General features: G+C 63.3%; 98 protein-coding genes, 2 tRNA genes and 1 pseudogene (2 of these 101 running past the window's edge). 70 read left to right on the top strand and 31 right to left on the bottom strand.

From position 1 onward, the window contains the following. From HKW67_RS06855 to HKW67_RS06795, 13 genes are all read left to right on the top strand, one after another. Positions 1 to 380, top strand: the 3' end of a protein-coding gene (locus HKW67_RS06855) for an ABC transporter substrate-binding protein (RefSeq protein ID WP_171224670.1). The gene continues 499 nt to the left of window position 1, outside the view; only the last 380 of its 879 coding nucleotides appear in the window; the start codon falls outside the window, past its left edge; it ends in the stop codon at positions 378 to 380. 29 nt (positions 381 to 409) lie between these two features. Continuing rightward, positions 410 to 1396 (top strand): FecCD family ABC transporter permease, encoded by a 987-nt coding sequence (locus HKW67_RS06850; RefSeq protein ID WP_171224669.1) that lies wholly within the window; start codon positions 410 to 412, stop codon positions 1394 to 1396. After that, positions 1393 to 2235: an ABC transporter ATP-binding protein gene (locus HKW67_RS06845; protein WP_171224668.1), complete on the top strand. Its 843-nt coding sequence runs from the start codon at positions 1393 to 1395 to the stop codon at positions 2233 to 2235. The genes HKW67_RS06850 and HKW67_RS06845 overlap by 4 nt, the downstream gene beginning before the upstream one ends. Beyond that, a complete protein-coding gene (locus tag HKW67_RS06840) occupies positions 2232 to 4364 on the top strand; it encodes a TonB-dependent receptor plug domain-containing protein (protein ID WP_171224667.1) in 2133 nt (710 codons plus the stop codon). Before HKW67_RS06845 ends, HKW67_RS06840 begins: the two co-directional genes overlap by 4 nt. Beyond that, positions 4361 to 5521, top strand: coding sequence for a hypothetical protein (locus HKW67_RS06835; protein WP_171224666.1), 1161 nt, complete (start codon positions 4361 to 4363; stop codon positions 5519 to 5521). Before HKW67_RS06840 ends, HKW67_RS06835 begins: the two co-directional genes overlap by 4 nt. A 60-nt stretch (positions 5522 to 5581) precedes the next feature. Then, a complete protein-coding gene (gene recO, locus HKW67_RS06830; protein ID WP_171224665.1) occupies positions 5582 to 6331 on the top strand; it encodes a DNA repair protein RecO in 750 nt (249 codons plus the stop codon). Positions 6332 to 6473: 142 nt separating this feature from the next. Next, complete coding sequence (locus tag HKW67_RS06825) at positions 6474 to 6920, top strand: hypothetical protein (RefSeq protein ID WP_171224664.1); 447 nt, start codon at positions 6474 to 6476, stop codon at positions 6918 to 6920. 196 nt (positions 6921 to 7116) lie between these two features. Beyond that, on the top strand, positions 7117 to 9780 hold the full coding sequence (gene clpB, locus HKW67_RS06820) for an ATP-dependent chaperone ClpB (RefSeq protein ID WP_230981145.1): 2664 nt from the start codon (positions 7117 to 7119) through the stop codon (positions 9778 to 9780). Positions 9781 to 9836: 56 nt separating this feature from the next. Next, a complete protein-coding gene (locus tag HKW67_RS06815; protein WP_171227580.1) occupies positions 9837 to 10268 on the top strand; it encodes a nucleoside deaminase in 432 nt (143 codons plus the stop codon). Between the two features lie 373 nt (positions 10269 to 10641). After that, a complete protein-coding gene (locus tag HKW67_RS06810) occupies positions 10642 to 11898 on the top strand; it encodes a hypothetical protein (protein ID WP_171224663.1) in 1257 nt (418 codons plus the stop codon). Positions 11899 to 12471: 573 nt separating this feature from the next. Further along, a complete protein-coding gene (locus HKW67_RS06805) occupies positions 12472 to 13842 on the top strand; it encodes a hypothetical protein (protein WP_171224662.1) in 1371 nt (456 codons plus the stop codon). A gap of 128 nt (positions 13843 to 13970) precedes the next feature. Further along, complete coding sequence (locus HKW67_RS22755; protein WP_425486235.1) at positions 13971 to 14282, top strand: helix-turn-helix domain-containing protein; 312 nt, start codon at positions 13971 to 13973, stop codon at positions 14280 to 14282. A 154-nt stretch (positions 14283 to 14436) separates the two neighbouring features. After that, positions 14437 to 14721 carry a hypothetical protein gene (locus HKW67_RS06795; RefSeq protein ID WP_171224660.1) on the top strand — a complete coding sequence of 95 codons (285 nt, stop codon included), beginning with the start codon at positions 14437 to 14439 and terminating at the stop codon, positions 14719 to 14721. A gap of 149 nt (positions 14722 to 14870) precedes the next feature. On the opposite strand, the gene HKW67_RS06790 is transcribed toward HKW67_RS06795, so the two are convergent. Beyond that, entirely contained in the window at positions 14871 to 15143 is a 273-nt protein-coding gene (locus HKW67_RS06790; RefSeq protein ID WP_171224659.1) for a hypothetical protein, read from the bottom strand. A 255-nt stretch (positions 15144 to 15398) separates the two neighbouring features. Between HKW67_RS06790 and istA the strand changes: the two genes are divergently transcribed. The 4 genes from istA to HKW67_RS06770 all read left to right on the top strand — a co-directional run bounded on the left by istA (position 15399) and on the right by HKW67_RS06770 (position 18427). Further along, the gene (istA, locus tag HKW67_RS06785) at positions 15399 to 16430 is read left to right on the top strand and encodes an IS21 family transposase (RefSeq protein ID WP_171224658.1); all 1032 of its coding nucleotides are present in this window, start codon (positions 15399 to 15401) and stop codon (positions 16428 to 16430) included. Further along, positions 16427 to 17257, top strand: a complete 831-nt coding sequence (istB, locus tag HKW67_RS06780; protein WP_206044630.1) for an IS21-like element helper ATPase IstB — start codon at positions 16427 to 16429, stop codon at positions 17255 to 17257. Before istA ends, istB begins: the two co-directional genes overlap by 4 nt. A gap of 550 nt (positions 17258 to 17807) precedes the next feature. After that, positions 17808 to 17993: a hypothetical protein gene (locus tag HKW67_RS06775; protein ID WP_171224657.1), complete on the top strand. Its 186-nt coding sequence runs from the start codon at positions 17808 to 17810 to the stop codon at positions 17991 to 17993. Between the two features lie 95 nt (positions 17994 to 18088). Beyond that, on the top strand, positions 18089 to 18427 hold the full coding sequence (locus HKW67_RS06770) for a hypothetical protein (RefSeq protein ID WP_171224656.1): 339 nt from the start codon (positions 18089 to 18091) through the stop codon (positions 18425 to 18427). A 338-nt stretch (positions 18428 to 18765) separates the two neighbouring features. Here HKW67_RS06770 and HKW67_RS06765 read toward each other — a convergent pair whose 3' ends face one another. The 3 genes from HKW67_RS06765 to HKW67_RS06755 form a co-directional block, all read right to left on the bottom strand. Continuing rightward, the gene (locus HKW67_RS06765) at positions 18766 to 19812 is read right to left on the bottom strand and encodes an SIR2 family protein (protein WP_171224655.1); all 1047 of its coding nucleotides are present in this window, start codon (positions 19810 to 19812) and stop codon (positions 18766 to 18768) included. Between the two features lie 92 nt (positions 19813 to 19904). Next, on the bottom strand, positions 19905 to 20255 hold the full coding sequence (locus HKW67_RS06760; protein WP_171224654.1) for a hypothetical protein: 351 nt from the start codon (positions 20253 to 20255) through the stop codon (positions 19905 to 19907). Then, a complete protein-coding gene (locus tag HKW67_RS06755) occupies positions 20248 to 21285 on the bottom strand; it encodes a hypothetical protein (RefSeq protein WP_171224653.1) in 1038 nt (345 codons plus the stop codon). The genes HKW67_RS06760 and HKW67_RS06755 overlap by 8 nt, the downstream gene beginning before the upstream one ends. 149 nt (positions 21286 to 21434) lie before the next feature. Here HKW67_RS06755 and HKW67_RS06750 point away from each other — a divergent pair, with 149 nt between their 5' ends. Further along, complete coding sequence (locus tag HKW67_RS06750; RefSeq protein WP_171224652.1) at positions 21435 to 22505, top strand: hypothetical protein; 1071 nt, start codon at positions 21435 to 21437, stop codon at positions 22503 to 22505. A gap of 153 nt (positions 22506 to 22658) precedes the next feature. Here the strand turns inward: HKW67_RS06750 and HKW67_RS06745 are convergent, their stop codons facing one another. Then, positions 22659 to 23351, bottom strand: coding sequence for a recombinase family protein (locus tag HKW67_RS06745; RefSeq protein ID WP_171224651.1), 693 nt, complete (start codon positions 23349 to 23351; stop codon positions 22659 to 22661). A gap of 507 nt (positions 23352 to 23858) precedes the next feature. On the opposite strand from HKW67_RS06745, the gene HKW67_RS06740 reads away from it, so the two are divergent. Then, positions 23859 to 25724, top strand: a complete 1866-nt coding sequence (locus HKW67_RS06740; RefSeq protein ID WP_171224650.1) for an ATP-binding protein — start codon at positions 23859 to 23861, stop codon at positions 25722 to 25724. A 603-nt stretch (positions 25725 to 26327) separates the two neighbouring features. Here the strand turns inward: HKW67_RS06740 and HKW67_RS22890 are convergent. From HKW67_RS22890 to HKW67_RS06710, 6 genes are all read right to left on the bottom strand, one after another. After that, a complete protein-coding gene (locus tag HKW67_RS22890; RefSeq protein WP_484494492.1) occupies positions 26328 to 27167 on the bottom strand; it encodes an HNH endonuclease in 840 nt (279 codons plus the stop codon). An 88-nt stretch (positions 27168 to 27255) separates the two neighbouring features. Beyond that, the gene (locus HKW67_RS06730) at positions 27256 to 29130 is read right to left on the bottom strand and encodes a DUF2075 domain-containing protein (RefSeq protein ID WP_171224648.1); all 1875 of its coding nucleotides are present in this window, start codon (positions 29128 to 29130) and stop codon (positions 27256 to 27258) included. Next, the gene (locus HKW67_RS06725) at positions 29127 to 30125 is read right to left on the bottom strand and encodes an HNH endonuclease (RefSeq protein ID WP_171224647.1); all 999 of its coding nucleotides are present in this window, start codon (positions 30123 to 30125) and stop codon (positions 29127 to 29129) included. The genes HKW67_RS06730 and HKW67_RS06725 overlap by 4 nt, the downstream gene beginning before the upstream one ends. Positions 30126 to 30130: 5 nt before the next feature. Continuing rightward, positions 30131 to 30481 carry a nucleotide pyrophosphohydrolase gene (locus HKW67_RS06720; protein ID WP_171224646.1) on the bottom strand — a complete coding sequence of 117 codons (351 nt, stop codon included), beginning with the start codon at positions 30479 to 30481 and terminating at the stop codon, positions 30131 to 30133. 36 nt (positions 30482 to 30517) lie between these two features. Then, a complete protein-coding gene (locus HKW67_RS06715; protein ID WP_171224645.1) occupies positions 30518 to 32152 on the bottom strand; it encodes a tetratricopeptide repeat protein in 1635 nt (544 codons plus the stop codon). Positions 32153 to 32867: 715 nt separating this feature from the next. Continuing rightward, positions 32868 to 33569: a hypothetical protein gene (locus HKW67_RS06710; RefSeq protein WP_171224644.1), complete on the bottom strand. Its 702-nt coding sequence runs from the start codon at positions 33567 to 33569 to the stop codon at positions 32868 to 32870. A 276-nt stretch (positions 33570 to 33845) separates the two neighbouring features. Between HKW67_RS06710 and HKW67_RS06705 the strand changes: the two genes are divergently transcribed. From HKW67_RS06705 to HKW67_RS06675, 7 genes are all read left to right on the top strand, one after another. Continuing rightward, the gene (locus HKW67_RS06705; protein WP_171224643.1) at positions 33846 to 34532 is read left to right on the top strand and encodes a DcrB/PsbP domain-containing protein; all 687 of its coding nucleotides are present in this window, start codon (positions 33846 to 33848) and stop codon (positions 34530 to 34532) included. Between the two features lie 267 nt (positions 34533 to 34799). Continuing rightward, the gene (locus tag HKW67_RS06700) at positions 34800 to 36308 is read left to right on the top strand and encodes a DUF3427 domain-containing protein (protein ID WP_171224642.1); all 1509 of its coding nucleotides are present in this window, start codon (positions 34800 to 34802) and stop codon (positions 36306 to 36308) included. Positions 36309 to 36397: 89 nt separating this feature from the next. Further along, positions 36398 to 36811 (top strand): hypothetical protein, encoded by a 414-nt coding sequence (locus HKW67_RS06695; protein WP_171224641.1) that lies wholly within the window; start codon positions 36398 to 36400, stop codon positions 36809 to 36811. A gap of 543 nt (positions 36812 to 37354) precedes the next feature. After that, positions 37355 to 37441, top strand: a tRNA-Ser gene (locus HKW67_RS06690). 131 nt (positions 37442 to 37572) lie between these two features. Further along, a tRNA-Ser gene (locus tag HKW67_RS06685) sits at positions 37573 to 37659 on the top strand. Positions 37660 to 38073: 414 nt separating this feature from the next. Beyond that, positions 38074 to 39954: an erythromycin esterase family protein gene (locus HKW67_RS06680; protein WP_171224640.1), complete on the top strand. Its 1881-nt coding sequence runs from the start codon at positions 38074 to 38076 to the stop codon at positions 39952 to 39954. 101 nt (positions 39955 to 40055) lie between these two features. Continuing rightward, on the top strand, positions 40056 to 42200 hold the full coding sequence (locus HKW67_RS06675; protein ID WP_425486250.1) for a prolyl oligopeptidase family serine peptidase: 2145 nt from the start codon (positions 40056 to 40058) through the stop codon (positions 42198 to 42200). A 15-nt stretch (positions 42201 to 42215) separates the two neighbouring features. Here the strand turns inward: HKW67_RS06675 and HKW67_RS06670 are convergent, their stop codons facing one another. Next, positions 42216 to 43064 (bottom strand): HTD2 family dehydratase, encoded by an 849-nt coding sequence (locus tag HKW67_RS06670; RefSeq protein WP_171224639.1) that lies wholly within the window; start codon positions 43062 to 43064, stop codon positions 42216 to 42218. A gap of 32 nt (positions 43065 to 43096) precedes the next feature. Here HKW67_RS06670 and HKW67_RS06665 point away from each other — a divergent pair, with 32 nt between their 5' ends. Genes HKW67_RS06665 through HKW67_RS06645 form a run of 5 tightly spaced genes read left to right on the top strand, consistent with a single transcriptional unit; the run spans position 43097 to position 48939 of the window. Beyond that, positions 43097 to 44332 (top strand): CaiB/BaiF CoA transferase family protein, encoded by a 1236-nt coding sequence (locus HKW67_RS06665; RefSeq protein ID WP_171224638.1) that lies wholly within the window; start codon positions 43097 to 43099, stop codon positions 44330 to 44332. Positions 44333 to 44343: 11 nt separating this feature from the next. Further along, the gene (locus HKW67_RS06660) at positions 44344 to 45573 is read left to right on the top strand and encodes a CaiB/BaiF CoA transferase family protein (protein ID WP_171224637.1); all 1230 of its coding nucleotides are present in this window, start codon (positions 44344 to 44346) and stop codon (positions 45571 to 45573) included. 8 nt (positions 45574 to 45581) lie between these two features. Further along, on the top strand, positions 45582 to 46814 hold the full coding sequence (locus HKW67_RS06655; RefSeq protein ID WP_171224636.1) for a CoA transferase: 1233 nt from the start codon (positions 45582 to 45584) through the stop codon (positions 46812 to 46814). Between the two features lie 44 nt (positions 46815 to 46858). Further along, positions 46859 to 47902, top strand: coding sequence for an HpcH/HpaI aldolase/citrate lyase family protein (locus tag HKW67_RS06650; RefSeq protein ID WP_171224635.1), 1044 nt, complete (start codon positions 46859 to 46861; stop codon positions 47900 to 47902). Beyond that, positions 47899 to 48939, top strand: coding sequence for a MaoC family dehydratase (locus HKW67_RS06645; protein ID WP_171224634.1), 1041 nt, complete (start codon positions 47899 to 47901; stop codon positions 48937 to 48939). Before HKW67_RS06650 ends, HKW67_RS06645 begins: the two co-directional genes overlap by 4 nt. 47 nt (positions 48940 to 48986) lie before the next feature. Here HKW67_RS06645 and HKW67_RS06640 read toward each other — a convergent pair whose 3' ends face one another. Further along, complete coding sequence (locus HKW67_RS06640) at positions 48987 to 49988, bottom strand: NAD(P)H-quinone oxidoreductase (RefSeq protein WP_206044628.1); 1002 nt, start codon at positions 49986 to 49988, stop codon at positions 48987 to 48989. A gap of 167 nt (positions 49989 to 50155) precedes the next feature. Here HKW67_RS06640 and HKW67_RS06635 point away from each other — a divergent pair, with 167 nt between their 5' ends. Continuing rightward, a complete protein-coding gene (locus HKW67_RS06635; RefSeq protein WP_171224633.1) occupies positions 50156 to 51736 on the top strand; it encodes an FAD-dependent oxidoreductase in 1581 nt (526 codons plus the stop codon). A 45-nt stretch (positions 51737 to 51781) separates the two neighbouring features. Here the strand turns inward: HKW67_RS06635 and HKW67_RS06630 are convergent, their stop codons facing one another. After that, positions 51782 to 53179 carry an NAD-dependent succinate-semialdehyde dehydrogenase gene (locus tag HKW67_RS06630; protein WP_171224632.1) on the bottom strand — a complete coding sequence of 466 codons (1398 nt, stop codon included), beginning with the start codon at positions 53177 to 53179 and terminating at the stop codon, positions 51782 to 51784. A gap of 220 nt (positions 53180 to 53399) precedes the next feature. Here HKW67_RS06630 and HKW67_RS06625 point away from each other — a divergent pair, with 220 nt between their 5' ends. Both HKW67_RS06625 and HKW67_RS06620 read left to right on the top strand, forming a co-directional pair. After that, positions 53400 to 54536, top strand: coding sequence for a serine hydrolase domain-containing protein (locus tag HKW67_RS06625; RefSeq protein ID WP_171224631.1), 1137 nt, complete (start codon positions 53400 to 53402; stop codon positions 54534 to 54536). A gap of 42 nt (positions 54537 to 54578) precedes the next feature. Further along, positions 54579 to 55124, top strand: coding sequence for a DUF427 domain-containing protein (locus HKW67_RS06620; protein WP_171224630.1), 546 nt, complete (start codon positions 54579 to 54581; stop codon positions 55122 to 55124). An 81-nt stretch (positions 55125 to 55205) separates the two neighbouring features. Here the strand turns inward: HKW67_RS06620 and HKW67_RS06615 are convergent, their stop codons facing one another. The 6 genes from HKW67_RS06615 to egtB are packed head-to-tail and all read right to left on the bottom strand — an operon-like array spanning position 55206 to position 61564. Then, a complete protein-coding gene (locus tag HKW67_RS06615) occupies positions 55206 to 56843 on the bottom strand; it encodes a glycine betaine ABC transporter substrate-binding protein (RefSeq protein ID WP_171224629.1) in 1638 nt (545 codons plus the stop codon). Further along, on the bottom strand, positions 56843 to 57595 hold the full coding sequence (locus HKW67_RS06610) for an ATP-binding cassette domain-containing protein (RefSeq protein WP_171224628.1): 753 nt from the start codon (positions 57593 to 57595) through the stop codon (positions 56843 to 56845). Before HKW67_RS06610 ends, HKW67_RS06615 begins: the two co-directional genes overlap by 1 nt. A 39-nt stretch (positions 57596 to 57634) precedes the next feature. After that, positions 57635 to 59047, bottom strand: a complete 1413-nt coding sequence (locus tag HKW67_RS06605; RefSeq protein ID WP_206044627.1) for a mercuric reductase — start codon at positions 59045 to 59047, stop codon at positions 57635 to 57637. Next, a complete protein-coding gene (locus HKW67_RS06600) occupies positions 59044 to 59325 on the bottom strand; it encodes a DUF427 domain-containing protein (RefSeq protein WP_171224626.1) in 282 nt (93 codons plus the stop codon). The genes HKW67_RS06605 and HKW67_RS06600 overlap by 4 nt, the downstream gene beginning before the upstream one ends. Positions 59326 to 59327: 2 nt before the next feature. Further along, on the bottom strand, positions 59328 to 60308 hold the full coding sequence (gene egtD / locus HKW67_RS06595; RefSeq protein WP_171224625.1) for an L-histidine N(alpha)-methyltransferase: 981 nt from the start codon (positions 60306 to 60308) through the stop codon (positions 59328 to 59330). Beyond that, a complete protein-coding gene (gene egtB, locus HKW67_RS06590) occupies positions 60305 to 61564 on the bottom strand; it encodes an ergothioneine biosynthesis protein EgtB (RefSeq protein WP_171224624.1) in 1260 nt (419 codons plus the stop codon). Before egtB ends, egtD begins: the two co-directional genes overlap by 4 nt. 420 nt (positions 61565 to 61984) lie before the next feature. On the opposite strand from egtB, the gene HKW67_RS06585 reads away from it, so the two are divergent. Beyond that, positions 61985 to 63400, top strand: a complete 1416-nt coding sequence (locus HKW67_RS06585) for a phospholipase D-like domain-containing protein (protein ID WP_171224623.1) — start codon at positions 61985 to 61987, stop codon at positions 63398 to 63400. A gap of 29 nt (positions 63401 to 63429) precedes the next feature. On the opposite strand, the gene HKW67_RS06580 is transcribed toward HKW67_RS06585, so the two are convergent. From HKW67_RS06580 to HKW67_RS06570, 3 genes are read right to left on the bottom strand one after another with little or no spacing between them, the layout of a single operon-like run. Continuing rightward, positions 63430 to 64719 (bottom strand): hypothetical protein, encoded by a 1290-nt coding sequence (locus HKW67_RS06580; protein ID WP_171224622.1) that lies wholly within the window; start codon positions 64717 to 64719, stop codon positions 63430 to 63432. Positions 64720 to 64726: 7 nt separating this feature from the next. Then, complete coding sequence (locus HKW67_RS06575; RefSeq protein ID WP_171224621.1) at positions 64727 to 65674, bottom strand: ATP-binding cassette domain-containing protein; 948 nt, start codon at positions 65672 to 65674, stop codon at positions 64727 to 64729. Beyond that, positions 65671 to 66069 (bottom strand): GntR family transcriptional regulator, encoded by a 399-nt coding sequence (locus tag HKW67_RS06570; protein WP_171224620.1) that lies wholly within the window; start codon positions 66067 to 66069, stop codon positions 65671 to 65673. Before HKW67_RS06570 ends, HKW67_RS06575 begins: the two co-directional genes overlap by 4 nt. Positions 66070 to 66603: 534 nt before the next feature. Between HKW67_RS06570 and HKW67_RS22745 the strand changes: the two are divergent. Continuing rightward, positions 66604 to 67389: pseudogene (locus HKW67_RS22745) on the top strand (Ig-like domain-containing protein); the annotation flags it as partial. 90 nt (positions 67390 to 67479) lie between these two features. Beyond that, positions 67480 to 69378, top strand: coding sequence for a hypothetical protein (locus HKW67_RS06565; protein WP_230981141.1), 1899 nt, complete (start codon positions 67480 to 67482; stop codon positions 69376 to 69378). 222 nt (positions 69379 to 69600) lie between these two features. On the opposite strand, the gene HKW67_RS06560 is transcribed toward HKW67_RS06565, so the two are convergent. Further along, the gene (locus HKW67_RS06560; RefSeq protein ID WP_171224618.1) at positions 69601 to 70965 is read right to left on the bottom strand and encodes a RagB/SusD family nutrient uptake outer membrane protein; all 1365 of its coding nucleotides are present in this window, start codon (positions 70963 to 70965) and stop codon (positions 69601 to 69603) included. 14 nt (positions 70966 to 70979) lie between these two features. Further along, complete coding sequence (locus HKW67_RS06555; RefSeq protein ID WP_171224617.1) at positions 70980 to 74078, bottom strand: SusC/RagA family TonB-linked outer membrane protein; 3099 nt, start codon at positions 74076 to 74078, stop codon at positions 70980 to 70982. Between the two features lie 178 nt (positions 74079 to 74256). Here HKW67_RS06555 and HKW67_RS06550 point away from each other — a divergent pair, with 178 nt between their 5' ends. From HKW67_RS06550 to HKW67_RS06500, 11 genes are all read left to right on the top strand, one after another. Beyond that, positions 74257 to 76434 carry a penicillin acylase family protein gene (locus HKW67_RS06550; protein WP_171224616.1) on the top strand — a complete coding sequence of 726 codons (2178 nt, stop codon included), beginning with the start codon at positions 74257 to 74259 and terminating at the stop codon, positions 76432 to 76434. Continuing rightward, positions 76434 to 77990 carry a M28 family metallopeptidase gene (locus HKW67_RS06545; RefSeq protein ID WP_171224615.1) on the top strand — a complete coding sequence of 519 codons (1557 nt, stop codon included), beginning with the start codon at positions 76434 to 76436 and terminating at the stop codon, positions 77988 to 77990. Before HKW67_RS06550 ends, HKW67_RS06545 begins: the two co-directional genes overlap by 1 nt. 155 nt (positions 77991 to 78145) lie before the next feature. Then, complete coding sequence (locus HKW67_RS06540) at positions 78146 to 78553, top strand: hypothetical protein (RefSeq protein ID WP_171224614.1); 408 nt, start codon at positions 78146 to 78148, stop codon at positions 78551 to 78553. Between the two features lie 106 nt (positions 78554 to 78659). Further along, positions 78660 to 79877, top strand: a complete 1218-nt coding sequence (locus HKW67_RS06535; protein WP_171224613.1) for an ATP-grasp domain-containing protein — start codon at positions 78660 to 78662, stop codon at positions 79875 to 79877. Positions 79878 to 79905: 28 nt separating this feature from the next. Then, positions 79906 to 81132: an ATP-grasp domain-containing protein gene (locus tag HKW67_RS06530; protein WP_171224612.1), complete on the top strand. Its 1227-nt coding sequence runs from the start codon at positions 79906 to 79908 to the stop codon at positions 81130 to 81132. Positions 81133 to 81354: 222 nt separating this feature from the next. Beyond that, positions 81355 to 81834, top strand: a complete 480-nt coding sequence (locus tag HKW67_RS06525; RefSeq protein WP_171224611.1) for a hypothetical protein — start codon at positions 81355 to 81357, stop codon at positions 81832 to 81834. 46 nt (positions 81835 to 81880) lie between these two features. Beyond that, complete coding sequence (gene pyrR, locus HKW67_RS06520; RefSeq protein ID WP_171224610.1) at positions 81881 to 82432, top strand: bifunctional pyr operon transcriptional regulator/uracil phosphoribosyltransferase PyrR; 552 nt, start codon at positions 81881 to 81883, stop codon at positions 82430 to 82432. A 4-nt stretch (positions 82433 to 82436) separates the two neighbouring features. After that, the gene (locus HKW67_RS06515; protein WP_171224609.1) at positions 82437 to 83396 is read left to right on the top strand and encodes an aspartate carbamoyltransferase catalytic subunit; all 960 of its coding nucleotides are present in this window, start codon (positions 82437 to 82439) and stop codon (positions 83394 to 83396) included. Further along, on the top strand, positions 83393 to 84679 hold the full coding sequence (locus tag HKW67_RS06510; RefSeq protein ID WP_171224608.1) for a dihydroorotase: 1287 nt from the start codon (positions 83393 to 83395) through the stop codon (positions 84677 to 84679). Before HKW67_RS06515 ends, HKW67_RS06510 begins: the two co-directional genes overlap by 4 nt. 7 nt (positions 84680 to 84686) lie before the next feature. Continuing rightward, a complete protein-coding gene (locus HKW67_RS06505) occupies positions 84687 to 85394 on the top strand; it encodes a class II aldolase/adducin family protein (RefSeq protein ID WP_171224607.1) in 708 nt (235 codons plus the stop codon). A gap of 101 nt (positions 85395 to 85495) precedes the next feature. Beyond that, entirely contained in the window at positions 85496 to 86623 is a 1128-nt protein-coding gene (locus HKW67_RS06500) for a hypothetical protein (RefSeq protein WP_171224606.1), read from the top strand. 79 nt (positions 86624 to 86702) lie between these two features. Here HKW67_RS06500 and rpsT read toward each other — a convergent pair whose 3' ends face one another. Next, a complete protein-coding gene (gene rpsT / locus HKW67_RS06495; protein WP_171224605.1) occupies positions 86703 to 86951 on the bottom strand; it encodes a 30S ribosomal protein S20 in 249 nt (82 codons plus the stop codon). Positions 86952 to 87223: 272 nt separating this feature from the next. Between rpsT and HKW67_RS06490 the strand changes: the two genes are divergently transcribed. From HKW67_RS06490 to groL, 18 genes are all read left to right on the top strand, one after another. Next, positions 87224 to 87904 carry a site-2 protease family protein gene (locus tag HKW67_RS06490; protein ID WP_171224604.1) on the top strand — a complete coding sequence of 227 codons (681 nt, stop codon included), beginning with the start codon at positions 87224 to 87226 and terminating at the stop codon, positions 87902 to 87904. A gap of 7 nt (positions 87905 to 87911) precedes the next feature. Continuing rightward, on the top strand, positions 87912 to 88661 hold the full coding sequence (locus HKW67_RS06485) for a segregation and condensation protein A (protein ID WP_171224603.1): 750 nt from the start codon (positions 87912 to 87914) through the stop codon (positions 88659 to 88661). Beyond that, a complete protein-coding gene (gene scpB, locus HKW67_RS06480) occupies positions 88636 to 89190 on the top strand; it encodes an SMC-Scp complex subunit ScpB (RefSeq protein ID WP_171224602.1) in 555 nt (184 codons plus the stop codon). Before HKW67_RS06485 ends, scpB begins: the two co-directional genes overlap by 26 nt. Next, positions 89187 to 90248, top strand: a complete 1062-nt coding sequence (locus HKW67_RS06475) for a pseudouridine synthase (RefSeq protein WP_171224601.1) — start codon at positions 89187 to 89189, stop codon at positions 90246 to 90248. The genes scpB and HKW67_RS06475 overlap by 4 nt, the downstream gene beginning before the upstream one ends. A 111-nt stretch (positions 90249 to 90359) precedes the next feature. Next, positions 90360 to 91334, top strand: a complete 975-nt coding sequence (locus tag HKW67_RS06470; RefSeq protein WP_206044626.1) for an AAA family ATPase — start codon at positions 90360 to 90362, stop codon at positions 91332 to 91334. A 5-nt stretch (positions 91335 to 91339) separates the two neighbouring features. Continuing rightward, on the top strand, positions 91340 to 92386 hold the full coding sequence (locus tag HKW67_RS06465; RefSeq protein ID WP_230981140.1) for a DUF58 domain-containing protein: 1047 nt from the start codon (positions 91340 to 91342) through the stop codon (positions 92384 to 92386). Then, entirely contained in the window at positions 92386 to 93516 is a 1131-nt protein-coding gene (locus HKW67_RS06460; protein WP_171224600.1) for a hypothetical protein, read from the top strand. The genes HKW67_RS06465 and HKW67_RS06460 overlap by 1 nt, the downstream gene beginning before the upstream one ends. After that, positions 93513 to 94574: a VWA domain-containing protein gene (locus HKW67_RS06455; protein ID WP_171224599.1), complete on the top strand. Its 1062-nt coding sequence runs from the start codon at positions 93513 to 93515 to the stop codon at positions 94572 to 94574. The genes HKW67_RS06460 and HKW67_RS06455 overlap by 4 nt, the downstream gene beginning before the upstream one ends. After that, on the top strand, positions 94571 to 96127 hold the full coding sequence (locus HKW67_RS06450; protein WP_171224598.1) for a vWA domain-containing protein: 1557 nt from the start codon (positions 94571 to 94573) through the stop codon (positions 96125 to 96127). Before HKW67_RS06455 ends, HKW67_RS06450 begins: the two co-directional genes overlap by 4 nt. A 174-nt stretch (positions 96128 to 96301) precedes the next feature. Continuing rightward, complete coding sequence (locus HKW67_RS06445) at positions 96302 to 98590, top strand: SH3 domain-containing protein (RefSeq protein ID WP_206044625.1); 2289 nt, start codon at positions 96302 to 96304, stop codon at positions 98588 to 98590. A gap of 8 nt (positions 98591 to 98598) precedes the next feature. After that, positions 98599 to 100383, top strand: a complete 1785-nt coding sequence (gene mutL / locus HKW67_RS06440; RefSeq protein ID WP_171224596.1) for a DNA mismatch repair endonuclease MutL — start codon at positions 98599 to 98601, stop codon at positions 100381 to 100383. Further along, positions 100347 to 101402 carry a tRNA (adenosine(37)-N6)-dimethylallyltransferase MiaA gene (miaA, locus tag HKW67_RS06435; RefSeq protein ID WP_171224595.1) on the top strand — a complete coding sequence of 352 codons (1056 nt, stop codon included), beginning with the start codon at positions 100347 to 100349 and terminating at the stop codon, positions 101400 to 101402. Before mutL ends, miaA begins: the two co-directional genes overlap by 37 nt. Continuing rightward, a complete protein-coding gene (bshA, locus tag HKW67_RS06430; protein WP_171224594.1) occupies positions 101399 to 102544 on the top strand; it encodes an N-acetyl-alpha-D-glucosaminyl L-malate synthase BshA in 1146 nt (381 codons plus the stop codon). Before miaA ends, bshA begins: the two co-directional genes overlap by 4 nt. After that, on the top strand, positions 102507 to 103379 hold the full coding sequence (gene uppP / locus HKW67_RS06425) for an undecaprenyl-diphosphatase UppP (RefSeq protein WP_206044624.1): 873 nt from the start codon (positions 102507 to 102509) through the stop codon (positions 103377 to 103379). Before bshA ends, uppP begins: the two co-directional genes overlap by 38 nt. Continuing rightward, positions 103379 to 104113 (top strand): biotin--[acetyl-CoA-carboxylase] ligase, encoded by a 735-nt coding sequence (locus tag HKW67_RS06420; RefSeq protein WP_171224593.1) that lies wholly within the window; start codon positions 103379 to 103381, stop codon positions 104111 to 104113. Before uppP ends, HKW67_RS06420 begins: the two co-directional genes overlap by 1 nt. A gap of 22 nt (positions 104114 to 104135) precedes the next feature. Next, the gene (locus HKW67_RS06415; protein ID WP_171224592.1) at positions 104136 to 104912 is read left to right on the top strand and encodes a type III pantothenate kinase; all 777 of its coding nucleotides are present in this window, start codon (positions 104136 to 104138) and stop codon (positions 104910 to 104912) included. A 274-nt stretch (positions 104913 to 105186) separates the two neighbouring features. Further along, positions 105187 to 105489 carry a co-chaperone GroES gene (locus HKW67_RS06410; protein ID WP_171224591.1) on the top strand — a complete coding sequence of 101 codons (303 nt, stop codon included), beginning with the start codon at positions 105187 to 105189 and terminating at the stop codon, positions 105487 to 105489. 34 nt (positions 105490 to 105523) lie between these two features. After that, positions 105524 to 107167, top strand: coding sequence for a chaperonin GroEL (gene groL / locus HKW67_RS06405; protein ID WP_171224590.1), 1644 nt, complete (start codon positions 105524 to 105526; stop codon positions 107165 to 107167). Positions 107168 to 107246: 79 nt separating this feature from the next. On the opposite strand, the gene HKW67_RS06400 is transcribed toward groL, so the two are convergent. From HKW67_RS06400 to HKW67_RS06380, 5 genes are read right to left on the bottom strand one after another with little or no spacing between them, the layout of a single operon-like run. Next, positions 107247 to 108089 carry an MBL fold metallo-hydrolase gene (locus tag HKW67_RS06400; protein ID WP_171224589.1) on the bottom strand — a complete coding sequence of 281 codons (843 nt, stop codon included), beginning with the start codon at positions 108087 to 108089 and terminating at the stop codon, positions 107247 to 107249. A gap of 43 nt (positions 108090 to 108132) precedes the next feature. Then, positions 108133 to 109401 (bottom strand): putative sugar nucleotidyl transferase, encoded by a 1269-nt coding sequence (locus tag HKW67_RS06395; RefSeq protein WP_171224588.1) that lies wholly within the window; start codon positions 109399 to 109401, stop codon positions 108133 to 108135. Continuing rightward, positions 109398 to 110429: a mannose-1-phosphate guanylyltransferase gene (locus HKW67_RS06390; RefSeq protein WP_171224587.1), complete on the bottom strand. Its 1032-nt coding sequence runs from the start codon at positions 110427 to 110429 to the stop codon at positions 109398 to 109400. The genes HKW67_RS06395 and HKW67_RS06390 overlap by 4 nt, the downstream gene beginning before the upstream one ends. Next, positions 110426 to 110866: a response regulator gene (locus tag HKW67_RS06385; protein WP_171224586.1), complete on the bottom strand. Its 441-nt coding sequence runs from the start codon at positions 110864 to 110866 to the stop codon at positions 110426 to 110428. Before HKW67_RS06385 ends, HKW67_RS06390 begins: the two co-directional genes overlap by 4 nt. Positions 110867 to 110886: 20 nt before the next feature. Next, positions 110887 to 111240, bottom strand: coding sequence for a roadblock/LC7 domain-containing protein (locus HKW67_RS06380; protein WP_171224585.1), 354 nt, complete (start codon positions 111238 to 111240; stop codon positions 110887 to 110889). A 195-nt stretch (positions 111241 to 111435) separates the two neighbouring features. On the opposite strand from HKW67_RS06380, the gene HKW67_RS06375 reads away from it, so the two are divergent. The 4 genes in view from HKW67_RS06375 to HKW67_RS06360 are tightly spaced (at most 35 nt apart) and all read left to right on the top strand, a layout consistent with a single transcriptional unit that may run on beyond the window. After that, positions 111436 to 112005: a hypothetical protein gene (locus HKW67_RS06375; protein ID WP_171224584.1), complete on the top strand. Its 570-nt coding sequence runs from the start codon at positions 111436 to 111438 to the stop codon at positions 112003 to 112005. A 7-nt stretch (positions 112006 to 112012) separates the two neighbouring features. After that, positions 112013 to 113290, top strand: coding sequence for a serine--tRNA ligase (serS, locus tag HKW67_RS06370; protein WP_171224583.1), 1278 nt, complete (start codon positions 112013 to 112015; stop codon positions 113288 to 113290). A gap of 12 nt (positions 113291 to 113302) precedes the next feature. Further along, positions 113303 to 114454, top strand: a complete 1152-nt coding sequence (locus tag HKW67_RS06365; RefSeq protein WP_171224582.1) for a sensor histidine kinase — start codon at positions 113303 to 113305, stop codon at positions 114452 to 114454. 35 nt (positions 114455 to 114489) lie between these two features. Next, a protein-coding gene (locus HKW67_RS06360; protein WP_171224581.1) for an ATP-dependent helicase crosses the window boundary here: on the top strand, positions 114490 to 115343 show its 5' portion. Its footprint extends 1534 nt past the window's final position; only the first 854 of its 2388 coding nucleotides appear in the window; it begins with the start codon at positions 114490 to 114492; its stop codon lies beyond the right edge, outside the window.

The following is a 115343-nucleotide window of genomic DNA, read 5'->3' as shown; positions in this document are numbered from 1 at the left end:
TGACGGCGTCACGACCGCGACAACGCGTCGTCTGGCCCGCGTGGGAATCGCCGCTGCTCGTGATCGGCGGCGGCAGTTACATCGATGAGCTGTTGGTCATTGCTGGCGCCGAGAACGTGTTCCATGACATGGACGCACCGTCGCCGCCGGTGTCGATCGAGGAGATCGCGAAGCGCGATCCTGATGTCATCATCACCGGCGTCGCGCGAGGAGGAAAGCTCGCCGCCAATCCCTCGTGGCAAGCGATCCGTGCGGTGCGCGAGCGGCGCTTCATGGTGCAGGATCCGTCGGTCACTGGTCGGCCTTCCGTAGTGCTGGGCATGGCCGCCGTGCAACTCGCCCGGGCGCTCCATCCAGCGCTGCGCGACTCGCTCCGGTGAACGACATCTTCCGCCGTCAGGCAGCACATGTGCCGACTTCCCCGTGGCTAGCTTGGGGCATCGGTGCGCTCCTGCTGATCCTCGTGCTCGTGCTCGGGCTCTCCATCGGTGCCGTGCCGATCGCGACGCGCGACGTCGTCGATGCACTCCGCGGGATTGGTGACCCGTCCACGATCGCCATCGTGCGCGATCTGCGCGCGCCGCGCGTGTTGCTCGCGGCGCTGGTTGGCGCCGGTCTCGCCACTAGTGGGGGCGCGCTGCAGGGCACGCTGCGCAATCCGCTGGCGGAACCGTATCTGCTCGGCGTGTCCGGCGGTGCGGCCGTCGGTGCGGTCACCGCGATGGCGTTCGGTGTCGTGCAACCCGTACTCGTGACCGCGTGTGCGTTCGCCGGCGCCGCGATCGCCACGGTCGTCGTTACCGCCATCGCGCGCGTCGTCGGCGGAAGCGCCGATACGAAGCTGCTGCTGATGGCCGGTGTCGTGGTCGGCGCTTTTGCCAACGCGGCGATTCTCGTGGCGCTGGCTGATGCACCGCCGGAGCGATTGCGCGGTGCGCTCTTCTGGATGATGGGGTCGGCGGCCGATGCCACGTGGCCCGCCGTTGCTCGCTGCGCGGGCGCGCTCCTGCTGCTGGGGGGCGTACTCGTGTGGCGTGCGCGCGATCTCGATGTGTTGTCGTTGGGTGACGAACCCGCCGCCGCGCTCGGCGTCGACGTCGATCGCGTGTCGCGACAGCTGTTTCTCGTGGCCTCATGGCTCGCCGCCGCCACCGTCGCGGCGGCCGGATTGATCGGCTTCGTGGGGTTGGTCGTGCCGAATCTCGCACGCGCGTTGGGCGCGCGTCATCATCGATCGATGCTGCTCATGTCCGCGCTGTATGGTGCCGTGCTGTTGGTCGCTGCCGATCTGTTGGCGCGCACGCTTCGTGCTCCTGCCGACCTGCCGCTCGGCGCGGTCACGGCGCTGATCGGCGTCCCGTTCTTCTTGCTCCGCTTACGTCGGATGGCGGCATGAACGGCGCGATCGGCGGCAGCGAGCAGGGGGCGCCCCTCATGTTTGACCACGTCAGCGTTCGCTACGCCGGTCGCACGCAACGCGCCCTCGATGACGTCTCGGTGACGGCCGAGCCGGGAAAGATGACGGCCGTCGTCGGTCCGAATGGCAGCGGAAAGAGCACGCTCGTGCGCACGCTCCTGCGGCGCGTTCCCATGGACTCCGGCCGTGTAACGGTGGGCGGCGTCGATGTGGCGTCACTCGATGCCCGAGACATTGCACGCCGCGTAGCCATCGTGCCGCAACGCGAGGAACCGGTGCTGCCCCTGCGCGTCGAGGAGTTCGTCGCGCTCGGTCGCCACGCGCGCCGCAGCGCGTTCGGCGGCATGAGTGCCGACGATCACGCCGCGGTCGAGAGTGCTGTGACGCGTGCCGGTATCCGTGACGCCATCGGGCGTCGCACCGACACGCTCTCCGGCGGCGAGTGGCAACGCGTGCGCATCGCCCGCGCGCTGGCGCAGGCGGCGCCGGTACTTGTGCTCGACGAACCCACCACGTTCCTCGACATCGCGCACGAGATGGCGGTGTTCGAACTGCTCGACGAGCTGGCTCAGCTCGGGCAGACTGTCTTACTCGTGAGTCATCAGCTCAATCTCGTGGCACGGTTTGCGTCGCACATCGTGCTGCTGCATCGCGGCACCGTGGCGGCGGCGGGCGACGCGGCCACGGTCATGCGCGGTGAGATTCTCGAGCGCGTGTACGAGTGGCCGCTGGTCGTCACGCGCGATCCCGCCGTCGGCGCACCGGCGCTGCTCCCGTTGCGCGGCAGCGGTCGTCACCGTGAGCGTCCGTCGTCATGAATATCGTGGTGCTCCTGCTGGTGAGTGCAATCGCGCAGCCGAGTCCAGCCTCTCGTGACTCCGTCACCATCTGCGTGGACGATGCGCGCACACGCGTGCCGCTGGTGGGTGCCGAGATCACGTCGCTGAAAGCGGGGAGTCCATCGCGTCGACTATCCGACGCCTGCGCGCGGCTTTCCGTGACGCGCGCGGGGACGACTGCCGACAGCATGCTTGTGGTACGCTCCGGATATCTGCCGCACCGCGTGGCGGTGCCATTCGCGACGCGGCCCGCCGGCGACACTCTCCGGGTATCGCTGCTCGCGGTCGATGCCACGCGTGCGGAGCGTCTGGCCGCCGTCCAAGTCACCGCGACTCGCACCGCCGCAAGCACGCGCGATATAAGCACGGCGGGACGCACCACGGTCACCTTGCAGACCACCGACGCCCGCACCGCCGGCGCGTCCACGGTCAACGCCGTGCTCTCGCTCATGCCGTTCACCAACGTGCGGTCGGCGCGTGGCGAAACCGGCCTCTCGCTGCGAGGCGCGCGTCGAGAGCAGGTGGCAATCACGCTCGACGGAATGCCGCTCAACGATCCCGCGACCGGTATCGCCGATGTGTCCGATATTCCGCTGGCCGGCCTGCAGTCGGCGACGGTCGCCCTTGGTGCCGATCCGGTCGGCACCGGCGCCGGTGCTACCGGTGGCGTGTTGGCGCTCACGTCGTCGGCGCAGCGCGTGGCGTCGTTGCGCGTGGGCGCCTTCGGGCAGCAGACGGTTGAAGGCGCGTGGCACGCGTCGTCCGCTGGCGCACTCTGGCATGCCAGCGCCGCGTGGCGCACAGCGACCAACGATTTTGGATTTATCAATGACGCCGGCGTGCTGCCGCAGCGTGAGGCGCGCGTCAACAACGATGAACAACGCGCGACCCTGTCGCTTGGGGTGATTGGCAGCCGCGCGCAATTCTCTTTGCTCGGTTCCACCAGCGAGCGCGGCATGGTGGGTCCCGCCAACGTGCGCGCCTACGATGCCGACCGCTCACATACCGATCGGCTGCTGGCGCGTGCCCAAACCACTGCGCGCAGCACCACGCTGTCGTCTGGTATCCGCCGTATGCAGCTGCGCTACGTCGATCCCACTCGTCCTGCACTCAATTCACGCGCGGTGGCCTGGGCTGCCGATGCCGAGTGGCGCGGAGCGATACGCGACATCACGTGGCGCATGGGAGGCGGCGCTGATCGCCTCACGGCGACCGGTGGTATCACGCAACGACGCAGTCGAGGCTTCGGCAGCGTGCAGCGCGCATGGAGCGCGCTCGGCGACGCAGGATGGAGCGTGGATGTCGGGGCGCGTGCGGATCTCATCGAGGGCAATGGATTGTTGCCCACCGCCTCGATCGGCGCGGAACGCCGCATCGTGCGCATTGGCGAGCGGGCGCGGCTGATCGCGTTCGGACGCGCCGCCCAAGCTGTTCGTGTGCCAACGCTGTACGACCTCTACTTCTCGTCGCCGCAGCGTCTCTTCGTGCGGGCACTCTCGCCCGAGCGCGTCGATCTCGACGTCAGCAGCGGCTTGCGCGTGATCGCCGGTGGAGCGCGTCGCCACGCGAGCATCGAAGGCACACTCGTCGCGCGCAACACACGCGACGCCATCGTGTGGTTTCCCGGCAACTTCGGCTGGAGTCCCGCCAACGTCGGCGTGGAACGGCTCCGCGGCGTGGAGTCACGCGCGGAAGTGGCATCGGGTATCGCCTCGCTCTCGACGTGGGTCACTGCATACGATGCGATGCTCAGCACCAACGGTTTGCATATCCCCACCCCGTATGTCCCCCGTCTCGCCGGCGGGGCACAGCTGCAGCTTAATACCGCGGCGCAGCACGCCACGATCGTGTGGCGCGGCATGGGTGCCCGGCCATATACCGCCGGCCCACGCAACCCCGATTTCGAATTGGCAGCCGTGTCGCTCGTCGACATCACCGTCGCGCAGCAGCTGCGCGCGCTGCCCCACTGGCCGTGGCCCCGCTTCGACGCCTTGGTCGCGTTCTCGCTCGAGAACGCCGCCGATGCCTCGTGGCAGTCGGTCCGCGGTTTTCCGTCGCCCGGGCGCTCCTGGGCGATTTCGTTCACTCTGCAACACTCCCCACGATGATCCCGCAGGTCCGTTCTCGCTCGTCTATTCGCAGCCGCGCGTTCGCCGTCACCACGGCAGCACTGCTCTCGACCATCGCCGCCTGCGGCGATGATGGTATCAACAACAGCACGCCGCAGCCGCCGCGCGGTATCATCGTGCTCGACGGTTTCATTCAGCCCGGTCTCACGTTCCTCGGTGACACCGGCAGCGCCAGTACGAAGCTGACGCTCGCCCCGACCACCGAGTTCGATGCCGGTGGCTTCACGCTGCTGCGCGACACCGTACTCGCCGTGTCCAGTCGTGGCGCGGGTGACTTGTTGTACGTCACGGACGTGCGCACATCCACCACGCGTCGCATTCAGCTTCCCACGCGCAGCAACCCCTCGCGTGCGCGCCTGCTCAGCGGAACCGGCGGACAGACGCTCATCGGAGCGGCCCTGCGCGATTCCTCTAGCGTGGCGCTGCTCTCGTTCGCTGGCGCCGGCACGGTCACCAGCACGCGCATCAGCAATGTCGGCACGTGCCCGACCGATCTGTTTCAATTCGACAACGCCACCTGGATCGTCGACGCCAACGCCAACTGCAAAGTGAACTACGCGGTGCAGGGTGACGTTCGACTCATTCGCGTGCCAAACACCGGGACCACGCGTGACACGATCCTGTTGCCCGGTCTGCGCGGATCCGGTGCGTCGGCACTCGTCGACGGCGACGTGGCCTACATCAGCGCCGGTGGTGATGCCAGCTTCGCGTCCTTCCCCTACACGCTCATCTCCACCGGTGGCATCACCAAGGTTGATCTGCGCGGCAAGCGCGTGCTCACCGCCAAGAGGATGCCGGCCAACACGTACGGTGCCGGCGTCAAGCTCGGCCTCGACGGCTTCCTGTACGTCACGCTGTACCAGGATCTCGCCTCGTTCACCAACCGTATCATCAAGGTGCGCCCGGCCGATCTGAGCTTCGTCACCTCGGCGTCGGCCGACTGGTTGGTACTCACCGGAGCCACCGGAACCGCGGTCACCTGCGGCAGTGGACAGGCCGATGCCCTCGGCCGGCTGCACTGCATCCAGAACGGCACGGGATCCGTGACGTCGCTGCTCGTGTTCAGCCCGACCGGTACCGAGGTCCGTCGCGTGCCGGCGAATCAGGGCGGCGTGGACATGGCCATCCGTCCGTAGTTGCCGTCGGCGCCGTCTGCAGAGTAGGCGGGTCGTCTGCGGAGTCGCTAAGCTCCACACATGTCCCTGATCACCACCGACGCGATCGTGCTGCACGCCGTGCCGTACCTCGAGTCGTCGCGCATCCTGCGTCTGGCGACTCGTGAGGCTGGCGTGCTGTCGGTGGTCGCGCGCGGGGCCCGCTCATCGAAGAAACGGTTCGGCAGTGGCGTCGATCTCTTCGCGGAAGGGCAGGCGCAGATCCAGGTCAAACCAGGCCGCGACCTGCACGCCCTCAACGCCTTCGACGTCACCCGTTCGCGGGCCGGTCTGGCCACCGACCTCGGCCGGTTCACCGCCGCCAGCGCCCTCGTGGAGTGCGTCCTGCGGGTGGTGCACGACGAGGCGGCGCCTCGGGTCTATCAGGGGGTCGCGGCGGGGCTGGACGCTATCGCCGAGGCCTCAGAGGCCGATACCGTGGCCCTGACCCTCGGCATCTTTTGGCGGCTGGTGAGCGAGGTCGGCTTTATGCCGAGCATCGATCGGTGCGCCGAATGCCACGCCGAGATCCCCCCGGAGGCGGACGCCCGCTTCAGTCACGCCGCCGGCGGGGTTCTCTGCCCCTTGTGTGCCAAAATGGCGCCATCCGGTCGTCGGCTGCCCGCCTCCGCTCGCGAGGTCATTTCCGCCTGGATTCGGGGAGAGCAGCCCGCGGTCGAGCCTGCCGACTGTCGGGCGCATCAGCGGCTTCTGAGGGAGTTCGTCACTCAGCACCTCCCCGACAGCCGCGAGTTGCGCGCGTTCGGGGTATGGGAGCAGGGGCGCTGGTAACCCGTCCGACTGCCGGGGAATGTTGCTTGACGGCCCCGTGTACGCGTCCTAGCTTCAGGAAGACCTGATACTCAGGTCCGACTTCCACCTTTCACTTGGAGACTTCGACTCACAACCCTGATTCGTCAGTCGGAGAAGCAACATGAAACGTGTGTGGGGAGCACTGGGTCTGGTGCTCGCTCTCAGCGTGATCATGCCACGAGTCGCGGCCGCGCAGGATAGCAAGCAACGCCGCAATGGAGCGACGCTCGGACAGAACTATCCGAATCCGTTCAATCCTGAAACTCGCATCCCGTTCAGTGTGGGTGATTCACCCAACTGTACCGAGCCTGGCCGGCAGTACCGCGTCAGTTTGAAGGTCTACAACATGATCATGCAGGTTGTAGCGACGCCGGTGTTGCAGGGCGGAACCGGAGGGGTGGCCGGAGGTCAACCGCTGGAAAAAGTGTCTGTCCAATGCGGCGACTATGTCGCGTATTGGGATGGCAAGGTCCAAGCAACCGGGCGGGAGGCCGCTTCGGGCGTGTACCTGTATCGCCTAGAAGTGGATGGCGTGCCGCTGGTGAAAAAGATGATCGTGGTGAAGTAAGCTGGGAGTAAACGAGCACCACGAGACCCAAACGAAAACTCACGATGGCGCGCCGGGTGGACGGACCTGGCGCGCCGTCTTGTATTCATGATCCTCGATTCTCGCCAATGTAGGGGCTTCCCTCTCGAAACTCGCGGTAGTGGTCTGCAGTATTGGCAGCAGAAGCGCGGCACTGTGATTGCCTCTACAGAACCCCATGATCAATCCTGACCGTCTGACCGTGAAGAGCGCTGAGGCGCTCAACGAAGCCGTCGCGCTCGCGCGCAAGGCCGGCAATCCGCTCGTCTACGATCTGCACCTCCTGCTGGCGTTGCTGGCCCAGGACGAGGGCATCGTGGTCCCGGTGCTGCAGCGCGTCGGAGCCAACGTCGCCAGCGTGCGCGCTGCCGCTGAACAGGAAGCCGCGCGGTACGCCAAGCAGAGCGACGCGCAGCCGACCTTCAGTCGCGAACTCACGCAGGTCGTCGACGCCGCCGAGAAAGAAGCCAAAGCACTCGGCGACGAATACGTCTCCACCGAACACCTGCTGCTGGCGCTTTCTGACGCCAAGGGCACCGACAGCACGCGCGTGCTCACCACCGTCGGCGCGCATCGCAAAGCGCTGCTCGACGCGCTCAAGCTGGTGCGCGGGTCGCACAAGGTCACCGACCAATCCCCCGAGGGGCAGTACCAGGCGATCGAGAAGTTCACGCGTGATCTCACCGAAGCCGCGCGCAAGGGCAAGCTCGATCCTGTCATTGGGCGCGACGAAGAAATTCGTCGCGTCATTCAGGTGCTGTCGCGCCGCACGAAGAACAATCCCGTGCTCATAGGCGAGCCGGGCGTGGGCAAGACGGCCATCGCCGAAGGTCTCGCTCAGCGCATCATCAGCGGCGACGTACCCGAGGGGCTCCGCAACAAGAAGCTCGTGTCGCTCGACCTGGGTGCACTCATCGCCGGTGCCAAGTTCCGCGGCGAATTCGAGGAGCGTCTCAAGGCCGTGATGAAGGAGATCACGGCCGCCGAAGGGTTGTACGTGGTGTTCATCGACGAGCTGCACACGCTCGTTGGTGCCGGCAAGGCGGAAGGCAGCATGGACGCGGGCAACATGCTCAAGCCCATGCTCGCGCGCGGTGAGCTGCGCGTGGTCGGTGCCACCACGCTCGACGAGTATCGCTTACACGTCGAGAAGGACGCCGCGCTCGAACGTCGCTTCCAGCCGGTGTTTGTTGGTGAGCCCAGCGTGGAAAGCACGATCGCCATTCTGCGCGGACTCAAAGAGCGCTACGAAGCGCACCACGGTGTGCGCATTACCGACGGCGCGGTTGTGGCGGCGGCGACACTCTCCAATCGCTACATCGGCGATCGGTTCCTGCCGGACAAGGCGATCGACCTGATCGACGAGGCGTCGTCGCGGCTGCGCATCGAAATCGACTCGGTACCGCAGGAGATCGACGAAGTCGATCGGCGCATCGTGCAGCTGGAGATCGAGCGCCAGGCCCTGCGCAAGGAAACTGACGCGGCATCGGTCGAGCGTCGCGGCAGCCTTGAAGGCGAACTCGCCGATCTCAAAGAAAAAACCACCGGCATGCGCGCCCAGTGGCAGCAGGAGAAGGAAACCCTCGGCGCCGTCGGTCGCATCAAGCAGGAAATCGAGACGGCGAAGTTCGAAGCGGAGCAGGCCACGCGCGTCGGTGACCTCAACAAGGCCGCCGAGATCACGTACGGCAAAATTCCGCAGCTCGAGCGTGACATGAAGGTAGCCGAAGGAAAACTCGGCAGCCACAACGGACGCCCGCAGTTCCTCAAGGAAGAAGTCGGTGCCGATGACGTGGCCGACGTCGTGGCGCGGTGGACTGGCATCCCGGTCACGCGCATGCTCGAGAGCGAGCGCGAGCGGCTCACGAAACTCGAAGACGTGCTCGCCACGCGCGTGGTCGGACAGCGCGAAGCGGTGAAGGCCGTGTCGAACGCCGTGCGCCGTTCTCGCGCCGGCCTGCAGGATCCCAACCGGCCCATCGGCTCGTTCATCTTCCTCGGGCCCACTGGTGTGGGTAAAACGGAAACGGCGAAGGCACTCGCCGAATTCCTGTTTGACGACGAACACGCTATGGTGCGCATCGACATGTCCGAGTACATGGAGAAGCACGCTGTGGCGCGGCTCATCGGTGCGCCGCCGGGTTATGTGGGCTACGAAGAGGGCGGCCAGCTCACGGAAGCAGTGCGTCGCCGCCCGTACTCGGTGATTTTGTTCGACGAAATCGAGAAGGCGCATCCGGATGTGTTCAACATCCTGCTGCAGCTGCTCGACGACGGACGCCTCACCGATTCGCAGGGACGCACCGTCGACTTCCGCAACGCCGTCATCATCATGACGTCGAATGTCGGCAGTCAGATGATTCTCGAGCGCGGGCAAGCGGGCGATACAGCGTGGGCCACGGTGGAGCAGGATGTGCTCATGGCGTTGCGCGGTGTGTTCAAGCCCGAGTTCCTGAATCGCATCGACGACATTGTCGTCTTTCACCCGCTGGGTCGCGGCGAGATCGATCACATCGTCGACTTGCAGCTGGCGCATCTGCGCAAGCTGCTGGCCGATCGCAAACTCACCATCCGTCTCACCGACGCGGCGCGCACGTTGCTCGCCGACGAGGGATACGACCCGGTGTTCGGCGCGCGACCGCTCAAGCGTGCCGTTCAGCGCATGCTGCAGAATCCACTGGCGCTCGCCGTACTCGAGGGCACCTTCAAGGAGGGCGATGTGATCGTGGCCGATGTGCAAGCGGGCACCGACGCGTTGTCTTTCACGCACGGTGACGCCACCGATGCCGCAGCGCAGGCCGCGTTCTCGGCGCCGACGCCGCTCGCGGAGATGCTGGGTTGAGTCACGACGTCGGTGCCACCTCCGGGCCGCCATTGGCGCCCGAGGTGGATGCCGCGATGACACTCGCGCTGCACGAAGCGCGAGAGGCCGCGCTGGTCGGGGAAGTCCCGGTCGGCGCGGTCGTGCTGTGCGGTGTCGACGTCGTCGCGCTCGCGCAGAACCGCATGATGCGCGACGGTGATGCCACGTCGCATGCGGAGCTGCTGGCGTTGCGTGAGGCCGCCCGCACGCTCGGCGCCGCGCGACTCACCGAATGCACCCTGGTGGTCACGCTCGAGCCCTGCGCGATGTGCGCCGGGGCCATCGTATTGGCTCGTGTGGGGTCGCTGGTGTTCGGTGCCTGGGACGAGAAAGCCGGCATGTGCGGCTCGGTGGGGGATGTCGTGCGGCATCCCAAGCTCAACCATCGTCCGCAGGTCCGAGGTGGCGTGCAGGAGGCGGAATCGGGCGCGATATTGAAAGCATTCTTCGCCGCCCGACGCGGGTAGTCGCCGCGCTCCTTTTGCTCCGAGCCGCTGGCATCCGCGGCGCCCGTCGGCACCGTGGCGGCCGAAGCGGAGCTGGCGCGTCTGGTCGAGAACCCTTGAATCGGGTCGCCTCGCCGATTACTTATCCAGACTCTGCGGGATCCGGTTGGCGCTGGTATGGCGAGCCGGGATGAAGGGCACAGAACTGGCAGCAGATTTGTGAGATTCTTCCCGTTGGACAGGTGGCTGAGTGGTTGAAGGCACCGGTCTCGAAAACCGTTTCGTCCGTCGAGCAGATTCGCGCTAAGTGCTTATGTTTAAGCACTTAGCGTTTTTTGTTTTTCGTTAGTTCGCTCATTTGTCCCCATGTTGTCCCCATTGTGCGAGATTTTCGATGATCGATGATCGCATTCGTATTCGTGTTGGAATCGTTCGGGGAATCGATTTCGGGCGCATCGATGTACGTACCGGTGTCACAGATAGGGACGTTCTCGACCAGATCTATACGTTCGTATCGGAGCGCATAAAAGCTGAAGACGACGTGACGCTGAGGCAGATTCGTGACCATGGCAAGCAGGGTCTCGTTCGGGCCTTTAATGAGGCGATTACGGGGACAAAAAACTCACGTCCCCTCGGTAGTTCTGAGCCACTAGCAGACGCCCTCAAGCGTTGGATAGAGTCTCATCCAGTAGACCGCAACAGAAAGCCCCTAGCAGCAACCACGGTCGAGTCGTACAGGCAGGCCGTGGTCGCGCTCCTGAAACTGGCGGATAGTGGGGCCACCGTCTACGCGCTCCCCGACGTGCTAAATCGATATTTGATCGAATGCGAAAAGCGACAAATGAATCTGGTATTTCGTCGGGCTAGGACGATGTGTCGAAGCTTCGCCAGAAGCGCGGGCGATGAATGGCTCCTCAGCAAGCTACAGGCAGCACCGAATATGGATGCTGAGCGCAAGCGAGAGCGGCGGACACTCGACCCGAAAGAAGTGCAGGCGATCATGGCCAAAATGCGAGAGCAGGGTAACGGCCATTTTTCTCAACACGTGTGGAACTTGGCGTGCACTGCAATGCGACCGAAGGAATACGCCCAACTCGATATGCATACGCCCGTTGTTTACGAATGGCACGACGATGCAATCCGAGTCCTAAAAGGCAAGAACCCTCGCGCAAAACGGTTTATTCCACGTTTGGACGGCGTCGGGCCAGCTCCGAATGTCCTCTGTAAGCGTACCGCCAAAATGGGCCGAGTGACACCAGAAAAGGCAGGAACCCAGAAGTATTACTCCCTAAGCACAATTGCGAAGGCGTTCAAACTGGCGTGCGGTGAAGAGGACTACGAGATATACGACCTACGAGCATCGACTCAAAAGTGGTGGGAGTGGGCTGGCATATCCTCACGCGCAAGCATCCTATTCGCCGGTCACACACGGTCCACGTCAGTGAATTACAAGACGAACGGGCCGCATAAGCGAGACTGGCAACGGGACTTGGATGACGCGAACGAGAAGATGCGGGCTTGGTTCATCACCGAGGGAATCAATATTACCGATTGGGATGGTGAAGTAGCCCGACTGGAAGAGTCTATAGCAGCACTCACGAAGGACCTACAGCACGCCCGCAAAATGCTTTTACAGTCGGCAGCGCTTTGAAATCACGGAGGGTATAAACGCAGTCGTTCTGCGTTTGATTGCCCGTTCGTAGAGTTCACCGCCTATGTAGATCGACGATTGTACCCTGCTGTTTTCTCCAAACAGATCGGCACTGTTTAATCAGGCCGACTATGCGACATAGCTCGTCCGTTTAAACACACGCTTGTGGATATGCATAAGCGGGATATGCATAAGCGGGATACGCATAAGCGGGATATGCATAAGCGGGATACGCATAAGCGGGATATGCATAAGGCCGATATGCAGAACCGAATATTTAGCGCGAGCATCTGAGACTACAGCGCCGTCATTATGGTGTGCGCTGGGCTGGTCGGCAGTTGACAGGACCGTACAAAATCGCCGATACTGCAATGAAGAGATCTCACCAGTCGATCCCGCAACGTGTGATCGTTTGGCGATGGTGCGTGATATATATGAGATGTCGGGTCGTCACTTACTGGAGTGATCCGATAATGTGATTACCCGACAATTGAAACCGCGTCTTTGAGATTTTCACTGCCAGTACAGGGAGAATCGAGGGGGCGCGGTTTCGTTCTATTGCTCAGTGAGATTATGAAAAAAGGATATGCAATTCCAAAGGGATGGAAGCAGCAGGTCAACGCTGATTTGACACTGCGCCCCGATCAACGCCACAAGATTCTTGCGACTGCCGCACTCATCATCCGGTGTGGAGTGGCTACGGGCAATATCTACAGTAATGACGATGTAGCTCCGGATAACGCACCGTGTGACTCGCGAATGCTCCGAGCTATAGACGATTCAGGCGTCGCTGTTGAATACCTCAACGAACACTTCCGGCTCGTTCGGACTCGGCACTATCAACACGTCAACGGCAACTATACGCAGTCCTACGCTTATCGATATTCATTCATAAACTGCCCCGAGATATGCTTCCGGAGTTGCTACAAGTTTAACAACGTCTGGCGGCTCTTGGAGAAAGCAGAGAATACGCGTGAGCAGATCGATAAACGTGCTAGGGGAGTTGAAGCCCTTGGGGAAACCACGAATGCGCTCACTTGGGAACATGAATGTGCCAAGCATCTGCATATTCAGATTGATCCCAGATGGTCGAAGTATGAGAAACTGCGGGCGCTCGACTTCAATATGCGTGATTACCGTGTGAGTGATCTTCGGGCACAGAACGGGCGCGTCTATACATCTATCACGCAGCTACCCAAAACAGTACGCAATAATCTCAGGTTCGGCTCTCGTCAGTTAGCGACCATTGATATCAGTTCGGCGTTTCTGACGTTCGCAGCCATACTGACAAGCAAATTGGGTGCCCTCGATGATCTACTGCATCTTAAACATGCCATTAGGTCATTTTTTGAACGACATGATATGGCCTACACGGAGCAAGATCTAAAGGAGTTCCGCCAGCGAATGGTGATGGATTCGCTACAAGGGATCAAAGCGAAGTTTTACAAGTTCCTAAGTAAAATGGGTCTAGGCAAGCTGGTTGACATGCTCGAAGAGTTTCACAATCGGTGTCGAATTCGGGCGAAAGCGTTGAAGACGAAGAATGCGTGCGTAATTGAGAAAACCCTTGGCAAGATTGAAGCGCAATATTTCGACGCTCTCATGAAATGGGCCGAAGAATACGGGATAGTGATGTTTCGTATTCACGATTGCGTCATGGTGCTTCGCGATGATCTCAATATGGTGCATGGGCATATGATGGGATTGGGTCAGGCGCTTTGGGGGATCGATATCGGACTAGAATCAGCTCAGCATGTGAAGTCGTATCCCACTATTTCTGTCTCCATGCATCATAAGAAGGAGTTTATGAAGAATTATATCTCCTTCTCTATCTCTCACTATGTGGGGGAGTGGTGGATGTATGCTTCATTGCAGCAGCTAGATCGCAACCGACGCAGGCATGAAATAATCGCTAGCCGACGACGATCATGTGCGTTTGCCTGAACTCTGCCAACAGCTGGTGCTAATCGCTGCCCAAGAAAACGAGCAGCATGGAGGCGCATATCCGATAGTGTCGCTTGCTGAGGTCATAGCAGAGCGAACTGTTAACTGGCGCACCCGCATCACGATCAATGAGAAGGCGAGCAGGCGGGATCGGCAATTTCCGTTCGTCATATGATATGTATGGGAGACCCGTACCAGAGACTTATATGACATATGATTCAATGCCGCCCGATAAGGGCATCCAAGCACCTGACGAGTTTGCGCTTCGTTTCCCGCGGCTTTTGCGACGAGCCGAAGTTGCGTCCATGCTCCGCGTATCAGATCGGACCCTTCGAAAACTACTGAAGCACAAAATGCTCACGGGCGTCAGGATCGGAGGCTCCTTCCGATATCACGCTGACGATGTCCGCAAGCTTTTGCAGGATGGATGGCAAGCGTAGCCTCTGGCCACAATATTTAGGCGATGGAGATAAAGCACCGCACCGTTCGATAAGCCGCTCTCCTTCAGTACGCCGCATCGGTATTTTGGCTTAAAAAAGGTGGAAAAACGCGGCAATCTGATACGTATAGGCATCACCCATTTCGGAGATGCAAATGACTGACAATGACAACCATACCCATTACTGGTGGAAGATTATGAGCGTACGAAATCCCCAAACCAAAGAGCAATTCGACGCACTTCAAGAGCTAGCTAGGCGTTGGCTCGACTTCGTTGATGATTCGCTCGTCGCCATTCTGGACTTCGAGATGACGTGTGCGCTCAACGGTCAGGATGTTTTGGCAGCCCGCCGAGCAAGAAAGAGCTTGCGTGACGCGACGATCCTGATCGCAGAGTGGCTTCCCATTCCGCAGCCCATTCTTGACTCAAAATTCAGGTAATGAAAACGCCGAGGGAGAATTCGATCTTCTCCCTCGGCCCTTTCACTTATGCTGAATGGTGTCTCTCGAAGCCCCTTCAAGGGTGAACGAAAGTCTGACCGCGAAGCGAACTCTTTGGCTTAGCGCGAAGTCGCGTGGCCTCTAATGCTTCAACGGCGCTTCTCTCTCGCTTGCTGTTCCCACTTCGAGCGCTCCGCAGCAGCAGCGGCATCGCGCCAGAATTTGTCGTCCTTTGCCTTCTGCTCACGCTCCCAAGCATCTTTGCGCTGGGCCTCTTCGTTCGCCCTTTCGGCAAGTCTCTCGTCAACTGCCTCCGCTTCGGCCTTCGCCAGTTCTTCCGGCGTCTTAGGTGTGCTGGGGCAACCAAGCAACGTCATCGAGAAGAGTACAGCTGCTACTCTGACCAACGGTGTAAATCGCATTACGTGTTCGGTGGTGAAGGACAAGCTGCTCACGGCGTGCCACAAATTCGAGCGCCTCGCCTGCGCAATGTATCTACTACGCAAACATCATCAGCAGGACGTTTTAGAAGTGGCAGATCGAAAACGTTGTCATCACCAGTATGAAATTGCGCAGAGTCACCAAGATGAATTGCGCACTTGGGAGCTTTCCTGCGAGGCCCTCCGCCGGCCTCGTGTCGACGCGACCTTGGTCTCTTCCCTTGGGGGAGGAGACTGGTGTACAGCAGGGATACCCTCGTGTTGCTACAGCACTTGTTGGATCAGGGGCTCGGGAAGCGGGCCATTGCCACGCAGTTAGGCGTGAGCTCGCGGACGGTCCATCACTGGATCGCGACTGGGCAGCTGACGCGGGTGGTCGAGTCGCCGGTGATCCGGACGACCGCGCCGCGTCCGCAGCGACTGGATCCGTTTAAGCCGCTCATTCACGAGCGATTGGGGTCGTATCCGGCCCTGTCCGCACAGCGACTGTTCGCCGAGTGTCGGGCCGCCGGGTATGTCGGTGGCGTGACACGCCTCCGCGATTATGTGGCCCGCGTCCGGCCGCGTCAGGAGCCGGAGCCGCTCATCCGCTTTGAGACGGCGCCCGGATGTCAGGGGCAGTTCGATTTCGCCGAAGTGAAGTTGCCGTGGGGCAAGCGCTACGCGGTGCTCGTCGTGCTCGGATACTCGCGCAAGTTGTATGTGGAGTTCGTGCCGCGGCAGACGGCGCTGACGGTGATGCAGAGTTTGGAGCGCGCATTCGCGGACTTCGGTGGCGTGCCGTCGGAGATGCTGTTCGATCAGCTCAAGGCCGTCATCGTCGAGGATCAGCGTCCGGGTGGCGGGAAGCTGCTCGAAAATGCGGAGTTCGGGCGCTTCGCCGCGCACTGGGGCTTTCGCATTCGCGCGTGCCGTCCGTATCGCGCGCAGACCAAAGGGAAAGTCGAGCGACCGGTCGGCTACCTCCGTACCAGCTTTCTCTACGGCCGGGAGTTTCTCGGCGATGCGGACTTGGCCGATCAGTGCACGCGCTGGCTCGCGGAGGTCGCCAATGTGCGGATCCACGGGACGACCGGTGAGTCGCCGGCCGCCCGCTTTCTTCGCGACGAGCAGGCCACCCTCCAGCCGCTCGCCGCGCGACCGTATCGGTCGATGGTCTTGGTCGCCCCGCAGGTCGAGCCCGCGCCGACACGTCGGGTCCCGCACATCGCCGTCGAGCGACGGGCCCTCGCTCACTATGGCGCGTTGCTCGCCGAGGAGGCCTCATGAGCGGCGGCACGCTGCGCGACCGACTCCGCACCCAGCTGGCCGACTGCAAGATGCCTGGCGCGTTGGAAGCGGTGGATGACATTCTGCGCCGCATCGATGCCGGCGAGTTGAGCGCCGGTCCCGCGATGGAAGCGCTGCTCGGCAGTCACATCGCGCTCCGCAATCAGCGCCGCCTCCAAACGGCGATGCGCTGTGCGCGATTGCCGACGGTGAAGACGCTCGACGATTTCGACTTCACCTTTCAGCCGTCGGTGAAACGCGATCAGCTCGAGAGTCTGCACACGCTACAGTTCCTCGAGCGCAAAGAAAATGTCGTGTTTCTCGGGCCGCCCGGTGTCGGGAAGACGCACCTCGCGATCAGCCTGGCGGTGATCGCGGCCGAGCGCGGACGACGCGTCTACTATGCGACGCTGGCGGACTTAATCACGTGGCTCGAAGACGCGCAGCAGGCCGGCCATCTCACGCGACGGCTGCGCACCCTCGTGTCGCCGAGCCTCATGGTCGTCGACGAAATCGGCTATCTGCCGATCTCGCGCACCGGCGCGCAGCTGTTCTTCCAGTTGATGAGTCGACGCTACGAACACGCGTCGACGGTGCTCACCAGCAACAAGTCCTTCGAGGAGTGGGGCGAGGTCTTTGGGGACGAGGTCATGGCCGCCGCGCTCATTGATCGCTTGGTCCACCACTGCCACATCGTCAACATCCGCGGCAACAGCTACCGCATGCGCGAACATCGCGCGCTCGCCTCACGCTTAGCCCCGCCACCCGCGCCGGACTCCTCCAGCGCCCCCGTACGTGGCCGCTCCCCCCGACGCCAGGAGGGCTGACCCTACCGGGCTCATCCCCCGCCCAAAGTGCGCAATTCTTGTTGGTGAAAGTGCGCAATTCTCGTTGGTGTTGACAAACGTCCAGCTAGAAATTGGAGAGACCCCCGAACCGATCTACTGGCTAGGGGGTCTCGTGTTTATCGGCGGGCTTGTCTTCCAACTTCGCAGTCAGCTCCGCGGTCCGCCCCGATTAACCGTGATAACAGTGATAACCGAATAACCGTGATAACCGTGATAACCGTGAGATCCGAATAACCGTGATATCTGAATAGCCGTTATAGCCGAATGATCGCGATACCCGAATAGCAGTGATGTCCGATGAACGGTTGGTGGGCAGCCTCGACCCGCGTGCAGAGGTCATGAAATCCCCGTGGCCATGCGCGACTCTAACGCTCATCGTATAAACGGACGTAAACCGTTGTCCCACAAGGAGTTAGGGGTTGACAAGTGCGCCGCGAATCGATACACTTGATTCACGGTCGATGTCTCAATGACCGATCAATACGCCAGCTGATGAGCGGTCTGGCGATTACATCCCCAAGGAGGTTTCATGAAGTCGAAGAACCACGCCTATCCACGGACACTCGAAGAATTCGAACGTGTGGAGATCCGGAAGCTGGGCGACGTTCCGGCTTGGTCGCCAAAGGTCAAGGACGCTGAATTGCGGGCTGCGATGCTTTTCGAGGCTCGGCAGGACGAGTTGCAAGACGAGTTGGAGGATCGAAAAAAATGGTGACTCCTACAGATGGGACACCATTCGTCCTCCCGTCCACACAGGGAGGTTGGCGCAAGGGCGGCTCGCCATACCCTTGGCTCGTCGTCCTGAACCCAATGGGAGGCTTCCTCTTCCAAGGGCGGACGGAGGAAGTCCTTTCCCAGTGTGCCACCCATCAAACGCTCAAGGTCGAACGGTTCATCTACGACGAGGGCGGCATGCGAGATCTCCACAAACGGCACGGAGCCGTCTTTCCCCGCATGGGCTACTTGTTTATCGGTTTTGCGAGCCGTGAAAAGCTGTTGAACGGAGAACGGGAACTTCAGGGCTGGCTGACAATGCTCCGTTCGTTCATCGCGAATCCGTCGATGTTAGCTGCGGTACATCCGGATTCCGATCATCGTGCTGTCATCGCGAAGTGGGACGACACTGAGGACGAGCCGTTGGGTGGTTGACCTGCCCGTCTGCTGTGAACTCACGTTCCTATTGGTTTAGTAACGCCTATGGTCGGTACGTGCGAGATCGCGATACACCATTTTACCGACGCTTCGCAGTATAAATCCACATTCCAGCAGTCATCGTTTTGACCAATTCATCTGTGATTCCAAACTTCAAGTACCATGATACGAACACAGCACCTACTACTTCTTGATATGAATGCTCAATCGTCGGTCGCAGCGGCATCATCGAAGAGGGGGATCGCGGCAAACTGTACCACGCTTTGCACGCCTTTGTCAGAGAGGCATTTTGATTGGACATCTACCTAAGGTGCATTACCTCATTGGTTCGCCAATCAACGATGCCACTCGAGATTCGAAAGTCTCTCGACACCGTGATTACGCACGAAATCCGAAAAGCCCCTCCCGTCAAATGACCTAAACTCACTTCGGGGCATGGTCCGCATCATCTGCTTAGTGACTGGATCAGCATCGTGCCCATTAGCGCCAACACAGATGCCAACAATCGGCTTCGTAGCAAGTCTGCGAAGTTCGACCAAAAAATGATCTTCCTGTGCGCGCCACCCAATTGTCAGGATACAGCGAACCTCAGGTAGAATCTTCCGTAGCTCCTCCACATGCGATTCCGGGCATTCAAAAGACTTGCCCTTCGTCGGAATCGCAATCGCTGGCAAGTGGATTCCTTCCTCAGAAGTTGTGGAGCTAATGCTTCGTATGATTTTGATTTCGCCAACCTGCTCTGGGACGATTTCGTGAAACTCCTCGCCCATTCGCTCGGCTACCTCATTTCGCGAATTATCCCTTGGCGGTCGCTTCAAACCCGTTACCGGTCGAACCCAGTCAACGGAACCGTGGAGCTTCAATAAAGCAGGACGATTCGCTGCCGTATAGTCAGATATGTTATTGAACGTATGTCCACGATTGCTGAGCGCGTTCTCAATAATGCGGTCATAGTTGAAGGTGATGAAGCATGGGTGTGCGCCGCCGCCGTGCTTGAGCCTAGCGTTTTCAATTTGGTCAAGTAGCGCTATCATGTTGGTGGGCAGGGAGTGCCCTCGGTACCATCGCTGCTCACAGGTATCAATGAGTTCTTGGAGGTAGTATCTCACCGCGACCAACTGCCGGTGGCGGGCCGGATTGTGTTTCGCCTCTTCCTGCATTTCGGCGAGTACATCCTCAACGGTTTTGCCATTCGAGCGGAAGTGCAGTCGCGTCGATATCTGCTTTAGAGCTGGATACTTGGTCTGAATATCTAAAAAGGCTTGACTGACCCCGAAGAGCTGATCGGCGAGGGGTAGCTGATATCCCGCAGACTCGGTGTGAGGAGGCGTGAATGGCACGGAGTCAAGCGAGGCACCCGCGCCAGCAATGATCAATAGCATGTGGGAATTCGTTTCGGTGGTAACGTGTATTCGAAGGCTCAGGGTGCCGTTACGCGCCCCCAAACCTTCAGACCAATTTGGTAGCCGTACGACTAATCCTTGATTCGGATGAACTCCAACACTCGGCCCGAAGAATCAGCATAACGGTAGGAGTCCCCGTTGCGAATATAGGCTGTCGCCTGAGTCACGCTTGATAGGTACAGGGTGTCGCCGCTCAAATAATACGACGAAACGTTCGAAGGGTTTTCGATAGCCCAGAATCGGTTCGCCGTGTCGAACTCAAAGACCGCCGTCATCCCGTCTGAGGATTTTGCTGCGTATCGACCAGCAAATCTTCTTTCGCTTTTGCAGCCGATGATCGTAGCAGCCATCAAGCTTACAATCATCAGGTGACGTTTCGAGTCGCGCCAGAGCGTGATGATGGAGTCAAGAGAATCAGACAAGGATAGTTGCCCTAGAGCTGAGGTTCGCCCACCAGTTGAGTCTGAGTCGCCGAATAACTTCAGATACCGCGTCCCCGAGATAGCTATCGTCATCTTTAGAGACGGAAAGTCCAAGCTCCGACGCTAGAATCCTATTAAAGTATGCCGCGATGCCGAATATCGGATTGACGTTATGGCTGACTGCTGTGTCGTAGCCGATGAGAAAGTGCTTAGCATCATGCTCAAATGCCTCGCCAAACTCAGTGCTTGCTTGCCGGATGCTCGCAAGTGTGAGTGGTTCAATCAGTCGAAAGGTTTGAGGCGGAAGACAACGTTTCGCCTCTCGCATCTCATGGGCAATCATGGCAAAGGCGAGGAGCCTTATTGCATGGTCGGTCTGCAAGGCAAAAACCTTTGGCTGTCCAGTTGACATCTGTTCGCTTACGACGGCTTCAACTAAGCTCGGTGCCTCAGCATTCACGTGCGCGATAATCTGACTCATAAAGAGTGGTATCGCGTTCGCGAGTCGGATCTCGCTGGTCTGCGCGACATCCTCGATTAGTTCGGACGGATCAGCCGAGTTGAGTATGGCACTGAAGCGGCTGCCAACGCGTCCCAGTTGGCTTCTGAGGACTTCGTACTCCGCCACATCCTTGTTGTAAGCCTGCCACTGGTACCTTGGACCAGTCTTCTCCAATGCGTCGGCGAATCTAGCCTTGATCTGTCGCAGCGTGCCAACCACCGTCATAAGGACTTGCGTATATGGTATCGCAGCTGAGGCTAGCGCCTTGCTTGAAGTGCCCGAGAACTCCGAGAGTGCGAAGTTGCGAAGTGCATCAAGCTCGGTACTCAGGGCCGCCTCAATGCTCAGAAGCTCGTCTGCCTGCTTCCGATAGGGAATGGCATCGAAAGCACCCGGTATCGGTAGAATCCGCCGAATAGACGTTAGGAGCGACGGCGCAACGGTGTCATCATTAATCACGATCCATCGGTCACGGATCGTACCAATACGGGCAATGCAGTCCTTAAGCGGATCGATAGGTGCGCGCATAGAGGCAAGTAATGCGGTAGGAGGCTAGCGCAACGGATTCTGGGTAATGTATCGTCAGCTTAGACGCTCGCCCACTTGCTACCCGTGTCGTTCGGTTGGCACGTGAACATTCTCTGTACGGCTCCACGAAATTGAATAGAGGGAACCACATGAGCTGGTGGCAATGGGCCTTAATCGTAGTCGCTTTTCTCTTCATCGCTGTACGCTTGGCCTTTCGATTCAACCCGAGGCTTCGGCGTGCTGGAAAGGCAGCCGTTCCTGTCGGGGCCATGATGCGCATGCGTGAGTCAGGAATCGACGCGCAGGAGTCGATCTTTCAGGCGATTTCTCCGCTTCGGCATCGAACTCCGTGGAGTGCCCTTTCGGATGGGGAGCTTCGGTACGCTGCAACGCAGTTGGCGGGCTTTGCCAATTACCCGAGCGCTGTCGGTGCGATAATCTCGGAGGTCGAATTAAGCAAAGACGTCGGGCTATTCAAGGATCGTCAGCGGCTCGCAGATGCAATACGCGTGCTTCAGGGACTCGCTGAGGCACCGCAGGCGAGTGACAGTCCTCAGGCTGAATCACCGCGTGGTCAAGTCAGCAACCAACCCGATCCATGGAAACCGGCTGATGTCTCCCCGCAACTCCTAAGGTCGTTCAATCGATCAATCGAGGTGCATTCAGACTTCATCAAGAAGAACGTTTCGTCCCCACAGGCGCGAGCGGCGGAGTTTTGGTTCTGCATCGCTCCAACCATGATGTTTTTCGGCGGGTTGGTTGATCAACGTGGCAGAAGTCAGCCTGTCCCACTGCTCCAGAATGCCCAATCCTTTGACGGTGAAAGCTGCGCTGCACTGACACAGGGCTACTCGTCATTCATGTTGTACCAGATGCTTACGAATGGCGAAGGATTCCGCGATGAGATGCAGATGCTTCCGAGCGACGTAGAGAAGGTCCTGTCGCGATTGCCTAGCGATCTTCCGTTTAGTGCATTTCGCTACTATCGCGAGCGTTTCGGTATCGCGCTCGGACAACCGAATGCAGTCGATCCACGTGACTGGTCGCTCGTCTGGTTGTGGGACGTGGCAAGCGTGCTAATACCGGACGACAAAGTGCAGGAACGAGTTTTCAAAGACTGGGATAATCCGATAACTCGTCTCGAATTCGTCGCAGCTGAGATGGAGAGATTCGGGTCGATTCGGAAGAGTGCCCAAGACTACGTGGCTGGTCGAGTGTAGCTGCCCAGCCCCCTAGGTGTTGCGTGCCGAATCGCAACGGCCTAGGCGTCGATCTGTCTGCTTGTCCCTCTCATTCGCCTCACATTGATGAGCGTGGTGGTCGAGACGCCTAGCACCTTTGCGATGTGGATGACGCGCTGAAGCTTTCACATTCTAGCTCGATGGTGATCCGTCTATGCAGTTCTCCAGCACCCGCTTTACCTGAGCGGCGGACCACTTTCCCCCTCTTCGCGCTGGCGTGCTTTGAGCGTTGAGAACCTTGGCTGCGCCAAGCAACGTATCTGTGGTGGCGAATGCGTGCTTCACGAGGGGCGAGACATCGGAAATCCACTGTGCTGCTCGCTTGCGGCGCACGGACGCGCTCGCGCGCCGTCCGAGCAGCTGTGTGGCCTTCGTGATCGGCTTGGGCGAGCCTAACTTGACTCCACGCGCACGTACGGCTTCGAGCGCTGCTATAGTGCGAGCTGAGATCATCTTCGCCTCCTCTTGCGCTACCAATGCCATGATCCCGACGGTTAGCGCGTTAGCGAAGGGCATGTCGCAAGCCACGAAATCGACGCCGCTCTCCTTCAGCCCGAGCAGGAAGTGTGCATTTCTGGCCAGTCGATCCAGCTTCGAGACGACTAGAGTCGCCTTGTGAATGCGGCTGGTGGCCAGCGCTCGCATCAGTGCCGGACGTTCCGAGTTGGTTCCAGATTCGACCTCGACAAACTCCTCGATCAGACTGGCATCGCGACCCTTTAAGAAGCCACGGACAGCCTCGCGCTGCGCTTCCAGCCCGAGTCCTGAGCTTCCTTGTCGTGCAGTGGAGACGCGAAGATAGGAGACGAAACGTGTGCATTCCATGTCATTCTCATCTAGGTGTGTTTAAACGGTACTAGTTACCACCGTTACTAGAAAAGTAAACCTCGTTCTGACATGGTCAATGGATGCGACCATGAGCTTCACTCCGAGATGAGCGCCGAACGTTCACGAGATTCCCCATCCCTTTGCCTCGTTAAGAGTGGCCTCTCGAATTCGATCTAATCCAAGGAGATTGGGCCGCATACTCCAGCCCCTGATTTCATTCGCGAGTACACCACAGACTTGTAGCTGGCGAAGCGCGATCTTCTTGTTCGTGCCTTCAGGCGGCCACGGATGAGCGGGGTTCCCTTTATCAAGTCGCCCGAATAGCTCGAGACGCGCCAATCGGGTTTGCGCGATTATTTGAACGCGGTTATGCTCAAAATGGCAGCATCTTCCTAATCAGTCCCCGAGGCTTCCGCCTTCGCGAGTGAGAAAGGAAGACTGCCATCTACATCCACGCGGCAGCGCCGCCTCGATTAGGAGCAAAGAGTGTCACAGACTCGGCCAATGACCGTCGCGAACATCGCGTTCCTTCTGGACCGCCTCGCGGCAGACACCCCGCCCAATCAGCAGATCCGTGAGCTGACCCAGAACGCCATCGAAGCGGTCGTACGGCGTCAGAAAGCCGGCGAGGGGGGAGAGGGGCTTATCAGGTGGGACGTTGATTGGGAGCATCTCGCCCGCACGGACACGTTTAAGCTCTGCATCGTCGATAACGGCGATGGTATGACACCTGAGCAAATGTCGTCGTACTTGAACAGCCTTGCAGTTCAGGGCGCCAATCAAACCCAAAGCATCTCAGAGAATTTTGGAGTTGGTGCTAAGATCACGGCCCTTTTCCGGAATAGCCTCGGTCTCGTCTATCAGTCTTGGCGTGACGGCCGTGGTACGATGGTCAAGCTGCACCGAGATGACTCCATCGGGCAGTACGGACTAGACTCATTTGATCTCGCAGATGGTCCCCATTGGACTCCGCGGATCAAGGACGTCAATAGACCTAGAGGCATCGAGGACTCTGGGACCAAGGTGACGCTTCTCGGTGTCAGCGACGAAGGCAACACCTGTGTGCCGCCCGAAACAGGGGGAATGAATTGGCTGGTGACGTACTTAACCAGTCGCTATTTCCGCCTGCCGGCGAACCTGAAGCTTCAAGTTCGCGTGCTGACGAAGGATGTTGAACGCTGGCCGAAGGGCGAGCCATCGCCCTCGGAGAAAACATTCAATCTCCAGACTATCCGCGGCACGAAGCATCTGTTCGACGAGTATTCAAGCGCGCACGGTACGGTGCATCTCTCAAATGCGGACGCGCACTGGTGGGTTTTCGACGACCCCGCGAAGTCATCGAAGGAGATGAGTTCGCGCGGAAGCCGAACCGGTCAGGCTGGCATCGTCTTCCAAGACGAGGTGTACGTTCTTAGAACGCCTCCAAGTTCACGCCGCATTCTTGCAGGCTTCGGAGTGCTGTTTGGAGCTGAGCATGTGATTATCTACATCGAACCGCGCGGGGGGACCACCGGTTTGGACCTCCGTGCAGACACGGCTCGTTCGCGTGTTCTGATCAACGGGGAAGACGTAGAGGAAGCCAATTGGTGGGAACGGTGGGGAGCCGAGTTTCGGACCCAACTTCCGGCTGAGATCAGAGCCAAGATCGACGAGATTATGGCGCGTTCTAACAGTGACCCGCACGGTAAGCTGAGAGAACGCATTCTGGAGCGACTAAAGAGGATTCGCGATTTTCTCCGCCCTAGTCGCTACCGGAAGAGTGCCTCAGGCGTGGTACTAGCTGCAGGAAGTGTTCGAGGAGGAGCCGCCGGCAGCGACGGAGAACTCAGTGAACCTCGATCTCATCGCCTCTCCGGTAGTCGAGGCGGTCGAGCAAGTGACGACTATCTCGCCGATCTTGTGGAGAGCGGGGGAGACGAAGCAGTACCCGTACTGGCACAACCCAGAGAGCCAGAAGTTCTCTGGGTTACGTTAGGGAAGGGAAGGGAAGATGGCGAGATGGAGGACGTCGCGGCAGAGATAGCGGGCGACGCACTCAACAGTTCTACCATCAAGGCTAACGCGGACTTTCGCGGTTATCGCGACGTTTTATCCCATTTCGCTTTGGTGTTCAATCCCAATGCTGACCTAGAGATAGAACGTCTGATCGTTGACTACGTGCAGGAGTGGATGGGGCTTCAATTGGTCGAAGCGGTAATGACCATCCGAAATCTCGCGAACGGGCGCACGTGGACCGGAGTTGAACTACAGCAAGCGCTCTCTCCTTATGCACTCACGAGCGTAATGATGGCAAGATTTCACGTTATCGAGCGCGTAGCTCGGTCGCTCAAGACGGACCTCGCGCGAGTGGTGACGAAAGTACAGCACTAGGCGCTGCCATTCCGGTTTTCGACTCAATTCGGTTTAAGCGGCTCGGCATGCCGGCTGGATACGACTCGCAGCGCGCATGCCGAGCCGTAAGCTCATTCCCAAGGAGAGAACTCATGAATGATGGCCCGTGGATTTGCCAAGACTGCAAGCAGCCCATCTCGAATGGCGCGATACTCGTATTCAATTCCAACTCGAGTCTTGGTGCAATCGGTTCATATCCCATTGCCGCGTCACCAGACGAAGCTCTTGACGTCCAATCAGACGCGTCGGCGGTCACTGTGGATCCGTACGCCGCGACGACGAGCGAGGTAAACGAACGTACGCTTCAAAAGTTACAGTGGATGCTAAGCAGGCCTGTGAATATTGGATTCACGGCGTACTGCTCGAATTGCGCTCCGGCATCCCACTCGCAAGCGTATTCCATTCCACCCTCACAATCGGCCGTGAGTTGGCTCGCGTGGGTAATCCATTTGCATGAAAAAACGTGGATGGGGAAGGAAGATCTTCATCGTATGGCAGATTTCTGGTTCTACAATCGAGGGCGGCGCGCCGGCGAGTATCTTTGATAGCCAACGCGCCGGCGCATGCGAACGCCAGACCGAACTAATCGACGGCCCTTTTCTCTAAAGTCGCGACGCGTTCGGCGAGGCGCCTATTGACCTCGTTGCCGTCTGCCCCATGATGAACTCGCCGATGACACGTGGGACAGATCGCCGCGACTGAGCTTGGATGGTCCGGTCCTCCATCGGCGAGCCGTCGGATGTGGTGCGGCTCCAAGTACGGCGTTCCATCTATCCTTGTAAATGGCGCAGGAATTAGGCAGCTCTCACACGTGCCATCTGCCCGCTTGAGTACATACGCCTTTACCGAGGCGCTGCGTGTGTAGACGTTCTGAATGCGTTGAGCAGGTGTCGCGCTGGCCGGCGCTTCTTGTAGCGCACGGCGTCTTAGTTCCTCGAGTGAGACAGGCGCAGCAGCGCGACTCACGCGATCTTGTCTCAGGTCGGGAACAACGTCGGGAGCTATTGACGCCGGCGAGTCTAACCCGAGGCCAAGGTGGAATACGATGATGCGTCGGCCATTTCCCTCGAGGTCTGGGCCATGTTTCTCATGAAACCCGAGGCACTCTGTGCCGCCCTTAAATCGCACATAAGACTTTCGAGTCTGCTCAAACACGAGGATGCGATCCCGATTTGCGATAGCATCACGAAGTCTTGCATTCCCTCGAATAAACTCCATATCGCCGATTTGTCCTTCGCCGGTGTACCAATAGAGACCGTCGGGCTGCGGGCCGTCCTGATATCCGTACTGTTCTCCGCTCGCGCCCGTAAAGATCAGAATCTCGGTGCTGTTGGCAGGTGTGCTTATCCCGCCCTGCCGCTGCCCACCAAACGCATCGTGGACTTCACGACGTCTGTATTCTTTGCCGACAAAGAGTTCCATTTTCGTCGAAAGTGTTGAGGTCACCAGATAGCCGATTATATGGGCACTCCCGAGAATGCTCGATCATCATACTTGCGACAACTATAAGCTACGAAACCGGCGACTCTCGCCGAAGGCAACTGCGGAAGTAATCTGACGTTTCGGGATCCGTACAGTAGATGTAGCAGCCCTTCATTCCCCGAGTCATCAGTGTGCGGTAAGTATTCTTGATGATCTGGTCGGCGACTTGCGCTGCCTTCGCCGAATCGGTCTTGGCCAGTTTTTTCAGTCCGTGGAGCGACTTGTCCTGAAATGCGCGTGCGGATGGAACGGTCAGCACGCGGCCATCTCGAATGATCAGGTCGGGGCCAATGATAACGCCCACGTAATCGAGTTCTAGCCCTTGGCAGGTGTGTACACATCCAACTTCGTTTACCGAGTCAGGGGAGACTATCCAGAGGCTGCCATCCTTGACCAAGTTCCATCGGCGTTTGTAGTTGCTGCCGATAGTGATATCCTGAACGGCAGGATCCTTCTTACCCAGCCACGGCCAGCAATATCCGGCGACCATCCGCGATTTATTGCCCGTGTTCATCGCCTCAATGAGGTCGTGAAGCTCTGACGGGGAGTCGAAAACGTGAAAGTCGTATTGGGCACTATCGAGCGTTGTATTGGCCGTGGTGCGGATATCAAGCACATGATCCAACCACGCGAGATACCCATCCGAACCGCTGCACCGGAACTGCGATGCCAATCCGTACTCTTCGACTACGGCACCACGGGATTCGGCGAACGTGCGAATCGCAGCCTTTGAGCCAGCATCGCGCAGAGTAACCCGTTGATCCTCATCGATAAAAAAGACCGTGCACTTGCCTGCCGCGATGAGTTCCTTGGTCTGGTTTTCGCCTTTGTTGTTTAAGAGGCCAGACTTCTCACTCAATCGATGCGCCTCATCGACGATCAACAGGTCAAAGGCATTCGGGGTTGATTCGACGAACGATCCAGAGCTGCCGAACAGGCTCTCATACTTCGTTTTGGTGAGACTACCAGTGAGCTTGGACTGAAATACGGCACGGGGCGCGGCATTCCGTGAGACATATTTGCAGACGAGTCCATCCGATGTCAGCGCTGAAAGCAGGTTGATGGCCAGCACAGATTTGCCAGTACCGGGACCTCCCTCTACGATAACGACCCGAGGCGTGGCGGATGATGCGGATTTTGCAGCTGCCACGACACCTTCGAATACGGTCTTCTGATCGTCGATGAGGACAAACTCGGGATTGCCCTTCATCAAGACTGCTAGACTATCGGCGAGCGCCTTCGATGGACGGATCTTTGCGCCTTCAATCTCCTCGAGAATTCCGGAGCTATCGCCGCGCTTGACGTGTGTGCTGATAAAGCTGCGCAGCTTTGCCTTCTCCTCCTCACCCTTCAGGAATAGGGGGGCCTTGCTGATGTAGCCATTGTAGAACGAGTGGTCTATCTGCCCATCGCGAACGTAATTGTGAAGATAGGCACACGGTCTAAGCACGATGCCTCCCTCGTGAACCGCTGTGTTGAATCCTTCAAGCAAAGTTGAATACGACCACGCTTGATACGAGGGATGGACCAGTTCGCGATTTCCGCCACCCACGAACGTAGTTACGATGGCGTCGCGGTCTGTTCGCGTGGCTGATTCCCACTGCTTTAGTTCGACGATTACCGCGTTCTTCCCGTTCTCATCGTCGAGTCCCGTCAGGGTTACGTCGATACGCTTCGAACTCTGCGGAATGTGAAATTCAATTGCGATCCCCACATTGGGTGGAATACTGTCGTCCCTCAGAACGCTGGCCATTCGCGTCAGAGACTCACGCCATGACCGAAGCTCGCTCGTTCCAACTCCGCGCCCCGTGATCGTTTTGTAGCGGAGATGAATCACCTCATCGATTTCACGTTCGTCGATATCGGACAGGAATTGACGCTTGTCGGCGGAATAGACGATCACGCTTCACTCTCGTCAGTGACAGGCTGTCGGAGGCGCTCGGCGTGCGCTGCAAAATATGGCTGCGCCGGTTGCTTCCAGCCTCGCACTTGACGGGCGGTGAGTTCAGCCTGTCTTCGTTGAACGGCATCAGTCTCGGCGCGGCGTCCTAAATGCACCGTACCCTCCGCGTTGACGATCACGTACTGCCGCTCGAATAAGGCATCACAACCGAAGAGACAGAGCAGCATCGTATTGTGGTCGAAGTCGAGTCTTTCTTGATGCGAGCAGTCACTGCGCCGTTTGATGTGCGCGGCGATTAACAGGTCTTGACTAAAGCTCTCGCCGCAGAGAGCGCACAAGGCGGTGGAGTTGCCTTCTAGTAAGAAGCGTCGGAGCGACTGTTGTTCGGCCCTCCGCTGAACGAGCGAGGGCTTGTCGAGACTCGCGAGGCCTTCAAGCTCCTTCCGTGATGGGAGGGGGGCTGGAGCGGGAGGACTGGGTGTCTGTGGTGTTGGTTTGATGCCACGCTCCTCTAACAGGGCACTTAACACCAACGATCGTTCCGGCGAGAGCAGCAGAGCACCGGGGTACACAAAGGTGCTGCTGTAGCCAAGCGGCGGGTTCAAATCGACATATGGGATCGGCGGCGTCAATCGTTGCACGTCTTCGAGGAGAATCATGTACTCCCAGATTCGCCCGTCCTCTGTCGGTCCCCACATTTGTCGTGCGTACTCGGGGTGATGCACCTTGTCGAAAATGCGAGCTACTGCAAACGCTTCGTTGTTGCCGGTGAAGAGGGCGCGATCTCCGACCTCTAGCGCGTTCCAGTTCTTCGGAGTTTTGTTGGCCAGCGTCGGCGTAAATCCCCACGTCGAAATGGGACGAGAGCCAAACCGTGACTGTATCTCGCGGAAGATGTTGGAGTCAACGGCTTGCTGTAGCCGACTTAGCGGAATCGCGGGATCGACGCTCTTGGGGAAATTCTCACGTCCGGGCAATACAATAGTTTGAATCATAGGAGCTAGGACTTTGGCGTTGATGGCAGCTCCGAGTACTTCAATGCTGACCCCTTCGATGTCTCAACGGGGTACTTCTCCGCATTTCCTTGGAGCTTTGAACGGATCGCGGTGACTGGATCGACACCCGTGGCTTCAGCAAACAGCAAGGCATAGATCAAGACATCCGCGACTTCATCTCGAATGCGATTGAACTTCTCCGTCTGACGAAGCGACTCAGTTATCTGCTCGTCGGTTTTCCATAGAAGCGTTTCTTGCAGCTCACCCACTTCTATGGAGAGCGCCGCCGCGAGATTCTTGGGTGTATGAAATTGTTTCCAGTCTCGCGCATCACGAAACGCCAGAATCTCGGACATCAGTTGCGTTATCGAATCCTCTGACACTGTGCGCTCCTAGTTATTCCCGTCTGTCCATACGTACCAGCCCTTCAGTCCCAGCACCGCCGCCCATTCGTCAACCCAACCAAGCTCGGCACCAGCCGCCCAACTCGCTGCGCCCTCACGCCAAGACTCGTACAGTCTCTTCGCGGTTGCGAACGTGTCGATCCGCTTGAATCTCGACGCGATGTCTGTTCGGCGTGGATACTGGTCTTCAAGCCATAGGGCGAACACGCCATTCATCGTGTTGCTCGCCCTGTAGATCAAGCGGGAGGTTGAATTCGCAATGGTACGATCCTCAGCAATCTTCAGTGCAACGCGAAGCTGACGTTCTACAGCGAAGAACCACAACTCACGGAACTCCGGATGCTCTCTGATCAACGTTGATTCGATGAGCAGGTCAACGGGGAAGTTGTACAACTGACCGTTAATGCCGTCGATCCAACGGCGTCCCATCTCCACTTGATCCAGCGACGACATTCCTAGCTTCCCGAGCCGTGCAAGGTCGCTCGCAATTGCGCGGTTCGCGAGCGCATAGGACTCAATCGAACTGGCGAACCACTTGTTCACTCCTGCACGACGGGCAAGCGCAGCGAGTCGGGCATGTTCGAGTTCATGTCGAATCTGATGAACCCGCTCAACGCCAGCTCCGTGACTTACGACCACACGGTGATACCCACGCCCGTGCACCCAACCAAGTTCAATCTTGGCGAGAATGCCACGTAGCGTTGCTTCTTCAATCGTGACGCTGAGTCCACCGATCTCCGAGACTTCGTCTGTCACGGCGGAGAGCATGGAGTCAGCCCGATTGCCGCAGTCGTGAGCAGCTATGCTGGATAATTGGGTGAGTAGACCCTGACTAGCATCCCATACCTCTGGCGCTGATGACCGCTCTTTTAGCACCCTGAGTGCCTGATCCAACGAGCCAATGGCTTCCGGCAGCACGTTGACATCCCGACGATTCGCGAGGGTCAGGCCAAGTCCATACCAAGCGTTCGCGTAGTTGGGATCAAGCTTCACAGCCTCCCGAAATACGCGAAGCGCCTCGTCAGGCTGACCTGCCTTCGACAGCATCGCGCCAACGTTTGCCATGGCGTACACATTCCGATCCAGTTCTAGGGATCGTCGATAGAGAGCGATGGCGCGATCAGCCTTTCCTCGGCGAGCATATAGGTTGCCGAGCAAGGTCATCGAATCGGGGTCGAGCGGGTCGATGGCGAGGCTCTTGAGCAAGGCGTCTTCCGATGCGTCCCACTCCTCAAGAACGAGATGCGCCTGTCCCAGTGCCCGCCAATACTTTGCCGTCTCCGGCCACGTCGTTGTCAGTGACTTGAGATCGTCGGCCGCGCCCGCAGTATCCCCACGCTCAGCCCGTCGTGTTGCCTTGGCGAATCGCCTTTCAGCGTCGGCTAAGTCACGGCCAGTCGGCGGAGAGAATCGAAGCGTGAGGTGCGAGTCTTCCGGTACACCCGTAGCACTATCGACGACCGCCACCTCTACCCACGGACCCATGAAGTTGAACTCGTGGCTCACAGCCTTCTGAAGGACGGACGCATTCCAGTGTCCGTCGGCATAAGCCCGTAGCACTTCCGCCTGAAAAGTCGGCTGGAGGTCGCCAACACGGACGACAACTGTCGAATGTGAGGTCACGAAGTATCGAGGGAGCGTCGGAGAGCCAGCTACTGTCAGCAGATTGCCTTTCAAGGGAATTATAGCGTTCCAGCATGCCTATCGCTCTGGCCGATGACCCATCTACCGGTCGAAGCGGCTTGGGACGAGTGACGGGGCCTAGGCTGGTCTATCAGGCGTCTGAGCGCCTTTTCATCCCCATGATAGGCTCTCCATACGTCGGAGAGGAATTGGGCCTCTGGCACACTGTTGCAGACGATTGGCGGCAATCCATCAGCGAGGTCCAGCGAGGCGATGATTCTCGGTTCGTTGATCATGGCTACAGCGTACGATCTCGCGTCATTGGTGCGTCATCGGGTAGCGTCTTTATGGTACAACTGGTCACGGACGCCCTTCTCATCCCTATCGCCCTGCACGCCATTAATGCCTTTGGGGATGCTTCAGGAGGCTGCAGAGCGCTGGAGCGTTGGAGCTACCCTGTCTAGCTCGAGGATTTGTCGTGAAGTAAAGATATGAAAAGCCGCGTCAGGCGGGCGGGCTAGTGCAATCGTTTCTAAGGACGGCAATTCGTGATTTCCATGATCTCTCTTTGCGTTTGAAGCTTTGGAGGTCGAGATCGACGCATTGAAGAAGCGCCTGACGGCTGCCAAGAGCTGTTCTTCTGATTGTCGAGAGATTTCGATGTCGAATGGGTAGTCCCAAGCCCGATCAAGTGAACAATTGACAAGAGCGTTCCTTAGACTGGCGGCTCCGTTTCAACAGGCGTCGTCCGATCTACAACATCTACCTTCACCACCTTTCCTGTAGAATGCATCCGCTGAGCCTTCAGTGCACGTCGAGCCACCGCAAGAAGCAGCTTCACCGCCAAGAGCGGACTATCGTTAGTGAGTCGTGAGAGAGTCTGCCTTTGTTCCTCCGAGAAGCCAAGTTCTGCTCCTAGAGTTGCGGAAGCATCGCGTAGTAGCTGTACTTTATTGCGCTCGGCGTTCGTGGCCGCGTCTGTTCCTGCCGCCCAGTCTATGCGGACCTGTCTAATAGTGCCGCTTATCGAGCGCACGATGGCGCTCAGGCGCTGAACGGCAACGCCGGTAACACCCAGCTGAAATGCTATCGTTAATGCCTGCCTCAGCGGTTCCGTGGCCCCAGTAAGTTCAATGACGCCGAGAGAGGCGTACTGAATCTTGCGAACAGAAATCTGACGCTCAGGACCAATGATTAAATTCAGATCGCGGAAGAAATCGTAGTAGCTCCACCCGCCCGCAAACGGATACCGTGAATATGCCGCTCCGAATTGCTTCACTTCGCTGTCGAGACTCAGCGAGAGAACGAACCCGTACGTTTCGCTAAGATGGCTCGAGAACGTTGCCAGATCCTCCAAAGTCCAGCGGCCATCAACCACAACTTCCACCTTTCCAATCGCACCTATGTCGTAGCTCATAATGTCTTTGCAGCCTCTTGTGATTTAGCTGTCAGTCGCTGAGTAAATGCAGCCCTATGGGGGCACAGAAACTCCGCATGCATATACAGATTGGCACCGCCCTCCGGAAGGCCTCCCGCGGTCTGCGCGTGGTCCGTAGATTAGACCGACCCTGATCGAAGTTTCTGTTCCACGAAAATATCTCAATCAATGCTGACGAACCTCAAATCTCCGGCCAATTTCCAAGGCTTGCGGGATCGTTCCAAGACCCGAGATTGGATCAGAGGGAGGAGTCACGTGAACATGCGACGAAAGCTGATTAGCACCGCAGTTCTGGGATTGATCGTGGGCCAGCTGAGTGGGTGTAGTAACGGGGATACATCCACTAAAAATGACGAGAACTCTGCCCAACCCGTGAAACAGGCAGCGACGGAAGTGCCAGTGCGAGATGGCCCTTTCGGTCTCAGCATGGGCATGTCCGAGCAGGCGGCGAAAGCGGCGACATCTGGTTGGAGCATGATCGAGCAGGGATTCTTCACGGTTGAGAAGGTTCCTCGCACTCACGATGCGTTTGTGTCCTATACCCTCATGTTTGGGTCAGCTGGACTGTGCAAGATCATTGCGGTCGGTCGCAATATTGAATCAGATGCACACGGCACGGTCCTTATGGGATCATTCAAGTCGCTTGAAGATGGCGTCAGCGAGAAATACGGGAAGCCAAGTGAGGAACACAACGTTCTCCAAACCGGAAGCATTTGGAACGATCCCCAAGACTTTATGATGGCCCTGCTAAAAAAGGAGCGTTTGTTCGTTACGCTCTGGGAGAAGAAAGCTGACAGCATGAACATAGGTCATGTTAAGACGATTGCGCTTCAAGCGCATGCGCTTGATCGCTCTACGGCTTGGCTGCGCGTCGGCTATGAGTTCGAAAATTTCGACGCGTGTTCGAAAGAGGTCACGAAAGCGCGTAACAGTGCGCTGTAGCGAAGTGAGACGCAACTAGAGATGCGCTTACTCAGCAGATGCGGTAGACGAGCGAGACGCGGGGTGAGGTTAAGCCAACCTAGACGTAGATGTTCCGAGAATTGGGCGAACTGCGGTTGAGGCTTCGCGTGTAGTCTCAGTCGGGCTTTGGCTTCTGTGGAGCGAAGGAAATCTTTTGCTTGGCAGTAGAACAAGAATGAAGCTCGCGGCAGATGATACGTTCGCGACACCCATCTCACACCAAACATTTAGTCATTGGAGAACTGAATGCTGGTCGATGACCGTGAAGCAGTACTCAGAGCGATTGCCGAGTTTGACAGCCTTGGCCGTGAAGCCTTTCTTGCGAAGTATGGCTTCGGTCGAGCGCGAGAATTCTTCCTGTTCTACAACGGTCGATTCTACGACTCGAAGGCAATCGTTGGAGCGGCACACGGAGTATCGAGCGTATCTGGCGTACCGCTCGCTGCTAGTGATTTCAGCGGGGGAGAGCAGACCGTCAAAAAGACGCTGAATACGCTCGGATTCACTGTCATCCGGACCAGACTGTCGGAGGTTTCCCCATCCGGCGAGACACGGGCGGTCATCCTAACTTGGAATCCTGATCGGTGGGAATGGCCCGACCGAAGCGAGGTCGTTCGTAGGTTTAATGGCGGCGAGTCGGTGCGCATGCGGTGGAGTTCCGGCAATACCCGTACGCTTCCAATTGGCACTCGCGCATTTCTTCTAAAGCAAGGTGCCGAACCACGCGGATTCGTCGCGAGTGGCTGGACGATCTCTTCTCCCTTCGAAGCACCCCATTGGGACGATGAGCTAGCCGCGAAGGGGGGGACGGCGAACTATGTCGAGGTGCTTTTTGATACGGTGCTTGCGGACGAATCGGAGCCGCTCGATCCTCGTAACTCAGAAGGGGCACTCTCCCAGATCAATTGGGCAATCCCGTCGTCGGGAACCAGTATCAACGGGGAAGCATACCTTGCGCTTGAAACTCTATGGGCCGCAAGGGAGCGTCATTCCTTTCATCCAAATCGTTCCTATACCCGCAGTGACATTACACGTGCCCTTGGTATAGAAGCGAAACCTTCCGGCGACTGGCTGACCGGCTACCACCGCGAAGGGGACGAAATGTTCATCTTCGCTGCGGTCAATGCAGCGGGCCGCACGGGGCACGACTACCAGAATGAGTGGCTCCGGTCTGATCGATTCCGCTGGTTCGGGACGACCAACTCAAAACGGACCGACGCCAAGATTGCGCCGATGCTAAGCCGTGAAGTGACCACGCATATCTTCTGGCGCTCCTTAGATCGGGGTCCCTTCACGTATGCCGGAGTCGGTGTCCCAGTCGCCGTGACGGACTCGGTACCCATCCAAATCGTGTGGGACGTGCTGGATCCGTCCGCCGCCGATGACAGCAAACTTCCCGAGGAACTGGATGACTCTGTTGGCCAGTATCCGGTCGGGGCCGGTCGGCAGGTCACGGTCAATAAATACGAGAGAAGCCGAGCGGCTCGGAAAGAGTGCATCGCCCACTATGGTGCCGCCTGTTTGGTCTGCGGCTTCGACTTCGGGATTGCGTACGGTGCAATGGGGCACGGGTACATCCACGTGCACCACCTAGTCACCATGGCTGAGCTTGCCAAACGTTTCGCCGAAACTGGCGTCGAATACATTCTCGATCCCGTTCGCGACCTTCGGCCTGTCTGCGCTAACTGCCACGCGATGATCCATTCGCGTCGCGAGCCATATGCAATCGAAGAGCTACGTAAGCTGCTGACTTAGCGGAAGCAGCACGCTCGGCCTCTGGCGGTCAACTTTGATAAAGAGCTTATATGAAAGGTTTTGGACCGCTTGTAGAACCGCGAGATTTGTTGGCCAAGCTGGTACATGATCGCAATCGGATTCGGCTGGACGCTCACGACACGTATGCAGCATATGATTTCTTCGTGACCGCGTGGCATATTCTTGACTGGATGTATCCTGACCCCTCAGAAGCTTCGATTCGAAGATCGTTGCGAGATGAAAATTCCATTCTACAAATAGCGGATCACGTGGCAAATGGTGCGAAGCATTTCGTATTGACGAACAAGCGTCATACCAGTGTGTCGGACATCGAGGATCGGGATGGGGCATTTAGCGCAAACGCGTTCTCGTCGATGTTTAGCGCTGACGCCTTCGCGTTTGATGGTCTTCACGTTCGCCTCTCATCGGGAAAGCTGGAGACGGTTTCTCACTTAGCCGATCAGCTGGTCGAATTCTGGGAAGCGCATTTGCCGCCACAATAGGCGACCGTATCTAGCTCATTTCAGCGGAACCGACGACGCCGAAAAGAGGTAGCTCAGTTGTTCGGGAAAGTCGGTATCGGTGGCGTTCCGCGTTGTCTCAGGGTTGCGAAGGCTGCTGAATTCCCGTGATACGCCATCCAGACCAGCGCCAGAAATTCGGCCTCGATAGCGGAGTTACAGACGATTATTTCCCCGTCGTTTAAATCGAGTAGGGCGGGTATTGGTCGTCTATTCGGCATGGGTGGGAATCTTCGGCAGGGTCGTCATCGCTGCGTCATCCAGCGCGAACACCAGAAGCTAGGGCACAGTCAGGTGTCATTCTTACGGCCTTTCGCTGCGAGTTGACACGCTCCCGCTAGCCACTTAGTCTACGAGTTCTGAGTGGTTAAACGGACTGGTAATATTTGTCCCCACTCTGTCCCCATTTTATCAATTTTTTGAGCCATTATATCGGCCCAAGAAGCACGTCTAGGGGGAAGAAGATCGTCTCGATTTGCGATTAAATCGTTGTTTTGCAACTGTTTAAACGTTTTTGAGCGAGTTGGACAGGTGGCTGAGTGGTTGAAGGCACCGGTCTCGAAAACCGGCGTACCGGCAACGGTATCGTGAGTTCGAATCTCACCCTGTCCGCTGCAGCAGGTGCTGTGTGTGCGACAAGCGATTAGCAGGAACTGGGAGTGGACGCGCCGTCGTGGAACCCCGCGCCGGCGCGTTCGTCTATCAGGAAGCAGTGGCAGGTGCAGGTGAGGGATCAGTATTCAGGATGGATGGCCGAGTGGTTTAAGGCGCACGCCTGGAAAGCGTGTGTGCGTGAAAGCGTACCGTGAGTTCGAATCTCACTCCATCCGTAAGTGCGAACACCCCGTACCGAACGGCGCGGGGTGTTTTGCGTTTGGCGGGCTCGAGTGCTCGCGGCGACGAGAGTTGCGGACGCGTGTGCGGCGCTCCAAGATCACGAGATGCGGCGAGGATCTGTTGCGAACCGTCAGGTACATGGACTTCGCTCGCAAGCACATTCAGCGTTATCCGTCACGCTGATTTCATCAAGAATGAAATATCGAGCTCATCTAGGCGTCGTGGCCGCGCCCACCACATGACGGTCGTTGCTGTCGACAGGGCGGCGCGTAAGGAGCCTAGCTGGGCCCGTTCTATACATTGGCGTTAAGCGCGCACGGAACTAGGTCCGCATTCTCACGGTACGCTTCCTCCAGCGATTTCGGGGCACGCCGCAGTATTCAATTTCTAGTGTGGAGATGATCCAAGTGCTTTCTCTCCGATGTGTCCTCGCGGCCGTCCTCTCGGTAGTCGGTAGTTCCGCCGCCAGCGCACAGCAACTCGTGAACCTCGGCTTCGAGACCCAAGGCATCGGCGGCAGGCCGAGTGGATGGGGACTGGGCGGCGACGGGTTCGAACTCGTTGCCGACTCCGTCTCACCAATGGAGGGGCGATTCAGCTTGCGCACGCGATGGATCGGACCTGCGGGATATACCGAGGACTCGCGTAAGTTTGCTGTGGCCAATCAGCCCTTTCCTGTGGCCGTCGCCGCCGGACGACGGCTGCGACTCAGCGGCTACATCCGCACCGAAGGCATTACTACAGGATTTGCCGGATTCTGGATGCGAGTGGACGCGCCGAACGGCGCCGCGCCGCTGGCCTTCGACAACATGGCGTCTCGCGGGCCCCGTGGCACGACACCGTGGACGCGTCACGTCATCGAGCTGCCCGTCGACTCCGGCGCGGGGGCGATCTACCTTGGGCTGCTCCATCCGGGTGACGGCACCGCGTGGTTCGACTCGATCACCGTCGAAGTGTTCGGCGAGCCCATGCCGCGTACGGTGTTGTCGTACACACCTCCACCCCGCACAGCCGAAGACATGTCGCGGCTGCTGACCGACGCCGAGTTGGCGGTGCCGCGCGACAGCGTCGTGATCTCCGAAGACTCGGCGTACGCGGGCTGGATGCGGAAGAATGCTCGCCCTATCCGGTCACTGGGTGCTACCGACTTCTCGGACTTGCAGTTCTTCAAGCCGCTGCTCAACGGCAAGCGCATTGTGCAACTGGGTGAAAGTGGCCACGGTGTCGCCGAGTTCAGTCTGGCCAAGGTGCGTCTCATCAAATACCTCCACGAAGAGATGGACTTCGACGTGATGGCGTTTGAGAGCTCGACATTCGAGTGTGATCGCGCGCGGAAGAATGTGCAGTCACTGTCGGCGCTCGAGCTCATGCGCGCCTGCATCTTCGGCGTCTGGCACGCTGACGAAGTGGTGCCGCTGTTCGAGTACATCAAGGAGACGCAGCGAACGACTCGTCCGCTCATCCTGGCTGGCTTTGACGAGCAGACCAGTTCGCTCACGGCGAATGCGCGCCCCGGGGTCCTGCGTTCGCTGGTATCGACCATCGACACGGCCTACGCCAGGCACGTGTATACGACGGACTCCGTATTCCTTGCCAATCGGCGCCCGGAGTATGCGGCCGCGAACAAAGATCGATTGGTCGCCTTCTACGATTCGCTCGCCGCGTTCATCACCACGCATCGGCGCGCGATCGAGGCCGCCCACCGCGATGACCCGAACGCGGCGATGGTCGGCCGGCAGGCGGCGACCTCGATGACGTACTTCGTTCGCCAACTCGCGGCTGGACCCAACCGGGAAGGCACCGAGATCCGGGACCTCGGCATGGCCAACAATCTCGACTTTCTGCGTGACGAGCTGTATCCGGGCAAGAAGATCATCGTCTGGGCGCACAACTTCCATATCCAGCACCGCGAGAACACACGCGCGACGGCCGCCGACTCCTCGATGGCGACAGCGCGCACCATGGGGACGTGGGTCGCCGAGCGCCATCGGCGCGAGCTGTATACGATTGGATTGTTCATGTACCGGGGGACCGCCGCGGCGAACGATCGTCGGCCGTATCAAATCGCCCGCTCGCGCACCGGCAGCTTCGAGTCGATCTTGCATCAGGCGTCGTGGCGCTACGCGTACGTCGATTTCTCACGGGCGCGTCGCGAGCGCGGCACCGAGTGGATGTGGAATCGCATCACGGGATTGTCCTGGGGTACGCAACCCGAGCAGTTCGTGCCCCGCGACGAATACGATGGCGTGTTGTTCATCGACACAGTGCACACGCCGCGGTATCGATGAAGAGCCGGGGCCGTGACAGCTCTCGACGCGTGACGAGCCAAGCCGCAGATTTCTCGAGCCAAGTGAATGACCCTCTCATCGGCCTCATCATGCTCTTCGCCATGCGCCTGACCCTGCGGTCTCTTGCCCGCGTTGCGCTCGTCACCGTCGCCTCGGCGTCAGCGCTGCCCGCGCAGACCGCCCCCCGCGACACTACCGACAAGTTTCGGTGGTTGGAGGCCATGCTCGGCGACAGCGCCATGGCGTGGGTGCGTGCCGAGAACGCCAAGACGTCGGCGATTCTGGAAAAGGATCCGCGCTACGAGGGCACCTACCAAGCGGCGCTGGCCATGGCGCAGGCCAAGGATCGTCTCCCGTACGTGAGCATGATTGGCGGCCGCCTCTACAACTTCTGGCAGGACGCCACGCATGTGCGCGGTATCTGGCGGTCCACCACGATGGCCAGCTATCGCACAGCAACTCCGATGTGGACCACCGTGCTCGACCTCGATGCGCTCGCTGCGTCGGAGAAGGCGAACTGGGTGTGGCAGGGAGCGGACTGCGACTCACCGGGCGAGCAACGATGCCTGGTGAATCTCTCCGATGGCGGTGAGGACGCCAGCACGGTGCGCGAGTTCGACCTGGTGACGAAGACGTTCGTGCGTGACGGCTTCCAGCTGTCCAAAGGAAAGCAGCGCGTGGCGTGGGCCGGTCGTGACACGCTGCTCGTGGCGCGCGAATGGCAGCCCGGCGATCTGACAACATCCGGCTACGCGTTCATCGTCAAGCGCGTGCTGCGCGGTCAGTCGCTGGCTCAGGCAACGGAGCTCTTCCGCGGTAGTGCAAATGATGGAGGCTACGGCGTGACGCCGTACACGCTGATGGACGGGCAGGGCCATCGTGCGAGCTTCATCCTCCGCCCGCTCAGCACCTTCGAGTTCGAGCACTACCTCGTGCGCACGAACGACGTCGCACGACTGGCGATGCCGGCGAAGGCCCGGCCGGTGGAGCTCTTTCAGGGGCAGGTGATCGTCCTGCTGGCCGAGCCGTGGAACGAAGGCACCGTCACCATACCCAGTGGCGCGCTGGCGGCGTTCGACGTGGCCAAGGCACAGCAGACGCCGACGGCGCTCGCCCCGGTGAGCGTGTACGCGCCCGGTCCGCGCGAGTCGGTCTCCGGTGCCGCCGGCACGCGTGCCGCGCTGCTCGTCGGTGTCGATCGCAATGTGCAGGGCACGGTGCAGGTATTCACGCGTACGGCCAGCGGCGTATGGGCGCACCGCCCAATGGCACTTCCGGCCAACGTATCCACTGGTGTCATCGCGGTCGACCGGAGCAGCGCCCAGGCGTTTGTGAGTGTCACCGGATATCTCACGCCGAGCAGCATTTTGCTTGCCGACGCAGCGACGGCCACGGCGCGACCGATCAAGTCGCTGGCGCCGCGCTTCGATGCATCCAAGGCGGTGGTGGAGCAGTTCGAAGCCACGTCGAATGACGGTACCAAGGTGCCGTACTACGTCGTGCATCCAAAGGCGATGCCGCTCGATGGCGCGAACCCCACCATCCTGTACGCGTACGGCGGATTCGAGGTCTCGCTCACACCGAGCTACAACGCGAACTCCGGCAAGCTGTGGGTCGAACGTGGCGGTGCGTTCGTGGTGGCCAACATCCGTGGCGGCGGCGAATTCGGTCCGGCTTGGCACGATGCCGGACTCAAGACCAAGCGACAGGTGATCTACGACGATTTCGCGGCCGTGGCGCGGGACCTCATTGCTCGTAAGATCACGTCGCCGCGACGATTGGGCATCATGGGCGGCTCCAATGGCGGTCTGCTGATGGGTGTCGAGATGACGCAGCATCCCGAGCTGTTCAACGCAGTGGACATTCAGGTGCCGCTGCTCGATATGCTGCGCTTCGAGCAGATCCAGGCAGGTTCGTCATGGGTAGGCGAGTACGGTTCCGTGTCAAAGCCGGACGAGCGCGCGTTCCTCGCATCGATCTCGCCGTTCCACAACCTCCGTCCCGGCGTGACATATCCCACGCCGCTCATCTGGACCACCACCAAGGACGATCGCGTCGGACCGCAGCACGCTCGCAAGTTTGCCGCGAAGATGGCGGACCTCGGGATGCCGTATCTGTTCTACGAAGTGATCGAAGGTGGCCACGGGTCGGGCGCCAACGCTGAGCAACAGGCGCACACGACAGCGCTCGAGTACACGTATTTCATGCGCCAGCTCATGGGCGGCGGCGGAAAGGTTGTGCCGTGACGCCATGGTGGGCCTTCAGGCCGGCGCGAGCGTCGCTGTCGCCTCGAGGGCGATCCTGCCGTCGGGCCCGAGCGCCTGGCACGTCACCGTATCCCCATCGGGAATTGCCACCAGGCGGAACGGCGCGAGATCGAACAACGGTGCGACACCGCGAAACGAGAAGGTCGCCAGCTCACGTGCCGTGTGCTGTCGCACGAGATTGGCAAGCAGTACCGCGGTGAGTGGCCCGTGTACCACCAACCCGGGGTACTGCTCGACGCGCGTGGCGTACTCGCGGTCGTAGTGAATGCGATGGGCGTTGAACGTGAGCGCCGAAAAACGAAAGAGCAGACGCGGATCGGGTGTCACGTCGCGCGTGATGGCGTGTGCGGGAGGGACGGGGAGCGCGATCGGCACCGGTGCCGCCACCGGCGCGCCCTGTTCGCGATACACGATGTCCTGTTCCTCTTCGAGGCACAGCACCCCGTCTTGCCAAATACGGTACCCCACGGTCACGAACGCCAGTGGCCCGGATTTTCCATCTTTCATCGTGACCTCACGGATCACGCCGTCCCGACGTGCCGGCGTGGCCAAGCGAAGCGGTGCGTGAAACGTCATACGCGACCCGGCAAACATCCGCCTCGGTAAGAGCACGGGCGGCATGAATCCGCCACGCTCGGGGTGGCCATCCGGTGACAGCCGAGCGTGCGGCGCGCGCGGCAAAAAGTAGAACCAATGCCAGAGCGCTGGTATCGTGGCGGGCCGGTCGGACGTTAAGATGGCATCGTCAAAGGTGGCAGCGGCGGCGAGCAGCTGCGCCGACGCCAATTCGTCGTGCACCGTTTCCGATCGTCCGCGCCAGCTCGCCAGGTCGTCCGTGGTCATGTCCGTCCCGTCTTCGATGTGGAGCACGTCACGTGGGGTCTCCGGAGTTGCCTGAAGCCAAACCCGCCACGCCACTGCCGTTGCGCGGAGTGCGCGTCGTTGATGTCGGTAATTTTCTCGCGGGTCCGTACGCCGCATCGATCCTGGGCGAATTTGGCGCCGAAGTGCTCAAGATTGAACACCCCATTGCTGGTGATCCGATGCGACGCTTCGGTACGCCATCGCCGCGGGCCGACGCCACGCTCAAGTGGTTGAGTGAAGGGCGAAATCGCAAGTCGGTCACGATCGACCTGCGGCAACCGGAAGGCGTGCAGCTCTTTCTCAAGCTGCTCGCCAAATCCGATGTCCTGATCGAAAACTTCCGGCCGGGAACGCTCGAGGAATGGGGCCTTCGGTGGGAGGATATCCGCGCTGCCAATCCCAAGCTGGTGATGCTGCGGGTGTCCGGATACGGGCAAACGGGTCCGTACCGACGGCGCTCGGGGTTTGCCCATATCGCGCAGGCGTTCGGTGGGCTCAACTACCTCGCCGGCTTCCCGGGCGAGACGCCGGTACTCCCCGGAACCGTACCGCTGGGTGATTACATCGCCAGCTTGTTCGGCGCGATCGGCGTACTCATTGCGCTGCGGCACAGTGAGGCCACCGGCCATGGCCAAGTGATCGACGTGGGCATCTACGAGTCGGTCTTTCGTGTGCTGGAGGAAATCGCCGCGGTGTACGGCGCGAACGGCAAGATTCGTGAGCGCGAGGGGTCGGGCAGTTTCGTCGCCTGCCCGCATGGTCACTTTCGCACGCGGGATGACAAGTGGATCGCCATCGCCTGCACCACGGACAAGATGTTCGAACGGCTGGCGGTCGCGATGGATCAGCCGCACCTGTCGTCAAGCAGTCTCTATGGGGATCAGCGGAAGCGACTCGCCGCCCGCGATCAGGTGAATCAGCTGGTGATTGATTGGGTCGCGGCCCGCCCGCGGGAAGAGGTCCTGCGCCGGTGCTTGGAGGAAGAGGTGCCGGTGGGGAAGGTGAACAGCATCGCGGACATTTTTGAAGACGAACAGTTCGCCGCCCGCGGTAATCTGGTGCGCGTAACAGAAGACGCGACGGGCGAGGTCGTCGTGCCCGGCGTTGTGCCCACGCTGTCCGCCACGCCTGGTCGCATTACCAATCTTGGACCCACGTTGGGTGATGCCACCGATCAGGTCCTGCGTGATCTGCTGGGACTCGCCGACGCCGAGTTGAAGCGCTTGCACACCAGAAAAATCATCTGACGGCGACACTGATGCCTATTGCCTCTGAACCCGATCGGACCCCGCTGCCGTTGGCCGGCATTCGCGTGATGGACATTGCGACAGTCATCGCGGCCCCGTTCTGTGCGACGATGCTCGGTGAATTCGGCGCCGACGTACTCAAGATCGAGCATCCCATCGGCGGTGATGCCTTGCGCCGCTTCGGGACCCCATCGCAGCGCGGTGACACCTACACGTGGCTGAGCGAGTCGCGGAACAAGCGCTCGGTTACACTCGACCTGCGGCAGCCCGACGGCGTGGAGCTGTTCAAGCAGCTCATCGCCAAGACCGACGTACTGTGCGAGAACTTTCGCACCGGCACGCTCGAGAAGTGGGGACTCGGTTGGGATGTGCTGCATGAGATCAATCCGCGGCTCATCATGCTGCGCGTCACCGGCTATGGACAAACGGGGCCCTACAAGGATCGCCCAGGCTTTGCCCGTGTCGCGCACGCGGTCGGGGGCATTGCCTATCTGGCCGGCATGCCGAAGGGCACGCCCGTCACGCCCGGCTCCACCACGTTGGGTGACTACATGACGGGACTGTACGGCTGCATCGGCGTGTTGATGGCCCTGCGACATCGCGATCTCACCGGCGAGGGACAGTATGTCGATGCGGCCCTGTATGAGTCGGTGTTTCGCTGTACCGAAGAACTGGCGCCCGCCTTCGGCATGTACGGTATCGTGCGTGAACGACTCGGCTCGTCGCACAATGATTTCGCCTGTCCACACGGACACTTCGCTACCAAAGACGGGAAGTGGGTCGCGATTTCCTGCGCCACCGATAAGCTCTTCCGTCGTCTCGCCGTGGCGATGGGGCGCGCCGAGCTCGCGTCGTCGAGCACGTACGGCGAGCAGAAGACACGCCTCGAACATCGGCACGACGTGAACGAGATCGTCCGCGATTGGTGCGGGTCGCTCACCCGCGAGGAAGTGCTGGAGCGCTGCTATGCCACCGATACGCCGGCCGGGCCGTTGAACAACATCGCCGACATCTTCGGCGACCGTCAGTTTCACGCGCGGCGCAACCTGGTAGCGATGCAGGAGCCGAAAACCGGTGAGTCGATCATCGTGCCGTCGCCCGTTCCACAGCTTTCTGAGACGCCAGCGCGCGTACGCAGTCTGGGGCCGGAACTCGGTCAGCACACCGATGAAGTGCTGCGCGAAGTCCTCGGTATCGACGAGGCAGAGATCGCCCGGCTGCGCCAGCAGCGCGTGATTTGAGCTTGGTCATGACTGGTATTCTTGCAGGCCTACGCGTAATCGAAGGATCGGCCTTCGTCGCAGCGCCCTTGGGCGGCATGACGCTGGCGCAGTTGGGCGCTGATGTGATTCGCTTCGATCCGATCGGCGGTGGCTTGGACTATCGGCGTTGGCCCGTCACGCGCGATGGCACGAGTCTTTTTTGGGCGGGCCTCAACAAGGGCAAACGCTCGATCGCGGTCGATATCAAATCGCCGCGCGGCCAGGAGCTCCTCACGCAACTCATCGCGTTGCCGGGACCCGACGCCGGCATGTTCAGTACCAACTTTCCGGCACGCGGCTGGCTCGCGTACGACGCGCTGCGAGCCCATCGCCCCGACCTGATCATGGCGAACGTGGTGGGCCGACGCGATGGTGGCTCCGAGGTGGACTACACGGTGAATCCGGCGCTCGGATTTCCTGCCATTACCGGTGCTGCCACCGACAGTGCCGTCGGCGACCCACCGGTGAATCACGTGCTGCCAGCGTGGGATGCGATTACCGGTCACCTGCTGGCGGTGGCGCTGTTGGCGGCCGAACGCCATCGCGCACGCGGTGGCCCGGGTCAGTTGGTAACGCTCGCGCTGAAAGATGTGGGGCTTGCCATGCTGGGGCATCTCGGCATGTTGGCCGAGGTGGCGATCAACGACGTCGACCGCGCGCGCTATGGGAATGATCTGTACGGCGCGTTCGGGCGTGACTTTGCCACCCGTGATGGCAAGCGGGTGATGGTGGTCGGTCTCACGGATATGCAGTGGCGCACGCTCTGCGCCGCCACGGAGATCGACGCGGATGTGGCGGCGCTCGAGCAGACGACGGGGCTGGACCTCGCACTCGAAGGGAATCGCTTCGCGGCGCGCGATGCGATCGCCGATCTCCTGTCGCCGTGGTTCGCGGCGCGGTCGTACGCCGATGTCGCCGTCGCGCTCGATGCGAAGCGTGTCACGTGGGGGCCGTATCGCACCGTTCGCGAAGCGATGACGCTCGATCGCGATCTCTCGGTGGCCAATCCGATGTTCAGCGACATCGACCAACCCGGTGTCGGACGCTACCTCGCGCCCGGATCGCCGCTGGCGTTTAGCGCCTGTGATCGCGTGCCGGTTCGGCCCGCGCCCCGCCTTGGCCAGCACACGGACGAGATCCTGCTCGGTGTGCTCGGCTTGTCTGAGTCCGCCGTCGGCGCGCTGCATGACGCAGGCGTCGTGGCGGGAGACACGCAGTAGCGGTTTCTGATTCACTCTTGTCGTCGACTTCTACCGCCCCACACATGCGCTTACCAAACAACTTCTACAAGCCACTCGCCATTGGTGCGCCGACGCCGTTCCGTGAGCGACCTGTCCGTCCCGAACGCATGATCCACTTTTTCCCGCCGCACATCGAAAAGATTCGTGCGCGCGTGCCCGATATGATCGCGCAGGCGGATGTGTTGTGCGGCAATCTGGAAGACGCGATCCCGGTCGCCGACAAAGCGGCGGCGCGCGCGGGATTCATCGAGGTGGCCAGAAACAATACGTTTGGCAGCACCGCCCTCTGGGTGCGCGTGAACTGCTTGAATAGTCCGTGGATTCTCGACGATCTCGATCAGATCGTTCGCGAGGCGGGCAATGCGGTGGATGCGGTCATGATCCCCAAGGTGGAAGGCCCGTGGGATATTCACTTTGTCGATCAGTATCTGGCGCTGCTCGAAGCGCGTTATCATGTGACGCGTCCAATTCTGATTCACGCGCTGTTGGAAACCGCCGAGGGCGTGAAGAATGTGGAACAGATCGCGCAGGCCAGTCCGCGTATGCACGGCATGAGCCTCGGTCCGGCCGACCTCGCTGCGTCGCGCGGTATGAAAACCACGCGCGTCGGTGGTGGTCATCCGTTTTACGGCGTACTGAGTGATCCCGGCGCCGACGAGGCGCCGCGTGCGTTCGCCCAGCAGGATCTTTGGCATTACACCGTTGCCCGCATGGTCGATGCTTGCGCGGCCAGCGGCATCGGCGCGTTTTACGGACCGTTCGGTGATCTCAAAGACGAAGCGGGCTGCGAGGCACAATTCCGCAACGCCTTCATCATGGGATGCAGCGGTGCCTGGTCGCTGGCTCCGAATCAAATCGACATCGCGCGCCGCGTGTTCAGTCCGGACGTGAAGGAAGTGCGGTTTGCCATGCGCATTCTGGAGGCCATGCCCGATGGCAACGGGGTCGCCATGATCGACGGCAAGATGCAGGACGACGCCACATGGAAGCAGGCCAAAGTGGTGGTGGATCTGGCACGCCTGGTCGCGCAGCGTGATCCCGCGTTGGCTGAAGCCTACGGGCTATGATCGGTAACTTCTTCGAAGATTTCTTCGTCGGGCAGGTGCTGGTGCACGCCACACCGCGCACGGTGACGGAGGGTGACGTGGCGATGTATACCGCGCTCTACGGCGGACGCTTTGCCGTGCATTCCTCGACGCCCTTCGCGCAAGCGCTGGGCTTTGCGTGTGCGCCGGTCGATTCGATGCTGGTCTTTCACATCGTGTTCGGTAAAACCGTACCGGATATCTCGCTGAACGCGATCGCGAATTTGGGCTACGCCGACGGACGGTTCGGCGTACCGGTGTATCCCGGCGATACCCTGTCGACGATCTCACGCGTGACCGGCATCAAGCTGAACCGCGACGGCACCACCGGCGTGGTGTACGTACACTCGGTGGGTCGCAATCAGCGCGACGAGATCGTCGTGGAGTACGCACGATGGGTCATGGTGCGCAAACGCGACGGTACGAGCGCGGCGCCCGAAACCGTGGTGCCGGATCTGCCCACCTTCGTAGCGCCGGCGTCGCTGCATGTGCCTGTGTCGTTCGCTGTTGGCGCGTACAATACGCAGCTCGGCGGAAGTGCCTACCTGTGGGACGACTACCACGTGGGCGAGCGCATCGATCACGTGGACGGCATTACCATCGAAGAGGCCGATCATATGCTGGCGGCGCGCCTCTTTCAGAACACTGCACGCGTGCACTTCAATCAGCATGTGGAGCGGGAAGGACGGTTCGGACGACGCATCGTGTACGGCGGACACGTCATCAGTCTCAGTCGCGCGCTGTCGTTCAACGGACTGGCCAATACGATCGGTATCGCGGCCATCCACGGCGGTCGCCACACGAACCCCACGTTTGCCGGCGACACGATCTACGCGTGGTCGGAGATCCTCGCCGCCGACGCCGTACGCGATCGTACCGACGTCGGCGCGCTCAGAATCCGCACGGTGGCACTCAAAGACCGCTCCGCGTCCGATTTCACATATCGCGATGCCACCGAGGCCTACGATCCGTCGGTGGTGCTGGATTTCGACTACACCATCTTGATGCCGCGTCGCTAACGCGCACGACCGACCTACATAGTGATTACATGGTGATTACATGGTAATTACATGGTGATGGCGATCTTTCCCGCCGTTGCGTTGCTTTCCATGAGCGCGTGGGACTCGGCCAACGCCTCCAGCGGGAACGTGGCATCAATTCGCGTGCGCACCACACCGTTGGCGAGCCACGGCATGACTTCACGGGCGAAGGCCTGTGTGACCGCAATGCGTTCCTCGAGCGGTCGGCTGCGCAACACCGTGCCGCGCACCGTGAGTCGACGCGAGAGCATGTAGCGCAAGTCGAGCGAGCTTTCGAGACCGGCCAACGTGCCGATCAGGACCAAGCGCCCTTTGAGGGCGAGGGCGGCGACGCTCTCTCGCACGTAATCCCCGCCCAACAGGTCGAGCACCACATCGATGCCACGGCCGCCGGTCCATCCACGCGCGGCCGCCGCCACCCAGCCGGGTTCTCCCGGTGTGGCGCCCGCGGTGAGTCCGAGGTCGCGGGCCACGTCCAGCTTGACATCGCTGCGCGCCGTGCCGTACACCGTCGCACCGAGCTGACGGGCGATCTGCACGGCGGTGAGCCCGACGCCGCTGCCAACGGCATGAATCAAAACAGTGTCGCCAGGACGCAGCTGCGCTTGCGTCACCAAGGCGTCATGTGCCGTGATACAGGCTTCGGGCGCGACGCCCGCGTGCGCCCAATCGAGGGCATCCGGTACACCAGCGACCGCGCGTTCGTGCGTCACCAGATACTCGGCGTGCGCGCCACCACCCACCAACCCGCACACGCGCGCGCCGACCGACCAGAGCGTGGAGCCGGCGCCATTCAACACCACTTCGCCGGCAAACTCGAGTCCGGGAATGTCCGCCGGCACGCCAGGAGGCGACGGATATCGACCCGAGCGCTGCAGTACGTCGGCGCGATTGATCGCCGACGCGTGCACGCGCACCAGCACTTCGCCAGGGCCGGGTGTCGGCACCGGCCGTTGTTGAACGGCCAACACGTCGGGGCCGCCGGGTCTGGTAATCACGGCGGCGCGCATGAGCGAAGGAATGGTCATACGAGGAGTCTGGGCGCGCGCGCGCACAATGCAAGTCGGTCGCGCGGTAACGTTTCACTCGGGCCGACGCCGTGCCGCCGGCACGGCCTTCGCGTAGACTACCGTGTGACAACTTCGAGCCAATTGTAAAGGAATGCTCCCCACGCAATCACCGCACTGGAGGTGCCATGAGCACGACCGATACGCCACTGAGCGGCCCCGACTTTTCCAAGGGCATTCCGTTTGCCGATCTCAGCGACGGAGGCCAGCTTCTGGGGCACGCGCAGGGCGAGGCGGTGCTGCTCTCGCGCCGTGGCGACGACGCGTTTGCCATCGGCGCCACCTGCTCGCATTACGGCGGTCCGTTGGCGGAAGGGCTGGTGGAAGGAGACACCGTCCGATGCCCGTGGCACCATGCCTGCTTCAGCATCCGCACCGGCGAGGCGCTGGCCGCACCAGCGCTCTCACCCGTACCGTGTTATACGGTGGAGCGACGTGGCGATGAGGTGTTCGTGACGGGTAAGGAGGCGCGCGGCGCACTCGCCGCATCGTTTCCCATGCCGTCTTCCACGTCGCGTTCGTCCACGTCGAGTTCGGCGGCGTCGCTGGTGCGGCGTGTGGTCATCGTGGGAGCCGGCGCCGCTGGCGCGGCAGGCGCCGAGATGCTGCGTCGGTGCGGATACGACGGTGCGATCACCATGGTGGACAGCGACACCGACGCGCCGTACGACCGACCAAACCTTTCCAAAGACTATCTCGCCGGCAACGCGCCCGAGGAGTGGATTCCCCTGCGCCCGGACGGCGTGTACGCCGAGCATGGCATCGAGGTGGTGCGGGCGCCCGCCGCGCGCATCGATCGCGAGGCTCGCGTGGTGGAGGTCACCGGCCATGACGCGCTCCCCTACGACGCCCTGCTGCTCGCTACGGGCGCCGAGCCTGTTCGACTGCCGCTGGAAGGCGCGGAGCTCCCGCATGTGCATTATCTGCGCTCGCTCGACGACAGCCGCGCTATCATTGCCGCGGCCAAGACGGCGCGCCACATAGTGGTGATCGGCGCCAGCTTTATCGGACTCGAGGTCGCGGCGGCGCTGACCACACGCGGACTGCCGGTGCAGGTGGTGGCGCCCGAGGATGTGCCACTGGGACGTATCCTGGGTCCGGAGTTAGGTGGCGCGATCCGCGCGTTGCACGAGGAGAAGGGCGTCATCTTCCACCTCGAGCGTAAGCCACTGCGCATTGAGCGCGACACCGTCGTCCTCGACAACCAGCAGCGCATCCCGGCCGACCTCGTGGTCATTGGCGTTGGCGTCCGTCCCCGGCTCGACCTGGCCGAACGTGCCGGGCTCACCATGGACCGTGGGGTGCGCGTGAACGAATATCTCGAAACCAGCGCGCCAGGTATCTACGCGGCCGGCGATATCGCCCGCTGGCCCGACCCGCACAGCGGAGAGCGCCTTCGCGTGGAGCACTGGGTGGTCGCGCAGCGCATGGGCCAGGTGGCGGCGCGCAATATCCTCGGCGCGCGCGAAGCGTTCGTGCACGTCCCGTACTTCTGGAGTGCGCACTACGACATGACGATCAGCTACGTCGGCCATGCCGAGTCGTGGGACACGCTGCACACCGATGGCTCGGCCGCCGAACGCAACCTCTCGGTGCGCTATGAACGGGACGGCAAGCTGTTGGCCCTGGCCACGATCTTTCGTGACCAGGAGAGTCTACAAACCGAACGGGCGATGGAGCGTAGCGTTGCTACGGCGCCGCTCTCGTGAGGATCTGTGCCGTGGTGTCGCGCGACGTGGTGATGATAGCGGCGTTCATGATGCGCTCCGTGCGCTTGACGGCATGTAAATCGCCTTGGCGTTGACGAATTCCTTCATCCCGAAGCCACCGTGCTCGCGACCGAATCCCGAATTCTTGACACCGCCGAATGGCATGTTGGGGTCGGCTGTGCCGAAGGAGTTGATGCGCACCATGCCCGTCTCGAAGTGGTCGCGGGCGAGCCGGAACGCCTGCTCCTCGTTGCGGGTAAAGATCCCACCGCCAAGACCGTAGCGACTCGCGTTGGCGATCCGCATGGCATCGACGTCGTCACTGGCCTTGATGATCGCGGCGACCGGTCCAAACAGTTCGTCGTCGTACGCGGGCGTCCCTGGTTGGCAGTTGGCCAGCACGGTCGCGGGGAAGTAATACCCGACACCTTTGTCGGGAACACCGCCGCAGAGCAGGGTGGCGCCGCCATCGAGGCTCTTGGTGACTTGTTCGGACAGGGTGTCGAACTGTTCCTTGCTCGACAGCGGACCGAGCTGCGTGCGCTCGTCGGTTGGCTCGCCCATCACGGTGGCCTGCATCTGCTCGACGAACGCGCCAACAAAGGCATCGTACACGGCGGCCGTGACGACGAAGCGCTTGGCAGAGACGCAGGTCTCGCCGTTGTTGAAGAGGCGACCGATCACGCAAGTCTTCACGGCGAGTGGCACGTCGGCGTCTTCGAGCACGAGATAGGCGTCATTCGATCCCAGCTCGAGCACCGTTTTCTTCAACTGCTTTGCCGCGGCCTGGCCGATGTGCCGTCCCGCCGCATCGCTGCCGGTCATCGTGACGCCGCGCACGCGTGGGTGCGCGATGATCGCGTCCGACGTGTCGTGGTCCACGACCACCACATCGAACAGGCCCTTGGGCAAGCCTGCCGCGAGACAGATATCGCGCAACATGAGCCCACTGCCGGTGCAGATGCTGGCGTGCTTGAGGATCACGCCGTTGCCCGCCATCAGATTGTCGGCAAGAACGCGGACCGGTTGGTACAGCGGAAAATTCCACGGCTGCACGCTGTACACGACGCCGATCGGGCAATAGGCGACGACGCCCGCCTTGGTACCCCCGCTGTGGGTTCGCGCTTCATCGGCCAGGAGCACGGGACCCTGTTCGGCCGCGTACTCGAAGAGCAGCGCGCACAGCTCGACTTCCAGCTTGCCGTCGCGCAGCAATTTCCCCGTCTCCGCCGTCATGACCGCGGCGAGGGCGTCGGCGTTCGTGCGCAGGGCGTTCGCGATGTCGCGAAGACAGGACGCGCGAGCGTGGTGGCTAGTCGTTCGCCACTGAAGGAACGCTCTATGGCAGGCCTCCAGCTTCTCAAAGGCCGCGTCCGTACTCATGAGTTCGTAGGTCGCGATGGTTTGTTCGGTGGCGGGGTTGATCGTGGTAATGCGTGTCACGGTCGAATCTCCGATGGCGGACTATGCGTGGAGGCGGGACCGCGAGAGATGGCGGACCTGCCGACGTCCTGGTTACGGATATCGGACCTATGCAAGGTTCAGGCGCGCGGGGGGATCTCTGCGTGCCGGCGGCAGTCTTCGTCGTCGGGGAGGCGACCATAGGAAGCGTCGGAGCAGTGCTTAATGGAACCGACCTCGACGCCCGTTCAGTTTCACTCCCATGCCACGACACGGTCTCCTTCGGCCAGCAGGACACATCCGCGCGCCCCGCGCCACGCTTTGTATTGCGTCGCTCGCCGCGTGCGCCCTGACCACGGCGGTGTCTGCGCAGACGCCCGCCCGCACCACCACGCCGATCGCGTTCACGCGCTTCGTCGATTCCCTCGCGCGCGTCGGCTTCTCCGGAAGTGTGCTGCTCGCCGACCAGCGGCAAGTGCTGCTGTATCGGACGATGGGCATGGCGGATCGCGCCACCCGCCGCGCGATTACGCCCTCAGACCGCTGGCGGTACGCGTCGGTGTCCAAGCAGATCACCGCCGCGCTGGTGCTGCGCGAGGTGGACGCGAAGCGCATCGTGCTCGACGTCCCGGTGTCGACGTATCTGCCGGGGTTCACCGACGGGGCGCGGGCTGAGATCACGGTGCGGCACCTATTGCAGCACACGTCGGGGCTTCCCAACCTGAATGACGGACCGAGCGATGCCGATGGCACGCCGCGCGCCTATCGCGAGCGTGGTGCCAACGTGGGCGACGCGGCATACGCGCGGCTCTGCAGCGGTGCGCCAGTTGCGGCGCCGGGCAGCCGCTTCGAATACAACAACTGCGACTACCTCGTGCTCGGGGCGTTGCTGCGCGCGCGCACGGGCAAGACCACGTCGCAACTGCTGGCTAGGCAGCTTGGCTCCGCATGGACGCCCGGCGCCCGCGAAACCGTGCGTGGATATCTCACCGACAGCACGTCGGAGGCGCCATTTGAATTGGCGACGTTTGGATCAGCGGGCGCGCTCACGGGCACGCTCGAGGGGTTGCTGGCCTTCGATCGGCTGTTGCTCGGCACCATGCTGTCGCCGGCGGCAAAAGGCGAGCTGTGGCGCGGTGAACCAAAGCTCGGCTACGCCGCACTCGGTGCGTGGGCGTTTGAGGCCGGCTTGGCGGGATGTGCGACACCCGTACGTCTCATTGAGCGACGCGGTGAAATTGGCGGCATTCAGGTGCGCAACGTGCTGCTGCCCGAGCGCGGGTTGGTACTCATGATGTTCACGAATCGCCTCGACGTGGTGTTCGGTGAAGTCTGGCAGGGCCCCGGGCTGATGTACGATGCGCTGCAGGCGGCAGCCTGTGCTGCGGCCTCGCCCTGAGACCGCACAACACGAACTTCTCGTATCCGGATGTACACCCGTATGAACGACCGCCTTCGCCGCGCCGCGGCCCTTTGGACGTGGACGGGAAACACCCGTCCGCCGTTCGCACACCAGCCAGGCGATGGACAGGAGTCGGTGTGGGACTACCCACGCCCGCCGCGCGTGGTCGCCGATTCACGCGAAGTGGTCGTGCGCGTTGGCGGCATAGAAATCCTGCGCACGCGTAAGGCCTTGCGGCTGTTGGAGACCGCCAGCCCGCCGTCGTTCTATCTGCCTGTCACCGACGCTCTGCGCGCCGCGTTCGTGCCGGCCTCCGGGTCCTCGCATTGCGAGTGGAAGGGCACCGCTCGCTACTGGACAGTGGTGGCGGGCGATGTACGATTGGAGCGTGCCGCGTGGTCGTACGACGCGCCACTCGAGCCGTATGAAATGCTCCGCGATCATGTGGCGCTGTACCCCACGCACGCCGAGTGTCTGGTAAACGGGGAACGCGTGCGCCCGCAAGATGGCGGGTTCTATGGCGGATGGGTCACCGATGAAATCGTCGGTCCGTGGAAGGGTGGAGCGGGCAGCGGCGGCTGGTAGATAAGCGGCCCTAATGCGCTCGAAGCCCTGCGCGCACGTCAACGTGCAGACACGGTCTGCAGCCTATAGGACTCGCGATGCTCAGCGCGTGGCGCGGCGCAGGTAGCCGGGCGTCGCCGCGTATTCGAGCAGCGCGAGCACGCGATCGACAGCAAGCGCGAGCACGGCCGCCGGTAGCGCGCCGGAGAGCACCATGCGCGTGTCGGCGAGCGCGAGGCCGGCGACAATCGGGTCGCCAAGGCCGCCGGCACCGATGAACGCCGCAAGCGTCGCGGCGCCCACGGTGATCACGGCCGACGTGCGAATGCCGATGAAGATCGTGGGCATGGCCAACGGCACACGCACCCACCACAACCGTTGCAACGGGCTCGCGCCCATGGCCTCACAGGCCGCAACCGCATCGGCGTCGGCGGTGCGCACGCCCGTGTAGGTGCTACGCGCGATCGGAAAGAGCGCGTACAGCCAGAGCGCGACGAGCGCCGGGGCGGTGCCAATGCCAAGCACCGGGATCATGAACGCGAGCAGCGCGATGCTCGGCACGGTCTGAATCACGCCGAGCGCGCCGAGCACGCGCTCGGCGGCACGCGGGGCACGTTCGAGCGCGAGACCGAGCGGAACGGCAACGAGGATCGCGGCCGCGAGCGCCATCGCCACCAGGGCGAGATGACGAGCCGTGAGGGCCGCGATCGTGCTCCGCTGGCTCCAGAGGTACGCGGCGAACGAGGCACGGTCGACTGATGCGCTCGTGGTTGGCTGCAGCGTGCCGAGCCCGATCGCGGTGAGCAACTCGCCGGCGACGACGCGCACTTCGGTCTGCTCCACCTCCACGCGGCGGTTCGCGTCGCGCATCAGCCGTTCCGTGAGCCGACCGCTCAGGCGCGCCAGTTCGGCGACCGCGTCAGGGCGGTCGCGCACGAGTCCCGGACCAACGATCGCGGCCGCTTCGTACGGAGGAAAGAAGTGGAGATCGTCTTCGAGGGTGACGAGGTCGTATTTGCTGAGCAGTCCGTCGGTGGAGTAGCCGTCGATGATGTCGACGTCGCCGCTGACGAGGGCGGCGTACTTCACGGCCGGGGCGAGTGGTCGCACCGCACGCCAGCGCAGGCCGTACGCGCTGGCAAGCCCGGGCGCGCCGTCGGGGCGTCCGAGGAAATCGGCGGTGAAGCCACCGGTGAACTCGCCCGGGTGTGCTTTCAGGTCGCTCAAGGTGCGCAGGCCAAACCGCTCCGCTGTCTCGCGCCGCACAGCGATGGCGTACCCGTTCTGGAAGCCGAGCGGCGGCAGCCATCGCACGCCGTATCGCGCGTCGAAGGCGGCCGAGACATGCGCGAAGGTGAGCCGCGGATCGCGGCGCATCGCATCGGTGAGCGAGTCGTGCAAGATGGCGAGGAGTCCGGTTCCCGTGTATTCCGGATAGACATCGATCGCGTCGCGTTGCAGCGCGCCGAACGCGACCTCGGTGGCTCCGAGGCCCAGCCGCCGGTCCACGGCGATACCGCGGCGCTCGAGCAGCTGCGCGAACATTTCGGCAAGCACGTACGACTCGCCGAACGGCTTGGACGCGATGACCACCGCACGCCCTCGCTGCGCCGCGGACGGCGATAGCGCACTCGCAGCTACGCGCTGCGCTTCCGCCGGATTCAACGCCGCATTCATCACCGCGAGTACCGTCGTCACCAGCGAGCCGACTCTGGCCCAGCGGCGGTGCAAGGATGTCATCACGCCGGCTCCATCGCGCGCGCGCCGTCGCGCGCCCGGGCGACCAGTGCGGCCACGTACGGCGTCGCGGGCGCGTCCCGCAGTGCGGCAAAGGGTGCCGCCTGTTCCACTCGACCGGCGCGCATCACGATGACGAGGTCGGCCAACCGCGCCGCCTCGGCGAGGTCGTGGGTCACGAGCAGCGCCGTAAAGCCGCGCGCCGCGCGCACGGTCTCGAACACGCCATGGATCTCGGCGCGCGAGATCGCGTCGAGCGCACCGAACGGCTCGTCGAGCAGCACCACTTCCTGCCGCGCGGCGAGGGCGCGGGCGAGTGCCGCGCGCTGACGCTGACCGCCCGAGAGGTCGCGCGGCAAGCGATCGCCGAACGTCTCATCGGGAAGTCCCACAAGGCGGAGCGCTTCGCACGCAGCAGTGTTCCCATCTTCCATTCCCGTGAGACGCGGTACGAGCATGACATTGCGACGCACACTCCAATGCGGCAGAAGTCCACCCGTTTGCGGAACGAATCCGATACGACGGCGCAGCGCATCAATGGCCTCCGATTCGACACCGCTGTCGCCGATGCGCACGTCACCAGTATCCGGAGTCACGAGTCGGTTGAAGCACCGCAGTGCTGTCGTCTTCCCGGACCCACTCTCGCCCACGATCGCAGCGACCGTTCCCGCCGGCACCACGAAACTGACGTCGTCGAGGGCGACGACCGATCCATATCGGTGACCCAGGTGGCGGGCTTCGAGCGTGAGCGACATGAGCGCGGAGGAAAGAGAAGGGCGAAATGCCCGGAGTCGCTAACTGAGCGGCTTGAGGCGCCCAAGCATCGTCGGAAAAAATTCGGTGATCGTGGGATGGACCGGCAGGAAGTCGCGCAGCACTTCGTACGGCGCGTCGGCCGCCATCATCGCGGCGATCACTTGCACGACCTCGTCGGCCCCGATGCCAAGCATCGTGATCCCGGCGAAGCGATGTGTGTCACCATCAACGAGGAGCTTGATAACGCCCGTCGTCTCGCCTTCTTCTTTCGCGCGGGAGACGGCGGCCATTTCGATGGTCGTCTGTAGAAAGTGCCGACCGTCGGCGAGCGCGCGCCGCGCCTCTGTCTCCGACATGCCGATGCGCCCGAGCGGCGGATCGGTGTACATCGCATAGGTCGTAATGCGCCCGTCGGCCGTGCGCGGCGTACCGTTGTGATTGGCCAACACGATCTCATAGTCCTGATACGACGTGTGCGTGAAAGCGCCCCGTCGATTGACGTCGCCCAAAGCGAACACGCCAGCGACTGACGTTTCGAGTGCTCCGTTCACGGGCACGTATCCCTGGGCATCGATCGCCACAGCGACGGTGTCGAGACCGAGTCCATCGGTGCAGGGACGGCGTCCGGTCGCGACCAGCAGATGTGTTCCCGTCACGCGCTCATCCGCAGTGCCGTCGGGACGACGCAGGGTGACCGCCACGCGACCGTCGGCGTCGCGCGAGACGGTCAAGATCTTCACGCCCGCGACAATGTGCAGCCCCTCGGCCTCGAGCATCGCGGTGATGCGGGCCGAAACGTCGGCGTCCTCGCGAGACGCCACTGCCGGTCCTGCCTCGAGGATGGTTACGCGGCTGCCGAGCCGCGCATACAGCTGCCCCAACTCGAGGCCGATGTAACTTCCGCCAATGACCACCAGCTCCGCAGGCAGCTCGTTGAGTGCCAGGAGCGAGTCATTCGTCAACGCCGCGACGTCGCGCAGTCCGGGGATCGGCGGCAACGATGGTGCCGTGCCCACGTTGAGGTAGACGCGCGCGGCGTGCCACTGCGCGTCTCGCGCACGCACCACGAACCGGCCGTCCGGGGCGCGTCCTTCCAAACGGGCCCAGTCTCGCACGAGCGATACACCGGGCGTTCCGGTCAGCAAGCTCTCAAGGCCGCTGCGGGATCGGGTGACGACACCGCGCATGCGCGCGAGCGCCGCGGGGAGGTCAACGCGTACGTCGCCCACCTGCACGCCGAAGTCGGCAGCGCGTCGGGCGAGATGCGCAACGCGCGCGGTTTTCCGAAGCGTCTTGGTGGGCGTACAGCCCACATTGACACAACTTCCCCCTAGGGCTCCGCCCTCGAATATCGCCACCGAGAGTCCGCGCGAGGCCAGGCCTGTCGCAAGCGACGGACCTGCCTGTCCGGTCCCGATGACGGCGGCGTCCACCAGGGTTGGCGGACTCACTGTTCGATCTGCACGCCCTTCCAGAACGCGACGCGGCCGGCGACGGACTCCGCCCCGGCCTTCGGCGTGGGGTAGTACCATGCAGCATTCGCGTTGTCGGCACCGTCCACGCGCAGCGTGTAATAGCTCGCCACGCCTTTCCACGAGCAGGTGGTCTGATGGCTGCTGTCGACCACGTACTGTCGATCCAGACTCGCGAGTGGGAAGTAGTGATTGCCTTCGACGACGACGGTGTCAGCCGATTCGGCGACGACGGTGCCTTTCCAGATGGCCTTCATGACTACAGACTCGTTTCAGAGGTGTCGCCCACCGGCACCAGCCAGCAGACCCAGAACCAGTTTTTCGCGTCGGTGAAACACTCGACGACGCGCCAGCCGCCAGCCGCAGCCACCGCATCGAGACGAGCGCGGTCGTACTTGTAGGATACTTCCGTGCGAATGGTCGCACCGGCGGCGAAGGACAATTCGAGGTGCTCGACGCGGGCCGTCTGCGGGGACACGGCTTCGAGATGCATCTCGATTCGGCTCTCCGCGTCGTTGAAGAAGGCGCGGTGCCGGAATGCAGCGCGGTGGAAGGTGCCGCGGAACTCACGGTTGAGACGCGTGAGGACATTGAGGTTGAAGTCCGCGGTCACGCCGGCAGCGTCGTTGTACGCGGCGTGCAGAATGCGCGGGTCCTTGCGGCGATCCACGCCCAGCACCAAGCCGCCGTCGGGGCCGACCACCGCCGCGATGTCGCGGAGGAAATGCGCGGCCTCATGCGGCTGCAGGTTGCCGATCGTCGAACCGGGAAAGAACACGACGCGGCGTGCGTCTCCCGGCAGCGGCGGAAGCGGAATGGCATCGCGATAGTCACCGAGCACCGCGCGCACGCGGAGCGCCGGAAACTCCCGGGCACGCTCGGCGCTGACACGCGCCAACTGTTCCTCCGCCACATCCACCGGCACGTAGGCGATCGGGTTGTCCAGCGCGCGCAGGAGCTGCCGCACTTTCGTGGCCGCACCGCTGCCGGGTTCGATGATCGCGGCCCGCGGTCCGATCAAGTCGGCCAAGTCGCCGGCATGCGCCGAAAGGATTTCCTGCTCGGTGCGCGTCGGGTAGTACTCGGGGAGATGACAGATCGCTTCGAACAAGGCCGCGCCGCGCGCATCATAGAACAGCGTCGCCGGCAATGTGCGCGGGGTGGCCTTCAACCCGGCGATCACCTCTCTCCGCAGCCGCGCGTCGACGGCATCGGTGGTGACAAGGAGGGGAGCGGTCACGCGACGTCCCTCGCCAGCCGGACGCCGGTGAACTGCCAGCGCGCATCGCTCGGGAAGAAATTGCGGTAGGTGCGACGCGCGTGAGACGAGGCAGTCGCACAGGAGGCGCCTCGCAGCACCCACTGATCACTCATGAATTTCCCGTTGTATTCGCCAATGGCCCCGGGCGCCGGGCGAAACCCGGGATACGCCAGATAGGCACTCTGCGTCCATTGCCACACGTCGCCGTACCACTGCTGGGGCTTGTCGGTGGCGTCGGCCGACGGATGTCCCGCTCCCGAGTCGGCAAAACGGCCAACGGCGGACGGTTCCGGTGCCGTGATTTCCCACTCCGCCTCGGTGGGCAGTCGCGCCCCCGACCATCGGGCGAAGGCGTCGGCTTCGTAGTGACTCAGGTGGGTCACGGGCGCCTGTGGGTCGAGCTCACGAAGGCCATGCAGTGTGAACTCGTGCCAGGCCCCGTCTACCAGCTCCCAGTACAGCGGTGCCGACCAGCGCTCCGCCTGCACGGCCGCGAAGCCGGCGCTCAGCCAGAGCGCCGGCTGCCGGTAGCCGCCGTCCGCGATGAACGCGGCATACTCGGCGTTCGTGGTCAGTCGCCGCGCCAGTTCGGCCGGCTGCGCGTACACGCGGTGTCGCGGCCCCTCATTGTCGAACGCGAACCCGTGGCCGTCGTGGCCGATGTCATGGACCCCTTCGGCAACCGGGATCCAGCCCTGCGCCGTCGCTGGGGCCGGCGCCGGCGCATCCGACCGGTAGGCCGGTCGTAGCGGATTCGTCCACAGCACGTGCTTGATGTCCGTCAGCAGCAACTCCTGATGCTGCTGCTCGTGGTGCATGCCGAGCGTGATCACGGCGCTGGCGGGATGCGACGGATCGTTGCCGACGCGGTCCAGGAGGGTCATCATCGCATCGTTCACATACGAACGGTACGCGAAGACGTCGCGCACCGTGGGGCGTGTGACGAGGCCCCGCTGGGCGCGGCAGTGCCTCTCACCGGCCTGTACGTAGTACGAGTTAAACAGGAACGCGTACCGCGGTTCGAGCGCGCGGTATTCGGGGAGATGCGGAGCAAGAACGAACGTCTCGAAGAACCACGTGGTGTGGGCCAGGTGCCACTTGGTCGGGCTCACATCGGGCATGCTGCTGACGACGAAATCCTCGACCTCGAGGGGGTCGCACAGCGCCTCGGTGGCGCCTCGGACCGCCGCGAACTGCTCGGTCATCGTGTCGGCGTCGATAGCGGTCGTGGCCATGGCGATCCTGAGGGAGGCGTCGGTGGTCGCGCCCGTTAGACGAGAGCGGTGGAAAGAGACATATTCCGAAAATGGCTCCAAAGTTCCGTCGGGTTCCGGAGCGAGGGGGTCTCACGATGCTTCCGATGAGGCACTCATGCGTTCCGATATTGCTCGCAGCACCAGTGGTGGGTTTCAGGCACGAGGCATAGCCGGTACGAGAGCCATTCTCCTCGCCATGGACTGCAGTCCCAAACGACTGCAAGGCTTGCGGGGCTTCGCAATCTGGCGCATGACGAAAGGCAGACCGACCCGATCCAGATCTTTCTCTGGAGTGACTACACCGCCGAACCAGACACGACGTACCTGTTCCGGATCATTCCGAAGTACGGGACGCCGGGCTCGCTGAGTGACGACGCCGCAGACGCTCTCAAGGTCGAGGTGCGAACGGAGGCGGAGGAGGTCGTCGATGGCCATGGCGTGTGGTTCAATCGCGGAGCGATCGCGAGCCAGGCTTTCTCGCGCGAGTTCGGCGATGTGTCACCCGCCGACCACGTGGACGACTTGGATGTGCCGGTCACGAAGTGGCTCTCTCGCGGACTGGCGGAGGCATGCATCGCCTTCATCGACTGCATCCCGAAGGGCGACGAGCTTGTCGGCTGTGTGTACGAGTTCACGTATCAGCCGGTGCTGATCGCCATCAAAGCGGCGATCAAGCGAGGCGTTCGCGTGCGACTCAGCTATCACGAGACGGACGTGAACAGCGCGGCGATCGCCACCGCCAAACTCCCTCGCAGCTCGAAGGGCAAGCAGGTGCTCTATCCGCGCACCAAGCCGAAAATTCCGCACAACAAATTCTTCGTGCGCGTGCGGAAGACCGTGCCGCATGCGGTGTGGACGGGTTCGACGAACATCACGCCATCAGGCTTCCTCGGCCAGAGCAACGTCGGACTCATCGTCGAGGACCGCCACGTCGCGCAGGCATACTACGACTATTTCGAAGCGCTCTCGCTCGACCCGACGCTGGCCAAGGCGCGAAACGCGGTCGTCGCACTGTCTCCGCATCCACCGGAGCTCGTCCCTTCCTCACCAGTGCCCGTGGTCTTTTCCCCACGACACTCCAGCAACATGCTGGACTGGTATGGGAACCGCATCGAGGACGCGGCCGAAGGCGTGATGTTCACCGGCGCATTCGGCATCAATGAACGGCTGCTTCCGCGGCTCACGAAGGACCGGAGCTTTCTTCGCTTTGTCATGCTGGAGAAACGACCGACTGCGGCCGAATCCGCGCAGCTGCGCAGCGACCGTGATCTGGTGGTCGCCTATGGTGCGGAGCTTGGGAAGACCTCGATGTACAAGAACAAGCAGTTTCAGAAGGTGCGCATCGAGAACTTCAGCCTCGACAAGTGGTTCGCGCGTGAGGAGCACTACCGCAAGCAGGGAAACATCTTCTTTATCCACACAAAAATTCTGCTGATCGATCCGCTCTCGGACGATCTGCTCGTCTGCACGGGTTCCGCCAACTACTCGAAGAACTCGCTCGAGTCCAACGACGAGAACATGCTACTCATTCGTGGCGTTCCCCGCATCGCGGACATCTATCTCACGGAGTTCGATCGCCTCTTCCGGCACTTCTACTTCCGCGACGTCGCCAACGAGATCGAAGCCAAGGGCGGAGATGCGACAGGCGCGTTCCTCGACGAGCGGGACAGCGGAGCGGACGTGTGGACGAAGTCGTACTTCAGGAAAGGGGCGTTCAAGACACGACGGCGTGAAATGTTCTTCGCGTCAGCGAAGAAGAAGTGGACGGCCGCGTCGGGTCGTCGCAAGAAGTTCGAGACGTCGGACGAAGCGTAGTTGCGTCGGCTGGCAAGGTAAAGCGATCGCTACGCCAACGGCGCCACCAAGTCCGCCCGTGCATACACCCACCGTAGCGCCGCCAACTGCACCAGTTGCACCACCACGCCCACGACAACGATCATCGCCAGCGCCGGCAGCATGCCGCGCTGCGCGTCGAACAACTTCTCCGCGCCAAATCCGAGCGCCATCGTGGCGAACATGAACGCAAACGCATATCCCATGAAGCGGTACGCGCGTGACGGCGGGATCGGGCCCCGTATCCGCGCCCACTGCAGAATCGGCGCCAACGCCACTGCCGCCGCCAACATCACGGGCCACACGCCCTGCGCGAGTGACGCCATGAACGACACCGTCGGCGCATGTACCGCCCGCAACGCCACGTAGGTCACGGTAAAACAACACGCCAGCAACGCAATGTCGATCGCGTTGCACACGTACAGAATCGTAGCGCGCTCGCGGCGACTGATCGGATATACCAACGCGCTACCCAACTGCAGTCCGCGCTGCGAGACCGACATCAGCGCGAGCGGCACCGGCGTTTGGAACAGGTGCGTAATGACCGCCATCATCACGCCGCTCACCGTGAACGCCGTCCGCCCGCCGGCCATGTGCTCGTACGCCGCCGCCCGCACCCAGAACGCAAGCGTGGGCATACGCCCTTCGTCGAGGTGCCCCGGCGGGCTCATCGCGCGCGCACGCGAGAAGACCGCCGTCGAACCCGACAGCAGCGCCTCCGGCTCGCCCACTGCTGCCCGCATCCGCGCCACGCCGGGCGACCACCGCGCCCGCATCAGCAGCACCGTCGCGCAGGCGGCGACGGCAGCGGCCAAGGGCAGGGCACCGGTGACCGCCCGCGTATACAGGGCCGGAGCCGCCGCCATTGCGAGCACCACCAGCGCCGAAGCGCCAATCAACTTCGGCCGCTTCGCCGCCAGCCGGGCAGCACCACCAACCGCGTACCAGAACGGGGCAATCATCGCCACACCCACCGCCAAAGCGGCTCCGCCCGCACGCCACGCCACCACACCGACGATCGCACTGAGCGCGAGCACCATCAACACGTCACCTGCAGCCAGTGACCTCCTGAGCCCCGGAAGCATCCAGCTCCCTGGTTGCCTCAACAACTCGTCGGCCGCGCTCGACGCGAGCACTCCCACGATGAGCGGCAACGTGAGCCCCAAGTGCACCGCCGACTGCACCGCGCGCACCTGCTCGCCGAACATCGCAAATGGCGCCATCGCAGCCAGCGACGTCAGGAACAGCGCCGACAGTGCCGCCGGCCGCCAGAACAGCCGGAACAATGCCCCGATGTACATGGTCAGCTCACCGACCCGCCGCCGCGAGTTCCGACGCACTCGTCGGCGCCGACGGAAGTTGCGTGAGTACCGGAAACAAGCGATCGAGGTTGAGCGGACGTACCACGATCTCCGCCCCCAACTCGGCGCCGATCGCCGCCGCCCGCCCCCGCATGCCCCGAACCACCCAGCGCATCGCGCTGCCCGTGCGCTCGCTGCTTACCACCCACGGCGCACTCCACGAGGCGTCCAGCGCGACCGACACCGGTGTCACGATCCACTCTTCATAGGTCTCTTTCAGTTCATCCAGCTCGGCATCCGCCGTCACGCGCCCGCGATCCAGGCACACAATGCGACTTACCACCGGTTCGATGTCCTGCAATAGATGCGACGAAATCACGATGGTGGGCCCGTCGGCATCGAAGCGCTCCAACAACACCGCCAGCACCTCCTGACGCGCCGTGGGATCGAGATCGCTGAGTGGCTCATCCAGCAACAGCAACTCAGGGTGATGACACAGCGCCAGCAGCAGCGACAACCGCTGCACGTTGCCCGGTGAAAGTGCCCCAACCCGCGTGTCCAGCCCGATAGCCAATCGTTCGATCAGCTCCTTCTCGAGCGCCGCATCCCAGCGCACGTAGAACGTCGCCACGTAGCGCACCAGCTGATAGACGCTCATCCACTCCAGAAACCGTGCGTGCTGATGCACCACGCCAATCCGCGCCAGTTCGCCGCTGCCCAACGAGCCGGCATTGACGCCGAACGTGCGCACCGCCCCCGCCGACGGCAGCACCATGCCCGTGACATGATGCAGCAGCGTCGTCTTGCCGCATCCGTTTCGTCCAACCAACCCCACGATCGTGCCGCGCGGAATCGATAGCGATACACTGTCCAGCGCCGTCGTGCCGCCAAAGCGCTTCGTCACCCGGTCCAGTGTGAGCACGTCGGACAATGCGCGGTCTGTGCCGTCAATCATTGATCTCGCTCCTCGTAATCCACGATGTCTGAAAGCAGCTGACGGAACACGGCCACCGCCTTCGCCGGTCGCATCCCCAACTGTCGCGCCGCGAGCGCCGCCGGCTCCAGCAACACACGCAGCTGCTCATCGCGCTCCGCATCCGCATCCGGCCCCGACAGGGCCAACACCTCCAGCGGCAGCCCGGGGCGACGTAGCACCAGCCGTTCGGCCTCGAGCAGGCTATACGCCTTGCTCACCGTCATCGGGTTGATGCCGAGCTCCTGCGACAGCGCCCGCGTGGATGGCAACTCGCTCCCCGCAACCAGCCGTCCGCTGGCCATCTGAAAGCGGATCTGGTCCACCAGCTGTCGGTAGGTCGGTACCCCGCTGTTGGGGTCGAGCAGAATGAGCACGGAAGCGCCAGGTGTATAGGTGACCTAATACACCATACGATGCACGGACCAACCGTATTAGTCAAGCAATACACTGGATACACCGTTCATCCGCGCCCATCCGCGCCAATCCGCGGTAGAGCAGTTCCCACAACCCCAGCCAAACGAAAGAGGACACGAAGGCAAGCGTGCCCCTGCTGGAGTAACCCCAAGGTCGTGGACGCCTCACTAGGCCCAATACGGCGGCGGAAGTAGACATCGAACAAGCAGCCGGCACGTTGGGAGCGTCGCGTTGGCCCGGAGACGAACGGAGTCGGAGCGTGCGCATGCGGCCGTGACAATCGCTGACGTCCGCCGACGGACGACTCGCCACTCCTCGGTTCCGAACTCGGCGTGAGATTCCGGAGCAATTGCTGCGCTGCCGAACATCGCGTAGCCTGTCGTATCCACCACGAACATGGCGGCGACCTTTCCGCGAGCTAACGGGTGGCTAACGGCGCAGGACTAGGATGGCCAGGCAACAGCGGCGCCCGTCCACCCTCTGTCCCACCTTCCATGTCGATGCGTCAGCCCACCCTTCGTGCCCTGTTCATCACGGCGCTTTCCCTCGCAGGCGGACAACTGACGGCATGCAGCGGTGGTGGCGATCCTATCGCTGCACCGGCGCCACCAGCCACAGTAGCCTCGGTTGCGGTGACACCCGCGAATGCCTCGCTGGTAGCTGGGGAATCGGCCGCAATGGCCGCAGCCGTCACGAATTCCAACGGCTCGACCACGACGACGCTCCCCACGGCATGGACCTCAAGCGCGGCCTCGGTCGCCACCGTATCCAGTGATGGCAACGTCCTGGCGGTGTCGCCGGGAACGACCACGATAAGCGCCACCGTTGGCGGCAAAACCGGTGTGGCCAGCGTGGTCGTATTGGCAGTGAGCACGGTGGTGATCGCACCATCCGCGTTAGCCTTGGTAGAGGGCGATGTGCGCGACTTGCAGGCCACCACGACGCTCTCCAACGGTACGAGCAGCGTTCGTGCTGCGACGTGGGTGTCGAATGCGCCAAGCGTGGCAACGGTGTCGAACACAGGGCGCGTGACCGCGCTGAGCGCCGGTACGGCCATCATCTCGGCAACCGTCGGGGGGGTGAGCACCACCACCGCGCTGACCATTGCGCGTCGCGTGTCCAGCATCGCTCTCAATATTTCGGCGAGGGCACTGGTCACGGGCGAAACGGTCACGCTCGTTCCGCTGCTGACGTTCGGCGACAACTCGGCCGTCGTCGGGAAGACGGTCACGTTTACGTCGAGCGCCGTCGCCGTGGCGTCCGTCAGTGCTACCGGTGTGGTGACTGCGCTCACGGCCGGTGTCACCACCGTGTCTGCCACAGTCGATGGGCGCGCCGCGACGGCCGTGATCACCGTGCGACTTCCCGCGGTGACCATTCTGAACACGGCGGCTGCCACGAGCGCGACCGTCGGCCCAGCGGGTGGTGTGCTCACCACGTCGGCCGCCGGTGTCAGCTATCGCCTTGAGATTCCGGCGAACGCGCTACAAGCGAATACGCTGATCCGCATGACTCCGATCGCGAGTATCGGCAATTTGCCGTTGACCGGTGGTATGGTGGCCGCGGTGGATTTGCAGCCATCCGGCTTGGCATTTGCGCGTAATGCAACGCTGCGCATCGGGGTGACTGCGCCGCCGCGGGCCGGGTTGGTGCTGACTGGATTCAGCATGACGGACAACGGCACCAAGGCGGCGCGCGAAGTGGCGGTTGCCCGAGTGAACGAAGTGGCGGTGCTCGTTGGACATTTCACCGCTGCTGGCGCGGCGTTTGGAACGTCTGCCGACCTGCAGTCGCTCAGCCCTCTTCCAATCATCCCCTCGATTGATGCCGAACTCGCGGCACAAGCGTTCTATTCGCTTGCCGCCGTTACGCCACCTGACGTCCCGGCCATGGTTCGTCGGTTGGTCGAATGGTTTGACCTTGGAGTGCTTCCGCAGCTGAATGATGCAAATACGGATGCCGCACTTCTCACCGCCGTGTCGAGTTTCGATATGTGGAGCGACACCGGCCCGTTTGTAACTGGCGTCTTCGCGCTCGTCTCCAATGACCCGGCGATCCGAGATCGCCAGACACAATGGAGGGCTGCCGCACTGCCAAAGTTGCAGCGCGCTATTGAGGGTAACAATCAACTCTGCTCCGCCCAGCAAAGTCTCACCGCCATGCAAAATGTACTGTTCTGGCAGTCAGTGGCGCAGTTGTACGGCATCGCCAATGGCGCATTGCAACGCGCCACCGTACTCGCGCAGTTGTGCGCATCCCTGGTCGTCAGTTCATCCAACTTTCCCGACCCGGTGCAGTCGGATTTCCCGAACGATCTCGATGTGGCCTTCGCGCTCAAGTTCGGTAGCAGCCCGACGCCCCGGCCCATGCCTGTGAGGGTCCGGTTTACCTCCAGCGGCGCCACCTTTGCCAAATCGTCCCCATCCAACAGTGATGCCCAAGGCATCTTCTCGGTGGCCGTGACTGCGCAGGGCAACAGTGTCTTCATGGTCAATCTGGTGGCCTGTCTGGCCTTGGCTGGCGCCGAAGATGTCTGTGCGTCGTATGATGTGAACGGCAACTCGCTCGACGTCACCGGCAGTTACGCCGGGCAGTTCTCAAGTCGCATTCAGACACCCAGTGGTACGTCGTTCCCGGTCAACGTACCGCTCAACGTGCGCTTGACGCAAAACCAAAACGGCGTGAGCGGGACCTACGAAGTCATGCAATTCAACGGAGTGCGTGGGTCCGTATCCGCCACATTGGCCGGCCGTCAGTTGCTCAATTTTTCGCTGAACCAGTTCAGCCCATGTCTCGGCCTGCTGAGCGGCGCCGCAACCGTGACGCTAGCGACCAGAACCATCGCGTCTACCTACGCGGGCTCCGACTGTTCTGGCACGCATTCCAACGGCGTCAGTAACCTCATACCGGGTTCCGTTTCGCTGAAGGATTTCAACGGTGCGTGGTCCATTGCTAACGGATCCCAAGTGTGGCGAGTGCGGCAGAGCGGGTCAACGGTGTTTCTGTCGTTCGCAGCGGTGGTGAACGGCACCCTGAGGTGTGCGGCGCGTTTCCGTGGGACGGTCACGCCTGGGACCGACGTGTTTACCGCGACACTCACGGACAACGTGGCGCCGATCGATGAATTCTCGATTAACGCCCGAGCCACCTGGCAGCCCGATCTTACCAAGCAGCGTGGCGCGCGAATCAACATCACCAGTGGCGGAATGTTCACGGGCCTGAACGCGTATGAACTGATCGGCAACCCGCCCGGCGGATGTGATCCGTAGTTGGTAACACACGTGCGGTAGAGGCTACTTGACACGTGCGGAATCGGCGCGGGCTCACGCGCGTAGTCTTTTAGCCCGAAACTTTACGCCGAACTTCGTTCCCAAAAACGTGCGGCGCTTGCGGAATCGCGTATCCGGGTCCCTCCACAAAACCAAAGAGGACACGAAGGCCAAACGCGCCCCCGTGTCCTCTTCTTTTCAGACCACGCAGTCAAAGCAGCCCTACGGGTTACGGTCGATACACACGCCCGCGCCCGCGTTCGGATTGTTCGTCTCCGCCAACGGCAGCGGCAACGTCACGTCCGTGCCGTAGTTGCCACCCTTGTGCCACGCACCCGTCGGGAACACCGTCGCCGCCGTCCGCGCATACTGTCGGATCAAACGACGCATGTCGCCCGTTCGCGTGCCACGCCCGAACAACGTGAACGCCCGCTCGCGGAACAGCTGATCCACCCGCGTGGCTTCCGTTCCCGCGTCGGTCAGCGGCGTCAGGCCCGTGAACGTCGCACGCAGCGCGTTCAGCGTGGTCAGCGAGCCGCCCGTGTTGCCGGCGCGCAACTGCGCTTCGGCTTCGATCAGGCGGGCTTCCTGACCCGACACGATTGCCACCGACGACTCACGCGCCGGCCACAACCGCTGCACGTAGTACGGCGTGCTCAGGTCGTCGCGGCTGGCCTTCGTCACGCCGATCGTCCGGCAGACCACGTCGTTGCCCGCGCACACCGGCACGCGCGGATCGTTCGCCAGCGCGTAGTTCATGCCGTTCCCGCCTTCGCTCGTGCTCACGCTGTAGCGACCAGCCAGATTGTTGAAATTCCAGAACTGGTTGCTCGTGGTCGTCAGCGCGTGATACGTGAGATACTGGAACGAGGTCGCCACTCCGGTAACCGCGGTCGCCGCGTCGGCCGGGCGGTTGAGGCCCAGGAGAATCCGACCCTTGATCACCTGCAACGCGCTGCGCACGCGTACGTCGTCGACCGTCGTGCCGGTCACCAGCGCTAGGCCGGAGTCCGCGTGAGCCAGGGCCCGCGTGAATGCGGCGGCGGTGGTCAGCGGCGTACCGTAGGACTCCGTACCGTCGACCACCGTGCTGAACACGACACCACTACAGTAGTGCTCGGCCGCCTGGTCTTCGATATACGATTGAATGAAGTACATCTCGGCCAACTGCCAGCCCGGTGCCGTCGGGCTGTACTGCTTCAGCAGCTCAATCGACTGCTCGGCCGACAACCGCGCGCGATGCATCGCGCGATTGGCGTCAGTCAGGAAATTGTTCTGCGGCGTGATCACGCGCTGGTCGATTTCCTGACGCGCGATGAACGAGTCGCCGTTGTTCCACTCGTCGGCGAACAGCCCGCCCAGTAGCAGCAAGCTTTCGCCGCCGGCGGTCGCCACGTTCAGGCGCGCAATGGCGCCCACGCGCGCCGCGTTGGCACCCGCCGCGCTGGACACGTTGGTCGGGTTGATGATGTCCGGATCCTCGATCGAGAGGAACTCGGAGGGATTACAACCGATCGACGCCAACGCACCGGCCGCCAGAATGCTCATGGCGAGTGCGCGGGCACGGGACTGCAAAGTGCTATGCATGCGGTGAGTGCTCCTCAGAAGCCGAAAGTGAAGCGGAACGCGAAGTACGTCGGCGGGCCGAAGGCCTGGAACTCCGACGGCGCATCGCCCGTGGTGCCGAACGCTTCCGGATCGACGCCCGTGTACTTGGTCCAGAGGATGCCGAGGTTACGCACCGATGCCGTGGCGCTCAGACTACGGCCACGGAATAGTCGCGTGGCCACGCGTGCCGGCACCTGATAGGTCGCCGATAGCTCGCGAAAGCGTAGGTAGTCGCCGTCTTCGAAGAAGCCGGCCACTGAGCGGCTGGGATGCTCCCGCACCATCACCACGCGCGCCTGCTCCTCGAGCGAAGCGGCCGTATTCAGCAGCCCCGAGCAGTTCAGTCGGCTCGCGCAGCGAATGCGTTCCGTGTTGTTGTAGATCTTGTGACCGCCCTTGTAGTCGAGCAGTGCGGTCACGCGCAGCGCCTTGTTGAACAAGTCGATGCCGGTGGTGAAGCCCATTTCCGTCTTCGGCATGGAGTAGCCGATGAACACCGACGTGTCCGTCACCGTGATCTCGCTCAGCGCGTTGCTCGCGTTGTACTCGATGATGCCGTTGCCGTTCTTGTCGTCGAAGCCGGTGAGCTGACGCGACCACCAGCCATACAGCGGATAGCCCTGGCGCTGTTGCTGCGTGGTGCCGATGGTCGGCTGGCCACCAAGGCTGATCAACTCGTTGTCGTTGTACGCACCGTTCAGCGTGACATCGAGGCCGAAGGCCTGCTTCTGAATCAGCTGCGCCGAGATCAGCGCTTCGTAACCGCGATTACGCACCGAGCCCAGGTTCTCGAGGCGTGCGGTGGCGCCGGTGCCGAGCGACGGCGGCAGCACTTTGCTCACCAGCGCATCCTTCGACAGCTTGTTGTAGTACGTGATCTCGGTGTTGACGCGGCCGTTCCAGTACGTGCCGTCCAGCCCGATTTCCGTTTCGGTCGAGCGCTCCGGACGCAGATTCTTGTTGCCGAGCGTCGAGTACACGAGGGCAGGGACGTCGCCACTCTCCTGACGCCCCGCCGTGGCCGAGTAGTACTGAACGGCGTCGATCGTGCCGGGCTGCACGCCCGACGCACCGTAGGCCGAACGCAAGCGCAGCTGATCGAGCCACTGCGGCTTCGGGAAGAACGACTCCTGCGACAGCACCCACGACGCGGCGATCTTCGGATAGAACACCGTCTTGAAGTTCGCACCGAACGCGCTGTTGCGATCCGACCGCAGCGCGGCCGTCAGGAACAGGCGGTCGTTGAAGCCGACGTTCTGCTCCACGAAGGCGCCCAGCGTGCGGCTCTCGCTGTACGACTCGTCGGCTTGCGCCGTCGCGCCGGCCGTCACCGTCGTGGCGCCGGGCGGCAACACAAGGCCCGTGGCGCCGTTGCGGTCGAAGATGCTCTGGTACATCTGCACGCCGACGGTCGTCTTCGACTCGATCGCGTTCGTGAGCGACTTCGTAGCCGTCGCGCCGGCGTCCACCGTGTACGTGTAGAAGTTCGTACGGTTGTCGCGCTTGTAGCCGAGGCGATCGGTGCCGATGTCTGGGCAGTTCTGGAACCGGCACAGCTGCGTGTCGACCCGGTTCACGTAGTCGAGGCCGAAGTTGCCGCGCACCGCCAGCCAATCCGTCGGGCGGTAATTCGATCCGATCGACGAAATCATGCGATTGATGTTCTGCACCGACTCCGACTGATAGATGTCGCGCGTCGTGAACTGGCGCCAACCGAACAGCGTATCACCGGTGGCTGTCAGGTTGTACTTGAAACCGGGGCCGCCGTACACGTTGGCGGCAATGCCCGACGTACCGGAGTCGTCGCTCTGCGGCAGGCGCAGGTCCTGATTGGTGTAGCCCGCACTGACCGTCACGTCAGCCTTCGGCGACAACGCGATATTGAGATTCGCGCGCGTCGTGATCTTGTTCAGATGATTGGGGCTCATCTGGATCGCACTCAACGGCGTACCGGCCGCCGCCAACTTCCGCGCATCGAACTCGGTGAGCTTGGTCACGCCGTCCTCGTCTTCCCACTCACCGTGCAGGAAGTAGCGCACGGTTTCCGAGCCGCCCTTCACCTGCAGGCCGTGCTGCTGACGATAGCCCACGCCGTACGGCGTCGTCTCCGCGTCGTCATGCAGATTGAAGCTGCTCACGCTGTCGATGGCGCAGGAGCCGGCCGCCTTCTGCGTGAGGAAGCACTGCACGGCATTCGAGCGCGTCGAGGTGGTCGCCGCTGTGGTGCCGCTGCGCCATGCCCGATACGCCGTGGGATAGGCGTTGCGGTCGGTGAGTGCCGTCTGTTCGGTGTAGTACGTCCACTGCGGCTTGCCGGCCACGCCGCGCTTGGTCTTGATGACGATGACGCCGTTCGCCGCATCGGTGCCGTACAGCGTCGACGCTGACGGACCACGCACCACTTCGATCGACTCGATCTCTTCCGGATTCAAATCGCCCACGCGGCTCGGCGTCGTGCCGCCCACGCTGAGCGTCGACGAACCGGTCGATCCGTCGATGCGAATGCCGTCGATCACGTAGATCGGATTGTTCGACAACGCCACCGAACTCGTGCCGCGAATACGCACGCGCACACCGGCACCCGTTTGCGTACCCGGCGTCACCAGCACGCCCGGCGCCCGCGCCGTGAGCAGGTCGGCCATGTTGGCCACACCGCGCGTCTCAACCACTTCCGCTGCATTCACCTGGGCGATGGAATTGCCGACTTCGTTGCGGCGCTGCTGGCCGGTCGCCGTGGTGACAACGGGATTCAGGGTGGCCGGCACGGACTTCAGCTGCAGGTTCACGGTCGTGACCTGCGAGGCCGATACCGTTGTGGCCTGATTCAGCTCGGAGTATCCGAGGCGGAGCACGCGAAGTCGCACCGCTCCCGCCGGCACCGCCCGGATGGAATAGATGCCGTCTTGGTTGGTCTGGGCGCCGAGCGTCGTGCCCACCACCTGAATCTGGGCGGCGCCGACGGGCTGTCCGGTCGATGCATCCGTCACGCGGCCCGACACGGTCCCCGTCGACGCTTGCTGCGCCTGGACAACGGGGGCCATCAGCGCTGTGGCGACGAAGGCCAGCGCACTGAGCAAACTTCGCTGACTCATGAAGAACTCCTTGGGGTAAACGCGGGAAGGCGTAGCGCCCACTTTGGTTAGGCAAGTAGGCTGCGCGAAGCTATCCTCCCACGCGGCCCCCGCAATAGCGCTGCCGCGGTGCGCGACGTTCGTGATTCTCTCAGTACCTGTGGTTGCGGACGGCCGTGTGACGCCGCAGCATTGCCAGATGTTCTCACACGTCTCGCGCCGCGCGCGCCTCTTGATTCCAGTGCTCATCGCCGCCACGGCCCTCGGCGCGGCGAGTCACGCTGCTCCGTCTGACGGTGAGCCGATCATTCGTCGGACGGCGTACGGCGTGCCGCACATCAGCGCCAGCGACTTTCGCGGCATCGGTATCGGACTCGGTTACGCACAAGCCGAGGATTATGGCGTGCGCGTCATACTCAGTCTGATCCGTTCGAAAGGATGGATGGGCCGTACGTTTGGGCGTGACAGCCTGTCGTCCGATTTTTCGGCGGCTCTGGAGCACGCCCGCGTAGAGCAGACCTATCACCTGCTCGACGCCGACACGCGTGACATGTACGACGGATTCGCCGAAGGCGTGAACCGCTACATCCGGGCGAATGCGAAGACACTGCCCACGTGGGCCAAGCCCGTGTTCCACGGGCACGACGTCGCCGCTGGGGACATCGGCACCGCGAATGTGGCCACTGCCGAGCGCCTCGTGACGCGATGGCTGCAGCGCAGCGCTGGCGGCACGGCGCGCCCGGCCATCCGAGACACGGGCGCCCTCGACGTCGACCCGGCTCCCCTGTTCGGAGCTGATGCGGACGTTGGCTCGAACGCCTGGGCGCTCGCCCCGAGCCGCACGAAGTCCGGGCGTGCGATTCTGCTGCGCAATCCACATCTCGCTTGGACGGCCGGCTACTGGGAAGCGCACGTGACCGTGCCGGGAAAGCTCGATTTCTACGGCGATTTCCGCATCGGCAGCGCCTTCTCGGTCATCGGTGGCTTCAACAAGGATCTTGGCTGGGCCACCACCAACAACGCGCCGGATCTCGACGAGGTCTATGAGCTCGACCTCGATCCCACCAATCCGGATCGCTATCGGTTCGACGGCACCACCATTCCCATTCGGTACGAGTCCATCACGCTCCCGTATCGCATCGGCAGCACGGACGACTCGCTGGTGAGCGAAACACGCCGCATGGCCTTCACACCACTGGGCCCGGTCGTGTATCGCACCTCGAACAAGCTCTATGTCGTGCGCGCTGGCCCCGATGGCGAGTATCGCGCCGGGGCGCAGTTCCTGGCCATGATGCGCGCGGGCAGTCTTGTCGAGTGGAAGGGGGCGCTCGCCACCCGCGCCCGCGCCACGTCCAACCTCACCTACGCCGATCGCGCCGGCAACATCCTCACCATTTGGATGGGCACCGTGCCGCGGCTGCCCACACGATCGGGCGGGGACTCGATGCCGATTCCCGCGCGCGGATCAGCCGACGTGTGGACGCGATTAATCGCGCTCGATTCGTTGCCGCAGACGCTCAACCCTCGCGGCGGCTACGTGCACAACGAGAACGATGCGCCGCATTTTGCCAATCTGAACGCCCTGCTCGACACGGCACGGTATCCCGACAACGTGGAGCGCGGGGAACTACGGCTGCGCAGCCAGCATGCGTTGCAGCTCATCGGCGGCAAAGACAAACTCTCGCTCGAAGACGTGTTGGTGCGAAAGCACAGTATGCGCATGCTGCTCGCCGACCGCGTGAAGCCCGATCTCGTCGCGGCGCTGAAGAAATCCTCACCCACGCCGGCGGTCGCCCAGGCACTCGCCGTGCTCGAGCAGTGGGACAACACCGTCGCGCCGACCAGTCGCGGAGGATTGCTCTTCGAGACCTGGTGGCGCCGCTATCAGTCGCAGGCGCGCGACTCGGCCTACGCCGAAAAGTGGTCGTGGGAGAAGCTGACCTCCACGCCGCGCGGCCTCGGTCAGCCGGCTCGCGCCGTCGACGCCTTCAGCTGGGCCGTCGACGACATGCAGCGTCGCTACAAGACGGTCGACGTGGCATGGGGCGATGTGCACCGCGTGCGGCGTGGGCCCGTGGACGAACCCGTTGGCGGCTGCAGCGGCGCCCTCGGCTGCTTCCGCGTGCTTTCCTACGAGCAGCGCCCCGACGGCTCCCGCAACGCCAACTCGGGCGACGGCTGGATTCTCGCTGTGGAGTTCGGAGCGCGTGCGCCCCGCGCGTATTCGGTTCTCGCCTACGGACAGAGCGCCGACTCGACGTCGCCGCACTACAGTGATCAGGCCGCGATGTTTGCCCGCGGTCAGCTCAAGCCCGTGTATTTTCTCGATGCGGACATTTCCGCGCACACTCTTCGCTCCTACCGGCCCGAACCCTGATGTTCTCTCCTCGAATCATGCGGCTCGCGGCCCTCGCTGCGACCTTGGCCCCAGGGCTGGCGCTGTCGGCGCAAGCCACCGCCAAGGGCAAATCCACCGCCACCGCGGGCGTTCCGCTGGCGATGTCCGCTATCAAGCGCACCGACCTCGAACGGGATCTGTACGCGATGGCCGGTGACGGTATGCGTGGACGCGAGGCCGGCACGCCGGACGAGATGCGGGCCTCCATTTGGGTGGCCGACCAACTGCGCAGCATCGGCGTGAAGCCGATGGGACAGGACGGCAGCTACTTCCAGTGGTGGAACATGGTGCGGACGCGCGTCTCCACCGTGTCCACGACGGGCGCACTCGGCGACAAGCCGCTCGTCGTGTGGAAGGACTTCGTGCCGCTGGGCTCCGCCAACGCCGATGTGAGCGCCCCGGTGGTGTGGGTAGGCACGGGCGCCGATACCACGATCGATGTGCGCGGCAAGATTGCGGCGCTACAGATCACCACCCCGCCTGCCGCCTCGATTCGCACCACCACGAACTCCGCCGAAGTGCGCTACGCGAATGCGGCGATCACGGCCGCCACGCAAAGGGTACAACGCCGTGGTGCCGTTGCGATCATCCTCGTGGCCGACTCGATCACCGATGTCGCGTTTGATGGGCTCGGAGTACTTCGTGAGCGTGGCACGTATGACGTGGACGGAGGCGCGCCGCGCTTCGCCGGTCAGGCCACACAGGCCGCGCGTCCGCAGTCGGCGCGCACAGCACCGACGCCGTCTTTCCTCGTGCGCGGCGCCACGGCGGCCGCGCTCAAGGCCGGCGCCATGGCCGAGATGCACGTCCGCGTCGAGCACTTCACCACACCGTCCAGCAACATCATCGGCGTGGTGCGCGGTACCGATCCGAAGCTGCGCGACGAGTATGTGCTGTACAGCTCACACCAGGACCACGACGGCGTGCGGTATGTCATCGACGGCGATTCCGTGTGGGCTGGTGCCGACGACAATGGCACCGTCAGTGTCGCGTTGCTCGCCATCGCCCGCGCGTTCGTGAAGCAGCCAGGCAAGCGCTCGGTGCTCTTCGTGTACCACGGTGCGGAAGAACTTGGTCTGCTTGGCTCGCGCTATCATGCCGCGCATCCCGTCGTGCCCCTGCAGAACATCGTTGCGGTGCTGAACGGCGACATGATCGGCCGCAACAACCCCGATTCCGCCAGCCTGCTTGGCATCCAGCCGCCACACCGCAACTCAACAGAACTTGTTGATATGGCGCTGAGGGCGAACACGCTCACCGGAGCCTTCAAGCTCGATTCGATCTGGGATCGCCCCACGCATCCTGAAGGCTGGTACTTCCGCAGCGATCACGTGCCGTATGCACGAATGAACGTGCCGGCCGTCATGTACTCCACCAACCTGCATCCCGATTACCACACGCCGCGCGACAAGCCATCGGCCATCGACTATCCGAAGCTCACCCGCATGACGCAGTGGATGTACCTCACGGGCTGGTACGTGGCGACGACGCCGAAGCGCCCCTCCATCGATCCCGGCTTCAAGCTGGAGCGGTAACCGACCCGTGATACGCCTGTGACCGGGCGCACGAACGTGATGAGGCAGTCAGCGGGAGATGGGGTACCAGTTTGCGTTCTCTCCTCTCGCTCTCCATTTTCATATTCACGTCGCGGCATATGTCCGATGGCGTCACCTTACTAGGAGGATGTGCGATGCAGGCATTCGTGCGCCGCATGCTGGGCCCGGCGTTGGCAATTAGCGCGCTTTCGTTCGCCGCAACGGCGGCCAGCGCGATCACTGGACAGGCAAAGCCACAGATTTCCATCGAAGCCGAGCGGTCGCCGCAGGGCGCCCGCATCAACTTCAAGGGGAAGAACTGGCCCGCCGCTGCCCGCGTGAAGCTCACCGCCTCGCGCGCACCCGGCGCCAGCAAGCCGCAGGACTTCGGTTTGGTCGACGCCGACAGCACGGGCGTTTTCACCGTGCGCAAGGTGGTGCCGTGCACCACCAGCAGCCAGGAAGACGGCGCCAATGAAACGGTAACGTTCACCGCCGCCGATTCGGCGACGGGTGTCAAGGCCACGGCAACGGCCCGCGGCGGCGCTTGGGTCTGCCAGTAAGTCGAATCACGAAGTAGGCATCGGTCGCGGTGTTGCCCTTTGGGCAGCACCGCGATTGTGTATCCGTACTCGATCCACTCTCGATCTTTCCCAATTGAGCGCCGCCATGTTCGTCATCTTCGTCTGTCCAATCTTCTCGCCGGCGGCGACTCAGATGATCGAGGCCGCGCTCAACGTGCCGCACGTGCGTTTGGGCGTCATTGCGCAACAACCGCTGACGGCGCTGACGCCGAATGTCGCCGCGCGACTGGCCGCGCACTGGCAAGTCGATGACGTGACGAACGCGTCGTCGCTCGAGCAGGCGGTGCGCGCCCTCGGTGCCACGCACGGCGCGATCGCCCGCTGCTTTGGGGCCTACGAGCAGCTCCAGCAGCCGCTGGCCAGCGTGCGGGAACGACTCGGTATTCCGGGGCTCAGCAGCGAGGCCGCGCACAACTTTCGCGACAAGGCGCGAATGAAGGATGCGTTGCGGGCGGCGGGCGTGCCGGTGGCGCGACATCGGCTGATCGCCTCTCGCGAAGACGCGTTGGAGTTCATCGCCGAGGTCGGATTTCCTATCGTCCTCAAGCCTCCCGCCGGCGCTGGGGCGATCGCTACGCAGCGCATACGTGATGTGGCATCGCTCGACGCGATGCTCGCGAACTACCGTGCGACGGCAGCCAATCCAATGCTCGCCGAAGAGTTCCTGCGCGGGACCGAGTACTCGCTGGAAACCGTGTCAGTTAACGGCGAGGCCATCTGGCATTCACTCACGCGCTACGGGCCCACGCCGCTCGACGTCGTCGAGAACTCGTGGATCCAGTGGACGGTGTTGCTGCCGCGCGAGATCGACGCCGCCGAATTTGATGACATCCGCGCGGTCGGTGCCAAGGCATTGGTGGCGCTGGGCATGGGGACCGGCGTGTCGCACTGCGAGTGGTTTCGCCGCGACGACGGCACCATCGCCATCAGTGAGATCGCCGCACGTCCCCCCGGTGCCAACATTACGACCATGATCTCCCGGGCGCACGACATCGATTTCGTCGCGGCCTGGGTCCGTCTCATGATCAACGGCACCTTCGATCCGCCCGTGCGGCGCTTCGCCGTCGGCACCGCGTATCTGCGAGGGCAGGGCACGGGCCAGGTGCGCACCGTCGAAGGCCTCGAGGCCGTGCAGGAGCAGTTCGGCGCGCTCATTTGCGATTCCCGTCTGCCGTATCCGGGCCAGCATCCTACCGGAAGCTACGAGGGCGAAGGCTACATCATCGTTCGCCACCCCGACACAAAGGTGGTGCAGAACGCGTTACAGCGTATCGTTTCCAGTGTTCGCGTTCGACTCGGCTGAGCCCCTCCACCTTCTGCGAAACCGACCTGTGTCCAAAACCGTGTTGATGCTGACCCCGGGATTCCCCGGTGAAATGCCGCTCTTCACGCGTGGCCTCTCCGAGCAGGGCGCCACCGTGTTGGGTGTCTCGAACACGTCGGTGCAGGATCTGCCGCACATCGCGCGACAGCACCTGAGCGACTATTTGCAAGCGCCCGATCTCTTCACGAATCCGACGGTCGCCATCGAGCAGATCCGCCGTTGGCTTGGCTCCCGCACGGTGGATCGCGTCTGCTGTCTGTGGGAGCCAGGGGTCGAGATCGCAGCGCAGATCCGGGAAGCCCTCGGCGTGCCGGGGCAGTCGTATCAACAGTCGCTCCGATTCCGCAACAAAGATCTCATGAAGCAGGCGCTCGCCGAAGGCGGCGTTCGGGTGCCGCATCACGCGATCGCCAGTACGCCCGCCGAAGTCTGGGCCGCAGCCGAGCAGGTCGGGTATCCGCTCATCATCAAGCCCATCGCCGGTGCTGGCTCCATGGACACGTTCCGTTGCGACGACGCGGCCGACGTGACAAAAGCCATCGCGCAGCTCGGGCATATCGCCGTCGTCGACGTCGAGGAGTTCATCGACGGCGAGGAGTACACCTACGACACCGTCTGCGCGGGCGGCGACATCAAGTACTTCCATATCGCCTTTTATCGCCCGCGGCCGCTCATCGCCCGGACCAACGAGTGGATCTCGCCACAGACGCTCACGTACAGGAACGTCGATGATCCGAAGCTGGCCGGCGGTCGCGCCATGGGTGAGAAAGTGCTCAAGGTGCTCGGCTACGACACCGGCTTCACCCACATGGAGTGGTATCTCAAGGCTGACGGTGAAGCCGTTTTCGGCGAAGTGGCGGCCCGTCCGCCCGGCGCGCGCACGGTCGATCTGATGAACTACTCCGGCGACATGGATCTCTTCAACGGGTGGGCCGAGGCAGAGCTCCACGGCACCTTCTCGCAGAAGATCGAGCGGAAGTACAACACCGCCTGCATTACGAAGCGGGCGCACGGGCAGGGCCGCATCCAGCGCATCGTAGGGCTCGAGCAGCTCCGTCAACGTTTCGGGGACGCGATCTGCGTGGTGGATCTCCTGCCGATCGGCGCTCCGCGGCGCGATTGGAAGAGCACCCTGCTGTCCGACGGGTATCTCACGATCCGGCATCCCGATTGGGAGACCACGATGGCGATGGCCGACGCCGTCGGCACCGACCTGAACCTCTATGCCGGTTAAGGAATAGGCCGGTCGCCGGGATGGGTCCGCTGTAGCGCGCTTGCCTCACCTATGGTGGGAGCTACGCAACGTGTGGCGAACCCATCTGTGACGGTTCAGAGGGGAATGAGAGGGAAATCGCACGGATATGGGCTTGAAAAGGTTCGGCACGTCACTTGCCCCCTTACCCGTATGCGAAGTCGCCGAATGGCGGCCGTCGCGACGACCCGAGCCGGAAGAGCCATGTCCCGTATTCTCGAAGAGCCGCCGATTGATCCGATCCGTGGCTACTTCTCGCAGCTGTGCGTGATGCTTACGGGAATCGCATCGGGCGTTGTCGAGCCGCCGGCTGGTGAGGCCTTGCAGTCGCCGACGTACCACATGGGACGTCGCGACGGTTTCCACGTTGTCGTTGCCCATTTGGCGTCCAGCCGGAATCTGCGCGAGGCGGCGGACAAGTGCGTGGCCTTTGGAATGGGTGTCGAGGAGCGCGCCGACTCGCACCCGTATGGCCCCGACTGGTCACACGGATTTGCCCAGGCCACCATGGAGGCAGCCGCCGACATCGCGATGTATGCCGCGACGTCCACGATACCGTATATCGACAAGTCTCGCCTGCGTGCCGCTCGCACCGCCGCCCGACATTTGTCGCCGCTCTCCGGGCTCTGGACGCAGCGGCCGGCCGCTGGCGCGCAGCCGCCGCGCAGCCATCACGAGTGGTAAGCATGTGAGAGGCGTGTGAGAGGCATGGTCGCGCTATATTGTCGCCATGCCTCGAAAGCCTTCCATCGTCCTCGATGCCCGCGCGCTTGATCGCACGCTGCGTCGCATGGCCGACCAGATCGTCGAATTGAATGCGGGTACCGAAAACTTGGTGCTCGTCGGAATCCAGCGCCGCGGCGTGCAACTCGCCGAGCGCATCGTGCGCATCATCAAAGCGCAGGAAGGCGTCGACATCAGCAGCGGTGCGCTCGATATCACGCTCTATCGCGACGACCTGCAAACGGTCGGGCCGCGTCCCGTCGTCGGCACCACGCAGCTGCCATGGACGCTCGACGACCAGAACGTCGTCATCGTCGATGATGTGCTCTATACCGGACGCACCGTCCGCGCAGCACTCGACGAACTGGCGGATTTTGGACGACCGGCGCGCATCGCCCTCGCCGTGCTGATCGATCGCGGCGGTCGCGAGTTGCCCATCCATGCCGATGTCATCGGCCGTAAGGTCGAAGTGAATCCCGGCCAGCGTGTCGACGTGTTCATCGAGGAACTTGACGGACGTGACGAAGTGCTGATCGCCGCGCGCGACGACGAGGCCTGAGACTATGGCCGGCCCGCTCGGTAAGGATCTCCTCGGACTCGCGCCGCTCTCGGCCGATCAGATCCGGCTCGTGCTCGACACCGCCGTTCCGTTCCGCGAAATCTCCGAACGCGCGATCAAGAAGGTACCGACGTTGCGCGGCGCCACGATCGTGAACCTGTTCTTCGAGGCGTCCACGCGCACCCGTATCTCGTTCGAGTTCGCCGAAAAGCGGCTCAGCGCCGATACGGTCAACGTCGCGTCCGCCGGATCGAGCGTTTCGAAGGGCGAAACGCTGGTCGATACGGCGCGCAATCTCGAGGCGATGAAGATCGACATGGTGGTCATCCGCCATGGTGCATCCGGGGCCGCACAGTTCCTCGCCGAACGCATCGAGTCCAACGTTATCAATGCGGGTGATGGGACGAACGAGCACCCCACGCAGGGGCTCCTCGATATCCTCACGCTGCGCAATCACCTTGGGGATCTCACCGGACGCCGCATCTGCATCGTCGGTGACGTGCTCCACTCGCGTGTCGCTCGCTCCAACATCTGGGGCCTCACCAAGCTCGGCGCTGAAGTCGCCGTGTGCGGTCCGCGCTCACTGTTGCCCAACGCCATCGGCGAGATGGGCGTGACCGTGTTCGATCGCATCGAAGAAGCGGTCGAGTGGGCCGATGCGTTCAACGTCCTGCGGTTGCAGCTCGAGCGCATGCAAGCTGGCTACATCCCGTCGTTGCGCGAATACAATCGCGTGTATGGCGTTACCCGCGCGCGGCTCGAGAAGGCGCCGCGCGATATTCTCATCCTGCACCCTGGCCCGATGAATCGCGGCGTGGAAATCGACAGTGACGTGGCCGACGGGCCGCACTCGGTGATCCTCGATCAGGTCACCAATGGCGTGGCGGTCCGCATGGCCGTTCTGTATCTGCTTGCCGGCGGCAAGCCGGAACTCGCCGAAGCGGCGAAGAAGGGAGGCGCATGAGCCGGGACCTGCTGCTCCGCGGCGGACGCATTGTCGATCCGTCGCAGGGAATGGACACCATCGGTGACGTGCTGCTGCGCGACGGCCGCGTGGAGTCGTGTGGAAGTGGCATCGGGACGCCCGACGGCGCCGAAGTCATCGACGTGACCGGACTGGTGGTCACGCCCGGCATGATCGATGTGCACATCCATCTGCGCGAACCGGGCCGAGAAGACGTGGAGACCATCGCCACCGGCGCGCACAGCGCGGCGGCCGGTGGATTCACCGGCGTCTGCGCGATGCCGAACACCAAGCCCGTCACCGACAATCAGGCGGTGGTCGGCTTCGTGAAGCGTCAGGGAGAGGCCGCTGGCTATGCGCGCGTCTATCCGTACGGCGCCATCTCGGTCGGGCAGAAGGGTGAGACGCTCGCCGAACTCGCCGAGATGGTCGGGGCGGGAGCGGTGGCGTTCAGCGACGACGGCAAGCCCGTGGAAAGTGCGCAACTCATGCGCACTGCCCTCGAGTACGCGCGCGCGTTCAACGTGCCGATCGCCGAACACTGCGAGGACATGACGCTCGCGCGCGGCGGCAGCATGAACGAAGGCATCATGAGCGCCAAGCTCGGTCTCAAGGGCATTCCCGCCGAAGCCGAAGAGATCTATGTCATCCGCGACATCCTGCTCGCGAAGCGTACCGGTGGCCATATCCACCTGTGCCATCTCAGCACCAAGGGCTCGGTGGAGCTCGTGCGGTGGGGCAAGGAACGCGGCATCAACGTCACGTCGGAAGTGTGCTCGCACCACATCTCGCTCACCGAAGATGCGGTCGAAGGCTACAACACCAACGCGAAGATGAATCCGCCGCTGCGCACCGCGGCCGATGTCGAAGCGCTGCAGCAAGGCCTCGCCGACGGCACCATCGATCTGCTCGTCACCGATCATGCGCCGCACCACTACGACGAGAAGGAACGCGAGTTCGCCGACGCGCCCAATGGCATCGTCGGTCTCGAAACCGCGCTCGGCATCAACTGCACGTATCTGCTGCATCGCGGCATCATGACCATGTCGCAGCTGGTCGACGCGATGAGCTGCAAACCCGCCAAGGTCTTCCATCTCCCGGGCGGCACGCTCAGTCGGGGTAGCCTCGGCGACGTCACCGTCTTCGATCCGACTCGTACCTGGACTGTCGATCCGAAGGCGTTCAAGTCGAAGGGCCGCAATACGCCCTACGGAGGCCACCAGCTTACCGGACAGGCCCGCCTCACCGTCGTTGGCGGCCGCGTCGTCTATCGCGCCGACTGAGCCGACGGTGACCGACGAGCACGGACTGCGCGTCATGCTCGCCGCCGCCTGCCGGCGCCTGCATGCGCGCGGCCTGCTGGCCGGCGCGGAGGGAAACCTCTCCTGCCGGCTGTCCGACGGCGATCTTCTGGTGACCGCCAGCGGCGTCGACAAGGGGACCATCGACCATACCCAAGTCATCCGGGTACACGCCGACGGCACGCCCTGTCACGAGGAACGAGCGCAGGCGCTGCCGGGTGACCCCCGCACGCGTGACACCACACGCCGCGCCTCGTCGGAATTGGGGATGCATCTCGCCTGCTATGCGGCTCGCGCCGATGTGCAGGCGATCGTGCATGCCCATCCCCCGGCAGCCACCGGGTTTGCCGCTGCCGGGATTCCGATGCCGGCGGACGTCTTGCCGGAGTTGCCCGTCGTCGTGGGGCCGATCGCGCTGGTGCCCTACGGGCGCCCGGGCACGCCGGCCCTCGCCGACGCCATGCGTCCGTTCCTCGCGACCCACGAAGTCTTCCTCTTGGCCAACCACGGGGTCACCGCCCTCGGCACCTCGATCGAAGACGCCTTACTGCGCATGGAAAGCGTGGAGCAATCCGCGCGCATCCTAGCGGTGGCGCGGCTGTTGGGTGGCGCACAATCGCTCCCCCCAACCGAAGCGGCCGTGCTTGCTTCACTGCATCCCCGGTACGAGGATGCATCGCGGACGAACAGCGCCTGACGTAACATTGCGACTTGTGTCACACATGGCCGTGATTCACCTCGGCCATATTCGTCTGGTTCGCATCTGGAGTCGGTTCGTTCATTCAGCAGCGCCCTCACATGACGGAGTCTCGCGCAGTGTCCATCGACGAAGTCCGGTCGCTCGTTGCCGAGCGGCAACGCTATGATGACTGGTTGACCGCGCTCGACGCGCGTCGCGCGGAGACACCGAGCCGCGTGTTTGATCGCGTTCACGGCGACTACGTGGCGCGTCGCGACGCCGTGATGGCGCAGCTTCGTGAGCATGTTGGCTCGCTCTCCTCGCATGGCGATGAGCTCGACGGCCGGCTCAGCACCCTCGAGGCGGAACTGGCCACGCTCGAGGACGAACGGGTCGAAGCCATGCTGCGCACCGCCGTCGGTGAGTACGACGACGATCGCTGGGAGACGGTCCGTCAGGACGTCGAAACCAAGATCGCCTCACTCGGCGAACAGCGCGGCGCCCTGCTCACGGAAATTGACGAGATCCGCACGTTGCTCTCGAGCGCCAGCAGCGAACCGCTGGTGGCCGCCGTCGAAGCGCCCGCGGAGGACGTCACGATCGACGAGGCGGTCGAAGCGGTCGAGACGGTCGAGATGGATTCGGTCCGTCCCCTCTTCGCCACGGGCGATCTGGCGGCGATCGAGCCGCCGGTCTCGCTCGAGGTGGAACCCTTTGCCGACGTCGATGTCGCGTTCGGCGGCACGCCCGACGTGATGTCCGACGTGCGCCTGGTGACCGAGATGCCCGAGCTGGTGCCGACTACGTCGCCAACCTCACAGCCGACGGCCGACCAGTCCTCGACCGAGTTCGACGATGCCCTGGCCATGTTCGCCGACAGCACGGGCACACCGGACCCGACCTTCACCCGATCCCTCGAAGGCATCGAGGTCGAGCTCGACGTCCACGGCGCCACGTCGATGTCCGCGCCGTCCGCACCGCAGGCCAACACCGCCACCGCCACGCCGGCGAACTCGGCTCCCGTCGACGCCGGTGACGTGTTCGATGACCTCGCGTTCCTACGGTCCGTCATCGATCCCACGCCCGCCGGTTCGTCACCGGGCGTGTCGTCGGTCCCGACGGCGGTCCCGACGGCGGCAGCCTCCAACGAGCCACTCAAGACCCTGCGTTGCACCGAGTGCGGCACGATGAACCTGCCCACCGAGTGGTACTGCGAGCGTTGTGGTGGAGAACTCGCCGCGTTCTGACGCGAGCGAGCGACCGCAAATGACGAAGGGCCGGACTCAGTGAGTCCGGCCCTTCGTTGTACCGCAGATGTCGCGAAGCTTACGCGGCCGCGGCGTTGGCAGCCTTCGCCAGCTTGCTCTTCTGACGAGCAGCGGCGTTGCGATGGATGAGTCCCTTGCGCGCCGCACGATCAAGCAGCGAAACGGCAGACAGGCGATCATCGGCAGCAGCAGCGGCGAGCTTCGCCCGCTTGACGGCCGTACGCAGCGCCGAACGCTGAGCACGATTGCGCACTGCAGCCGCACGCGACTTCCGCAGGTCCTTCTTCGCGGACTTGATATTCGGCACGGAAAACTCCCCAGCAGGTAGAATCGGTAAGTTCGAAAACGACAGTGAGGTGAGGCATCGCCTCAGGCCACTGCGGATAGACCGGAAAACATACCCGCAAAGGGGCCAGCGGTCAAGAACCCCCCGCATCTCAGGCCGTCGTCGTCGCTTTGACACCCGACCCGACCTGGGCTACCTTCCGATTCGCACTTGCTTGCATTCGCGTCCTGCGCGGGTAGACCGGAACCGGCCCTTCGCCGCCCTCCGGACGCCCCTTCCCAATCGCCGCTGCGGTGGATTCTACACAGCAACTCGTCCTCATCGCACCTGTGCTGCTCTTCTCGATGGTCGCCCACGAGTATGCGCACGGCTATGCGGCGTTCAAGCAAGGGGATATGACGGCGTATCAGCTCGGGCGCCTCACCTGGAATCCCCTCAAGCACATCGATCCGTTCATGACCATCATTCTCCCGGTCATGCTCGCGCTTATCGGTGCGCCGATCTTCGGCGGCGCCAAGCCGGTCCCGGTCAACCCGCGGAATTATCGGCACTACCGCCGGGGCGATATCATCGTCTCGCTGGCCGGTGTTGCCACCAATGTCCTGATCGCGCTCCTGATAGTGCCGCTGATTGTCGGCGTTGGCCTGCTCGGACAGTATCTTCCCTCACTGATTCGCCCCCTCGGCGTGCTGCAACAAATGCTCGCCGCCGGTATCTTCATCAACTTGATTCTCGCGGCGTTCAATCTGATCCCGATTCCGCCGCTCGATGGATCGCACGTCTTCAAGTATCTGCTCCCACCGAAGTGGTCGCTCCAGTATCAGCGCCTCGGAGGAGTCGGACTGCTGTTGCTCTTCGCCGTGCTCTCATTCGCCCGGCCGCTCGTGAATATCTGGCTGGCACCCGCATACATTCTGCGAGCGCTGGCCGAGCAGTTCTACTTCCCGTACATGCTGCCCAACCCCTTCGCGTGAAGGCCGCGTGATCGCTCCGAATTTCCGCCACGCCGAAACCACGGCGCCCTCCTTTGTCGTCGAGCTGAGCCACTTCACGGGCCCGCTCGATCTGTTGCTGTCGCTCATCCGCGACGAACAGCTCGACATTTACGACATCCCGATTGCCCGGATCGCCGAGCAGTTCCTGGCGCGCATCAGTACGCTCGGACTCGATGAAGCGGCCGATTATCTCGAGATGGCCGCCCGGCTGCTTCGCATCAAGGCGCAGATGCTGCTCCCGCGAGCCGATGGCGAGGAAGCGTGGGAGGATCCCCGCGCTGAGCTCGTGCGCCGACTGCTCGAGTACCAGCAGATGCGCGAAGTCGTCGATCTCCTCGAGCGTCGGGGCGAGGAGCGTCGGCACCAGTTCCCGCGTCGTTGGGTGCCGCAGGCGGCGGATATCACGCCCATCAACGCGCCGCTCTCGCTCTCGCTCGGCGAGTTGCTGGCCGCCGTCGACCGCGTGCTGCGCACGACCAAGGAACCGGCCCTGCACGAGGTCATCCCGCGTGCGCTCGATGTCGCCGGCGCGATGGTCACGGTCCGTGCGGTGCTCGCCATGCGCCGTTCGGCCCGGTGGTTCGATATGGTTGGTCGTGACGCCGAGCCCTGGCAGATTCTGTCAGTCCTGCTCGCGTTGCTTGAAATGGCGAAGCTCGGTGAACTGCGGATCGCGCAGCATCACGCCTTCGCCTCTGTGGAGATCCGTCGTGACGCCGTTAGCGAAGCTGCTTGAAGCCGCCCTGTTCGCCGCCCCGCGCCCCATCGCCATGGAAGCGCTGGCGGCGTTGGACGTCGAATCGAGTCCCGCCGCGGTAGCCGCGGCCCTCGACGAACTGCGCGAGCACTACGACGTCGATGGACATGGCGTCGAACTGGTCGAGCAGGGAGGCGGCTGGCAGGTCCTCACGCGCGCCGAATTCGCCGAAGCCATCGAGCGCGCGCAAGTAGCGGTCCGTCCGCAGCGACTCTCCGCTGCCGCGCTCGAAACGCTGGCCATCATCGCGTATCGCCAGCCCATCGGCCGAGCTGAAATCGAAGAAATCCGCGGCGTCGCCGTAGGCTCCGTGCTGAAGTCGCTCCACGAGCGCGGGCTCATCGACATCGTTGGGCGCAGCGAGGGCATCGGCCGTCCGCTGCTGTACGGAACCACCTCTCAGTTCCTCGAGCAGTTTGCGTTGCGACACCTGGAAGAACTCCCGCGCGCCGATGAGTTGGCGATTGCCCTGCGTGGCGCCGGTAACACAGCCGTCGTGCCGGAGTGACCAAGCCCCCGAAGAAGACGGCGGCCGAGAAGAAGGGCGAGTACCGCCGCGGCACGCAGAAGAAGACCCCCAAGGGACCGTCCGCTCGCGGAGCGGCCGCCCGCGCCGCCAACGACAAGCGTGGCGTGCCATCGGTCGCCAAGCCCAAGCCGCCCCGTGAGCGCAGCGTACGCGATGCGGAATCGCGTAGCGCCGAGTCACGCGAGTCCACGCCACGCGAGAAGCCCGTGCGCGATCGCAGCGAGGCCGGCTCTTCCAAGCGTCGCGTCAAGCCGCAGCGCTCAGCCGAAGCACCGCCGTCAAAGGCCGGTGGCACAGTCAAGGCCGATCGCGAAGGCCCCATGCGGGTCCAGCGGGCCCTCGCCCGCGCCGGCGTCGTATCGCGCCGTGGCGCCGATCAGGCGGTAGCCGAGGGTCGCGTCCACGTGAACGGCTCCATCGCCACCGTCGGACAGGTCGTCGATCCGTTTCGCGACGTCATCACGCTCGACGGGACGCCCGTCATCACGCGCGTGACGTCGCATACCTGGATCGTGATCCACAAGCCGGCCGCGGTCATGACGACCCGCAAGGATCCCGAGGGACGCACGACCGTGTTCGATCTCGTCGACGACGTCCCGGGGCTCGTCTACGTCGGGCGCCTCGACTTCATGACCGAAGGCGTGCTCCTGCTCACCACCGATGGCCGCGCCGCGCATGCGCTCACGCACCCCAGCAATGAGGTGGAGCGCACCTACGTCGCCACGGTGCGCGGGGATGCCGTGACTGCCGCCAAGGTCGCCCGTCGCGGTGTCCAGCTTGAAGACGGGCTGGTCGTTCCCCGAGAAGTCGTCGCCCATCCGCTCGGCGGACGCCGTTGGGCCCTCGAGATCACCATCGCCGAAGGCAAGACGCATGAAGTCCGTCGCCTCTGTGATGCGCTTGAACTCGAAGTGGAGCGCCTCGTGCGCACGCGGTTCGGTCCTGTGCGGCTCGGGGATCTGCCGTCGGGCGGCGCCCGGGCACTCAACAGCACCGAGCGCGAAGTACTCGAAGCCCTCATGGTCGGCGGCAAGTAAAGCCGTCGGAACGTGCCAACTGGGCACATGAGGGAACCCCGAAAGGGAGCAGACCGGACGCTGTCGGGTATGCTCGACGGAACGAGCCACCAAAAAGAGGAGCAGCAGATCGTGACCACGAGCGTTGCCGCGTCGCAGGACGCGGCCCTGGTGCAGGGTGTCCTGCGCGAAGTTGCCAAGCGAATCGTCGGACAGGAATACATGGTGGAGCGCTTGCTGATCGCGCTCCTCACCGGCGGTCACGTGCTCCTGGAAGGCGTGCCGGGGCTCGCGAAGACGCTCACCGTGCGCACCCTCGCCGAAACGGTGCGCACGAGCTTCCAGCGCATCCAGTTCACCCCCGATCTGCTGCCCGCCGACGTCGTCGGCACGCAGATCTTCGACCAGCCCACCGGCGAGTTCCGCGTCAAACACGGGCCGATCTTCGCCAACATCATCCTCGCCGACGAAATCAATCGCGCCCCGGCCAAGGTGCAGGCGGCCCTGCTCGAGGCGATGCAGGAAAAGCAGGTCACGATCGGTGGCACCACCTATCGTCTGGCCGAGCCGTTTCTCGTGTTGGCCACGCAGAATCCCATCGAGCAGGAAGGCACGTATCCGCTGCCCGAGGCGCAGGTCGACCGCTTCATGATGAAGCTGCGGGTCGGTTATCCCACCCGCGCCGAGGAGAAGGAAATCCTTCGTCGTATGGCAGGTGGTGAAAGCATCGTGGTCAATCCGATCGCCTCGCCGGAAGAACTGCTCGATGCCCGCCGTCGCATCTCCGAGCTGTACATGGACGAGCGCATCGTGGACTACATCGTCGATCTCGTTCACGCCACGCGCTCGCCGGCTGATGTCGGCGCGGCCGATCTGCGCCCGCTCATCGAGTTCGGCGCGTCGCCGCGCGCCACGATTTCACTCGCGCAGGCGGCCCGGGCCCATGCCTTCTTGCGCGGCCGGGCGTTCGTCACGCCCGACGACGTGAAGAGCATCGCGCCCGACGTACTCCGGCACCGCGTGTTGACGTCGTTCGAGGCCGATGCCGAAGGCGTCACCAGCGACACCATCGTTTCGCGTCTGCTCGCCGTCGTCGAAGCGCCCTGATCGCCGTGGCGAAGTCCGACCCGTCTGCGCAGCCTGGCGTACCCGCCGCCGTGTCACCCATGTCGGTGGCACCGGCTGAAGTGCTGCGGCAGGTGCGTCGCATCGAGGTGCGTACGCGGCGTCTCGTCGACTCGCGGTTCGCCGGTGAGTACCGCTCGCTGTTCAAAGGGCAGGGCATGGAGTTCGCCGAGGTCCGCGAGTATCAGCCCGGCGACGAAGTCCGCTCGATCGACTGGAATGTGTCAGCCCGCATGGGACGCCCGTTCGTCAAGCGCTATGTCGAAGAGCGCGAGCTCACGATCATGCTCGTGATCGATATGTCCGGTTCGTCGCGCTTCGGCACGCGCGCCCACTTCAAGCATGAACTCGCGATCGAGATGGCCGGCGTGCTGGCCCTCGCCGCCACGCGCAACAACGATCGCGTGGGTCTGCTCATGTTCTCCGATCGCGTCGAACATGCGTTGCCGGCCCGAAAAGGGCGCAAGCACGCGTTGCGTCTCATCCGCGATCTCATGACCACCAGCCCGGTCGGTCGTGGAACCTCAGTGGCGGTGGCGGTCGATCGCCTGATGCGTCTGCTGCCGCATCGCTCGGTCGTCTTCTTCGCGTCGGACTTCCTCGCCGATGATCTCGAGAAGCCGCTGGCGCGACTCGCGCAACGACACGACGTCATTGCCGTGACCCTCGAAGATCCGTCGGAGCGTGTGCTGCCCGATATCGGCCCCGCGCGATTGCAGGATCCCGAGTCGGGCGAGGTCATCGAGATCGACACGTCGCATCCGTCGGTACGCGCCGCCTTCGCCAAGCAGGTCGGCGCCGAGGATACGCTGCGGCGCAAGCTGTTCGGCCGTCTGGGGCTCGACGAGATCGTGGTGCATACCGAGCACGGCTACGTCGATGCGCTCTTGTCGTTCTTCCGCGCACGTACTCGTCGCCCACATGGCGCGGTGCGCACCGGACCGCGCGGGGCGATGGGTGATGCCGCCGGCACGGCCGCGCCGGTGCGCGCGCCGATCGCGCCGGTGTCCGTGGCCGATCAGCGGAGCCGCTGATGCGACGTGTCTTGTCCATTCGCCTTTTGGCGGTGCGCCGTGCGGCGGTGCGCCTTACGGCGCTGTTCGCGTTCGCCGCGGCATCGCACGCCACATGGTGGAACTCCGCCGCGGCGGCGCAGCCGGCGCCACCGGTCTCGCGCGGTGTCCTCACGCCGCCGACGGGATCCCGCGTCAAAGCTGGCTTTCTGGTGCGTCCCGACACGATCGAAGTGGGTGATCCGTTTACGCTCATCGTGACCGTGGTCGTACCGGAAGGTGCGCGCATCGAGTGGCCGACGCTCGATGATTCCACGGCCATGGTCGTAAGCCGTGCGCCCACCAAGGTGAGGCAGGAGTCGATGCGCGCCGGTGGTCGCACGGAACGGGCCGAGTACGCCCTCGCGGCCTGGAACGTCGGCGTGCTCCCGATCGGTCTCAAAGACGCGACCGTGCGCTACGGGTCGACCACGCTCAAGGTGCCGCTCGTCGACGCCAACGTGTTCGTGAAGTCGGTATTGCCCGGCGATACCTCGATGCACAAACCCAAGCCTCCGCGTGATCTCTTCCCGCGGGTGGTGCCGTGGTGGCAACGCTGGTGGCCGGCGCTGCTGGTGCTCGCGGCGCTCGCTTTGCTGTGGTGGCTCCTCAAGCGCCGTCGCAAACGCGCCGCGACGACCGTGCCCACGTCGCTCGATCCGTACGCGCGCGCGGTGCACGACTTCGACCGATTGGACCGATTGGCCCTCGCCGATGCCGGTGAGCGTGGGCGCTATGTCGCGCTCGCCATCGACGTGGTGCGCACCTACCTCGTCCTGCGAAATCCGCTGGCCGTGCTGTCGCTCACCAGCTCCGAGTTGATCGACGTCGTCGCCGATGACGAGCGCATTCCGCGCGATCGGCTCATCTCGTTGATGGCCGACGGCGATGGCATCAAATTCGCCCGTCGTGTCGTCTCCGGCACACGTGCCCGCGAACTGGCTGCCGACGCGCGCGCCGTCGTTGACCACGTCGAGGCGGCCGAACGCGCTCGTCGAGCCGCCGTGGAAGCCGCCCGTGCGGCGGCCGCCAAGGCCGAGCGTGACGCGAAGCAGAAGGAAGAGGACGACGCGCGTCGCAAGTCGCGCCGACCGAAGGCAGGGGCGACATGAACCGCGCCGTCGATTGGTTCCGCGAATTCATCAGCGAGTTCAGTGGCTCGCTCAGCCCCGACTCGTGGTCGCTCTTCGGCATCAACTTCGCGCACCCGGCGCTGCTCTTGCTGTTGCTGCTCCTGCCGCTCTGGTCGTGGTGGCGTCGCCGTGCCGCGCCGCAGCGTGCCATCCCGTTTTCGCGTGCCTCCGTGCTCGGTCTCGGACCGCGACCGTCGCTGTCGTGGGTGCGCTGGTTGCCGTGGCTGCGGTCACTCGCGCTGGCTGGGTTCATCGTGGCCGCCGCGCAACCGCGATCAGGCGCGCGGGCCGAACGCGTGTCGAGTGAAGGCATCGATATCGCGCTGGTCGTCGACATCTCGAGCTCCATGCTCGCCGAAGACTTTCAGCCGCAGAATCGCATCGAAGTCGCCAAGGAGAAGGTGAAGCGCTTTGTCGTCGGCCGGAAATCCGACCGCGTGGGGCTCGTCGCTTTCTCCGGTGAAGCGCTCACGCAGGTGCCGCTTACCACCGACTACCCTGTGGTCCTCACCGCCATCGACAATCTGCAGGTCGGTCAGCTCGAAGACGGCACCGCCATCGGCACCGCCATCGCCACAGCGGCCAATCGGCTGCGCACCGCACCCGGTCGGTCACGCGTGATGGTGCTGCTCACCGACGGTGAGAACAACCGCGGCGCCATCGATCCGCGCACCGCGGCCCAGGCCGCCGGGACCTTCGGCATTCGCATCTACGCCATTGGCGTGGGCAGCGAAGGTATGGCTGCGGTGCCCGTCGGCCGCGGATTGTTCGGGCTGCGCTACGAGAATCGCCCGGTGAAAATCGACGAAGCGCTCCTCACCGAGATCGCCACGAACACCGGCGGTCGCTACTTCCGCGCCAAGGACGCCCAGGCGCTGCAGAGCATCTACGAACAGATCGACGCGCTCGAACGCTCCATCGTCGAAGCGCGCGCGTACATCCGCTACACCGAGCGCTTCCGCTGGCCGCTCCTGTTCGGGCTGGCCGCGCTGCTCGGCGAACTCGCCTTACGCGCCCGGCGCGGAGTGCTGCCATGAATCTCGGCACGCTCCCTCCCCTGGTCTTCGACGTGCCGTGGTTGCTGCTCGCGGCGCTGCTCCTACCACTGGTGGTCTGGTGGATGCGGTCGGTGCGCACACGGCAGCGACGCGTCCGCCTCGCGCGCTACGCCGAGTCGTCGGCGCTGCGTCGGCTGGTCATGATCACCGACCCCGACGAAGGCGGCCGCACCGTGCGGCTCGTGCTTCTTGCCTTCCTCGCGGGACTCGCGCTATCGGGGCCGCGCTGGGGACTCGCCCACGGACCGGTGAGCGCGCGTGGCATCGACATGGCCATCGCGATCGATGCGTCGCTGTCCATGATGGCGCCCGATGAACGGCCGTCGCGACTGGAACGGGTGAAGCAGGAAGTGCGTCGCCTGCGCGCGATGTCGCAGGCCGATCGTGTCGCGCTGATCGCCTTCGCCGGCCGCAGTTACATCCTCACGCCGCTCACCAGCGACGACGGAGCCATCGAACTCTTCCTCGATAATCTCGATCCGTCGGTCGTGGGGCAGGCGGGCAGCTCGATTGCCCGCGCCATTCGCCAGGGCACTGAACTCCTGTTGGCCAGTGACGGCAGTGCCGATCGCGCGCTCGTGCTCATGACGGATGGCGAGGCCTTCGAACCGGCCGAAGACGTCAAGGCCGCGGCCACCGAAGCGGGCGTGAAAGGCGTGAGCCTGGTGACCGTCGGTTTCGGCACCGCACAGGGCAGCACGATCCCCATTCAGGATGGCTCCGTCACGCGAGAGAAGCGCGACGACGAAGGGAAGGTGGTGATCACACGCTACTCGCCCGAACTGCTCGAAGACGCCGCCAAGGCCGCCGGCGGCACCTTCATTCCCGCCGAAGCGTCCGACAAGGCTACGCGTGTACGCGGCGCGCTGCGTTCGCTGCGAACCGCGAAGCGCAAGGTGGATTCGCGCGAGGATCACGTGCCGCGGTATCTGTGGCTGCTGCTCCCCGCGCTGGCACTGCTGGCCTACGACACGTGGTTACTCACGCGCCGGCGAGTGTCGCGCGACGCCATGAAGGATCGCGACGACGCGCGGTCTTCGGTCCCATCGACGATGCCGCAGGTGGTGCAGCTGTTGTTGATCGCGCTGCCTGTCGCGCTCATGTCGTGCAAACAAGCACCCGATCCGGCGGCATTGTTCGCCGAAGGCAACGTCGCCGCGGCCATCGCCGGTTACCGCGCGCAGATGGCCAGCGGCGATACGACCGTGCGCACGCGCTACAATCTGGGCACCGCGCTCATAGGCGCCGATTCGCTCAAAGCCGCCGCCGAGTTGCTGGAGATGGTGCGACGCGACAGCGATGGCGAGACGCGCATGCGTGCCCGCTTCAATGCCGGCTATGCGTCGCTCGTGATGGGACGCGCGCCGCAGAACCCCGAAGCCGAAGCATCCTTTGCGGCAGCGCGCGCGGCGTATCGGGCGTTCCTCACCGATCGCCCCGTCGATGCCGACGCCAAGTGGAACTACGAGCTCGCGCTCCGCAAGACGCCGCCTCCGCAGGGCGGGGGCGGCGGGGGGGGGCGGCGGTGGTGACTCGCAAAACGACAAGCAGGACGAGCAGCCGCAGAATCAGGGTGGGCTCGACCAGAAGCAGGCCGAAGCACTCCTCAACAGCGCAGCGCGCGAAGAGCGCGACGTACAGGGGCGTAAGCAGCGACAGGGCCGCACACCGCCGGGAGGAAAGGACTGGTGATGCGAGCTTCGTGTATGCAACACGCGCGCCTGCGGCGGCATGTTCGGTTCGTTCTCGCGCTCGTGAGCGGTCTCGCGATGCGGTTCCCCGCGACGGCCACGCTACGCGCGCAGCCGTCGCCTACCGCCATCCTCGATCGCCTGCAGGCCAACGGCACTCGCCCGATCGACTTTCATGCCGCCACGTTTCCCGACACGGTGTACGTCGGGCAGCAGGTCACCTATCAAGTGGCGGTGCTGCTCAGCGAGTCGGCGCGCGCTCGGCTGCGCCGCAATCCGGAGTTCCTGCCCCCGGAGTTGCGAGGGCTGTTGGCCTACGAGCTCGGCACACCGCGTCGTGTCGCGCCGCGCAGCTACGGCGGCGGCACCTTCGAGGCGCACGTGTTTCAGCGCGCGCTCTTTGCCGTGGCGCCGGGCACGCTCATGGTGCCGGCACCGCAACTCAGCTACACGCTGCCGCAATCGTCCAGCTACTTCAGCCGCGAAGAGCGCTACATCGTGCGGGCCGAGAGTGCGCAGCTGGTCGTGAAGCCGCTGCCCGACGCTGGCCGTCCGCAGGACTACACAGGCGCCGTCGGTGTTCTGCGCGCGTCGGTGAAACTCGATTCGTCCACCGCGCGCGTCGGCGATCCGCTGGTACTGACCATGCGCGTGGACGGCACCGGCAATGTGAAGCTGCTGCCGCGCCCGGTGCTCGAAGTGTCATGGGCCTCCACCGTGCCGGGCACCGAGCGCGTCAGCGTGGACACGAGCGGCGCGATGGTGCGCGGCTATAAGGAGTTTGATTGGATTCTCACCCCGACGCAGGCCGGGAGTGTCGAAGTCCCCACGCTGCGCTACAGCTACTTCGATCCGTATCGCGGCCAATACGCCTACGCAGAAACCACCCCGAGCGCTCTCTCGGTCGACGACGGCACGCTCGCCGCCGCCGCTGAAGGCGACAACGTATCAGTGGTCCCGCTCCGCCAGTGGCGTGGCGCCTCGACCGAGTCGCTGGCCGTGAAGTTGGCCGCCTGGCGCGTGCCGCTCGCTGCCCTGTTGCTGTTGGCGCCGCTCCCCTGGCTCGCGATCGTGATTGGTGGGCGCGTCGGTGGCGCCCGTCGCGCACGGAACGCCGCGGCCGAGGGAGGGGCCGGCGCGGCTGCTCCGCGGGTCGTCAGTGATGATGACGGCGACCATGCGCGCTACACGCGGCGCACGTTGCTCGGCTCGCTCGCGCAGCGATTGAACGTCTCACCGCAGGAACTCGTGTCGCGGCGCGACGTCGAGCGCACCGTGCGACGTCGTGGTGTCACGCGCGACACCACCAAGGCTTTGCTCACGCTGCTCGATGCGCTGGCCGAACAGGGCTTCAGCGATGTGCCCGGGCCGGTGACCGGTCGCGCTGACCTCACCGCGCGTGCCGACGCGCTGCTTGCCCGCATCGACACCGAGGCCGTTACCCACGCGCGCGCCATTCGCAGTGCCCGGCACGCACAGGCACGCTTTGCGCTGTTCGTCGCACTGGGGGGCGCTGCGGTCGCCGCAGCACCGCGCACGAGCGCGGCCATGCAGGTCACACCGACGATCTCCACACCGGTGCAGGCCACTCCGGCGCCGTCTGTTCCCGATCGAGGTGCCCTCGAGGCCACGGTGACGCGCGCGACGGATCTCTACGCACAGCGCCAGTATTCTCGCGCGGCCGAACTGTTTGCCGAGGCCGTGGATGCACGCTCTGCCGACGCTGATCTGCTTGCCAATTGGGGGGCCGCCGCCTGGGCCGCCGGAGATACCGTTTCGGCCGTGATCGCATGGCAACGTGCTGCACGACTCGAACCCGTCGCCGTCGATCTGCAGGAGCGACTGACATCGCTGCCCGCGGGTGCGCGCGGCGGAGTCGCCGAAGTTCCCATGATTCCCGTGCCGGCGCTCGTGCTGACCTCGATCGCCGCGTGGCTGCTGGGATGGAGTCTGCTTGCCGTCGTGCGCGCACGAAGCCGCGGTGGCGATGCGTCGGCGTGGATGGGATTCGCTTCCACGGCCGCCGTGTTCGCGCTGCTGCTCGCGGTGGGCACCGGTGCTGCTGCGGCGTGGGGATTCCGGGAGCTCGATGCCACCGGCGTGCTGGTCGTGCGCCGGCCCGAAACGATGCGTACCGCGCCGGGCAATGACGCGAACGCGATGGGTGGTGTCGCCACCGGTGACGTCGTGCGCGTCGAAGACGCTGGTGACGGCTGGCTCAAGGTGTTGCACGCCGACGGACGTCGCGGCTGGCTGCCGGCGCAACGCACCATTCCGCTCGTCTCGCCGGCTGTCATTCGATAGCTTGTCGTATGTCGCGTATCGCCATTCTCTCCAGTGCTGTTGCCGACCAGATCGCGGCCGGTGAAGTCGTGGAACGACCCGCGTCGGTCGTCAAGGAACTCGTGGAGAATGCGCTCGACGCCGGTGCCACCACCGTTGACGTCACCGTCGAGGAGGGTGGCCGCGCGCTGATCCGTATTGCCGACGACGGCAGTGGCATGGATCGCGACGATGCCGTGCTCTGCCTGTCGCGACACGCCACGTCGAAGATCACGGCCGCCGAACAGCTGGTAGGCGTTCGCAGCTTCGGCTTCCGGGGAGAAGCGTTGCCCGCCATCGCGTCGGTCTCCGAGCTGATGATCGAGACGGCATCGGAAGACGGGGCAGGAACCCAGGTGCGCGCCGCCGCCGGGGCTGTACTCGAGACACGCGAGACCACGCGACGTCGGGGCACCACGGTGTCGGTGCAGCGGCTCTTCTACAACACGCCCGCGCGACAGAAATTCCTGCGCAGTGCGCGATCGGAATGGCGCGGCATCATGGACACCATGCACGCTATCGGCGCGCTCCGTCGCGACGTGCACTTCACGGTGCGCCACGATGGCAAGATCGCCCTCGATCTGCCCGCCGTGCCCACACTCCGCGCCCGACTCGCCGAGTTGTGGGGACATCGCGACGTGCAGCGGTTTGTCGATATCGACGATGTGCAGGGGCCCATCCACATTACCGGCATGGTCGAGCGTCCGGCTGATGTCGGCACGGCTACACGCCGGGTGCTGCTCATCATCAACGGACGCGTCGTTCGCGATCACGGCATCGTGCGCGCCGCCGAAGCCGCCTATCGGTCCACTTTGCCGTCCGGTGTGCGCCCATCACTCGTGCTATCGCTTCACGTGCCCGGCGGCGATGTCGACGTGAACGTGCATCCCGCGAAGTCAGAAGTGCGATTGCGTGATCGCTGGCCCACCGAACGCGCCGTCGAGAACGCTGTCCGCCGCGCCCTCGGCCTCTTCGACGCGAGTGCCGGCATCGGGTGGCGAACCTGGACGCCGGCGGCTGCGCCATCATGGCGCGATGACGTGCATGGCATGGAACCGGCGGCGCTACGTGCCACGCCGGCCGCCGAAGGACTCTTCGCCGCGCCCGCCGAAGCCGACGCCCCGGCGGACGCCCCCGCGTACGCGGCGGCCGTCGCCGTCGAGATGCGCGACACCGACGTACGCGCGGTCGACGACGCGCCGATTTCCGTGCCGCCGCTGCTGCAACTCCGGCGCATGTATCTCATGTTCGAGCACGAAGACGGCGTCATTCTCATTGATCAGCACTCGGCCCACGAGCGCGTGCTGTACGAAGAGTTCCTCGGTGTGCTCGAGCGCGGCGAGGCTCCGTCGCAGCGATTGCTCTTTCCGATGACGCTGCACCTCGGCCCCGATGAAGCCGAGGCCTTCGACGCCAATCGCTCGTCGTTCGAGAAGCTGGGTTTCGAGATGGAGGGCTTCGGCGGACACTCGCTCCTGGTGAACGCTGTACCCATGCCGCACCCGCGCTTTGACGCGGAACGCTGTCTGCGCGAAACGCTCGCCGCACTCACCGGCGATCGTGCGGCTGGCGACGCCAAGCGACATGAACGGCTCGCCGCCACGTTCGCATGTAAGGCCGCCATCAAGGCCGGCGACATCATGTCGCCGGGCGAGATGCGTGCGCTCTATATCGCGCTGGCCAACACCAAGTTGCCTGCCCACGACGTGCACGGTCGCTCGACGATTGTCCGCTTGTCATGGGACGAGCTCGACCGGCGATTCGGTCGGAAGTGACCGCCGCGAGCACCGGCGGTTCCGCTTCGCGGTCGTGGACGCCGAGGCGCATCATCGTTGGCCCGACAGCCGCCGGCAAATCAGCCTTGGCGATGTATCTCGCGCGGCAGCGAGGCTTGGCGATCGTCAGCGCTGACTCGCGGCAGGTGTATGATGGCTTCGACATCGGCACCGCGAAGCCTCCGCTCGCCGACCGGCAAGCAATTCCGCACTTCGGCATTGACGTGGTCGCTCCCACCATTCGGTACTCGGCCCGCGCCTGGGCCGACGACGCGGTGCGCTGGTGCGAGGACGCCGAGCAGGCAGGGACCCCGCCCGTCGTTGTGGGTGGGACCGGGCTCTACGTGAAGGCATTGGTCTCGCCCCTCGATGCGGTCCCGACGCTCGATCCCGACCGTCGTGAGGCGCTCGGGGCGTGGCTGGCGGCGTGCCCGCTCGACGAGCTGGCGCGCTGGTGCCGCCGCCTCGATCCGGCCCGCGCGCATCTGGGGCGTACGCAGCTGTTGCGGGCCGTCGAAACCGCGCTGCTGGCAGGGACGCGCCTCAGCGAGGCTCTCCGGTCAGTCGACCGCCCCGGTACCTCAAGGGAGAACCCGGCCGATGTCTCGACGCCGCCCTCCGCACGGTATCTTGTGGTAGATCCGGGGCCCGTACTGGCCGAACGGATTGCTCACCGCGTGCACCAGATGATCGCTGACGGTTTTGTGCAGGAAGTTGAACGCTTGAGAGAGTCGATCGCCCACGACGCCCCGGCGTGGTCCGCGAGCGGCTATCGCGTCGTGCGCGACGCCCTCGAAGGAGCGGGCGGCACGCGCGCGGTCGATGCCGCCATCGAGCGGGTGATCATCGAGACGCGGCAGTACGCCAAACGGCAGCGTACGTGGTTCCGGCATCAGATGCCGGCGGAACAGGTCACGCGAATCAACCCGGACGCGCCCGAGGCGCTCGATCAGGCGCTAGCCTGGTGGGATCACGAGGAATCCGTCGCGAACCACGCGATGCACACGAGGACCGCATGAAGATCGGCATCACCTGCTATCCGACGTACGGGGGATCGGGCGCCGTTGCGACTGAGCTCGGCATCGCACTCGCCGCACGTGGCCACGAAGTGCACTTCATCACCTATCAGCAGCCATTCCGCCTGCCGAGTTTTCTGCCGCGGGTCTGGTTTCACGAGGTGGATGTCGGACGCTATCCACTCTTCGAATATCCGCCGTACGACCTCGCCCTCGCGGTGCGCATGCACGAAGTCGTGCGCGATCATCAGCTCGACATCTTGCATTGTCATTACGCCATCCCGCATGCTACGAGCGCTTGGATCGCGCGCGAGATGCTGCGGGAGGGCAATGCGGATGTGCGCGTGGTGACGACGTTGCACGGCACCGACATCACCATCGTCGGACAGGAACGCTCGTTCTATACCATCACGCGTTTCTCGATCGAAAAGTCCGACAGTGTGACCGCCGTATCCGACTATCTGCGCGACCAGACGTACCGCGCGTTCGGATGCGTGGGCTGCGACGTCGAAGTCATTCCGAATTTCATCAATCCTGCGCTGTACGACCGCAGCCGTCACCATTTTCCGATTCCCACCGACGTCACGACGGGGCGAAAGGTGCTCATGCACATTTCGAACTTCCGACCAGTGAAGCGCGTGCGCGATGTCGTGCGCGTCTTTGCCGGCGTGAACAAGGAAGTGCCGGCGGTGCTGGTGATGGTCGGTGATGGACCGGAACGCGTCGAAGCCGAAGCGGAAGCACGCGATCTTGGCGTGGCGGAACATGTGCTCTTCCTCGGCAAGATCGATGCGATCGCGCCACTGCTCGCCGGCGCCGATCTGTTTCTGCTCACGAGTGACAAGGAGTCCTTCGGCCTCAGCGCCCTCGAGGCATTGGCGTCGGGCGTGCCCGTCATCGGTGCACGCGCGGGCGGGCTCCCCGAAGTCGTCATCGACGGGGAAACAGGATTCCTCTGCGAGGTCGGTGACGTGGAGGCGATGGCGGCGGCCGGCGTGCGCCTGCTGACGGATCCCGCGATGTGGCAGACCATGAGCACCGCCGCTGCCGCCGATGCGCGGAAACGATTCTCCGAAGATGCCGTCGTCGCGCAGTACGAAGCGCTCTATGAGCGCACCATCGCATCGGCGGTTGCCGGTCGATGAGTTCGGGACTTTTCCGTGGGTGGATGAACGCGTGACGATTTTTCAGGCGGTAGTGCTCGGCATCGTGCAGGGACTCGCTGAGCTGCTGCCGATTTCGAGTTCGGCACACCTGGCGCTCACGCCGTATTTCTTCGGGTGGAAAGATCCGGGTCTCGCCTTCGACGTCGCGCTCCATCTCGGTACACTGATCGCGCTGGTGTGGTACTTCCGCGCGGAGTGGATCGACATGACGAAAAGTGCGTGGAAGATCGCGTCGACGCGGCGTATCGAGACGGTACACGACCGACGCCTCGTGTATCTGGTCGTTGCCACGATTCCGGCGGGCGTCGGCGGCTTGCTGCTCAATGACCTCGCCGAGACCACCTTTCGTTCGCCGATGATCATCGGCACGGCGCTGATCGTGATGGGTGTACTGCTCTGGGCCATCGATCGTTGGAGCGCCCGCTCCCGAACGATCGAAGAAGTCACCATGCGTGATGCCATCATTGTCGGGTGTGCGCAGGTGCTTGCCCTCATCCCCGGTGTCTCACGCTCAGGCTCGACGATCACGGCGGGGCGCTTTCTCAAGCTCGATCGCCCAAGCGCGGCGCGCTTCAGCTTTCTCATGAGCATGCCGATCACGCTCGCGGCGGTCATTCTGAAGGTGCCCGAAGCCGTGCGCTCGGAAGGCGTCTCCGCGCCACTGGTCGCTGGTGTCGTGGCGGCCGCCATCAGCAGCTGGTTAGCCATTACCGTACTGCTGCGTTATGTGAGCAAGCATAGTTTCGGTGTGTTTGCCGTGTACCGTGTCATCCTGGCCGCCGTCGTCTTCGCCACCATCGCCACGCGCAGCTGATGGTCACGCCCTCGCCGACGCTTGCGGCCGAGTGCGGACTCGCCCGCCTCGACTACCATGCTCTGGTTGGATCGACAATGGACGAGGCGCATCGTCTCGCGCAGGCCGGCGCCGAAGCGGGCACCCTCGTGCTCGCAGACGCGCAGGAAAGCGGACGTGGTCGCGGCGGCCGGAGTTGGGTCTCTGAACCCGGTGCGGGGCTGTGGATGACACTCATCGAACGCCCTCGTGATCAGCACGCGCTCGATGTGCTCGCCCTACGTATCGGCTTGGCGCTGTCCGACGCACTCGAACCGTTTTGCGAAGGCCGCATTCGGCTCAAGTGGCCCAACGACCTGTTTGTCGGCGCGGGGAAGCTGGCGGGAATCTTGATCGAAGCACGGTGGCGCGAATCGCTCCCCGAGTGGGTCGCGATCGGCGTCGGCGTCAACCGTCGCATCCCAGAGGCCTTTCCCGATGCCACGTCACTACGTGAGGACATTCCTCGCGACGATGTGCTGCGGGCGATGCTGCCCGCCATGCGGCGAGCGGCCGCTCAGCCTGGCCGACTTACGCCAGAGGAATGCGCGCGCTGGGCCGAACGTGATCTGGCCTTCGGTCGCGACATCCTCGAGCCACGCGCCGGACGTGCCATGGGTATTGATGCCACCGGTGCGCTGCTGATTGCCGAGTCACGCGGTGCCATGTACGCCGCCCGCAGTGGCTCGCTCGTCTTCGCCGGGGAGGCACAATGAGCCGCGCCGTGAGTGGTTCGTCATGCTGATCGTCTTCGATGTCGGCAACACCGAGACCACCATCGGTCTGTTCGAGGGGACCACGCTGCGCGCCGACTGGCGCATCATGACGGCCGTACCGCGAACGTCCGATGAATTCGGCATCGTCTTGCGTAGTCTCCTCCACGCGTCGAACGTGGAGCTCCGCGCCGTCACGGCCGCCGCGATCGGCTCGGTTGTCCCGCCGATCACGGATCCGCTCGCGAAGGCGTGCGAGCGGTACTTCGGCGTCACGCCGATTCTGGTCGATGCGAAAGCGGCGCTGCCGATCACGGTGCAGGTCGACGAGCCGCTCAGTGTGGGCGCCGATCGGCTGATCAACACGCTCGCCGCGAGCCAGTTGTATCAGCGCGACACCATCTGCGTCGACCTCGGCACCGCCACCACCTTCGACTGCATTACGGCCGACGGCGTGTTTCTCGGTGGCGTCATCATGCCCGGTGTGCGCACGTCGGCGGAAACCCTGACGCGGCGTACGTCGAAGCTGCCGGCCACCGAACTGATTCCTCCCAAGCGCGTCATCGGCACGCGCACCGAGGAGTGCATTCGTGCCGGAGTGCTCTTCGGAGCCGCCGATGCGATCGATGGCATCGTGCGTCGCATCAAGGCGGAGTGGCCTGGGCGCGAGGTCCCGCTGGTGGTCGCCACGGGCGGTCTGGCGGAGACCCTACAGCCGTGGTGCTCGGAGTTCGATCTCATCGAGCCAACACTGACCCTGCAGGGATTGCGTTTGGCATACGACCTGCTTGTTCAGCAGTAGACCCGCTTCTCCGCGGTTCTGGCGCTGCCACGAAGGCAGCCTTCGTGGAAGTTCTTCTGCCATATCGGGCCCGCCAATGTCGATTCGGCAGTGATTGTAACGTCCTAAATGCTTTCATTGCTTGAAGTTACGAAATTGTATCGACGGTGAGCCCCGCTTGACTGCCACCGCCGTTGCGCTTAGCTTTGGGTCGTTAGCACTCGACTCGGTTGAGTGCTAACATCGAGCATACTCATTGGTTCGATCCCTGACACATACGCAGGAGACAACAGTTATGGCCACTCAGAGTGCCGCCAAGGTAGCGCCGCTCGCTGATCGCGTCGTCGTGAAGCCGAGCGAAGAAGCGGAACAGATGCGCGGTGGGCTGTACATCCCGGATACCGCCAAGGAAAAGCCGCAGCAGGGTTCTGTTGTCGCGGTTGGACCGGGCCGTTTCGAGAAGGAGACCCGCGTTCCGATGGACGTGAAGGTCGGCGACAAGATCCTGTACGGGAAGTACAGCGGTACGGAAGTGACGATCGACGGTGAGCAGCTGCTCATCCTCCGCGAGTCGGATGTGCTCGCGGTGATCAGCTAATCGTCTTCGAACCACTCAACGGTAAATAGCAACCATGGCTGCCAAGGAACTGCATTTCAACGTGGACGCGCGCGCTGCTCTCAAGCGTGGCGTCGATCAGCTCGCCGAGGCCGTGAAGGTCACGCTCGGACCCAAGGGTCGCAATGTCGTCATCGACAAGAAGTTCGGCGCCCCCACCGTGACTAAGGACGGCGTCACGGTCGCGAAGGAAATCGAACTGTCCGATCCGATCGAGAACATGGGCGCGCAGATGGTGAAGGAAGTCGCGACCAAGACGTCGGATCTCGCTGGTGACGGCACGACGACCGCCACGGTGCTCGCCCAGGCGATCTTCCGTGAAGGCCTCAAGAACGTGACCGCCGGCTCCAACCCGATGGCGCTCAAGCGCGGCATCGAGAAGGCCGTCGCGAGCATCGTCGAAGAGCTCAAGCGCATCTCCGTGCCCACCACGGGCAAGAAGGAAATCGCGCAGGTCGGTACCATCTCGGCGAACAACGACCCCGAGATCGGTAACCTCATCGCGGAAGCGATGGAAAAGGTCGGCAAGGACGGCGTGATCACCGTCGAAGAGGCCAAGGGCCTCGAGACGACGCTGGAGACGGTCGACGGTATGCAGTTCGACCGTGGCTACCTCTCGCCGTACTTCGTCACGGATCCGGAGAAGATGGAGGCGGTCCTCGAGAACGCCATGATCCTGATTCATGACAAGAAGATCTCGGCCATGAAGGATCTCCTCCCGGTGCTCGAGAAGGTTGCCCAGCTCGGCAAGCCTCTCCTCATCATCGCGGAAGACATCGAAGGCGAAGCCCTCGCGACGCTCGTCGTGAACAAGCTCCGCGGCACGCTGCGCGTCGTCGCCGTCAAGGCGCCGGGCTTCGGCGATCGTCGCAAGGCGATGCTGCAGGACATCGCGACGCTGACCAAGGGTCAGGTCGTGTCCGACGAAGTCGGCTTCAAGCTCGAAAACGCGGTCCTCACGGACCTCGGCTCGGCCAAGCGTATCGTGATCGACAAGGACAACACGACGATCATCGACGGCGCCGGCGAGACGAAGGACATCGAAGGACGCGTCAAGGAAATCCGTGGTGCCATCGAGAAGAGCACGTCGGACTACGATCGTGAGAAGCTCCAGGAGCGTCTCGCGAAGCTCGCCGGTGGTGTGGCCGTCATCAATGTCGGCGCCGCGACCGAAGCGGAAATGAAGGAGAAGAAGGCCCGCGTCGAAGACGCGCTGCACGCTACGCGTGCCGCGGTCGAAGAGGGCATCGTCCCGGGCGGCGGCGTCGCGCTTATCCGCGCGCAGCACGTGCTCAAGGATGTGAAGGTCGCCGAGCGCGACGAGCAGATCGGTGTCGACATCGTGCGTCGCGCGATCGAAGAGCCGCTCCGCATGATCGTGCAGAATGCCGGTGGTGAAGGCTCCATCGTCGTCGAGAAGATCCGCACGGCCAAGGAAACCAGCTTCGGCTACAACGCGCTGACCGACGTGTACGAAGACCTCGTGCAGGCCGGCGTGATCGACCCGACGAAGGTGACCCGCACGGCGTTGCAGAACGCCGCGTCGATCGCCGGTCTCCTCCTCACGACGGAAGCGCTTATCGTCGAGAAGAAGGACAACTCGGCGCCTGCTGGAGGCCACGGTGGTGGCCCCGGCGGCGGCATGGGCGGCATGTACTAAGCCGTTCAGACAGTCGAAGGAAACAGAACGGGCGCCCAATCGGGCGCCCGTTCTGCCGTTCGAACCCGTCGCGTGGCGGTTAGAAGCCGAGCGATAATTGCGACGCGCGCACCAACCACGCCGCTTCACCGGTCGATGTCATCGGCGGCAGCGGTAGATGTTGTGACGCCGCCGACAGCGCGTCGCGCGACCAACCGGCCCGGCGCAGCGCGTCGCGCGTCCGCTCGATCGCCAGCGCGGGAAGGTTGTTCGTCTCGCTCAAGTGTGTCAGCAACACACCGCGCAGTCCGCGATGCGCACACGCGCTTACGAACCCGGCGGCCGCACCGTTCGAGAGATGCCCGAGGCCTCCGCTGATCCGTTGTTTCAGCGACCAGGGATACGGACCACGTGCAAGCATCTGCTCATCGTGGTTTGATTCGACCACGATCAGGTCTAATCGCTCAAAGGAAACCGGCAGCGCCTCCGGAACGCGCCCGACATCCATCGCCACTCCTGCGCGCGCGCCACTCCGGATATCGGTGAATACGAGCGCACGACAATCCCGCGCGTCATGCGGCACCGAGGTCGTCTCGACCAGGAAACCGCTGATCGACGTCGGGCCGTCATCGGTGAAGGTTCGCCCCGCACGCAATGAGACGTCCGTTGCGCTGGCCACGCCCAACGCCTCGATCGTGCCCGCCGACCCGTACATCGGCCAGCCCCAGCGCGTGCACGCGACGCCGGCGCCGCTCGCGTGATCGGTGTGCTCGTGCGTCAGCAGCAACGCACTGATCTCTTCCGGCCGACGGCCCACCGCCTTCAGCCGTCGCGCGAGCGAGCGCGGGCCGAATCCCGCATCAACCAGCACCGCGCCATCCGTGCCGTCGATCAGGATGGCGTTGCCGCGACTCCCGCTGCCGAGAACCGTTATACGGAGCATGCGTGCCCAGCGACGGCGCGCCGCTCCGCGATGAACACCGCGCTCAGCGACGTGGCCAGCGGCCGTCGGCGGCGCACAGAGCGTGCACGCTGGTCCACCACGCGCGGCTGCTTTCAGTGAGCGGCACGCCGCGCCGCGCCATCATGCGCTCGGCCGTCTGCACGAACTTCGTCACGTCGAACGCATCGTACGGTGCACGAGCGCCCCACGAGAATGGTGCCACGACCTTCGGCGGCATCGCGTCGAAGACATTCGCTCCGGCGCCGAGCACACATCCGGTCGTCAGTCGTAGTCCGATGCCGGTCTTCACGTGATCGCCGAACATCGTGCCCAGGAATTGCAGGCCGCTTTCACGCACACCGTCGGGCGTCCACAGGGCCACCGCGCCGTACGTGTTCTTCAGATTACTGGTGATCGTCCCGGCACCGAGATTCACCCATCGACCGAGCACGGAGTGTCCGACGAAACCGTCATGCCCCTTGTTCGCGTGGCCGATGAAGATCGACGTCGAGAGTTCGCCGTGCACACGACACGTCTCGCCGATCGACGACCCGGCAATGCGGTCGGCCGTCACCACACTGTCGTGGCCCACGTAGCACGGTCCGATGACGCGCGTGAACGCATGTACCTGCGCGCCGCGCCGCAGCAGCACCGGCCCCGTGCTGGTGTCGAACACCGACATCGGTTCAATCGTGGCGCCCACTTCCGCATACACCGGATGCGATCCCAAAATGGTTGCCGACGCACTGCCGCCAGTGTGCAACGTGGTGACGGAAAGACGAGAGGCGAGGGCAGGGATGTCGCGCTGCAGTAGCGGCTGCAGGGTGCCGATCACATCCCACACGTCGTCCAACCAGACGCCGTCGAGCTCGAGTGCTTCGGCTTCATCGCCAGTGCCGTCGGGGAGTGCCCGGTCGTGCGTCAGCCCATACGATCCATCCGCCAACGCGGCGAGGGTGCGCGCGTCACGCGCGTCGCTGTCGAGTCGAATCGCGGCGATTTCCCCGCCGATCGTGATCGTCAACGCGGTCGTTGACACGGCGATCGCGGGGCCATCGAGGTATGGCAGCGCGCGCGTATTCACCAGCCACGTGCCGGCGGCGAGCGCCTGTCCGTTCACGAAGGTCGGCGCGTCGAACTCGGCGAATCCATGCAGATGCGGTGCCCCCACGAATCCACGGCTCTCGACACCGAGCACTATTTCCCAGCGTTCGCGAATGAGCAGCGCGCCCGCGCGCATCTCGCCGAGCGGGCGGCTGGTGGCGAACGGTTCGAAGCGCCGTGCCACGGCATCGTCGTACAGCGCGATCACGAGCCGCGTACCTCGGGCGGTAGCGCATCGAGCAGCGTCTTGAGATCGGCCGCCTTCTCGCGCGTCGTGATCATCACCAAGCCCTCGCGCGCGACGACCACAAGATCGTCTACGCCATAGAGCACCACCTGAGTACCGTCGGCGTGCACCACGTTCCCGGTCGCCTGCAGGGCGAACGTGGGGCCGAGCATGGCATTGTCCTGCGCATCCCGGGTGCGCACGCGATGCAACGCGGCCCAGGTGCCCACGTCATCCCATCCGAACTGCCCGGGTAGCACCAGCACGCGAGCACTGCGCTCCAGCACGCCGACGTCGATCGCGACCGACTTGACCTGCGCGAAGAACGCCGCCAGATCGTCACCGGCAGCCGACAGCGCCGGCTGCACTTCCGGCGTATGGTCGCGAATCTCGTCGAGGAGATCGCCCACGCACCACGCGAAGATTCCTGAATTCCAGAGGTAGCCCTCGGCGACCATTTGCGCCGCCCGTTCACGGTCCGGCTTTTCCACGAATCGCGCCACGCGCTGCACGCCGGTGCGCACCGGCGCCCCCGGCTGGATATAGCCGAAGCCTGGATCGGGGCGGGACGGCACGATCCCGACCGTCACCAGTGCCCGCTCTTCGAAGGCGACACGCGCGGCCTCCGCCAGTGTCTCCCGGTACGCGTCGACATCACCAATGGCCCAGTCGGCATGTACGCAGATCATCACGGCGTCGCCGCCAGCGCGCTGCGCGATGACCTGCGCCGCCCAGGCCAGCGCCGCGCACGTGCCCGCCGGCCGTGGCTCGGCAATCACGTTCTCGGGCGGCAAATCGGGCTCGAGTGCGAGCACCGCGTCGCGCAGCGAGGCGTTGGTCAGCACGAGCGTCTGCGACAACGGCGCCAGCGGCCGCATCCGGTCGAGCGTGTCCCGAAGCATGGGCACCTCGCTGATCAGCGGCAGCAACTGCTTCGGACGTTCGGGCGTGGACAGCGGCCAGAAGCGGGAGCCCACGCCACCGGCGAGCACGACGTTCCAGCGGTTCATGGCCGCACCGGGGGGGACGAGAGCTCCGTCGACGCCGGCTCGGGCAGAGTGGTTCCGGTATGCGCGCGGACACGCTCCAGCAGGCGCCGCGGGCTGAAAGGCTTGGTCATGATTTCGGAAACGCCAAGGGATTCGACTTCGCGCAACTGCGCATCTTGTCCTGCTGCCGTGAGGACGATGCAGGGTAGGGGACGCCACCGGGTATCACCGCGCAGCACGCGGAGGATTTCCGTCCCCGACATGCCCGGTAGCATGAGGTCCAGGACAACGAGCGCGACCGCCGGCGTCGACTCGAGAGTGGAGAGTGCCTCGGCACCGTGCTCCGCCAGATGCACCGTAAAGCCGGCCTGCTCCAGACGCGTCCGGATGATGCGCCCGATGTGCGGCTCGTCGTCCACCACGAGCACGGTCACCCCGGCGGCCGGATCAACGGGCATCGGGACTGAGGCGCGCGCGCTCAGACGAGCGAGGCGATCTGCGCCCGAAAGCGACGGAGGTCGTACAAGAGCGCCGCCAGATTGGCATCGGGGCGCAGGAGCACGAGCAGGAATGCGTCCGGGGAGACCGAGGTCACGACGACCGTGCCGGTGCTGTATTCGAGCACCATGAGGCCGAAGTCACCGCGACCGGCGGCGACGCCCATCTCGACGGCGGCGAGCGCCATCGGGGGCACGAAGGCGGCCAGTCCTTCCGGGTCGAGCGCGGCATCAGTCGCGCCGTCGATCAGGAGGCCGTCGCGCCCCAGGACGATGGCGGCATCCACACCGTCGCGGCGGCGTAATGCACTGACGAGATCGCGAATGGTGGGCATGGCGGAACGCTGGTCGCGAAGCGGGGTGAAGTCAAGCGAGGATGCTCACGTGATTGCGGTAGCATTGCGGCACCAAGCGCTTGCCCGGACACGAGTTGAGCGGTAACCTCCACACCCGTACCGCTATCGCTTCCGACCATGGGAGTTACCCTGCTCGCTCGTTTCCTCGGCGCGCCTCGAGTCGCTCGGCGCGCCATGTCGTTTCCGGCCCTGATCGTCACGGCCGTCGCCCTCGCCGCCTGTGGTGACTCGAACAGCCTGCTTAACGCAGCGTCGTCCGAGAACACGGCGCGCAATTACAGCGTCTACGCGCTGACGGGCACACCGTCGGCGCTGCCGGCGGCGTACAAGTTCACGTCGGAGCTCCTCGCGCGTCCGCAGTTGTTGTCCAACGGCGGCGTCAACTTCGACCTGGCCTTCGACCTGACGAGCGATAACAAGGTCAAACTCCTGCCCGTCCGCGCGGTCGTACCGCTTCCGCCCGCTGGGGTGTCGAGTGTCGGCATGCTCAAGTCGGCGAGTGCCTACAGCGCCCTCGAACGCGCCCCGGATCGCGGCTACACGGTCGATTCCACGCTCATCGTCGGCATCGGCGAAACCGTGGTGCTGCAGCTTCCCGGCTCCGGGTGCATCTACGGCGAGCCGTATTATGCGAAGCTCGTGGTCGATAGCATCATCGCCGCCCAACGGCGCATCGTGGTCGGCTCGCTGGTGAACCGCAATTGTGGTTTCCGCGCGCTGACGGTTGGTATCCCGAAGAACTGATTTTCGCATGCATGACATTCGGTTGTTGCGCGACCAGCTCGAGCACCTGCGCGACGGTATGCGCCGTCGCGGCAAGCTCGCTGAACTCGGCCCCATGCTCGACCGTGCGGAGTCGCTCGAACGGGAGCGTCGTAGCGCCATCACGGAACTCGAGGCCCAGCAGGCGCGTCGGAACAAGGTGACGGCGGAGGTCGGACAGCGCCGCAAGGCGGGCGAAGACGCGACCGAGCTCATGGCCGAAGGGCGGGCCATCGGCGAGCAGATTGCCATGCTCGAACAGCGTCGGGCGGAAACCGAAGCGGCCGTCTCGGTTATGCTCTACGAACTGCCGAACATCACGTTACCCGACGTCCCCGAAGGCGACGAAACCGCGAACACGGTCGTGCGCAGCTGGGGCACGCCGCGCACACCCGATGCGTCCATCGCGCCGCACTGGGAGAAGGGCGAAGCGTTCGGTATGATCGACCTCGCCCGCGGCGCGAAGATCAGCGGCTCGGGCTTCATCGTGTATCGCGGTCGCGGCGCGCGCCTTGTGCGCGCCTTGATGAACATGATGCTCGACATCCACACCGAGGAGCACGGCTACGAAGAGACGTGGGTGCCGCTCGTCGTGAATCGGGCCTCGATGACGGGCACGGGCAACTTCCCCAAGTTCGAGGAAGACGCCTACGCTGTTACCGAAGACGAGCTGTTCCTCATTCCCACGGCCGAAGTCCCGGTCACCAATCTCTATCGCGACGAGATTCTCGACGCGAGTGAATTGCCGAAGCGCTTCTGCGCGTTCAGCGCCTGCTTCCGTCGTGAAGCGGGGGCCGCCGGGAAGGACACGCGCGGCCTGCTGCGCGTGCACGAATTCGACAAGGTCGAGCTGGTGCGCTACGCCAATCCCGAGACCTCGCTCGATGAGCTGGAGTTGCTCACGAGCCAGGCCGAGACGATCCTCCAGCGGCTCGAACTGCCGTATCGTGTGTTGCTGCTGGCGGCCGGGGACACTGGCTTCTCCAGCGCGAAGACCTACGACCTCGAAGTGTTCGCCCCTGGCGTCGGTAAGTGGCTCGAAGTCTCGAGCTGCAGCCTCTTCACCGATTTTCAGGCGCGTCGCGCCAACATCCGCTTTCGTCCCGCGCCGGGTGAAAAGCCGAAACTGGTGCACACGCTGAACGGGTCGGCGCTCGCCTTCTCGCGCGTCATCGCGAGCATTCTCGAGCATCACCAGCAGCCCGATGGCTCCGTCCGGATTCCCGAGGCGCTGCAGCCGTACCTCGGTCGCGCCGAACTGCGCTAAGCGCCGCCACCGATGCGCCGTCGCCGATGGCCCGTAGTCGTCATGGTGCTCGGCGTGCTGGGGCTGCTCACGTGGTACGTCGTCTACACGCAGCACGTCGTGCGCCAGCTCCGCGTCGCCGCGGCGGGGCAGGGGCAGATGTACTCCCGCATCTTCCGGGCACTGCAGGATACCAGCGCCACGCAGGACCCCACGGTCACGCTGCTGGAGCTGTCCCAACAGATTCGTGAATCGGGATTACCCCTCGTGCTCACCGATCCCGACGGCCGCGTCTACGGCGCCGCGAATCTGCCGTTCGACGAACCGCTGGAAGGCGAGCGCACGAAGGCCTTCGTGCGCGACCTCGACCGGCAAAACGCGCCCATTTTGCAGCCCGGCTTCGGCGGTGTGCACTACGGTGACAGCCCGATCGTGCGCGGACTGCAGGTCATTCCCATCCTGCAGGCCATCGGCATCGGCTTGCTCGTGGCCTTCGGCATCTACGCGCTGATCGAACGCGGGCGGGCCGATCGCGAGAAGGTGTGGGCCGGCATGGCCCGTGAGGCGGCGCACCAACTCGGCACCCCGCTGTCAGCGATGGCCGGATGGCTCGAGCTGCTGCGCGACATGGTGACCACCACCACCGCGTCACGTGCCGTCGAAGCGATGGAGCAGGATCTGCAGCGTTTGGAGCGGGTGTCGCATCGTTTTGAACGCATCGGCCGGCCGCCGCGTGACGAACAGGTCGACTGCGCGGCGCTCGTTGATCGGCTGGCATCGTACTTCGCGGCGCGTGCGCCCACTCTGGCGCGCACCGTCCGCATTCGCAGCGAGCACCCCGACGGCCCATTGATGACCCGCGGCGACAAAGTGCTGCTGGAGTGGGTCCTGGAAGTGCTGATCAAGAACGCCATGGACGCACTCGCTGGTCGTGACGGGGAAGTCGTCGTGTCGGCGATTCCGCTGCCGGAGGGGGGCGTGCGTATTCGCGTGCAGGACGACGGTCCCGGTATTCCTCGCAAGTTGCGCAAGCGGATTTTCGATGCCGGCTTCACCACGAAGGATCGCGGCTGGGGCATCGGCTTGTCGCTGGCGCGTCGCATCGTACAGGAGAATCACGAAGGCAAGCTGATGCTCGCCGACACCGACCGCGGAGCGGCGTTCGACGTTATCTTGAACGGATGACGACGACGGGTTGGTCCGGTTCCCTTTTTGACGCGGTGCCTGCGGCACCTGCGCTCGATCTCGAAGCGCTGACGCGAGGCCTCAATCCCGGGCAGCGCGAGGCCGTATTTCATGACGATGGTCCGGCGCTGGTCCTGGCCGGCGCGGGCTCCGGCAAGACCCGGGTACTGACCACGCGCATCGCCCGACTCATCGGCGATCGCGGCGTGGCGCCCCACGAAATCCTCTCCGTCACGTTTACGAACAAGGCGGCCGGCGAAATGCGCGCCCGCATTGCCAAGTTTCTCGGGCACGAACCGAAGGGCATGTGGTGCGGCACCTTCCACGCGCTCGGTGCGCGCATGCTGCGCGGCGTGGCGCCGATCGTCGGACGCGAGCAGAACTTCACGATCTACGACGAAGACGACACCATCGGTGCCGTCAAGCGCGTCATGGAACGTCGCAAGCTCAGTCCCACGCAGTTCGCGCCGAAGGCGATTCTCAGTGCGATCTCGAGTGCCAAGAACGCGCTCGTCTCGCCCAGCGAATACGCGCGCACCGCCCGTGACACCTTCACGACGGCCGTGGCTGGCGTGTACACCGATCTTGAACACGCGCTGCAGCAGGCCAACGCCGTCACGTTCGACGATCTGCTGGTGTTGCCGGTTCGCGCGCTCGAGCAGGACGAGGCGTTGCGCGCGCACTATCAGCGCCGCTTCAAGTACGTGCTGGTCGACGAGTATCAGGACACCAACGCCGCGCAGTTCCGCTTCGTGCAGCTCATGGGCGGCGGCTATCGCAACGTGATGGTGGTCGGCGACGATGACCAGTCGATCTATGGGTGGCGCGGCGCCGACATCCGCAACATCCTCGACTTCGAGCGCGCCTTTCCCGGCGCGCGCATCGTGCG

Source organism: Gemmatimonas groenlandica, assembly GCF_013004105.1.
Taxonomy (GTDB): domain Bacteria; phylum Gemmatimonadota; class Gemmatimonadetes; order Gemmatimonadales; family Gemmatimonadaceae; genus Gemmatimonas; species Gemmatimonas groenlandica.
The sequence above is the reverse complement of the archived record's forward strand: the minus strand, read 5'-3'. Positions and strand labels throughout refer to the sequence as shown.

Excerpts from the sequence above, each read along its gene's own strand:
- HKW67_RS06845 (WP_171224668.1), top strand. The coding sequence starts at position 1,393 with ATGAACGGCGCGATCGGCGGCAGCGAGCAGGGGGCGCCCCTCATGTTT.
- HKW67_RS06840 (WP_171224667.1), top strand. The coding sequence starts at position 2,232 with ATGAATATCGTGGTGCTCCTGCTGGTGAGTGCAATCGCGCAGCCGAGT.
- HKW67_RS06835 (WP_171224666.1), top strand. The coding sequence starts at position 4,361 with ATGATCCCGCAGGTCCGTTCTCGCTCGTCTATTCGCAGCCGCGCGTTC.
- recO (WP_171224665.1), top strand. The coding sequence starts at position 5,582 with ATGTCCCTGATCACCACCGACGCGATCGTGCTGCACGCCGTGCCGTAC.
- HKW67_RS06825 (WP_171224664.1), top strand. The coding sequence starts at position 6,474 with ATGAAACGTGTGTGGGGAGCACTGGGTCTGGTGCTCGCTCTCAGCGTG.
- clpB (WP_230981145.1), top strand. The coding sequence starts at position 7,117 with ATGATCAATCCTGACCGTCTGACCGTGAAGAGCGCTGAGGCGCTCAAC.
- HKW67_RS06815 (WP_171227580.1), top strand. The coding sequence starts at position 9,837 with ATGACACTCGCGCTGCACGAAGCGCGAGAGGCCGCGCTGGTCGGGGAA.
- HKW67_RS06810 (WP_171224663.1), top strand. The coding sequence starts at position 10,642 with ATGATCGATGATCGCATTCGTATTCGTGTTGGAATCGTTCGGGGAATC.
- HKW67_RS06805 (WP_171224662.1), top strand. The coding sequence starts at position 12,472 with ATGAAAAAAGGATATGCAATTCCAAAGGGATGGAAGCAGCAGGTCAAC.
- HKW67_RS22755 (WP_425486235.1), top strand. The coding sequence starts at position 13,971 with ATGAGAAGGCGAGCAGGCGGGATCGGCAATTTCCGTTCGTCATATGAT.
- HKW67_RS06795 (WP_171224660.1), top strand. The coding sequence starts at position 14,437 with ATGACTGACAATGACAACCATACCCATTACTGGTGGAAGATTATGAGC.
- HKW67_RS06790 (WP_171224659.1), bottom strand. The coding sequence starts at position 15,143 with ATGCGATTTACACCGTTGGTCAGAGTAGCAGCTGTACTCTTCTCGATG.
- istB (WP_206044630.1), top strand. The coding sequence starts at position 16,427 with ATGAGCGGCGGCACGCTGCGCGACCGACTCCGCACCCAGCTGGCCGAC.
- HKW67_RS06775 (WP_171224657.1), top strand. The coding sequence starts at position 17,808 with ATGAAGTCGAAGAACCACGCCTATCCACGGACACTCGAAGAATTCGAA.
- HKW67_RS06770 (WP_171224656.1), top strand. The coding sequence starts at position 18,089 with ATGGGAGGCTTCCTCTTCCAAGGGCGGACGGAGGAAGTCCTTTCCCAG.
- HKW67_RS06765 (WP_171224655.1), bottom strand. The coding sequence starts at position 19,812 with ATGCTATTGATCATTGCTGGCGCGGGTGCCTCGCTTGACTCCGTGCCA.
- HKW67_RS06755 (WP_171224653.1), bottom strand. The coding sequence starts at position 21,285 with ATGCGCGCACCTATCGATCCGCTTAAGGACTGCATTGCCCGTATTGGT.
- HKW67_RS06750 (WP_171224652.1), top strand. The coding sequence starts at position 21,435 with ATGAGCTGGTGGCAATGGGCCTTAATCGTAGTCGCTTTTCTCTTCATC.
- HKW67_RS06745 (WP_171224651.1), bottom strand. The coding sequence starts at position 23,351 with ATGGAATGCACACGTTTCGTCTCCTATCTTCGCGTCTCCACTGCACGA.
- HKW67_RS06740 (WP_171224650.1), top strand. The coding sequence starts at position 23,859 with ATGACCGTCGCGAACATCGCGTTCCTTCTGGACCGCCTCGCGGCAGAC.
- HKW67_RS22890 (WP_484494492.1), bottom strand. The coding sequence starts at position 27,167 with ATGGAACTCTTTGTCGGCAAAGAATACAGACGTCGTGAAGTCCACGAT.
- HKW67_RS06725 (WP_171224647.1), bottom strand. The coding sequence starts at position 30,125 with ATGATTCAAACTATTGTATTGCCCGGACGTGAGAATTTCCCCAAGAGC.
- HKW67_RS06720 (WP_171224646.1), bottom strand. The coding sequence starts at position 30,481 with ATGTCCGAGATTCTGGCGTTTCGTGATGCGCGAGACTGGAAACAATTT.
- HKW67_RS06710 (WP_171224644.1), bottom strand. The coding sequence starts at position 33,569 with ATGAGCTACGACATAGGTGCGATTGGAAAGGTGGAAGTTGTGGTTGAT.
- HKW67_RS06700 (WP_171224642.1), top strand. The coding sequence starts at position 34,800 with ATGCTGGTCGATGACCGTGAAGCAGTACTCAGAGCGATTGCCGAGTTT.
- HKW67_RS06675 (WP_425486250.1), top strand. The coding sequence starts at position 40,056 with ATGCGCCTGACCCTGCGGTCTCTTGCCCGCGTTGCGCTCGTCACCGTC.
- HKW67_RS06670 (WP_171224639.1), bottom strand. The coding sequence starts at position 43,064 with ATGACCACGGACGACCTGGCGAGCTGGCGCGGACGATCGGAAACGGTG.
- HKW67_RS06660 (WP_171224637.1), top strand. The coding sequence starts at position 44,344 with ATGCCTATTGCCTCTGAACCCGATCGGACCCCGCTGCCGTTGGCCGGC.
- HKW67_RS06655 (WP_171224636.1), top strand. The coding sequence starts at position 45,582 with ATGACTGGTATTCTTGCAGGCCTACGCGTAATCGAAGGATCGGCCTTC.
- HKW67_RS06650 (WP_171224635.1), top strand. The coding sequence starts at position 46,859 with ATGCGCTTACCAAACAACTTCTACAAGCCACTCGCCATTGGTGCGCCG.
- HKW67_RS06645 (WP_171224634.1), top strand. The coding sequence starts at position 47,899 with ATGATCGGTAACTTCTTCGAAGATTTCTTCGTCGGGCAGGTGCTGGTG.
- HKW67_RS06640 (WP_206044628.1), bottom strand. The coding sequence starts at position 49,988 with ATGACCATTCCTTCGCTCATGCGCGCCGCCGTGATTACCAGACCCGGC.
- HKW67_RS06635 (WP_171224633.1), top strand. The coding sequence starts at position 50,156 with ATGAGCACGACCGATACGCCACTGAGCGGCCCCGACTTTTCCAAGGGC.
- HKW67_RS06625 (WP_171224631.1), top strand. The coding sequence starts at position 53,400 with ATGCCACGACACGGTCTCCTTCGGCCAGCAGGACACATCCGCGCGCCC.
- HKW67_RS06620 (WP_171224630.1), top strand. The coding sequence starts at position 54,579 with ATGAACGACCGCCTTCGCCGCGCCGCGGCCCTTTGGACGTGGACGGGA.
- HKW67_RS06615 (WP_171224629.1), bottom strand. The coding sequence starts at position 56,843 with ATGACATCCTTGCACCGCCGCTGGGCCAGAGTCGGCTCGCTGGTGACG.
- HKW67_RS06610 (WP_171224628.1), bottom strand. The coding sequence starts at position 57,595 with ATGTCGCTCACGCTCGAAGCCCGCCACCTGGGTCACCGATATGGATCG.
- HKW67_RS06600 (WP_171224626.1), bottom strand. The coding sequence starts at position 59,325 with ATGAAGGCCATCTGGAAAGGCACCGTCGTCGCCGAATCGGCTGACACC.
- egtB (WP_171224624.1), bottom strand. The coding sequence starts at position 61,564 with ATGGCCACGACCGCTATCGACGCCGACACGATGACCGAGCAGTTCGCG.
- HKW67_RS06580 (WP_171224622.1), bottom strand. The coding sequence starts at position 64,719 with ATGTACATCGGGGCATTGTTCCGGCTGTTCTGGCGGCCGGCGGCACTG.
- HKW67_RS06575 (WP_171224621.1), bottom strand. The coding sequence starts at position 65,674 with ATGATTGACGGCACAGACCGCGCATTGTCCGACGTGCTCACACTGGAC.
- HKW67_RS06560 (WP_171224618.1), bottom strand. The coding sequence starts at position 70,965 with ATGCATAGCACTTTGCAGTCCCGTGCCCGCGCACTCGCCATGAGCATT.
- HKW67_RS06555 (WP_171224617.1), bottom strand. The coding sequence starts at position 74,078 with ATGAGTCAGCGAAGTTTGCTCAGTGCGCTGGCCTTCGTCGCCACAGCG.
- HKW67_RS06550 (WP_171224616.1), top strand. The coding sequence starts at position 74,257 with ATGTTCTCACACGTCTCGCGCCGCGCGCGCCTCTTGATTCCAGTGCTC.
- HKW67_RS06545 (WP_171224615.1), top strand. The coding sequence starts at position 76,434 with ATGTTCTCTCCTCGAATCATGCGGCTCGCGGCCCTCGCTGCGACCTTG.
- HKW67_RS06540 (WP_171224614.1), top strand. The coding sequence starts at position 78,146 with ATGCAGGCATTCGTGCGCCGCATGCTGGGCCCGGCGTTGGCAATTAGC.
- HKW67_RS06535 (WP_171224613.1), top strand. The coding sequence starts at position 78,660 with ATGTTCGTCATCTTCGTCTGTCCAATCTTCTCGCCGGCGGCGACTCAG.
- HKW67_RS06525 (WP_171224611.1), top strand. The coding sequence starts at position 81,355 with ATGTCCCGTATTCTCGAAGAGCCGCCGATTGATCCGATCCGTGGCTAC.
- pyrR (WP_171224610.1), top strand. The coding sequence starts at position 81,881 with ATGCCTCGAAAGCCTTCCATCGTCCTCGATGCCCGCGCGCTTGATCGC.
- HKW67_RS06515 (WP_171224609.1), top strand. The coding sequence starts at position 82,437 with ATGGCCGGCCCGCTCGGTAAGGATCTCCTCGGACTCGCGCCGCTCTCG.
- HKW67_RS06510 (WP_171224608.1), top strand. The coding sequence starts at position 83,393 with ATGAGCCGGGACCTGCTGCTCCGCGGCGGACGCATTGTCGATCCGTCG.
- HKW67_RS06500 (WP_171224606.1), top strand. The coding sequence starts at position 85,496 with ATGACGGAGTCTCGCGCAGTGTCCATCGACGAAGTCCGGTCGCTCGTT.
- HKW67_RS06460 (WP_171224600.1), top strand. The coding sequence starts at position 92,386 with ATGCGACGTGTCTTGTCCATTCGCCTTTTGGCGGTGCGCCGTGCGGCG.
- HKW67_RS06455 (WP_171224599.1), top strand. The coding sequence starts at position 93,513 with ATGAACCGCGCCGTCGATTGGTTCCGCGAATTCATCAGCGAGTTCAGT.
- HKW67_RS06450 (WP_171224598.1), top strand. The coding sequence starts at position 94,571 with ATGAATCTCGGCACGCTCCCTCCCCTGGTCTTCGACGTGCCGTGGTTG.
- HKW67_RS06445 (WP_206044625.1), top strand. The coding sequence starts at position 96,302 with ATGCAACACGCGCGCCTGCGGCGGCATGTTCGGTTCGTTCTCGCGCTC.
- mutL (WP_171224596.1), top strand. The coding sequence starts at position 98,599 with ATGTCGCGTATCGCCATTCTCTCCAGTGCTGTTGCCGACCAGATCGCG.
- miaA (WP_171224595.1), top strand. The coding sequence starts at position 100,347 with ATGGGACGAGCTCGACCGGCGATTCGGTCGGAAGTGACCGCCGCGAGC.
- bshA (WP_171224594.1), top strand. The coding sequence starts at position 101,399 with ATGAAGATCGGCATCACCTGCTATCCGACGTACGGGGGATCGGGCGCC.
- uppP (WP_206044624.1), top strand. The coding sequence starts at position 102,507 with ATGAGCGCACCATCGCATCGGCGGTTGCCGGTCGATGAGTTCGGGACT.
- HKW67_RS06420 (WP_171224593.1), top strand. The coding sequence starts at position 103,379 with ATGGTCACGCCCTCGCCGACGCTTGCGGCCGAGTGCGGACTCGCCCGC.
- HKW67_RS06415 (WP_171224592.1), top strand. The coding sequence starts at position 104,136 with ATGCTGATCGTCTTCGATGTCGGCAACACCGAGACCACCATCGGTCTG.
- HKW67_RS06410 (WP_171224591.1), top strand. The coding sequence starts at position 105,187 with ATGGCCACTCAGAGTGCCGCCAAGGTAGCGCCGCTCGCTGATCGCGTC.
- groL (WP_171224590.1), top strand. The coding sequence starts at position 105,524 with ATGGCTGCCAAGGAACTGCATTTCAACGTGGACGCGCGCGCTGCTCTC.
- HKW67_RS06400 (WP_171224589.1), bottom strand. The coding sequence starts at position 108,089 with ATGCTCCGTATAACGGTTCTCGGCAGCGGGAGTCGCGGCAACGCCATC.
- HKW67_RS06390 (WP_171224587.1), bottom strand. The coding sequence starts at position 110,429 with ATGAACCGCTGGAACGTCGTGCTCGCCGGTGGCGTGGGCTCCCGCTTC.
- HKW67_RS06385 (WP_171224586.1), bottom strand. The coding sequence starts at position 110,866 with ATGCCCGTTGATCCGGCCGCCGGGGTGACCGTGCTCGTGGTGGACGAC.
- HKW67_RS06380 (WP_171224585.1), bottom strand. The coding sequence starts at position 111,240 with ATGCCCACCATTCGCGATCTCGTCAGTGCATTACGCCGCCGCGACGGT.
- HKW67_RS06375 (WP_171224584.1), top strand. The coding sequence starts at position 111,436 with ATGTCGTTTCCGGCCCTGATCGTCACGGCCGTCGCCCTCGCCGCCTGT.
- serS (WP_171224583.1), top strand. The coding sequence starts at position 112,013 with ATGCATGACATTCGGTTGTTGCGCGACCAGCTCGAGCACCTGCGCGAC.
- HKW67_RS06365 (WP_171224582.1), top strand. The coding sequence starts at position 113,303 with ATGCGCCGTCGCCGATGGCCCGTAGTCGTCATGGTGCTCGGCGTGCTG.